This window comes from Luteimonas sp. RIT-PG2_3 (assembly GCF_054902115.1).
Map to the genome: position 1 here is coordinate 403,701 of NZ_JBUBPF010000003.1, position 86,567 is coordinate 490,267.

The window sequence follows — 86,567 nt, forward strand, 5'->3', positions numbered from 1 at the left end:
TGCACGGCCCATGCGCTTGGCCAACTGGGGCATTCAGTGAACCTCGGAGACGGTGGACGACGACGGAAGAACGGCGATGGCCGGGCGCCGCAGTCGCTGCGGCGCGCCGGATTTTATCATGGCGGCCCGTCGCGTCGGCCTCCCTGACTGCGGGCGGCCGTTGGCCTGCACGCCCGGACCGGGCCGGAGATCCGGCGCCGGCGGGCGGACCGCTCAGACAGACCCGCTCAGGTCGGACCGACCAGAGCTGCCGGCCAGATCAGCCCAGGCCGGCGCGCCCCGCGAGCTCAGGCCGGCCAGCTCAGGCCGCGAGGATCTTGTTCCACTCGGCCACGCGGTCGGCCTTGGCCGCCAGGGCCGCCTCGGCGTCGCCCTCGATCCTGATCGACTTGATCGCATCGCCCTGCTTGATCGCATCGACGACGTCCAGGCCTTCGACGACCTTGCCGAACACGGTGTGCTTGCCGTCCAGCCAGTCGGTCTTGATGTGGGTGATGAAGAACTGGCTGCCATTGGTGCTCGGACCGGCATTGGCCATCGACAGCACGCCACGCTCATGCGGAACGCCATTGCTGGTCTCGTCCTCGAACCGGTAGCCCGGGCCGCCGGTGCCGGTGCCGTTCGGACAGCCGCCCTGGACCATGAAATCGGGGATCACGCGGTGGAAGTTCAGGCCGTCATAGAAGCCGCGACGGGCCAGATTGACGAAATTGGCGACCGTCAGGGGGGCCTTGTCGGCGTGCAGATCGACCTTGATCGTGCCGCGATCGGTATCAAAAGTGGCGGTCAGGCTCATTTATTCATCTCCGGATGCCCAGCAGGGGCGGTTGACCCGATATAATAACCGGCTTCCCTCCGCTACCACCCGCGCCCTGCCCATCGATCGGCACCAGGGTGCGGCATTCCCGATGCCCGAATCCATGTCCATCGAACGCCTGCGCAATATCGCCATCGTCGCCCACGTCGACCATGGCAAGACCACCCTCGTTGACTGCCTGCTGAAGCAGTCCGGCACCCTGTCCGATCGCACGGTGCTTGCCGAGCGCGTGATGGACAGCAATGACCAGGAAAAGGAACGTGGCATCACGATCCTGGCCAAGAACACCGCCATCACCTGGCAAGGCAACCGCATCAACATCGTCGATACGCCCGGACACGCCGACTTCGGTGGCGAGGTCGAGCGCGTGCTGTCGATGGTCGACTCGGTGCTGATCCTGGTCGACGCGATGGACGGCCCGATGCCGCAGACGCGGTTCGTGACCCAGAAGGCGTTCGCGATGGGCTTCAAGCCGATCGTCGTCGTCAACAAGATCGACCGCCCGGGCGCCCGTCCGGACTGGGTCATCGACCAGGTGTTCGACCTGTTCGACAAGCTGGGCGCGACCAACGAGCAGCTCGACTTCCCGATCGTCTACGCCTCGGCGCTGCATGGCTATGCCAGCCTCGACGACAGCGCCCGCGACGGCGACATGACCCCGCTGTACGAGGCGATCATGCAGCACGTGGCGCCGCCGTCGGTCGATCCCGATGGCCCGTTCCAGATGCGCATCAGCCAGCTGGACTACAACAATTTCGTCGGCGTCATCGGCATCGGCCGCATCCAGCGCGGCACGCTGAAGAAGAACATGCCGGTCTCGGTCATCGACCGTGAAGGCAAGAAGCGCCAGGGCAAGGTCCTGCAGGTGCTCGGCTTCATGGGCCTGGAGCGCATCGAGCAGGACACCGCCGGCGCCGGCGACATCGTCGCGATCTCCGGCATCCAGGAGCTGACCATCTCCGACACCGTCTGCGCGCTCGACACGCCGGAAGCGCTGCCCGCGCTGACCGTCGACGAGCCGACGATCAGCATGACCTTCCAGGTCAACAACTCGCCGTTCGCAGGTAACAAGGACCTGTCGGGTGGCAAGTTCCTGACCAGCCGCCAGATCCGCGACCGCCTCGAGCGCGAGCAGGTCCACAACGTAGCGCTGAAGGTCGAGCAGGGTTCGGACGCCGACAAGTTCCTGGTCTCCGGCCGTGGCGAACTGCACCTGTCGGTGCTGATCGAGACGATGCGCCGCGAGGGCTTCGAGCTCGCCGTGTCGCGCCCGGAAGTCATCATCAAGGAGATCGACGGCCAGCTGATGGAGCCGATCGAGCAACTGGTCGTCGACGTCGAGGAAATCCACCAGGGCGGCGTCATGGAAAAGCTGGGCACCCGCAAGGGCCAGCTGAAGAACATGGAGCCCGACGGCAAGGGTCGCGTCCGCCTGGACTACATGATCCCGGCACGCGGACTGATCGGCTTCCAGAACGAGTTCAGGACCCTGACCCAGGGTTCAGGCCTGCTGTTCCACGTGTTCGACCATTACGGTCCCAAGGAACAGGGTTCGATCGCCAAGCGCCTGAACGGCGTGATGATCGCCAATGCACCGGGCACCACCCCCGCCTACTCGCTGGGGCCGCTGCAGGAGCGTGGCAAGCTGTTCGCCGCTGAGGGCGACTCGGTCTACGAAGGCCAGCTGATCGGCATCCATTCCAAGGACAACGACCTGACCGTCAACGCGATCAAGCCCAAGCCGCTGACCAACATGCGCGCCTCGGGCAAGGACGATGCGATCCAGCTGACCCCGGCCATCAAGTACACGCTGGAACAGGCACTGGACTTCATCGACGACGACGAGCTGGTCGAGATCACGCCGAAGGAAATCCGCCTGCGCAAGAAGTTCCTGACCGAAAGCGATCGCAAGCGGGCCAGCCGCGCAGCGTGAGCCAGGCATTGTTCCCGGCGTGGCGGCCCAGTGCCGACGGCCGGGCAGTGTTCGCGGCCGTCTCGCGACGGCTGCAGGCGGCGGGTCCCGCTGACGCGCCGCGCCTGCAGATGCGGCGTGCCGACCAATGGCACGCCACGCTCTGCTTCATCGGCCACGATGTCGGCCACCTGACAAGCCCGGCCCTGCTCGGCGCTTTCGCCGATGCCGCCGCGCGCACTCCAGCGCATGCCTGGACGATCGAACGTCTCGCCTACTGGCCGCAATCGGGGGCCGTGGTGGCACTGCCGCATCCCTGCCCCGCGCTGCAGGCACTGTGCGATGCGACACGCGATGCGATCCGCCGCTGCGGCATCGCGCCGGAACAGGTCATCAGCCAACCGCATGTCACCCTCGCCTATCTCGACAAGCGACTTCCGCCGCAGCCCTGGCTGGAGTCCGTGGACTGCAGCAGCGACGCCCTCGTCGTCGACGGCTTCGAACTGCTGTTCAATCCCGGCGGCCACTACGACGTCGTCGCCGCATGGCCACTGAGCGGCCCGGCCTTGCCGGTGCCGCCACGACAGGACGCGTTGTTCTGATGTCCGTCGACGCCGAAGACAGGCATAATGGCCTGCGCGCGATCGCGCTGTTCGAAGCCGCCAAGGGCGTCATCGCCCTGCTCGCCGCTGCCGCGCTCGCGCTGATCGGCCCGGATGCCTTGCAGCACGAACTCGAACGCGTGCTTGCGCGCTTCGGCGCCGGGACCGCACGCGGCAGTACCGCCATGCTCGATGCGATCACGCCGCAGACGCTGCACATCGCGATCGGCATCGCGGTGATCTACGCCGGCATGCGCCTGCTCGAAGGCTGGGGGTTGTGGCGCCACCGCGCCTGGGCGTCATGGCTCGGCGTGATCGGCGCCGCGGCCTATCTGCCGTTCGAGATCTACGCCCTGTGGCAGCATCCCGACTGGCTGACCTGGGGCGTGTTCCTGCTCAATCTGCTGATCGTGCTGGTGCTCGCACGCGACCTGCGCCGGCGCCAGCCGGGCAACAAACCCCGGCAGCGCTGACCGCGCACGCGTGGCGCGCCTGGCCCCGCTTGTGGGCCGTTCTGGACGCGTCAGGCGCCCAGGCCGGTCGCGCGGCCGACCTGGACCTGCTTGCGCACGATCGACATCGCGATCTCCAACGCCTGCTCATAGTTCAGGCGTGGATCGACGCTGGACCGGTATGCGCGCTCGAGATCGCGCTCGGTCAGGTCACGCGCACCACCGGTGCATTCGGTGACGTCCTCGCCGGTCAACTCCAGGTGCACGCCACCCAGGCGCGTCCCGGCCGCGGCATGCAGGTCGAACGACTGCTCGATCTCGCTGCGGATGTTGTCGAAGCGGCGGGTCTTGTAACCATTGCTGGTGGACTCGGTGTTGCCGTGCATCGGATCACAGATCCACAGCACCCGGCGACCCTCGCGCTTGACCGTGTCCAGCAGCGTCGGCAGCTTGTCGGCGACGTGCGCCGCGCCCATGCGATGGATCAGGCTCAGGCGGCCGGGTTCGTCGTCGGGGTTCAACAGGTCGATCAGGCGCAGCAACTGGTCCGGCGTCACCGACGGGCCGACCTTGACCGCGATCGGATTGCGGATGCCGCGGAAGTACTCGGCGTGCGCGCCGTCCAGCGCCGCTGTGCGCATGCCGACCCACGGGAAATGCGTGCTGAGGTTGAACCAGCCCCACTGGCGCGGCACCTCGCGGGTCTGCGCTTCCTCGTAGGGCAGCAGCAAGGCCTCGTGCGAGGTGTAGAAATCGACGCGCTTGAGGTCGTGGATCTGCGTGCCGACCAGCGTTTCCATGAAGCGCACCGCATCGCCCAGGCCGTTGACCATGCGCTGGTATTCCTCGGCCAGCGGAGAGTCGCCGACCCAGCCCAGCCCCCAGTACTCGGGGTGGTGCAGGTCGGCGAAGCCGCCGTCGATCAGCGAGCGCACGAAGTTCATCGTCATCGCCGAACGGGCATGCGCCTTGATCATCCGGCGCGGGTCCGGCACGCGGGCCTGCTCGGTGAACTCGGGCTTGTTGACGATGTCGCCGCGATAGCTCGGCAGGGTGATGTCGCCACGGGTCTCGGTATCGGCCGAGCGCGGCTTTGCATACTGGCCAGCGAAGCGGCCGACCCGGATCACCGGGATGCGCAGGCCATGCACCAGCACCAGGCTCATCTGCAGCAGCACCTTGAGCCGGTTCGAAATCAGGTCCGATGTGCAGTCGGCGAAATTCTCGGCGCAATCCCCGCCCTGCAACAGGAAGCGCTTGCCTTCCTGCGCGTCGGCGATCTGCTGCTTGAGCGCCATGATCTCCCACGAGGTCACCAGCGGCGGCAACGCGCGCAGCTCCTGCTGCACCTCGGCCAGTTCGGCGGCATCGGGATAGGTCGGCATCTGCAGCGCCGGGCGCGAACGCCAGCTGTCAGGAGTCCAGCCAGCAGGCAGGTTCACGGCTTGGATCGGACGGTCGGACTTGTTCATGAGGGATGTCCTGTGCCCCGGCACGGCCGGGACGTTGCGTAGCGTTGCGCGGAAGATGCCACCGGACGGCGTCCGGTCCAACCGTCTTCAGCGTTTGCGGAAACCGGCATGCAGCGCCCACAGGGCCAGCAGCACGAACCACACCAGGCTCCAGGCCGGCATCGACAGGCCCAGGAAGGTCCAGTCCACCAGGCCGCAGTCGCCGTTGCCGGTCAGCACCTTCTGGATCAGCGTCGGCGTCGACATGCTTTCGCGCATGAACGACAGCGGCGCGCCGCACGAGGGCACCGCAGGCGGGAACAACTGGATCCAGACATGGCGCCCGGCGATCCCGATGCCGACCGCGGCCGTGACCAGGCCGAGCAGCCCGTAGGTCCGCCGCCCGCCCACGCCGCGCGGCGCGTGCAGGCCGGCCACCAGCAGCACCAGGCCCAGCGCCGCGAACGCGATCCGCTGGAAGATGCACAACGGGCACGGATCGAGCCCCCACTGCAGCTGCGAGTAGATCGCGAAACCGATCAACGCAAAACAGGCGATGGCGCCGGCAAGGCACTGCGCACGGAACGACCAGCGGAGAGGATTCATCGGGGTCACGTCCTGGAGAGCGCCGGTATTATCCCGCGCAGGCTGCAAAACAAAAACCCCGGCAAGGCCGGGGTTCTGTTCCATTCATGGACTCCGGCAAGCGCCGGATCCAGGGATGGATTACTCCGAGTCGGCAACAGCCTGCGGACGATCGACCAGCTCGACATACGCCATCGGCGCATTGTCGCCGTCGCGGAAGCCGCACTTGAGGATCCGCAGGTAACCGCCCGGGCGGTTCTGGTAACGCGGGCCGAGCTCGACGAACAGCTTGCCCACCGCTTCCTTGTCACGCAGGCGCGCGAAAGCAAGACGACGATTGGCAACGCCATCGACCTTGGAAACCGTGATCAGCGGCTCTGCGACGCGGCGAAGTTCCTTCGCCTTGGGCAGCGTGGTCTTGATCAGTTCGTTCTTGAACAGCGACGCCGCCATGTTGCTGAACATCGCCTGGCGGTGGGCACTGGTCCGGTTGAATTTGCGTCCGGCTTTCTGGTGGCGCATGGTCTTGATTCCTGTCTTTGAAACCCCTGCCACATCTGGCCGGGCGCTTGCGGAAACATCCGCGTGTGTTGGTTATCCGAGCATGCCGTGGCTGGACACACCGGCCGGCGGCCAGTTTTCCAGCTTCATGCCGAGCGAAAGGCCACGCTGCGCGAGGACTTCCTTGATCTCGGTCAGCGACTTCTTGCCCAGGTTCGGCGTCTTCAGCAGTTCGACTTCGGTCTTCTGGATCAGATCGCCGATGTAGTAGATGCTCTCGGCCTTCAGGCAGTTGGCCGAACGCACCGTCAGCTCGAGGTCGTCGATCGGACGCAGCAGGATCGGATCCACGCCCGGGGCCGTCGGCTTCGCAGCGCCACGGTCGCGGTGGGTGAAGTCACCGAACACCGACAGCTGGTCGGTCAGGATGTCGGCCGCGGTACGCACGGCTTCTTCCGCATCGATGGTGCCGTTGGTCTCGATGTCGAGCACCAGCTTGTCGAGGTCGGTGCGCTGCTCGACGCGAGCGGCTTCGACTTCGTAGGCCACGCGACGGACGGGCGAGAACGACGCATCCAGCACCAGGCGACCGATGGCACGGGTCTCCTCGTCCGGACGACGACGCGCCGAGGCCGGCTGGTAGCCGAAGCCGCGCTCGATCTTCAGGCGCATGTTGATCGACGCATCCTTGGTCAGATGGCAGATCACGTGGTCGCCATTGAGGATCTCGACGTTGTGGTCGGTCTTGATGTCGGCCGCGGTGACAACGCCGGGACCCGACTTGCTGAGCGACAGCGTGGAATTGTCGCCGGTACCCATGCGGATGGCGACATCCTTCAGGTTCAGCAGGACTTCCAGCACGTCTTCCTGCAGACCTTCGATCGTGCTGTACTCATGCAGCACGCCGTCGATCTCGACTTCCGTTACGGCAAAGCCGGGGATCGACGACAACAACACGCGACGCAGGGCGTTGCCCAGCGTATGGCCGTAGCCACGCTCCAGCGGCTCGATCACGACCTTCGCGCGGTTTCCGGCAAGGCGTTCGATCTGGGGGCCGCGCGGGCGCAGGACCTGATTGGCGGTAACCGTCATGTTTGGCGTCTCCTGGGGCATCGCCTGGGGGAGGCGATGCCTGATTGATTACTTCGAATACAACTCGACGATCAGCGCTTCGTTGATGTCCGCAGGCAGATCGCTGCGATCAGGAACCGCCTTGAACACGCCGCTGAACTTCTTCGAATCAACCTCGACCCAACCCGGGGACAGGTCCATCGTCGCGGCGACACCCAGGGCTTCCTGGACGCGCAGCTGCTTCTGGGCCTTCTCCGACAGCGCGATCGCGTCGCCCGCCTTGACCTGGTAGGACGGCAGGTTGACCGGCTTGCCGTTGACGGTCACGCCGCGGTGCGAGACCAGCTGACGGGCCGACGGACGGGTCACCGCGAAACCCATGCGGTAGACGACGTTGTCCAGGCGGGTCTCAAGGAGCTGCAGCAGGTTTTCACCCGTGTTGCCCTTCTTCGTCGACGCCTTCTTGTAATAGTTGCGGAACTGGCGCTCCAGCAGACCGTAGATACGCTTGACCTTCTGCTTCTCGCGAAGCTGGGTGGCGTAGTCGGACAGCTTGCCCTTGCGGGCGGTGGCGCCATGCTGACCGGGCTTCTGCTCGAGCTTGCACTTGGAATCCAGTGCGCGGGCAGGGCTTTTCAGCGACAGGTCGGCGCCTTCACGGCGCGCGAGCTTGCAGGTAGGACCGATATAACGAGCCATTTTCTTATCGCTCCCTTAGACGCGACGCTTCTTCGGCGGACGGCACCCGTTGTGCGGGATCGGCGTCACGTCGATGATGTTGGTGATCTTGTAGCCCACGTTGTTCAACGAACGCACGGCCGACTCACGACCCGGACCCGGGCCCTTGATGCGCACTTCCAGCGACTTCACGCCGTAGTCCAGCGCGGCCTTGCCGGCTTTCTCCGCTGCGACCTGGGCCGCGAACGGGGTGGACTTGCGGGAACCGCGGAAACCCGCGCCGCCCGAGGTCGCCCACGACAGGGCATTGCCCTGGCGGTCGGTGATCGTGACGATGGTGTTGTTGAACGAAGCGTGGACGTGGGCGATGCCGTCGGTGACGACGCGCTTGATCTTCTTCTTCGGTTTGGCTGCTGAAGGCTTGGCCATGGTCGATATCCTCGATTATTTCCTGATGGCCTTGCGCGGACCCTTGCGGGTACGGGCATTGGTCCGGGTACGCTGGCCACGCAGCGGGAGGCCGCGGCGGTGACGCAGGCCGCGGTAGCAGGCCAGGTCCATCAGACGCTTGATCGCCATGCCGATTTCGCGGCGCAGGTCGCCTTCGACCACGTACTTGCCGACTTCAGCACGCAAACGCTCGACGTCAGGCTCGGACAGATCGCGGATCTTGGTGGTGGAAGTCACGCCTGCGGCTTCGCAGACCTGCTTCGAACGGGTACGGCCAATGCCGTAGATGCTTTGCAGCCCGACCCAGACGTGTTTCTGGGCAGGCAGGTTGACACCTGCAATACGCGCCATGCGCGGATCTCCAACTGGTTGAGACGCCAGACGATAAAATCTGGCCGAGTGAACACGAAATTCTAACAGGGTCTCGGCTTCTGAGGAAGCCCACTGCCGCACAAGGCGACAATCGGCCCGGCATGGGGAGTGTGCCCATGCTCCGGCGACGGTTCCTGGCTGAACGGACGGGGTCACCCCCACCCGCTCCCGCGCGCTACTCTGGCGCGCGTTGACGGCCTGGAACCACTCGCGCACGAGACCACAGCGCGAGTCGCCCATCTTGGATCGCGGCGTGGATGTCCGCGGTCCGTTGGCACCGAGGTGCCGGAACCGGCTGGCCTGTCAGGCTGACCGGGATTCCCGCCGGACCAGGCCGGCAGGATCTGAACGATTCCTCAGGAACGGCCCGGCAGGCTGCCGCGCGATCCCTTCAGGTTGGCCTTCTTCAACAGGCTCTCGTACTGGTGCGACATCAGGTGCGCCTGGATCTGGGCAATGAAGTCCATGACCACGACCACCACGATCAGCAACGACGTGCCGCCGAAGTAGAACGAAGTATTGAACTCAGCACGCATGAACTCGGGCGTCAGGCAGACCAGCACCAGGTAGGCGGCACCGGCCGCGGTCAACCGCGTCAGCACGCCATCGATGTAGTCGGCCGTCGCCTTGCCCGGACGGATGCCCGGGATCAGCGCACCGGACTTCTTCAGGTTGTCGGCGGTTTCCTGCGAGTTGAACACCAGCGCGGTGTAGAAGAACGCGAAGCCACCGATCAGCGCGGCATACAGGATGGCGTACAGCGGCTCGCCCGGCGAGACCGCCTGCGCCACGCGCTGCAACCACGGCGCCGAACCGGCCTGGCTGAACCAGGTCGAGATCGTGGCCGGGAACATGATGATCGACGATGCGAAGATCGCCGGGATCACGCCCGCCATGTTGAGCTTGAGCGGCAGGAACGAGCTCTGGTTCATGTAGGCGTTACGCCCACCCTGTCGACGCGCGTAGTTGACCGTGATCCGGCGCTGGCCACGCTCGACGAACACCACGAAGAACGTCACCGCAGCGACGATCACCGCGATCAGGATCACCGAGATGACCGAGATGTCGCCATTCTGGACGCCGTTGAGCGTGCCGAGCACCGCACCCGGGAGACCGGCGACGATGCCGGCGAAGATGATCAGCGACACACCGTTGCCGATGCCGCGCTCGGTCACCTGCTCGCCCAGCCACACCAGGAACATCGTGCCGGCGGTCAATGCCACGACCGCAGTCAACACGAAGCCCATGCCCGGCGAATACACGACCGGAAGACCGTTGGACGCGCCCTGACTCTGCAGCGCCATCGCGATGCCGGCGGACTGGAAGATCGCCAGCGGAATCGCGCCGATGCGCGACCACTGGGTGATCCGGCGCCGACCCGACTCGCCTTCCTTCTGGATGGCCTTCAGGCTCGGCACCACCTGCACCAGCAGCTGCATCACGATGGATGCAGAGATGTAGGGCACCACGTTCAGCGCGAACAGGCTGAAGCGCTCCAGCGCACCACCCGAGAACATGTTGAACATGTCCACGATGGTGCCCTGATTCTGCTCCATCAGCTGCAGCATGGCCTCGGGGTTGACGCCCGGCACCGGGATGTAGCACCCGATGCGGTAGACGATCAACGCCCCAAGCACGAACAACAGGCGCTGGCGCAGTTCAGTGAACTTGCCCAGGCCATCGCCGATGCCGCCTCGCGCCATCCGTGCTTACTCCTCGACCTTGCCGCCAGCAGCTTCGATCGCTGCCTTCGCACCGGCCGTCGCCAGCACACCCTTCAGCACGAGCTTCTTGCTGATCTCACCCTTCTTGACGATCTTCGCGCGCTTGGCGGTGCTGGGCACCAGCTTGGCGGCACGCAGCGCGGCAAAGTCGACGTCGCCGTCGAGCTTGTCGAGCTGGTAGAGCATCACTTCAGCTGTGTCGAGCTTGAGCTTGGAGCGGAAACCGACCTTCGGCAGACGCATGTGCATCGGCATCTGGCCGCCTTCGAAGCCGGCTTTGATCTTGCCCTTTCCGGAACGCGCGAACGAACCCTTGTGACCGCGACCCGCGGTCTTGCCGAGGCCCGAACCGATACCGCGGCCTACGCGCTTGCGGTCCTGGCGGGCGCCATCGGCCGGCTTGAGTGTATTGAGCTTCATCGGATTATTCCTCGACCTGGACCAGGTAATGGACCTTGTTGATCAGGCCACGAACCTGCGGGCTGTCCTTGAGTTCACGGACGTCGTTGAGCTTGTTCAGGCCAAGCGCACGCACCGACAGGCGGTGCTTGGCCTGCGAACCGCGCAGACCCTTGACCAGACGCACTTTCACAGTGCCGCCCTTGTTTTCGTTATTAGCCATGGTGGATATCCTCAACCTTCTTGCCGCGCTTGGCAGCGATCTGCGCCGGCGAGTGCATTTCGGTCAGGCCGCGGATGGTCGCGCGCACCAGGTTGATCGGGTTACGCGAACCCACGGCCTTGGCCAGCACGTCCTTGACGCCGACGGCTTCCAGCACGGCGCGCATCGCACCACCGGCAATGACGCCGGTACCTTCCGAAGCGGGCTGCATGAACACGCGCGCCGCACCGTGGCCGGACTTCACCGTGTGCCACAGGGTCGAACCATTCAGGTCGACGGTCTTCAGGTTCTTGCGGGCGCCTTCCATCGACTTCTGGATCGCGACCGGCACTTCGCGCGCCTTGCCGTAACCGAAACCGACCTTGCCGTTGCCGTCGCCGACCACGGTCAGCGCGGTGAACGTGAACTGGCGACCGCCCTTGACGGTCTTGCTGACGCGGTTGACCGCGACCAGCTTCTCGACCATGCCGTCGTCCATCTCTTCGCGATCGCGATTACGGTCGCGCCCGCGGGGCTCTCTTTCGTTTGCCATGTGATATGCCTTGTGTCGTTGGGGAATGTACGGCTACGCCGCTTATGGTTGTGGAATGTCGCGGTGGATCGCGTCGTCGCGCAGAAGGCGACGGACGACCGGTGCAGCCCGCACCGGCAGGAAACACAAGCGTGGAGACGGATCCCCACCCTTTCAAGCATCGGCGGGACGAAACCCGCCGGTTCACGCACGCAACGACGGCACCAGGGCCCTCGTGCGCAGGATCAGAACTGCAGGCCGCCTTCGCGGGCTGCATCGGCCAGCGCCTTGACGCGGCCGTGGTAACGGTAACCGGAACGGTCGAACGCCACCTTGTCGATGCCGGCAGCCTTGGCGGCTTCGGCGATCGAACGGCCAACCTTGGCGGCGGCTTCGACGTTCTTGCCGCTCTTCAGGCCGTCGCGGACGCTGGCCTGAGTGGTGCTGGCCGACGCCAGGACCTTGGAGCCGTCGGCCGTGAAGACCTGGGCATACAGATGCTGACCGGTACGCAGGACCGACAGGCGCGGCACGCCCAGCACGCGGATATGCGAGCGGGTCGACTTGGCGCGGCGAAGGCGGGCGATTTTCTTGTCCATGATGTTTCTCCGAAGCGGATCGGCACGGCGACCTTGTGGGGTCAGGCCTTCTTGGCTTCTTTACGGATGATGGTTTCGTCGGAGTACTTCACGCCCTTGCCCTTGTAGGGCTCCGGCGGGCGGAATCCACGGATCTTTGCGGCAACTTCGCCCACCAGCTGCTTGTCGGCACCCTGGACCAGGATCTCAGTCTGGGTCGGCGTGGTGATGGTGATGCCTTCCGGCGCCTTGAACACGACCGGGTGCGAAAAACCCAGCGACAGGTTCAGGTCCTTGCCCTGGGCCGCGGCGCGGTAACCGACGCCGACGAGGTCGAGCTTGCGCTCGAAGCCCTGGGACACGCCCTGCACCATGTTCGCGACGATCGCGCGCAGGGTACCGGTCAGTGGGATCTGCGAAGGATCGTTCGACGACAGCAGCGCATGGCCGTCCTCGATGATGACTTCGATGCTGGCAGGCTTGGCGATCGTCAGGGTGCCCTTGGCTCCCTTGACGCTGATGCTCTCGGCCTGGACGTTGAGTTCGACACCCTTCGGGAGGGCGACCGGCTTCTTGGCTACGCGGGACATTGGATCGTTACTCCCTTAAGCCACGAAGCACAGGACTTCTCCGCCGACGCCATTCTGGCGCGCCTGCGAGTCGGTCATGATGCCCTTGGAGGTGGAAATGATGGCGACGCCGAGTCCGTTGAGGACCTTCGGCAGCGCGTCCTTGCCGCGGTAGTGACGCAGGCCCGAGCGCGAAACGCGCTGCAGCTTCTCGATCACCGGACGGCCTTCGAAGTACTTCAGGACGATTTCGAGTTCGGCCTTGGCGCCGTTCTCGGTCACGCGCAGGTCACCGATGTAGCCTTCGTCCTTCAGGACCTTGGCAATGGCCACCTTGGTCTTGGACGACGGCATCTTCACCGTCTGCTTGCCAACAGCGGCCGCATTCCTGATGCGGACCAGCATGTCGGCGATGGGATCAGTCATGCTCATGTGCGATTCCTATGAGTGCACCGATATCCGCTTTCGCGAAATCTTGGCTTTTTGTCCTGGAGGGGCCAGGGCCCGTTGCTCCCTACCCGGCCGCGCCGGAACCGGCGGGGGCAAGTGAGGAGCGGGATTATATACGACAAAGAGTCCGGTTTGCACCGGACTCCGTGCCTGGTCGTACGGCGGACCGTACGCCCGGAGGTCGAACCTGTTACCAGCTGGCCTTGCGCAGGCCCGGCACGTCGCCGCGCATGGTGGCTTCGCGCAGCTTGTTGCGGCCCAGGCCGAACTTGCTGTAGACCGCACGCGGACGGCCGCTGAGGGCGCAGCGCGTGGTCTGGCGCGAGGCCGACGAGTCGCGCGGAAGCTTCTGCAGCTTGATCACTGCCTCGGCCTTGTCTTCGTAGCTGGCGCTTTCGCTGCTGATGATCTTCTTCAGCGCGTCACGCTTTGCGGCGAACTTCTTGACCAGCTTGGTCCGCTTGGTCTCGCGGTTCACCATCGATGTCTTTGCCATGATTGGGTCCTTGAGTCGTTCAGCGGAACGGGAAACGGAAGGCTTCAAGCAACGCCTTGGCTTCCGCATTGGTCTTTGCGGTGGTGGTGATGGCGATATCCATACCGCGGATCGCGTCGACCTGGTCGAAGTCGATTTCCGGGAAGATGATCTGTTCCTTCACGCCCATGTTGAAGTTGCCACGGCCATCGAACGAACGGCCGGACACGCCACGGAAGTCGCGCACGCGCGGCAACGAGACGTTGACCAGACGGTCGAGGAACTCGTACATGTGGTTGCGGCGCAGGGTCACCTTGCAACCGATCGGCCAGCCATCGCGGATCTTGAACGAGGCCACCGACACGCGCGACTTGGTCACCAGCGGCTTCTGGCCGCTGATCTTGGCCATGTCGGCAGTAGCGTTCTCGAGGATCTTCTTGTTGGCCGCTGCCTCGCCCACGCCCATGTTCAGCGTGATCTTGGACAGGCGCGGAACCTGCATGATGTTGCCGTAACCGAACTGCTCGACGAGCTTCGGCACGACTTCATCCTTGTAGAACTTTTCAAGACGGGTCGTCATTTCTTCATTCCTTCAGACGTCAGGCGAACCTGATCAGATCGCCTCACCACTCGAGCGGAACACGCGCAGCCGCCGTCCATCCTCGAGCACCTTCGTCGCAACGCGTTCGCCCTTGCCGGAGGCAGGGTTGAACAGCGCCACATTCGATACATGGATCGGCGCTTCGCGCTCGATCACGCCACCAGGCTGGCCCGCTTGCGGATTCGGCTTGGTGTGGCGCTTGATGATGTTGACGTTGGACACGACGACCTTGTCGCCTGCCACGCGCACCACATCACCCTGCTTGCCCTTGTCCTTGCCCGCGGTCACGATGACCTGGTCGCCTTTCTTGATTCGATTAGCCATGTCTAGGTCCTCAGCTCACAGCACTTCGGGAGCGAGCGAGACGATCTTCATGAACTTCTCGGTACGCAGTTCGCGGGTCACGGGTCCGAAGATGCGGGTGCCGATCGGCTCCTGCTTGTTGTTCAGCAGGACCGCAGCGTTGCCGTCGAAACGGATCAGCGAGCCATCGGCACGACGAACACCCTTGCGGGTACGCACCACGACGGCGTCGTAAACCTCGCCCTTCTTCACCTTGCCACGCGGGATGGCGTCCTTGATGGACACCTTGATGATGTCGCCGATCGCGGCGTAACGGCGCTTGGAGCCGCCGAGCACCTTGATGCACATCACTTCCTTGGCGCCGGAATTGTCTGCCACGTCGAGGTGGCTTTGCATCTGGATCATGTCTGAGCCTCCTCGTTATTCGGCAGCGCGGGTGATGATTTCAACCACCTGCCAGTTCTTGGTCTTGGAAATCGGCGCGACTTCCACGATGCGTACGATGTCGCCTTCTTTGGCGGCGTTCTCGGCATCATGGGCGTGCAGCTTGGTCGAGCGGCGGATGTACTTGCCGTACAGCGCGTGCTTGACCTGGCGCTCGACGAGGACCGTGACGGTCTTGTCTGCCTTGTTGCTGACCACGCGGCCCTGGACCGTGTGCTGCTTTTTATCAGTGTTGTTCATGGTCATGGGTCCTTACTTCGCCTGGGCAGACTGGGTCTGTCCAAGCAGGGTGTTCACGCGCGCGATCTCGCGACGGACCCGACGGGCTTCGTGGGTCTTGGTCAGCTGGCCGGTTGCCTTCTGCATGCGCAGCGAAAAACGCTCCTTCTGCAACTCGAGCAGGTGGGCCTGCAGTTCAGCGGCAGACTTGCCGCGCAGTTCCTTGGTCGTAGCCATCAGCGCACCGTCCGGGTGACGAATTGGGTGGTGACCGAAAGCTTTGCCGCGGCAAGGCGGAACGCCTCGCGTGCCACCGTCTCGTCGACGCCTTCGATCTCGAAAATCATGCGGCCGGGCTGGATCTGGGCAACCCAGTACTCCACGCCACCCTTACCGGAGCCCATGCGGACTTCGATCGGCTTCTTGGTGATCGGCTTGTCCGGGAACACGCGGATCCACATCTTGCCGCCGCGCTTGACGTGACGGCTGATCGAGCGACGACCGGCTTCGATCTGGCGCGCGGTCAGCTGACCGGTTGCCGTCGACTTCAGGCCGAACTCGCCGAAGCTGACGGCGTTCGCGCTCCACGACAGGCCTTCATTCCGGCCCTTGTGCATCTTGCGATATTTGGTTCGCTTTGGTTGCAACATGATTAGTCCCTCGCCTCGCGGTCACGACGCGGACCACGCGGACGCTCACGGTCGCCACGGTCATTGCGGTCGTTGCGCGGTGTGTCGTCCTGCTTCTCCTGGCCAACCTGGCTGAAATCGAAGATTTCACCCTTGTAGATCCAGGTCTTGATACCGATGATGCCGTAGGTCGTCTTCGCCTCGGCGAAGCCGTAATCGACGTCGGCGCGCAGCGTGTGCAGCGGCACGCGACCTTCGCGGTACCACTCCGAACGCGCGATCTCGGCACCGTTCAGGCGACCGGCGACGTTGACCTTGATCCCCAGCGCGCCCAGGCGGATCGCATTGCCGACCGCGCGCTTCATCGCACGACGGAACATGATGCGGCGCTCGAGCTGCTGCGCGATCGACTCGGCAACCAGCTGGGCGTCGAGCTCGGGCTTGCGCACTTCGGTCACGTTGATGTGCGCCGGGACGCCCATCAGATCGCTGACCTCGCGACGCAGCTTCTCGATGTCCTCGCCGCGCTTGCCGATCACCACGCCCGGACGGGCGGTGTGGATCGTCACGCGGGCGGTCTTGGCCGGACGCTCGATCAGGATCTTGCTGATGCCGGCCGCGGCGAGCTTCTTGCGAAGCATCTGGCGGACCTTGATATCGGCGACCAGGTACTCGGCGAATTCCTTCTTGCCGGCATACCACTTGGAATTCCAGTCCTTGGAAATGCCCAGGCGAATACCGGTCGGGTGAACTTTATGACCCATCTTATTTACCCTCGCCAACGACAACGGTGATATGGCTGGTCCGCTTCAGGATGCGGGTGCCACGACCCTTGGCGCGCGCCATGAAACGCTTCAGCGTCGGACCTTCGTCGACAGTAATCGTCGCGATCCGCAGCTCGTCTGCATCGTCACCTGCATTGTTCTCGGCGTTCGAGACGGCGGCGTAGACGACCTTGTAGATCAGTCCCGCTGCCTTCTTGTCGCTGAACTTCAACAGATCAAGCGCGCGCGATGCCGGCAGTCCGCGCACCTGGTCGGCGACCAGGCGTGCCTTCTGCGGCGAGATGCGCACCGAGCGCAGCGATGAAGTCCGCTTGTTGACTTCGGTGCGCGCACGCTTGAGCTCTTCGTGTCTTGCTCGTTTTGCCTTGTCCATCGTGCGACCCCTTACTTGCCGGACTTCTTGTCGCCGCCGTGACCCTTGAAGGTCCGCGTCAACGCGAATTCACCGAGCTTGTGACCAACCATGTTTTCGTTGACCAGCACGGGAATGTGGTTCTTGCCGTTATGCACGGCAATCGTGAATCCCACCATATCCGGCAGGACCATCGAGCGACGCGACCAGGTCTTGATCGGCTTCTTGGTGTTGCTACCTGCGGCTTCCACCTTCTTGACGAGGTGGTGGTCGACGAAGGGACCCTTCTTGAGTGAACGTGCCATGGTCTATCAGCTCCTGCGATCGCGAACGATGAACTGTTGCGTCCGCTTGTTATGGCGGGTCTTGTAACCCTTGGTCGGCACGCCCCACGGAGTCACCGGGTGCGGGTTGCCCTGTCCAGCCTTGGCCTCACCACCACCATGCGGGTGATCGACCGGGTTCATCGCCGCACCACGGACGGTCGGCTTGATACCGCGCCAGCGCTTCGCACCGGCCTTGCCGAGCTTCTCGAGGCTGTGCTCGTCGTTGCTGACTTCACCGATGGTGGCACGGCACTCGATCGGCACCTTGCGCATTTCGCCCGAACGCAGGCGCAGCGTGGCGTAGATCCCTTCGCGGGCAACCAACTGCACACCCGCACCGGCGGCGCGAGCGATCTGCGCGCCCTTGCCCGGCTTCATTTCGATGCAATGCACGGTCGAACCGACCGGGATGTTGCGCAGCGGCAGCGTGTTGCCGACCTTGATCGGCGCATCGTTGCCCGCGATCACCTGGTCGCCGGCCTTCAGACCCTTCGGAGCGATGATGTAGCGGCGCTCACCGTCGACGTAGCACAGCAGGGCGATATGGGCGGTGCGGTTGGGATCGTATTCGATCCGCTCCACGCGCGCCGGAATGCCTTCCTTGTTGCGCTTGAAATCGATGATGCGGTAATGCTGCTTGTGGCCACCACCGATATGACGGGTGGTGATGCGGCCGTGGTGGTTGCGACCACCGGTACGGCTCTGCGGCTCGACCAGCGCAGCGTGCGGGGCACCCTTGTGCAGCTCGGGCGTGACCACGCGAACCGCGGAACGGCGGCCGGCAGAAGTAGGTTTGAATTTCATCAATGGCATGGGATCTTCCTCAGGCCGTCGCGGCGTTGGTCACGTCGATCGTCTGGCCAGCGGCCAGCTTCACGTACGCTTTGCGCCAGCTGCCACGGCTACCCTGGCGCTGACGGAAGGACTTGGTCTTGCCCTTCACGTTGACCACGTTGACCGCTTCAACTTTGACGTCGAACAACTTCTCGACCGCGGCCTTGATATCGGCCTTGGTCGCGTCGCGGGCGACTTCGAACGCATACTGGTTGGACAATTCCTGGATCCGAGCGGTCTTTTCAGACACGCGCGGCGCGCGGATCACTTCATAGAGCTTGGCGTCGTTCATGCCAGCCACTCCTCGATCTTCTTCACCGCATCGGTGGTAAACAGCACGCTGTCGGCACCGACCAGCGACACCGGATCCAGCCCCTGCACGTCACGCACTTCGACGTAAGGCAGGTTGCGGGCGGACAGGTACAGGTTCTCGGAGGCTTCTTCAGTCACGATCAGCGGGCGCTTGCCCAGATCAAAACCCTTCAGCTTCTCGATCAGACCCTGCGTCTTGGGCGCATCGATATCGAACGCATCGACGACCTTCAGACGACCCTGGCGATTGAGCTCGGACAGGATGGCCTTCATCGCGGCGCGGTACATCTTGCGATTGACCTTCTGCTCGAAGCTGCGCGGCTTGGCCGCGAAGGTCACGCCACCGCCGACGAAGATCGGAGCGGTCAGGGCGCCGTGACGTGCACCGCCACCCTTCTGCTTCTTCGACTTCTTGGTGGTGCCATTGACTTCGGCGCGGCTCTTCTGGGCCTTGGTACCAGCGCGTCCGGCGTTGCGGTATGCAACCACGACCTGGTGGACCAGATCCTGACTGAATTCGCGGCCGAAGATCGCGTCGGAGACCGAAAGCGTTTCTTTGCTGTTGGTGATGGCGAGTTCCATCGTCATCTCTCCTTATGCCTTGGTCGAGGGACGTACGATGACGTCACCACCCGGAGCACCCGGCACGGCGCCGCGCACGGCGATCAGGCCACGCTCCGCGTCGACCTTCACGATGCGCAGGCGCTGCGTGCTCTGCACGTCGGCACCCATGTGTCCGGACATCTTCTTGCCCGGGAACACGCGGCCCGGCGTCTGGCGCTGGCCCAGCGAACCAGGCGAGCGGTGCGACAGCGAGTTACCGTGGGTGGCATCACCCATCTTGAAGTTCCAGCGCTTGATCGTGCCCTGGAAGCCCTTGCCCTTGGTGACGCCCTGGACGTCGACCAACTGGCCTTCTTCAAAGATGTCGGCCTTGATCTCGCCACCGACGCTGAAGTCGGCGATCTTGTCGTCGGCAACGCGCAGCTCCCACAGGCCACGACCCGCTTCGACCTTGGCCTTCGCCAGGTGACCGGTTTCGGGCTTGTTGACGAGCACGGCACGCTTGCTGCCCACGGCGACCTGGACGGCGCTGTAGCCGTCGGTTTCCAGGGTCTTCACCTGCGTGATGCGGTTCGGGGTGGCTTCGATCAGGGTCACCGGCACGGACTTGCCGTCTTCGGTGAACACCCGGGTCATGCCGGCCTTGCGGCCGACGATGCCCAACGAATACTTCTTCGCGGTCATGGTAGCGGGCCTCAGGTCAACTTGATCTGGACGTCAACGCCAGCCGCGAGTTCGAGCTTCATCAGCGCGTCCACGGTCTTGTCGTTAGGGTCCACGATATCGAGCACGCGCTTGTGCGTGCGGGTCTCATACTGGTCACGCGCGTCTTTGTCGACGTGCGGCGACACCAGGATGGTGTAGCGTTCAATCTTGGTGGGCAGGGGGATCGGGCCGCGCACTTGCGCGCCGGTCCGCTTTGCCGTTTCGACGATCTCGCTGGCCGAACGGTCGATCAGACGATGATCGAACGCCTTGAGCCGGATCCGGATCTTTTGGTCCGCCATGACGGAGATTCCTTCATTAAAAGAGCGACAGGTTTTGCGGCTGGGTGCGCAGAACCCCGTGAAATCAATGACTTTCCGAGGCAGATGTTGCCAAACACCCCGGGAGTATCCTGACGAAAAACTAGGCGGCCCGGTTACCCGGCCCGCCCAGACGGAAAAGTATAAATCGCGTCAACAGCCACCGTCAACAGCTTTCAAGGCTGTTCCGATGCTGCCACGCGACTTTCTTCCCTGTCTGGCGAACACGAGATCCTTCCTGGACCTCTTTTCGCGGTCTCCCATACCCGACCCAAGCAGATATGGGGTAATGCCACTTGCCAGAGCGGGGCAACCTTGGCTGCCCTGCCCCTTCCAACCGCATGACGGCTGGATCGGGCCAAACCGCACCCTTGGATGCGGTCGGCGATTCTAGCACCAATTCTTCATGCTGGGACAACGGCTCCCCGAATCCGGGGAGCCATGCATCGGCCCGCGCCCAAGCGCGGGCCCGGCAGCTTACTTGATGATCTTGGCCACGACGCCGGCGCCGACGGTACGGCCGCCTTCGCGGATCGCGAAACGCAGGCCTTCGTCCATCGCCACCGGGTTGATCAGCGACACCACCATCTTCACGTTGTCGCCCGGCATCACCATCTCCACGCCCTCCGGCAGCTCGCAAGCGCCGGTGATGTCCGTGGTACGGAAGTAGAACTGCGGACGGTAACCCTTGAAGAACGGCGTGTGACGGCCACCCTCGTCCTTCGACAGCACGTACACCTCGGCCTCGAAGTCCGTATGCGGCTTGATCGAACCCGGCTTGCACAGCACCTGGCCGCGCTCGACGTCGTCACGCTTGGTGCCGCGCAGCAGCAGACCGGCGTTGTCGCCTGCCTGGCCCTGGTCCAGCAGCTTGCGGAACATCTCGACGCCCGTGACCGTGGTCTTCTGGGTCGCACGGATACCGACGATCTCGATTTCTTCGCCGACCTTGATCACGCCACGCTCGATACGACCGGTCACCACGGTGCCGCGGCCCGAGATCGAGAACACGTCTTCCACCGGCATCAGGAACGGCTTGTCGATGTCGCGCTCCGGCTCCGGGATCCACGTATCCAGCGCTTCCACCAGCTTGATGATCGCAGGCACGCCGATGTCGCTCTGGTCGCCTTCCAGCGCCTTCAGCGCCGAACCCTGGATGATCGGGGTGTCGTCGCCCGGGAACTCGTACTTCGACAGAAGCTCGCGCACTTCCATCTCCACCAGCTCCAGCAGCTCGGCGTCGTCCACCATGTCGGCCTTGTTCAGGAACACGACGATGTACGGCACGCCGACCTGGCGGGCCAGCAGGATGTGCTCGCGCGTCTGCGGCATCGGGCCGTCAGCGGCCGAACACACCAGGATCGCGCCGTCCATCTGCGCCGCACCCGTGATCATGTTCTTGACGTAGTCGGCGTGGCCGGGGCAGTCAACGTGCGCGTAGTGACGGTTCGGGCTTTCGTACTCGACGTGCGCCGTCGAGATCGTGATGCCGCGCGCCTTCTCTTCCGGCGCCGCGTCGATCGCGTCGTAGGCCTTGAACTCGCCACCGAAGCGTTCCGCACCGATCTTCGTCAGCGCCGCCGTCAGCGTCGTCTTGCCGTGATCCACGTGACCAATCGTACCCACGTTCACGTGGGGCTTGGTGCGCTCAAACTTACCCTTTGCCATTTTCGTTGCCTCTCTTATGCGTAATTCGTGATTGGTGGTGCGTGACCCGACGGGGCGTGGATGCAACCGCGCCCCGACGTGCCGCGTAACCCGGGCTTAGCCCTTCTTGATGACCGTTTCAGCGATGTTGGTCGGCGCTTCCGCGTAATGGTCGAATTCCATCGTGAAGGTCGCGCGACCCTGCGACATCGAACGCAGCGAGGTCGCGTAGCCGAACATTTCGCCAAGCGGAACCTGCGCGTTGATGACCTTGCCCGACGGGCTGTCGTCTTGGCCCTGCAACACGCCACGACGACGGCTGACGTCGCCCATCACGTCGCCCAGGTAATCCTCCGGGCTGACGATCTCGACCTTCATGATCGGCTCCAGCAGCGCCGGCTTGGCCGCGCGGAAACCTTCCTTGAACGCCATCGACGCAGCGAGCTTGAACGCCATTTCCGAGGAGTCGACGTCGTGGTACGAGCCGAACACCAGCTTGGCCTTGACGCCCACGACCGGGAAGCCCGCGAGCGGACCGCTGGTGATGGTTTCGCGCAGTCCCTTCTCGACCGCCGGGATGAATTCCTTCGGAATCACACCACCGGTGATGTCGTTGATGAACAGGAAATCGTCCTTGACCGCCGGGTTCTGGCGATCCTCGGCCGTCATCGGCGACATCTCGATCACGACGTGACCGTACTGCCCCTTACCACCCGACTGCTTGGCGTGCTTGTAGTCCGCCTTGACGTCGCTCTTGAGGATCGTTTCGCGGTACGCGACCTGCGGCTTGCCGACATTGGCCTCGACGTTGAACTCGCGCTTCATGCGATCGACGATGATGTCCAGGTGCAACTCGCCCATGCCCGAGATGATCGTCTGGCCGGATTCCTCGTCGGTCTTGACGCGGAACGAGGGATCTTCCTGCGCCAGACGGCTCAGGGCCAGACCCATCTTTTCCTGGTCGGACTTGGTCTTGGGCTCGACGGCCATCGAGATCACCGGCTCCGGGAACGTCATCCGCTCAAGCGTGATGATGTTGTCCTGAGCGCACAGGGTGTCACCGGTGGTGACGTCCTTCAGGCCCACGGCAGCCGCGATGTCGCCAGCGCGCACTTCCTTGATTTCCTGGCGATCGTTGGAATGCATCTGCAGCAGGCGGCCGATACGCTCCTTCTTCGACTTGACCGGGTTGTAGACCTGGTCACCAGCGTTCAGCACGCCCGAATAGACACGGAAGAACGTCAGCGAACCCACGAACGGGTCGGTCATGATCTTGAACGCGAGCGCCGAGAACGATGCCTTGTCATCGGCAAGGCGAGTGGCTTCCTTCTCGTTCTCGTCGATGCCCTGCACCGGCGGACGGTCGGTCGGCGACGGCAGCAGGTTGACGACGCCGTCGAGCATCGCCTGCACGCCCTTGTTCTTGAACGCGCTGCCGCAGAACACGGGCACGATCTCGACGCGCAGGGTGCGCTCGCGCAGGCCGGCGATGATCTCTTCTTCGGTCAGCTCACCGTCGTTGAGGTACTTGTCCATCAACGTTTCATTGGCTTCGGCCGCGGCCTCGACCATGAAGTTGCGCGCCTCGGCGGCCTTCTCGGCCAGGCCGGCGGGCAGGTCACGGTATTCGAACGTCATGCCCTGCGAAGCGGTATCCCAATGGATCGCCTTCATCTTCAGCAGGTCGACCACGCCCTCGAAGCCGTCCTCGGCGCCCACCGGCACCTGCATCGGCACGGCGTACGCGCCCAGGCGGTTCTTCAGCTGGTCGACGACCTTGTCGAAGTTGGCGCCGGTGCGGTCCATCTTGTTGACGAACGCAAGACGCGGCACCTGGTACTTGTTGGCCTGGCGCCAGACGGTCTCGGACTGCGGCTGGACGCCACCGACCGCGCACAGCACGAACACCGCGCCGTCGAGCACGCGCAGCGAACGCTCGACTTCGATCGTGAAGTCGACGTGCCCGGGGGTATCGATGATGTTGAAGCGGTGCTCTTCAAAGGACTTGTCCATGCCCTTCCAGAACGCGGTGGTCGCAGCGGACTGGATCGTGATGCCACGCTCCTGCTCCTGCTCCATCCAGTCCATGGTGGCGGCGCCGTCATGCACTTCACCGATCTTGTGGCTGACACCGGTGTAGAACAGGATGCGTTCAGACGTGGTGGTCTTGCCGGCGTCGATGTGCGCCATGATGCCGAAATTGCGATAGCGTTCGATGGGTGTCGTGCGAGCCACGGGAATCTCTCGTTATTCAGTTTGGAAGTTCGCGCCCTGAGCGGGAACCGTCGCGAAGGAATCGCTTCAATGGCCGAATGCCGCCATGCGGCGGCATTGGGTCCATCGTGCGGCGCGAACGCCGCGGAGGAAGCACCTGAGATGGTGCCGCAGGGGCCTGTCGACAAGCCCCTGGATTGCAATTACCAGCGGTAGTGCGCAAACGCCTTGTTGGCTTCCGCCATGCGGTGGGTTTCTTCACGCTTCTTGATCGCGCCGCCACGATTCTCGGACGCATCGATCAGCTCGGCAGCCAGCTTGCGCGGCATCGAGTTCTCGCCGCGCTTGCGCGCCGACTCGATCAGCCAGCGCATGGCCAGCGCCATGCGACGCGAGGCACGCACTTCGACCGGCACCTGGTAGGTGGCGCCGCCGACACGACGCGACTTCACCTCGACCGAAGGCGAGATGTTGCCGAGGGCCTTCTCGACCAGCTCGAGTGCGTTGCCGCTCTTCTCGCCGATGACGTCCATTGCGCCATAGACGATCTTCTCGGCGACGGACTTCTTGCCGCTCTGCATGACCATGTTGATGAAGCGGGCGATCGTCTCGCTGCCATGCTTCGGATCGGGCAGCACCGAACGCTGCGGAGTATTACCTTTACGCGACATGTGTTTTTCCTCAGCCCTTCGGACGCTTGGTGCCGTACTTCGAACGGCTCTGCTTGCGCTTCGCAACGCCAGAGGCGTCCAGCGAGCCGCGCACGGTGTGGTAACGCACGCCCGGCAGGTCCTTGACGCGACCGCCGCGGATCAGCACGACCGAGTGCTCCTGCAGGTTGTGGCCTTCGCCGCCGATGTACGAAATGACTTCGTAACCGTTGGTCAGGCGCACCTTGGCGACCTTGCGCAGGGCCGAGTTCGGCTTCTTCGGGGTCGTGGTGTAGACGCGGGTGCACACGCCGCGACGCTGCGGGCAATTGGCCAGCGCAGGCGATGTGCTCTTGTAGGTTTCAGGGTTGCGCGGCTTGCGCACCAGCTGATTGATCGTTGCCATCGTGGATGTGTTCTTCGGTTGGGCCCGGAATGGACCTTTTCGTGAAAACGACGGCAGGATGGGTCACCCCAACCTGCCGAGCAGAAAAGTATAGCCCGCGCCGACGGAGTCCGTCAACGCAAGCCGACACTGGCAAGCCGCCCACCCCGCAGGCGGGATGATTGGAGATTGCTCAGCGATGTTCCCGTCCATCCTGGACCGAAAACGAGGCGCTCCATGCGCCTCATTTCGTGATCTGGGCGCCCAGGTGACCGGGCGCCATGTATTGCGTCAGATGTTACCCGATTCCTCGTTGCCCGGGGTGGATTCCGGCACCGATTCCGCCGATCCCTCGGCAATGGTCGCCTCGACCGGCACGATCACCGGGCTGGAGGTGCCCGACAGGGCGTCCAGCTCGGAGTCGGTCAAGCCCGACGCACGGCGACGGCGCGCCGTGTGGTAGGCCAGACCGGTACCGGCCGGGATCAGGCGGCCGACGATGACGTTCTCCTTCAGGCCGCGCAGGCTGTCGCGGGTACCGCGGACGGCAGCCTCGGTCAGCACGCGGGTAGTCTCCTGGAACGACGCCGCCGACAGGAACGATTCGGTCGCCAGCGAGGCCTTGGTGATACCCAGCAGCACCGGCTCGGAACGCACCGGCAACAGGCTGCGGGTCTCCAGGCGCACGTTCTCCTCGATGACGCGCTGGCGCTCGGCCTGCTCGCCATTGAGGAACTTGCTGTCGCCCTGGTCGGTGATCTCGACCTTGCGCAGCATCTGGCGAACGATCACCTCGATGTGCTTGTCGTTGATCTTCACGCCCTGCAAGCGATAGACGTCCTGGATTTCCTTGGTCAGGTACGAGGCCAGCGGCTCGACGCCGAGCAGGCGCAGGATGTCCTGCGGATTCGGCTCGCCGTCCACCACGGTCTCGCCCTTCTCGACGTGCTCGCCTTCGAACACGATGATCTGGCGGTACTTCGGGATCAGCTCCTCGTGCTCCTCGCCATCGGGTCCCTTGATGATCAGGCGCTGCTTGCCCTTGGTGTCCTTGCCGAAGCTGACGACACCCGAACGCTCGGCCAGCACCGCCGGATCCTTCGGCTTGCGGGCTTCGAACAGATCGGCCACGCGCGGCAGACCACCGGTGATGTCACGGGTCTTGGAGGCTTCCTGCGGGATCTTGGCGACCACGTCGCCCACGCCGACCGGGGCCCCGTCCTGCAGGTTGACGATCGAGCGCGGTGGCAGCATGTACTGCGCCGGCAGATCGGTCCCCGGGATGTTGAGGTCCTTGCCGTCCTTGTCGACGATGCGCACGATCGGGCGCAGGTCCTTGCCCTGGTTGCCGCGACGCTTGGGATCGCTGATCTCGCGCGACGCCAGGCCGGTCAGTTCGTCGGTCTTCTCGATGACGGTGATGCCGTCGACGAAGTCCACGAAGCGGATGAAACCGGCCACTTCCGACACGATCGGGTGGTTATGCGGATCCCAGGTCGCCACGGTCTGGCCGGACTTCAGCTCGGAGCCGTCCTTGATCATGATCGTCGCGCCGTACGGCAGCTTGTAGCGCTCGCGCTCACGGTTGTGGGTATCGAGCACGGACAGTTCGCCCGAACGCGACACCACGACCAGGTGGCCCGCCGAGTGCGACACGGTCTTCAGGTTGTTGAACTTGATCGAGCCGGTGGTCTTGACGGTCACGTTGTCGATGGCCGCCGCACGCGACGCCGCGCCACCGATGTGGAACGTACGCATGGTCAGCTGGGTACCCGGCTCACCGATCGACTGCGCCGCCACGACACCCACGGCCTCGCCATGGTTGACCAGGTGGCCGCGGCCGAGGTCACGACCGTAGCAGAGGGCGCAGACGCCGAAGCTGCTCTGGCAGGTGATCGTCGAACGCACCTGGATCGACTGCACGCTGGCGTCTTCGAGCTTCTGCACCCAGGCTTCGTCGAGCAGGGTGTTGCGGGTGACGATCGGATCCTCGTCGTTGCCCGGCAGGAACACGTCCTCGGCCACGACACGACCCAGCACGCGGTCGCGCAGCGGCTCGACGACGTCGCCGCCTTCCACGATCGGGGTCATGGTCAGGCTGCCGAGCGTGCCGCAATCGCTCTCGGTGATGACCACGTCCTGCGCCACGTCGACCAGGCGACGGGTCAGGTAACCCGAGTTCGCCGTCTTCAACGCGGTATCGGCCAGGCCCTTACGTGCACCGTGGGTCGAGATGAAGTACTGCTGGACGTTCAGGCCTTCGCGGAAGTTCGAGGTGATCGGCGTCTCGATGATCGAGCCGTCCGGCTTGGCCATCAGGCCGCGCATACCGGCCAGCTGACGGATCTGCGCCTGCGAACCACGGGCGCCGGAGTCGGCCATGATGTAGATGGAGTTCATCGACTTCTGCGCGACCACATCGCCCTTGGCGTTGGTCACGTTCTCGGTGCCGATGGTGTCCATCATCGCCTTGGCGACGCGTTCGTTGGTACGCGACCAGATGTCGACGACCTTGTTGTAGCGCTCGCCGGCGGTGACCAGACCGGACTGGTACTGCTGCTGGATTTCCAGCACTTCGGTCTCGGCCTCGGCCAGGATGCCCTTCTTCTCGGCCGGGATGATCATGTCGTCGATGCCGATCGACACGCCGGAGCGGGTCGCGTAGGCGAAGCCGGTGTACATCAGCTTGTCGGCGAACACGACCGTGTCCTTCAGGCCCAGCTGGCGGTAGCACGAGTTGATCAGGCGGCTGATGTTCTTCTTGGTCAGCTCGGTGTTGGCCAGCTCGAACGGCAGGCCGTCGGGCAGGATCTCGGCCAGCAGCGAACGGCCGATCGTGGTGTCGACCAGGGCGGTCTTCTTCGAACGGCTGCCATCCTCGGCGATCACGACCTCGGTGATGCGCACCTTGACCTTGGCGTGCAGGCCGACGACCTTGTTGTCGTAGGCGCGCTTGACTTCGGCCAGGTTGGCGAACGCCATGCCCTCGCCCGGGGTGTTTTCCAGGGCGCGGGTCATGTAGTACAGGCCCAGCACGACGTCCTGCGACGGCACGATGATCGGCTCGCCGTTGGCCGGCGACAGGATGTTGTTGGTGGACATCATCAGCGCACGCGCTTCCAGCTGGGCTTCCAGCGAGAGCGGCACGTGGACGGCCATCTGGTCACCGTCGAAGTCGGCGTTGAACGCGGTGCAGACCAGCGGATGCAGCTGGATCGCCTTGCCTTCGATCAGCACCGGCTCGAACGCCTGGATGCCCAGGCGGTGCAGCGTCGGCGCACGGTTCAGCAGCACCGGATGCTCTCGGATGACTTCCTCGAGGATGTCCCACACCTCGGCTTCTTCGCGCTCGACCAGCTTCTTGGCGGCCTTGATCGTCGTGGCCAGGCCACGGCGCTGCAGCTTGGCGAAGATGAAGGGCTTGAACAGCTCCAGCGCCATTTTCTTCGGCAGGCCGCACTCGTGCAGGCGCAGCGTCGGGCCGACCACGATGACCGAACGGCCCGAGTAGTCGACGCGCTTGCCGAGCAGGTTCTGGCGGAACCGGCCCTGCTTGCCCTTGATCATGTCGGCCAGCGACTTCAGCGGGCGCTTGTTGGTGCCGGTGATCGCACGGCCACGACGGCCGTTGTCCATCAGCGCATCGACCGACTCCTGCAGCATGCGCTTCTCGTTGCGGACGATGATGTCGGGCGCATTGAGTTCGAGCAGGCGACGCAGGCGGTTGTTGCGGTTGATGACGCGGCGGTACAGGTCGTTGAGGTCGGAGGTCGCGAAGCGGCCGCCATCCAGCGGAACCAGCGGACGCAGGTCCGGCGGCAGCACCGGCAGCACGGTCATGACCATCCACTCCGGGCGGTTGCCCGATTCAAGGAAGGCTTCGACCAGCTTGATGCGCTTGGTGAGGCGCTTGAGCTTGGTTTCCGAGCCGGTGCTGGCGATTTCTTCCTTCAGGCGGACCATCTCGGCCTGCAGGTCGATCGTGCGCAGCAGGTCGAACACCGCCTCGGCGCCCATCGCGGCGTCGAAGTCGTCGCCGTGCTCCTGGCGCATCTGCATGAACTGCTCTTCGTTGAGCAGCTGGCCGCGCTCGAGCGGGGTCAGGCCCGGCTCGGTGACGACGAACGCTTCGAAGTACAGGATGCGCTCGATGTCGCGCAGGGTCATGTCCAGCATCAGGCCGATGCGCGACGGCAGCGACTTGAGGAACCAGATGTGCGCGACCGGCGATGCCAGGTCGATGTGGCCCATGCGCTCGCGGCGTACCTTGGCCAGGGTCACTTCGGTGCCGCACTTCTCGCAGACCACGCCACGGTGCTTCATGCGCTTGTACTTGCCGCACAGGCACTCGTAGTCCTTGATCGGTCCGAAGATCGCGGCGCAGAACAGGCCATCGCGCTCGGGCTTGAAGGTACGGTAGTTGATGGTCTCGGGCTTCTTCACTTCGCCGAAGGACCACGAGCGGATCAGGTCAGGCGAGGCCAACGCGATCTTGATCGCGTCGAAGTCGATGGCCGGGCGCTGCTGGTTGAAGAGGTTGAGCAGGTCTTTCATGAAATTCTCCGGGAATGGGGATTCGTGAGTCGGTTGTTCACATCACCGGGGGCGGCGCGGGGCCGCCCCGGTTGCGCCGCCTCAGTGCTCTTCCAGTTCCATGTTGATGGCCAGCGAGCGGATTTCCTTCACCAACACGTTGAAGGATTCCGGCATGCCGGCGACCATTTCGTATTCGCCATCGACGATGTTCTTGTACATCTGGTTGCGGCCCTGCACGTCATCGGATTTCACCGTCAGCATTTCCTGCATGGTGTAGGCCGCGCCGTAGGCTTCCAGCGCCCACATTTCCATTTCACCGAAGCGCTGTCCGCCGAACTGCGCCTTGCCGCCCAGCGGCTGCTGGGTGACGAGCGAGTACGGGCCGGTCGAGCGGGCGTGCATCTTGTCGTCGACCAGGTGGTTGAGCTTGAGCATGTGCATGTAGCCCACCGTGGTCTGGCGATCGAAGGCCTCGCCGGTACGACCGTCGTAAAGCTGGGTCTGGCCGCTCAGCGGCAGGTCGGCGAGTTCGAGCATCTTCTTGATCTCGACTTCGGCCGCGCCGTCGAACACCGGGGTCGCCATCGGCACGCCGTCGGTCAGGTTCTTGGCCAGCGTCAGCAACTCCTCGTCGCTGAACTGCTTCAGATCCACCCGCTGCGCGGTGACGTCGTTGTCGTGGTTGTAGATCTCGTCGAGGAACTTGCGCAGGTCGGCCAGCTTGGCCTGTGCCTCGAGCATGTTCTGGATCTTGCGACCCAGGCCCTTGGCGGCCCAGCCCAGATGCACTTCCAGGATCTGACCGATGTTCATGCGCGACGGCACGCCCAGCGGGTTCAGCACGATGTCCACGGTCTCGCCGTTGGCCATGTGCGGCATGTCCTGCACGGGCACGATGGTCGACACGACACCCTTGTTGCCGTGACGGCCGGCCATCTTGTCGCCCGGCTGGATACGACGCTTCACGGCCAGGTAGACCTTGACCATCTTCAGCACGCCGGGAGCGAGCTCGTCACCCTGGGTGATCTTGCCGCGCTTGTCGGCGAAGCGCTTCTCGAACTCCTTCTGATGGGCGTCGATCTGCTTCTGCGCGCGTTCCAGCGCCTCGGCAGCATCGTCGTCCTTCATGCGCAGCTGGAACCAGTCGGACTTCTTCAGGCCGTCGAGCACCAGGCTGGTGACGGCCTCGCCCTTCTTCAGGCCAGCGCCGCCATTGGCGACCTTGCCCTGGATCTGCGAACGCAGACGGGCGTAGATGGCGCTTTCGAGGATGCGGAACTGGTCGTCGAAGTCCTTCTTGACGCGCTTGATCTCGGATTCCTCGATCTGGCGCGCACGCTTGTCCTTCTCGATGCCGTCGCGGGTGAAGACCTGCACGTCGATGACGGTGCCGTCCATGCCGGGCGGCACGCGCAGCGAGCTGTCCTTCACGTCGGACGCCTTCTCGCCGAAGATCGCACGCAGCAGCTTCTCTTCCGGGGTCAGCTGGCTCTCGCCCTTCGGCGTCACCTTGCCGACCAGGATGTCGCCGGCACGCACTTCGGCGCCGATGTACACCACGCCGGACTCGTCGAGGCGGTTGAGCGCGTTCTCGGACACGTTCGGGATGTCGGCGGAGATTTCCTCCGGTCCCAGCTTGGTGTCGCGGGCGACCGCGGTCAGCTCTTCGATGTGGATCGTCGTGTAACGGTCTTCCTTGACGACGCGCTCCGACAGCAGGATCGAGTCTTCGAAGTTGTAGCCGTTCCACGGCATGAACGCGACCAGCATGTTCTGGCCCAGGGCCAGCTCGCCGATGTCGGTCGAGGGGCCGTCGGCCAGCACGTCGCCGCGCGCGATCACGTCACCGACATTCACCAGCGGGCGCTGGTTGATGCAGGTGTTCTGGTTCGAACGGGTGTACTTGATCAGGTTGTAGATGTCGACGCCGGCATCGTGCTCGCCGATGATCTCGACCTCGTGCGCCTTGACCACGATGCGGCCGGCGTCGATCTGCTCGATCACGCCACCACGACGGGCGTTGACGGTCACGCCGGAGTCGCGCGCCACGGCACGCTCGATGCCGGTACCGACCAGCGGCTTCTGCGCACGCAGCGTCGGCACGGCCTGGCGCTGCATGTTGGCGCCCATCAGTGCGCGGTTCGCGTCATCGTGCTCCAGGAACGGCACCAGCGCTGCCGCGACCGACACGGTCTGCATCGGCGAGACGTCCATGAAGTGGATCTCGGCCGGCGCCTTCAGCAGGTTCTCGCCCTGGTAACGACAGGCGACGAACTGCTCGGTCAGGATGCTCTTGTCATCGGTCGGCGCGTTGGCCTGCGCGATGACGAACTCGTTTTCCTCGATCGCCGACAGGAACTCGATGTCGTCGGTGACCTTGCCGCCCACGACCTTGCGGTACGGCGTCTCGAGGAAGCCATAGCGGTTGGTGCGTGCGAACACGGCCAGCGAGTTGATCAGGCCGATGTTCGGGCCTTCCGGCGTTTCGATGGTGCAGACGCGGCCGTAATGGGTCGGGTGCACGTCGCGCACTTCGAAGCCGGCACGCTCGCGGGTCAGACCGCCCGGTCCAAGCGCGGAGACGCGGCGCTTGTGGGTGACTTCCGACAGCGGGTTGTTCTGGTCCATGAACTGCGACAGCTGCGAGGAGCCGAAGAACTCCTTGACCGCGGCCGCGACCGGCTTGGCGTTGATCAGCTCCTGCGGGGTCAGGCCATCGGCCTCGGCCATCGTCAGGCGCTCGCGCACGGCGCGCTCGACGCGGACCAGGCCCACGCGGAACACGTTCTCGGCCATTTCACCGACCGAACGCACGCGGCGGTTGCCGAGGTGATCGATGTCGTCGACCACGCCACGGCCGTTGCGGATCTCGGTCAGGACCTTGATCACGTCGAGGATGTCGGAAGTGTTGCCGAACTCCTCGCGCAGGCGGATGGACTCTTCGTCCTTGCGCTCGGCGTAGTAGCGCGCGTCGTACAGCACCGAGGCGCCGGTGACTTCCTTGCGGCCGATGCGGCGGTTGAACTTCATCCGGCCCACGCCCGACAGGTCGTAGCGCTCGAAGGTGAAGAACAGGTTGTGGAACAGGTTCTGCGCGGCATCCTTGGTCGGCGGCTCGCCGGGACGCATCATGCGGTAGATCTCGACCAGGGCGTCGAGCTGGGTCTTGGTGCTGTCGATGCGCAGGGTGTTGGACAGGTACGGGCCGCGATCGAGGTCGTTGACCCAGATCGTGCCGACCGCGTCGATGCCGGCCTTGCGGAACGCGGCCAGCGACTCTTCGCTGATCTCGTCGTTGGCGGTGGCGATCAGCTCACCGGTCGACGCGTCGATGACGTCGTGCGACAGGATGCGGCCGACCAGGTAGTCGTCCGGCACGGCCAGCGCGGCGATGCCCGAAGCCTCGAGCTGCTTGACGTGGCGCGCGGTGATGCGCTTTCCGGCTTCAACGATGACCTTGTCGCCATCGGCGAGGTCGAAGTTCAGCGTTTCGCCGCGCAGGCGCTCGGCGACCAGCGCCAGCTGCACGCCTTCCTCGGGATCGATGTGGAACGTGTTGATCTCGAAGAACTCATTGAGCATTTCTTCGTTGTTGTAGCCCAGCGCACGCAGCAGCACCGACACCGGCAGCTTGCGGCGACGGTCGATACGGGTGAACAGCGCGTCCTTCGGGTCGAACTCGAAGTCCAGCCACGAACCGCGGTACGGGATCACGCGCGCCGAGAACAGCAGCTTGCCCGAGCTGTGGGTCTTGCCACGGTCGTGGTCGAAGAACACGCCCGGTGAACGGTGCAGCTGCGAGACGATGACGCGCTCGGTGCCGTTGACGATGAAGGTACCGTTGTCGGTCATGAGCGGAATCTCGCCCATGTAGACCTCCTGCTCCTTCACGTACTTGATGGCCTTGCTGGACGACTCGCGGTCGTAGATCACCAGGCGCACGGTGACGCGCAGCGGCGCGCCGTAGCTCATGCCGCGCTGGCGGCACTCGCGCTCGTCGAACACCGGGTCGCCGAGTTTGTAGCCGACGTACTCGAGGGCGGCATAGCCGTTGTAGCTGACAATCGGGAACACCGACTTCAGCGCGGCATGCAGGCCGCGGTCTTCGCGCTTGGACTGCTCGCGATCGGACTGCAGGAATTCGCGGTACGAATCGACCTGGATCGCAAGCAGGAACGGCACTTCAAGAATCGCACGGCGCTTGCCGAAGTTCTTGCGGATGCGCTTCTTCTCGGTGAACGAGTAGTTCGACTGGGGCGTGGAAGTCGTCATGGTGAGAACCACCTCGGGTCATCTGCGGAGCGCGCGGCGGCGCCCCTGGGGGAACGAAAAGCTGTCACTGGGTAGTCGCTGGTATTGCCGGCACCAGCACGCCTTCTCCCGCTACTACCCACTAACAACTGCTTGACTGCTTTGGACCGGGAATCGGGAATGGAGAATCGGGTGTCGTTGCCAGGCGCGATTGCGGCGCCCGTTCGATCCCGGAGTCCCTATTCCCGATTCCCCGCCTTGAAACGACCAAAGGCCGGGGGCTTTCGCCCCCAGCCTTGGCGCACCGCCAGCATGGGCTGCCGATGCAATGTGTCGCTTACTTGACTTCGACCGTCGCACCAGCGGCTTCGAGGTCCTTCTTGATCTTCTCGGCGTCTTCCTTGGAAGCCGCGTCCTTGACCACGCCACCGGCTTCGGTCAGGTCCTTGGCTTCCTTCAGGCCGAGGCCCGTGATCGCGCGGACGACCTTGATGACTTCGACCTTCTTCTCGCCAGCCGACTTCAGGGTGACGGTGAACTCGGTCTGCTCTTCAACGGCAGCAGCCGGGCCAGCGGCCGGACCAGCAGCCACGGCGACCGGGGCAGCGGCGGAGACGCCGAACTTCTCTTCAAACGCCTTGACCAGCTCCATCACCTCGACGAGGGTCTTGCTGCCGATGGCTTCCAGGATTTGTTCATTCGAAAGGGACATTGTGATTACCTTGATTGACTGATTTGGAAACAGCTGAATGGATTACAGCGTGTTATGGGGTGTACCGAACAATCCGGCACTCATCCAGGATTTCAGGCGGCCTTGGCCTGGCCGACCGCGTTGATCACGCGGGCGGTCGAGGCGGCGGGCTCCGCAAGCACGCGGGCGAGCATGGTGGCCGGCTCGGCCATCATGCGGACCAGCATTCCCAGAGCCTGTTCGCGGGTCGGCAGGGAAGCCAGGACATCCACATGGGTGCCCGGGTACTTCTTGCCGCCAATCGAAACCAGGCGCGGCTTCAGCTTGTCTGCGGTTTTTGCGAAATCCTTGATGAGGCGTCCGGCGGCACCGGGGTCTTCCTTGGAGAAGGCATACAGCAGAGGACCGGTCAGCTCGTCTTGGATGACGGCGTAATCGGTGTTCTCCACTGCACGCGAAACCAGGGTGTTCTTTGCGACTTTCAGGAACACACCGTTTTCGCGGGCCTTCTTGCGCAGGTCGGTCAATTGCGAGACCGACAGGCCAAGGTATTCCGCGGCAACCAGCGAATGCGCCGAAGCGGCGACATCGGCCAGTTCGGCAACGACTTCCTTCTTCTGGTTCAGATTCAGAGCCATTGCACTTCCTCACGTATTTCAATTCCGCCCCGTTGCATCCGCGCGGGGACGGGCCATGGTTCGCATCGTTCCCTCGATGCGAGGAAGCGTCCTGCGACGCTCCGCTTGGCGGCCGTTTCCAATCGATCGAACAACAATGATCTTGTGGAGGGTCGGCAACCATCTACGCAGGCCCTTTGCTGCTTTCGCAGACTCGGGATTAAGCGGTCACTGCCTGCAGCGGCGGCGAATCCGTGCCAGTCGAGCCTCCCTGCCCGTCGCCATTGCTGCCTTGATCGCGCCTGCGGTCTTTGACGGCGCCACGCCGGACCGGGGTCCGTCGCGATGCCCTCAAATAGCCCTGCCGGGCAAGCCCGACAGGGGTACATCAACTTTTCCGTCCGGCCAGGTGCACGAGGCAACCGCCGGGCGGATGTCTTACTTCAGGTTCAGCGTCGACTGGTCGACGGCAACGCCCGGGCCCATCGTCGAGCTCAGCGAGACCTTCTGCAGGTACTGGCCCTTCGAGGTCGCCGGCTTGGCCTTGACCAGGTCCACCAGCAGCGCCTGCAGGTTTTCCTTCAGCTTGTCGGCGTCGAAGTCGGCCTTGCCGATCGTGCAGTGGATGATGCCGGCCTTGTCGGTGCGGTAACGCACCTGGCCACCCTTGGCGTTCTTCACAGCCTCACCCGGGTTCGGGGAGACGGTGCCGACCTTCGGGTTCGGCATCAGGCCGCGCGGGCCGAGCAGCGTGCCGAGCTTACCAACGACGCGCATCGCGTCCGGGGTCGCGATGACCACGTCATAGTTGAGGTCGCCGGCCTGCATCTTCTCGGCCAGGTCGTCCATGCCGACGGCTTCGGCACCAGCGGCCAGGGCCTCGTCGGCCTTGGCACCGGCCGGTGCGAACACCGCCACGCGCACGCTCTTGCCGGTACCGGCGGGCAGCACGGTCGAACCGCGCACCTGCTGGTCGGACTTGCGCGCATCCACGCCCAGGCGGACGGAGACGTCGACGGCCTCGACGAACTTGGCCTTGCTGTTGTCCTTGACGATCTTCAGCGCGTCATCGATGGCGTAGCTCTTGCCCGGCTCGACTGCGGCCTTGATGCTCTTCTGTCGCTTGGTCTGTGCCATGGTCTCAGCCCTCCACCGTCAAGCCCATCGAACGGGCGGAGCCCGCGATGGTGCGCACTGCTGCATCCAGATCCGCTGCGGTCAGATCCGGCTCTTTCGCCTTGGCGATGTCTTCGAGCTGGGCACGGGTGACCTTGCCCACCTTGTCGGTGTTCGGGCGCTTGGAGCCCGAGGTCACGCCAGCCGCCTTCTTCAACAGCACCGTTGCGGGCGTGCTCTTGGTGACGAAGGTGAAGGTACGGTCCGAATAGGCCGTGATGATGACCGGCGTCGGCAGGCCCGGCTCGAGCTTCTGCGTGGCGGCATTGAACGCCTTGCAGAACTCCATGATGTTCAGGCCGCGCTGACCCAGCGCAGGACCGACCGGCGGCGACGGATTCGCCTGACCTGCCTTGACCTGCAGTTTGATGTAACCGACAACTTTCTTTGCCATGTGAGTACTCTCCGGGTGCAAGCGCCTGGGTTCAGGCTCCCCATCGGACCGGGAACATATTCAACAAAAGCAGCACGCGTCCCGGTGTCGCGTTGCCACTCGCGCAAAAGGCCGCCCATGCGGCGGCCAATGCGGATGCCCGGCTGACCGGACAGGTAGCCGCGCACTATAACAGATTTTCTGACGCTGTTTTGGCCGCCCCGCCTGGGCGGGACCGGCCAGCCGGATCAGGCCTTCTCGACCTGTGCGAACTCCAGTTCGACCGGGGTCGAACGGCCGAAGATCAGCACTGCGACGCGCAGGCGGCTCTTCTCGTAGTTGACTTCCTCGACCACGCCATTGAAGTCGTTGAACGGGCCGTCGGTGACACGGACCATCTGGCCCGGCTCGAACAGCACCTTCGGACGGGGCTTCTCGACGCCTTCCTGAACACGGTCCAGGATCGCGGCCGCCTCTTCGTCGCGGATCGGCAGCGGACGATCGGCGGTGCCGCCGATGAAGCCCATGACTTTGGGGGTCTCCTTCACCAGATGCCAGCTCTCGCTGTCCATCCGCGGGATGCCGCCCTCGTCCTGGGTCATGATCTGCACCAGCACGTAGCCCGGGAAGAACTTGCGCTCGGAACGGCGCTTCTGGCCGGAGCGCATCTCGATCACTTCCTCGGTCGGCACCAGCACGTCGCCGAACCTTTCCTGCATCTCGGCACGGGTAATCCGGTCACGCAGTGCCTGCGCCACCGACTTCTCGAAGCCGGAATAGGCATGCACCACGTACCAGCGCTTGACGCCTTGCGTTTCCATCAACCATTCACTCCGTCATTGTCCCAGCAGCAGGCGGACCAGCCAGCGGATCACCGCATCGAATCCCGCCAGCATCAGGCTGATCAGGACCACGACGATCATCACCACCCAGGTCATGCGCGCGGCTTCCTGGCGGGTCGGCCAGACCACCTTGCGCAATTCGAAACGGGACTCCGACAGGAACTCGAGCGTCTGGCGACCCTTCTGGGTGCCGGCGAACACGAATCCGCCCAGCGCCAGTCCCGCAACCACTGCAGCGCTACGGGCCAGCACGATCCACTGGTTCGCGAACCAGTAGAACGCGAAGATACCCGCGACGACCAACAGCAAGGCAAGGGCGTACTTGAGGATATCGCCCGTCGAAGCCGTCTTGGTTTGTTCCACTCTGCTATTCAAGTCACAACGCCCTGATTGCGGACTGCACTACTACGGACGGGCACCGGACGGTGGCACGCCAGGAGGGACTCGAACCCCCAACCTGCGGTTTTGGAGACCGCTGCTCTGCCAATTGAGCTACTGGCGTATTGTTTCCGTGACCCTGGTGTGGACCGCCCAACGGGCGGGACCACTAAAAACAGCGAAGGCGGACCAGTCTTCCGGCCCGCCATTCGCGCCTGTGGAGGCCGGTGACGACCTCCACGATGGCAGCTTACTTGATGATCTTGGCCACGACGCCGGCGCCGACGGTACGGCCGCCTTCGCGGATCGCGAAACGCAGGCCTTCGTCCATCGCCACCGGGTTGATCAGCGACACCACCATCTTCACGTTGTCGCCCGGCATCACCATCTCCACGCCCTCCGGCAGCTCGCAAGCGCCGGTGATGTCCGTGGTACGGAAGTAGAACTGCGGACGGTAACCCTTGAAGAACGGCGTGTGACGGCCACCCTCGTCCTTCGACAGCACGTACACCTCGGCCTCGAAGTCCGTATGCGGCTTGATCGAACCCGGCTTGCACAGCACCTGGCCGCGCTCGACGTCGTCACGCTTGGTGCCGCGCAGCAGCAGACCGGCGTTGTCGCCTGCCTGGCCCTGGTCCAGCAGCTTGCGGAACATCTCGACGCCCGTGACCGTGGTCTTCTGGGTCGCACGGATACCGACGATCTCGATTTCTTCGCCGACCTTGATCACGCCACGCTCGATACGACCGGTCACCACGGTGCCGCGGCCCGAGATCGAGAACACGTCTTCCACCGGCATCAGGAACGGCTTGTCGATGTCGCGCTCCGGCTCCGGGATCCACGTATCCAGCGCTTCCACCAGCTTGATGATCGCAGGCACGCCGATGTCGCTCTGGTCGCCTTCCAGCGCCTTCAGCGCCGAACCCTGGATGATCGGGGTGTCGTCGCCCGGGAACTCGTACTTCGACAGAAGCTCGCGCACTTCCATCTCCACCAGCTCCAGCAGCTCGGCGTCGTCCACCATGTCGGCCTTGTTCAGGAACACGACGATGTACGGCACGCCGACCTGGCGGGCCAGCAGGATGTGCTCGCGCGTCTGCGGCATCGGGCCGTCAGCGGCCGAACACACCAGGATCGCGCCGTCCATCTGCGCCGCACCCGTGATCATGTTCTTGACGTAGTCGGCGTGGCCGGGGCAGTCAACGTGCGCGTAGTGACGGTTCGGGCTTTCGTACTCGACGTGCGCCGTCGAGATCGTGATGCCGCGCGCCTTCTCTTCCGGCGCCGCGTCGATCGCGTCGTAGGCCTTGAACTCGCCACCGAAGCGTTCCGCACCGATCTTCGTCAGCGCCGCCGTCAGCGTCGTCTTGCCGTGATCCACGTGACCAATCGTACCCACGTTCACGTGGGGCTTGGTGCGCTCAAACTTACCCTTTGCCATGGCTGCCTAGTCTCGAATCGGATGTGGTGGTGTGCGGAAAATCTTGCAGTGCCTGGTGGTGCTGGACCTGACCGGAACAGTGAGGGCATGCACCTCCTGCACCTGCAGGGTGGTGCTCACGAATGGAATCGAACCATCGACCTCCTCCTTACCAAGGAGGTGCTCTACCGACTGAGCTACGTGAGCGTTGAACTATGGCACCGGCGCGATCAGGACAAACTTGAAGCAGGGATCAATGGAGCGGGAGACGGGGATCGAACCCGCACCATCAGCTTGGAAGGCTGAGGTTCTACCATTGAACTACTCCCGCGCCGCGCGGCACTTGAAACTCAAATCCTGAATGTGCTGGTGGAGGGAGGTGGATTCGAACCACCGAAGGCGTAAGCCAGCAGATTTACAGTCTGCCCCCGTTGGCCGCTTGGGTATCCCTCCGGAACTGCACAAACCGGTGAAACAGCCCGTTATTTTGACCAGGTCGCCGCACGGTGTCAACGCTGTCTGATCGACATCGCGCGCCACGTGCCGACGGCTGGCCCCAACCGGGCCAACCCGCCCTACCCGGCGCGGCCGCACATTTTGGCTGTCGGCAACGAACCGATCAAGCCCAATCGTCATCGCGCACGAAATGACGCGGATCTTGCAGGGCGACCGCCGCCGTGGCCGCAGCCGGATCTCCGCACGGGCAGACGGTTCGCGAGCGCATCGGCGGACACGATCCCGAGCCTGCCGGTTACCTTCGGGCTGCGCCGTTACAGGCCGCCCACTGCACTCGCGGCCGGCGCTTCGACCACACGTCCGCGCCGGACATGCACCAGTAGTTCGCGATCGGGCGCCTGCACCTGCCAGGTCTTCAGGTCCAAGCGACTGCCCGGGCCCATGACCACGGCGGACATGCCTTCGGCCTGCAGCGGACGCCTGCGCGCCAGCACGGCCGGCTGCGGTGGCTGCCGCACCAGCCAGACCTGGCCATCGTTGTCGGTGATCACGCGACCGACGCCATCAGCGCCGACGCACAGCGCGGTGTCCTCGTCGACGCCGACGCCGATGAGGTCACGCCGGCCCTGGTCCGCCTCCAGGCGGTTCAGGAACACCAGCAGCCGCCCCAGACGATCGCGCTCGCTGAAATGGCTGTCGGTGACGACGCGCTCAAGGCCGGGCAGCGCCAGGAAGTCGTGCTCCAGCGTCACCGCCGGCCCCAGCGGGTCGCGCAGCGCCTTGGCCGTGGTCAGGCTGCCGCCATCGAGCGCGCCGTAGCTGTAGGCCCCCATGATCGCCAGGCCCGCACTGGTCCCGGCCAGCGGCTTGCCGGCGCGGACGTGCGCATTGAGCGCGTCCTGCAGCGGCGTGCCCTTCCAGAAGCGGATATAGCGGGACTGGTCGCCGCCGGCGATGAACACGCCGTCGGCCGCGGCGACGATCTCGAGCACCTTGGGGTCGCTGGCGGCGGCGCGGTCGTGGAAGACCAGCGTCTGTGCCGACACGATGCCGCCGATGTCGTTGAAGAATTCTTCCTGTGCGTTTTCCGCCCCCGATGCGCGCAGGATCACCAGATGCCCGTTGCCGGCCTGGCCGACCCACCAGCGGAACGCCTCGCGCGGCCAATCGCCGCCGCCGACCAGCATCAGCCCGGGCGACGTCGCTCCCGGCCGCTTCGCCGACAGGTCGCCGATCTTGTAATAGACATAGCCGGCATCCTGCTGCGTCGCAACATCAGTTGCCCAGGCATGCGCGACGCCCCCCAGCAGCATGGCGGCCAACAGGCATTGACCCACAAGACGGTGACTCCAGCGCGACGCGATCGACATGACAGTGGCTCCGGGACGGCATGGAACACGCATGCCTGGTAGCGGGTGGGTAGCGCGAAACGGTAGCCGGACAGGCATTGCGGTGGCAATGCATCAAACCCGGATCCCGATCCGCAGGGATACCCAAGATAGCGCCGCGACGGCCTGCCGCCACACCTGTCGAAAGACATGCTCACTTCGCACGCGATTCGCGCTAGGCTCGCGCGAATTGGGTCACTCGCCAGACGCTCTCAAGACCACCGCTGGCGCGGGGACCCGTATGGGGTGTCGATCGCTGTCTGACCTTTTCCTGGAGCCATGAATGAAGCGCGCAACAATTTCGATTGCTGTGTCCACCACACTGTTCGGCCTGATGTCCGGCTCGGCAGCCTTCCAAGCCCACGCGCAGGACGCCGCAACCTCGCCTGAGGAGACCACCACCCTGGGCGCCGTCCAGGTGACGGGTTCACGCATTCCACGCGCGCAGATCGAGGGCCCCGCCCCGATCACCGTGGTGACCGCCGAACAGATCCAGGCTGCCGGCCTCACCTCCGTCCCCGACGTGCTGCGCTCGCTCAGCCAGAACAGCGGCAGCGTCCAGGGCCAGCAGAACACCACGGGCGCCCAGTCCACGCCCGGCGCGCAGGCCGTCGACCTGCGCGGACTCGGTCCCAACCACACCCTGGTGCTGGTCAACGGCCGCCGTATCGCCGACTTCCCGCTACCGCTCAACGGCCGCAGCAACTTCACCGACATCGGCAACATCCCGCTCGGCATGATCGAACGCATCGAAGTGCTGACCGGCAGCGCCTCGGCCGTCTACGGCTCGGACGCGATGGCCGGCGTCATCAACTTCATCCTCAAGCGCTCCACCGACGGCACCACCATCGACTACCGCTATGGTGACACCGAGAGCGGTGGCGGCGAGTCCCACAAGGTGACGCTGACCACCGGCTTCGAACGCGGCGGCCTCACCGGCATCGTCGGCGTGGAACTGCAGGACAAGCGCCCGCTGTGGGGCTACGAGCGCTCGAACCAGGACTCCACCCTCGATGCACCGACCTCGCGGCGTCGGCTGCCGCGCCTCACTGCGCAGCTCACCAACTGGGAAGATGACGTCAACATCGCGCCGGCCGACAATTGCGCGGCGATGTCCGGCTTGAACGATGGCACCACGGTACTGGCCGAGGACCGGTTCGGCGAACCCTACTGCGGCAGCACGCGCGCCATCGCCTACCGCACGATCCAGAACGAGCGCAAGGGCGCGACCGCTTACGGTTCGTTCGAGTACCGCTTCAACGACAACCTGTCCTGGTTCGCGGACGTGCAGATGGGCCACCAGAAGGTCAGGTTACTGACCGGCACCAACGGCAATGATGTCGTCAGCGACGTGATGGGATGGGAGTTCCACGACCCGACGTCGACGAACAACAACAACAAGGTTTTCTACAACGCCATCACGGAACAAAGAGAAGTCTGGTCGAGGCAGTTCACGCCCGAGGAAATCGGCGGGCTCAGGAACCGCATGAACACCACCACCCAGAAGACGCTGGCCATCACGACCGGCTTCAAGGGCGTGTTCGGCGATGACTGGAACTGGGAGGCGGCCTACAACCATTCCCAGTACAAGGCCGAGGTCGGCATGCCACGCATCCTGGCCGCCGCCGCCAACCGCCTGTTCCTGGGTGAGCAGCAGGGCTACGACGCCCGCGGCTATGCCATCTTCAGCCCGGATCCTGCGCGACTGTTCACCCCGCTGACCACCGCCGAGTTCAATTCCATCGCGGCGATGTCGACGTTCCACCCCAAGGCCGACAACAACAACGTCAGCTTCACCGTCGATACACCGGCACTGTTCACGTTGCCGGCCGGCGATGTCGGCTTTGCCGGCTCGGTCGACTACGGCAACCAGTCCTATCGCATCAATCCCGATCCGCTCGCGCTGACCGCGGACGCCTACTACGGCCCGCGCTACGGCGACGGCCGCGGCGACCGCGATCGCTGGAGCGTGGCCGGCGAGTTGCGCATTCCGGTCCTGTCCTCCGTCCAGGCCAGCCTGGCCGGCCGCTACGACCGCTACAGCTACGGCAACAAGGATCCCGGCAAGTTCACCTACAACGCCGGCCTGGAGTGGCGCCCGATCGAGACGCTGCTGGTGCGTGGCTCGTACGGCACCGGCTTCCGTGCCCCGGACATGCACTACCTGTTCGCCGGCGACGACTACTACCGCACGCTGTCCACCGACTATTACCAGTGCCGCACCGACGAGCCCGGGTTCACCGACGGCGAGTGCTATGACGACGGCACCTGGGACATCAACACCTTCGACGTCTATACCGGCAACATGGAACTGGATGTCGAGACCAGCAAGTCGTTCTCGGCGGGCTTCGTGTGGACGCCATTCACCAATTTCGACGTGGCGATCGACTACTACAAGATCAAGGTGTCGAACCAGGTGCAGACCCAGAGCCGCGAGCGCCTGCGCGCCGACGAGGCCAACTGTCGCCTCGGCACGACCGACACCGGCGCGGTCGTGGACGTCAATTCGCCGACCTGCCTCGACGCCATCGCCCGCGTGATCCGCAACACCGATGGCGAGATCACCAGCGTGCGGTTTGCGCCGATCAACATCGCCAACGAGGAAACGACCGGCGTCGACCTGACCGCCAACTACCGCGTGCCGACCGACAGCGCCGGCGACTTCCGCTTCACCGGCGCCTACACCTGGACCAAGACGCACACGCGCCAGCAGTATCCGGGCGATCCGGAAGAGGACATGCTGGACCTGAGCTTCAGCGCGACGACGCTGCCGCGCAACAAGGCCAACATCGGCGTGAGCTGGGACCGGGAGGCCGTGGGCGCGAGCCTGTTCGGCAATTATCTGGGCCGCGTCGCCAACTACAACAACGACGCCTGGACGCCGTCCAGCTGGCGCTTCAATGCCGGCGCACGTTACGACATCAACGACCATCTGCGGGTGTCGCTGACCGTCAACAACCTGCTCGACAAGATGCCGCCCAGCGATGCCACCTGGGGCAACTATCCGTACTACGACACGTCCTGGTTCGATGCCATGGGACGCAGCTACTTCGTGCAGGTCACGTGGAAGCTGGGTGGCAAGGCGCTGTAATGCCGGCCCGGAAAATGTTGTCCACAGCGGATGTGGAGCGTTGCCTGGGAAAGCTGTGGACAAGTCGATAAATCCATCTACAAACAACCACATGCACCACATGGTTATTTTTTGACCACACACCTGCACCAAGCACCAAGAACTTCGCAACAAGAAAAATGACGGCATCAAAAAACCCCGGCCTGGCGGTCCGGGGTTTTTTTTTGGAGAAATCTCGCTGGCTCAGACGTTGAAGCGGAAATGCATCACGTCGCCATCCTTGACGATGTACTCCTTGCCTTCCAGCCGCCATTTGCCGGCATCCTTGGCACCGTTCTCGCCCTTGTACTGGATGAAGTCGTCGTAGCCGACCACTTCGGCGCGGATGAAGCCCTTCTCGAAATCGGTGTGGATGACGGCCGCCGCCTGCGGTGCGGTCGCACCGATCTTGACCGTCCACGCGCGCACTTCCTTGACACCCGCGGTGAAGTAGGTCTGCAGATTCAGCAGGCTGTAGGCCGCACGGATCACGCGGTTCAGGCCGGGCTCGTCGAGACCGAGATCCGTCAGGAAGGCATCCCGGTCGGCGTCCTCGAGCTGACTCAGTTCTTCCTCGATCGCCGCCGAAACCGGCACCACCTGTGCGCCTTCGGCGACGGCGCGTGCGCGCACGGCATCGAGGTGCGCGTTGTTCTCGAACCCGTCCTCGAGCACGTTGGCGATGTACAGCACCGGCTTGGCCGTCAGCAGGAACATGTCGCGGATCGCGACCCTGTCGTCATCCGACAGCGACAGCGCGCGCACCGGCTTGCCGTCGGCCAGACCGGCATGCACGCGCTTGAGCACGTCGACGCGCGCCTTCGCATCCTTGTCGCCGGTCTTGGCGGAACGCTCGGCGCGCTGCAGCGCCTTCTCCACCGAATCCAGGTCGGCCAGCGCCAGTTCGGTATCGATGGTGTCGATATCGGCCAGCGGGTCGACCTTGTTGTTGACGTGGATCACGTCGTCGTTCTCGAAGCAGCGCACGACATGGGTGATCGCATCCACTTCGCGGATGTGCGCGAGGAACTTGTTGCCCAGGCCCTCGCCGCTGGCGGCGCCCGCGACGAGGCCGGCGATGTCGACGAACTCGACCGCCGTCGGCAGCACCTTCTGCGGCTTGACGATGTCGGCCAGCGCGTTGAGGCGCAGGTCCGGCACCGGCACCACGCCGACGTTCGGCTCGATCGTGCAGAACGGGAAATTGGCCGCGGCGATGCCGGCCTTGGTCAGCGCATTGAACAGGGTCGACTTGCCGACGTTCGGCAGGCCGACGATGCCGCATTGGATACCCATGCTTGGTTCCGTGAATGGAGAGTCGGGAATCGGGAATCGTCAAAGCAGGCCGCTTTCGATTCCCGATTCCCCATTCCCTATTCCCTGCGCGTATGCAGGCGGGTCATCGCGTCCATGACGTTGCCCTTGACCGCCAGCGGCAACACATCGATCGCATCGTCGATCGCACGCCCGATCAGGATCTCGTCGTCGTTGCCGGGACGCCCCAGCACCCAACCGGTCACGCGATCCTTGTGCCCGGGATGGCCGATGCCGATGCGGAGGCGGTGGAAACGGCCGTGGCCCAGCAACTGGATCGTGTCGCGCAGCCCGTTCTGGCCGCCATGGCCACCATCGAACTTCAGGCGGGCGACACCGGGGGCGAGGTCGAGCTCGTCATGCGCCAGCAGCGCCTGCTCGGGCTCGATCTTCCAGTAACGCAATGCCGCGGTCACCGACTTGCCGCTGAGATTCATGAAGGTCGCGGGCTTGAGCAGCCAGATCGACTGGCCGGCGACCTCGATCTTCGCGGTCTCGCCGAACAGCTTGCTCTCCAGGCCAAAGCGCGCACCCGCCTTGTCGGCGAGCACGTCGACAAAACGGAACCCGGCGTTGTGCCGGGTCCGTGCGTGTTCGGGTCCGGGATTGCCCAGCCCGACAATGAGTCGCAAGCCTTCCATCAGGTGTCAGCCGCCGGTGCACCTCGGGCGCACCGGCGGACAAGGACCGATCAGTCCTTTCAGTCCTTCGACACCTTGGCGGCCGGGACTTCGGCGGTTTCGCCTTCGACCGGCTCGGCTTCGACGCGGCCATGCTTGGCCACGACCACGGCAACGTCATGTTCCTTGCCGAGCTTGAGGGCCGGCACGTCGACGCCCTTGGGCAGCTTGAGGTCGGACAGGTGGATGATGTCGCCGACCTTCAGGTCGGCCAGGTCGACTTCAACGAACTCCGGCAGGTCCTTGGGCAGGCAGACCAGCTCGACTTCGTTCAGCTCGTGCATGACGACGACTTCCGACGACTTGCCGGCCGGCGACTTCTCGACGTTGACGAAGTGCAGCGGCACCGCGGTGCGCAGCAGCTCGTTGTCGTTCACGCGCTGGAAATCCAGGTGCAGGATCTGCTGCTTGTACGGATGGCGCTGCATGTCACGCAGCAGGACCTTCTGGACGTCGCCGTTGAGGCTGAGGTTGAGGATCGTCGAGTAGAACCAGTCGTGCTGGCTGGCCAGCCAGACATCGTTGTGGCTCAGCTTGATGCTGACGGGCTTGAGCTCGCCACCGTAGACGATCGCAGGTACATCACCGGTCAGACGCAGGCGGCGGCTCGCACCCTTACCTTCGTCGTCCCGGCGCTGGACCTTGAGTTCATGAGAAAGTGCCATGTTGTTTCACTACCTTGGTTGAAAAGAACCGCCTCGCGACGGTTTGTGTGACTCCTCCGCGACCAGAGGAGCCAGTGTCGGGGCCGGAGCCCCTAATCCAGATACAGCGAACTCACCGACTCGCCGAATGCGATGCGCCGGATCGTCTCGGCCAGCATCTCGGCGACGCTGAGCTGGCGGATCCTGCTGCAGGCCTTGGCCGCGGCCGACAACGGAATCGTGTCGGTCACCACCATCTCGTCGAGCTGCGACTTGTTCAGGTTTTCGATCGCGGCCCCCGAGAGCACCGCGTGGGTGCAGTACGCGACCACCTTGGTCGCGCCCTGCGCCTTCAACGCGGCCGCGGCCGCGCACAACGTCCCCGCGGTATCGACGATGTCGTCGACCAGCACGCAGATCTTGCCTTCGACGTCGCCGATGATGTTCATCACCGTGGCGACGTTGGCCTTCGGACGGCGCTTGTCGATGATCGCCAGGTCGGCGTCGTCGAGTCGCTTGGCGATGGCGCGCGCGCGCACCACGCCGCCGACGTCCGGCGAGACCACGATGACGTTGTCGGTGCCGTACGCGCGCCAGATGTCGGCAAGCAGCAACGGCGACGCATAGACATTGTCGACCGGGATATCGAAGAACCCCTGGATCTGGTCGGCATGCAGATCCACGGTCAGCAATCCGTCCGCACCCGCCGCGGTGAACATCTTCGCGGCCAGCTTGGCGGTGATCGGCACGCGCGACGAACGCATCCGGCGATCCTGGCGCGCATAGCCGAAGTACGGCACCACGGCGGTCACGCTGGCGGCCGATGCGCGCTTGAGCGCGTCGATCAGGGCCAGCAGTTCCATCAGGTTTTCGGCGGTCGGGGCGTTGGTCGGCTGGATCACGAACACGTCCTGACGACGCACGTTCTCCTCGATCTCCACCTGCACCTCGCCGTCCGAGAACGTCGAGACCAATGCTTTCCCGAGTCTCACCCCGAGCTCACGACAGACCGTCTGTGCCAATGCACGGTTTGCGTTGCCCGAGAAGATCAACAGGTTCCGATCTTCCTTCATGTCTTTACTCCGCTCCGCTCTGACCGTGCGGTGGTGAAATCCGGGATTGGATCTTCGGGATTGCCGACTCGCTGCCAGGGCACGCACTGCATCGCGTGCGCCGGTGGTGAATCCTCAATCCCGAATGCCCAATCGCCTTGTCTTGCCGGCTGGTGGTGCTGGGTGGGGTATTGCGTCTGTCGTGCTTGCTTGCTGCGTTACCTGTGTACGGGTGCTGGTCTTGCTGGTGCTGGCAGGGGCGGCAGGATTCGAACCTGCGAATGCCGGGATCAAAACCCGGTGCCTTGGGCCACTTGGCGACGCCCCTGTGGAGCCGGGATTCGATCTCCGCAGACCGGCGGGTGGCAACGGCAATCCCTCTCGCCGTTTCCACCATCCAACCTGCCGGACACCTCACTCCGGGTGTTGCATCTCCGTTCCGAAGGCGTCGAGCGCATCCAGCATCGGCGAGCGCGAAACGCCTCCGACCACCCAGGCCCTGAGACCTGCGGGAAGCAGCTTCAACGCCGCGTCGGCGGATTCGCGCGTGGCGAACTCGACGAAGCAACCGCTACCGGTCCCGGTCAGGCGTGGCGTACCGATCCGCGACAACGCGCCGAACACGGCCTCGACCGTGGATTGGCGGCGTCGCAACACCGGCTCGAACGCATTCCCGAGCGCAGTACCCGAAACGAAGTCGGATATTGTCGCGGGCGCAGCATTTCTCGTCAATTCAGGGGCCTGGAATAATTCAGCCGTCGCCACGTGGACGCCCGGATCGGCCAGCACATAACTGGCCGCCGGCAGCTCGATCGGGCGCAGCCGTTCGCCGACGCCCTCGGCCCAGGCACTGCGCCCGCGCACGAACACCGGCACGTCGGCGCCCAGCTGGAGGCCCAGTGCCGCGAGGCGGTCTTCCCCGAGGCCGAGGCCCCAGAGTCGGTCGAGTGCAAGCAGCACGGTGGCGGCATCGGACGAGCCGCCGCCGAATCCGGCACCGGCCGGAATGTGTTTTTCGACGCGAATGTCGACACCTTGGGTGCCGTTGACCGATTTTTTAAGCAGATGGGCGGCACGCACCGCGAGGTCGTCGGCTTCTTGGACGCCTGCGACCGAGCTGCCGACCCTGGCGACGACGCCATCATCGCGCAGCCTGAGGTGCACGCGATCGCCCCAGTCCAGCAGCCTGAATACGCTCTGGAGCTCGTGATAGCCATCGTCGCGGCGTCCGGTGATCTGCAGGAACAGGTTCAGCTTGGCCGGCGCCGGCCAGGTCGACCAGCCCTCGCCCGCCGCAGCCATCGCCTCGACGGCCTCGCCCACACCAGCGCTCATGGCGCGGGAAAGATCCAGCGGTCGATCAGCAGCCGCACCCGGGCCTCGCCCTGGCTGGCGTCGATCCGCCTCGCTTCGATCCGTCTGGGCAGGGCCGGCAGGCCGTCCTGTGCCGGCGACCAGTCCTGGTATTCGACGACCCAGCCCATCTGCTCGATCCGGCGCGGCCGGCCCTGAGTATCCACGCGCAGCTCATGGGCAGCCTCGGCATCGGTCGCGACCAGCCCAAGCACCCAGTCGGGCAGATGATTGACCGGGATCTCCCAACCGGTGGCGTCGAACAGCAACTGCTCGGCGCTCTCGCCCTCGCGCGTACCGCCTTCGATGCCTTCGATACGGCCGGCCTCGTTGTGGCTATTGCCCACCAGCCGCCAGCTCTGCCGGGTGACCGGCGCGCTGAGGCGGATATCGTAATCGCGACCGGCCTGCTGCCATTCGATGCGGCCGCTGCCACCCTTGCCGCCCTGGCGCAACGCGACCCGGCCCTCGAACGACCATGCCGGCTGCGCGTCCAGCCACGCCTGGCGCTCAACCTCGCGCGCGCGCGTGGCGGCATCGACCACGATGTCCTCGGGGACCGGCGCGGTGCCCTTGGGCACGCTGACGCAAGCGGTCAGCAGCAACGCCAGCAACGCCGGCACGACGACACGGACCGTCATGCGCCCACCTTTTCCAGTGCGCGCTGCAGCGAGCGGTTGTCCGGATCGATCTTGCGCGCTTCCTCGAAATAGCGGCGCGCCTCGTCCTTGCGGCCGAGCACCCACAGCACTTCACCGACATGCGCGCCGATCTCGGCATCCTTCTGCATCGTATAGGCACGGCGCAGGTGCACCAGCGCATCTTCATTGCGCCCCAGCCGGTACAGCACCCAGCCATAGCTGTCGATGATCGCGGGATTGTCGGGCTCGGCGACGCGCGCGCGCTCGATCAGTTCCAGCGCTTCTTCGTAACGTTGCGTCCGGTCGGCCAGCGTGTAGCCCAGCGCGTTCAAGGCGGCCACGTTCTCGGGATCGGCCACCAGGATCCGGCGCAGATCGGCCTCCGCGCGTGCGATCTCGTCGCGACGCTCCCACATCAGACCACGCGAGTACAACAGCGCGGCCTCATCGGGATAGGCGGCCAATCCGCGCGCGTAGACATCTGCCTCGGCCTCGTCGGCGCCATCCTTCTGGTGCAGTTCGGCTTCGACCAGATAGGCATTCAGGCGCGCCGGCTCTTCAAGCGTGGCGTCGGACTGCATCTGGCGCAGTGCCGCGGTGGCTTCGCCATTGCGCTTGAGTTCGTGCAGCACCACAGCGGAACGGAAGCGTGCCTGCAGGCGCTCGGTGCCGGCCGGCACCGTGGCATACCAGTCCAGCGCCTCTTCGAACCGCTTCAGGTATTCGGCGGTCTGTCCCAGCAGCAGGCGCTGCAGCGGCTCGGGCGCGGCCGAATCCTGCTTCAGCGTCTCGTACAGCGCCGCCAGGCCTTCGGTGTCGTCGGCGCGCGCGAGCAGCGAGGCCCGCATCGCGGCTACGCGGGTGTTCTGCGGACCCTGCGCCAGCAGGCGATCGGCATCCTTGAAATCGCCGAGCGCGTCGTACTCGGCGGCGATCGCGAACCGCAGCTCCGGCGCGGACTGCGCCACCGTCTCGACCGCGACCAGCAGCGCGCGCGCGTCGTCGGGGCGGCCGGCATCGCGCAACTGGCGGGCACGCAGCAAGGCGACCCTGGGCTCGCCGGGGAAGCGCGCGACGATCTGCTGCGAGATCCGGTCGGCGAGGTCACCCTGCTCCAGCCCATAGGCCAGCGTGCCCATCGCCATCCAGGCCTGCAGCTCGTCGGGGATCGCACCGGCATCGAGCAGTTGCGCGATCAAGCGCGCCGGCACCTGCGGGTCACGGCTGCCGCTGCCGAGCACGCTGACGGCATAGCGCCAGGCCGTGGGATCGGGATCGCGCAGCAGGCTTTCGAGTTCACGGCGCGCGACCCGCTGCTTGCCGCCACGCATCGCAAGGGTGGCTTCGGCGGCACGGATCGGCAGCGAACGCGGCACCCGCGCCTTCCACAGCGCCAGGGCCTCGGCGGCCTTGCGGTCGTCGTTGCCGAGCAGGGCAATCCGGGTCGTGCGCTCGGCCAGCCCGGCATCGCCGTCGGCAGCGCGGGTCGCGTTGAGATACCACTCGACCGCTTCGTCCAGCCGGCCCGCCTGCAGCGCGTACTCGCCGGCCATGGTCGACCCCAGCACGTCGCGTTCCAGGCCGGAGCCGGCAGGATGGGTACGCAGTTCGGCGGCCGCGACCGGCGACAGCGCCGCCAGCACGGCCAGGCTCAGCAGCAGGCCACCACGGGCGATCAGGCCAACCGGCGCAGGCCGCGGACGCAGGCCTAGCCCGCACAAGACGGGCCGGCGCGGCGCAGGGCCTTCAGGCCCCGTCGGGGTGATGGCGGGGGTCGGAACGAAAAAACGATGGGAAACGGGCATCGGGCGCGACCGGGCCGTAAAATGATGGCCCTTCCGTCGAAGAGCTTATCGCAAGCACCTGAACAGGGGAGGAGCCGGACCCGTGATCGCAGCGCCTTCCGCCGCCTTCGCATCTGCCCTGCCCGTTCAACCTGCCAGCCAGCCAAGCCCATGAGTCTGTTCGTCCTCGGCATCAATCACCAGACCGCCCCGGTCGCGCTTCGCGAGCGCGTGGCGTTTGGCGATGCTGCAGCGGTGCAGGCGCTGGCCGAGTTGCGTGCGCTGCCGCAGGTCAAGGAAGTCGCGCTGCTGTCAACCTGCAACCGCACCGAGCTGTATGCGGTCAGCGACGACAATGGCGATGCGCTCGCGAACTGGCTGGCGACCCACCCCGGCGATGCCGGCGACCTGCACGCGTATCTGTATCGGCATCGCGACGACCAGGCCGCGCGCCACCTGTTCCGCGTGTCGGCCGGACTCGATTCCCTGGTCCTGGGCGAACCGCAGATCCTGGGCCAGGTGAAGCAGGCCTGGGCGGCGGCACGCCACGCCGGCACCCTCGGTAACCGGCTCGACCGGCTGTTCCAGCATGCCTTCGTGACCGCCAAGCGCGCGCGCAGCGAAACCCGCATCGGCAACAGCCCGGTGTCGGTGGCATCGATGGCGGTGCGGCTGGCGCAGGATTCGTTCGCGCGGCCATCCGACTCGGTGGTGCTGCTGATCGGCGCCGGCGAGACCATCGAGCTGACCGCACGCCACCTGACCCAGGCCAAGGTCAAGCGCCTGCTGATCGCCAACCGCACCTACCAGCACGCGCAGGAACTGGCGGCGCGCCATGGGGCGGTCGCATTGCCGCTGGATGAACTCGAGCGCCACCTGTTCCTGGCCGACATCGTGTTCTCGGCCACCGCGAGCCGCGAGCCGATCGTGCAGGCCGACCAGATCCAGCGCGCGCTGGCCGCGCGCAAGCACCGGCCGATGCTGCTGATGGACCTGGCCGTGCCGCGCGACATCGACCCGCGCATCGGCGAGCTCAAGGATGCCTACCTGTACACCGTCGACGACCTCGAGCGCCTGGTCGAGGACAATCGCCGTGGCCGCCGCGAAGCCGCCGACGATGCCGAAGCGATCATCGACCTGCAGGTGTCGCGCTATGTCGAGGCGATCGCCGCCGGCACCCGCAATGCACCGCTCAAGCGCCTGCGTGCGCACGGCGAAAGCACCCGCAACGAAGTGCTCATGAAGGCGCGCCAGCAACTCGACGCCGGGCAGGATCCGCGCGCGGTGCTGGACTTCCTTGCCCACACCCTGACCAACAAGCTGCTGCACGCGCCGACCACCGCGCTGCGGGATGCCGCGATCAGCGGTGACGCCGACATGGCGCGCGCGATCGAGCGGATGCTGCCGCCGCCCCAGGACGATGATGCTGCCGACCCTGCGCCGTAAGCTGGAAGCCCTGGCCGAACGGCGCGACGAACTGGAACGGCTGCTGGCCGACCCCGGCGTCGCCTCGGACCAGAACCGTTTCCGCGCGCTGTCGCGCGAGTTCTCGCAACTCGAACCGGTGTCGGTCGCGCTGGCCGACGAAGGCGCGGCCCGCGCCGATCTGGCCAGCGCCGAAGCGATGCGCGACGATCCCGAACTGCGCGAGCTGGCCGAAGAGGAAATCGCCAGCACGCGCGACCGGCTGCAGGCGCTCGATGCCACGCTGATGGCGCTGCTGGTACCGCGCGACGGGCGCGACGACGGCGGCCTGTACCTGGAAATCCGCGCCGGCACCGGCGGCGACGAAGCGGCGATCTTCGCCGGCGACCTGTTCCGGATGTACAGCCGCTACGCCGAACGCCAGGGCTGGCGCATCGAGGTCGAATCGGCCAGCCCCGGCGAGCATGGCGGCTTCCGCGAAGTCATCGCCCATGTCGAGGGCAGCGGCGCCTATGCGCGGTTGAAGTTCGAGTCCGGCACCCACCGCGTGCAGCGCGTGCCGGAAACCGAATCGCAGGGCCGCATCCACACCTCGGCGGCCACGGTCGCGATCATCGCGGTCGAGGACGACGGCCCGCCGATCGAGATCAATCCCGCCGACCTCCGGGTCGACACGTTCCGTTCGTCGGGGGCCGGAGGCCAGCACGTCAACAAGACCGATTCGGCGATCCGCATCACCCATCTTCCCAGTGGCGTGGTCGTGGAATCGCAGACCGAGCGCTCCCAGCACGCCAATCGCGACAAGGCGATGAAGCGGCTGAAGGCGATGTTGGCCGAGGCCGAAGCCGAACGGCGCGCCGCGGCCACCGCGGAAACGCGCAAGCTCCAGGTCGGCAGCGGCGACCGCAGCCAGCGCATCCGCACCTACAACTATCCGCAGGGGCGGATCACCGACCATCGCGTCGAAGGCCTGACCCTGTACGACCTGCCCAACGTCCTCGAGGGCAACCTCGACCCGCTGATCGAGCGGCTGTCGCGCGAACACCAGGCCGACGAACTGGCCAGACTCACCGCCAACGGATAACCCGCCCATGTCGACCACGCCAACGCCCGCCTCCTCGACTGCCACCGGTATCGTCATCACGCGCGCGACACTGGCCGAGCTCGACCTGGTCGCACCATTGTTCGATGCCTACCGCGTGTTCTATGCGCAACTGTCGGATCCGGCGCGCGCACGCGCCTTCATCGGCGAGCGCCTGCAGCACGGGCAATCAGTGGTGCTGCTGGCACGCGACCGCGCCGGCCGCGCGGCCGGCTTCACCCAGCTGTATCCGCTGTACTCCTCGGTGCGCACGCTCAAACTGTGGATCCTCAACGATCTGTACGTGGACGCACAGGCACGGCGCGGTGGCGTCGCCAGCGAGCTGCTGGCGGCCGCGGCGGATTTCGCGCGTGACGACGGTGCCGCCCGGCTGGAGCTGGAAACCGCGCACGACAACCACGCCGCGCAGGCGCTGTACCGTGCGCGTGGCTGGACGGCCTGCGACGACAGCCTGCGCTTCCAGCTGGCCTTGTCGCCCGCCTGAGCACACACGTCCAAGGGCACGCCCGCCCCAGAGCATGTACGTCCCGAGCATGCGCCCCATGCGCATGCATGTCCCGAACCCGCACCTCCGAGCAGGCCTGCCATGACCGCCACCGACACGACCATCGCCCTCAACCTCTGCGTGCTGACGGTGTCCGACTCGCGCACGCTGGAACAGGACAGCTCCGGCGACTATCTCGTCGGCGCACTGCAGGCCGAGGGCCACCGCCTGTACGAGCGCGTGCTGCTGCCCGACGACCGCTACGCGCTGCGCGCAGTGGTCTCCCGCTGGATCGCCGACCCGGACGCCGACGGCATCCTGGTCACCGGCGGCACCGGCTTCACCGGCCGCGACTCCACGCCCGAAGCACTGCTGCCCTTGCTGGACAAGCAGATGCCGGGCTTCGGCGAGCTGTTCCGCGCGATCTCGTTCGAGGAAATCGGCACCTCATCGCTGCAGTCGCGCGCCTTCGCCGGCCTGGCCAACGGCACCTTCCTGTTCGCCCTGCCCGGCTCGACATCGGCCTGCACGACGGCCTGGAAGCGGATCATCCGTGCGCAGCTCGATGCACGCACGCGTCCCTGCAACCTTGCTACGCTGCGTCCACGCCTGAAGGAATAGGTCCACCCCGGGAGCGGCCATGTCGATCGACCAGACCCTGCGCCTGCTGGCCAAGGCCCGCGGTCTCAGCGTCACCGAAATAGCCAGTGCCCTGCATGCCTCCGGCGTCGCGCGCACCGGCGCAGCCACCGTCAGCGCCTGGCTCAAGGGCGAGAAGCTGCCCGGCAAGGACCAGCTCGATGCGCTTGCGCGCACGTTCGGCGTGCCGGCCGGCGCGTTGCTGTTGCAACTGGCCAGCACGCTGGATCCGGCGCGCACCAAGGGCGAGCATGAACTGCTCGATGCTTATCGCAGGCTCGCGCCGCGCCAGCAGGGCGCGTTGCTGGAAGTGGCGCGCAGCATGGCTGGCAAGCGTCCGTCCCGCAAAGCCTGAGCGGCCATCCTTGCTCCGTCAGGCCAGATCAGGCGCGGCGGATCAGGCTCGATGCACCCGTGCCGTCCACATCAGGCGCCGCCGGCGACGACCTGCGCGCTGTCGATGACGGCTTCAATGTCCTTCGCGGTCACCGGCCCCAGGAACTGGCGCGCGACCTTGCCGTCTGGCGCGATCAGGTAGGTCATCGGCAGGCCACGCGGCGTGGCGAAATCCTGCGGCGGGCTGTAGACATCGAGAATCGCGATCGGATACGAGACCGGGTGCTTCTCCAGGAACGAGCGCATCGCTTCGGGCTCGATCTCCTCATAGGCCAGGCCGATGACCTCGATGTGTTCGCGCATCGTGTCCAGCGCCGACAGCTCGGGCATTTCCTTCAGGCACGGCGCACACCAGGTCGCCCAGAAATTCACCACCACCCATTTGCCGCGTCGATCGGCGAGGTCGTAGGCGCTGCCGTCGATCGTGGTGACCTGCAGCGAGGGCACCTCGGGCTTGCCGACAGGTTCCTCGACCGCGGCTGTATCGGCGGGCGGCGCGGTCACCGGATCGCCATCGGCCACGGCCTTGTCGGCGGGCGTCGCGGCGGTGGAGTCGGCGGGCGGCGTCGCGGGCTTGCACGCCGCAAGCGCCAACAGGCACAGCAAGGCAACCAGCAGTCGTGGGCTCATCGGGTCATCTCGTCAGGGGAAGGAGGATCGACATACAACGGGGGATCGACGTCCGCAGGGATTTCGTCGATCGGATAAAGGCTGGCGACGTTGCGCTTGAGCAGTTCGCGCACCGGCAGGCGCAGGCCATCGAGGGCCGCCAGCGCGGCCATGCCGAGTTCGTCGTCGTTGCGCGGCAGCGGCACGCTGCCGATCGGGATCCGCAGCTGGCAGGCCTCGTAGAGCTCGCCCAGGGTCATGTCTCCCAGGTCGCGGGTCAGGATCCATTCTCCGGCCTCGGTCCGCCCCACGACGCCGATCTCGCACAACTGGCCCAGCATCTGCTGGACCTGGCTGTCGGTCAGCATCGGCTCGACCTGCAGGATCTGCTCGCTGTGCAGGCCCTTGCCCTGGCGCCGATATTCGAGGAAACGGCCGAGCAGGCGCAACACGCCATACAGTTCGAAGCCCGCCGGCAGGCGCAGGCCCGCAGGCTGGTAGCGGAAGGCCGACACCGAGGCCGCGAACGACGCGCCGAGCAGGATCGACACCCAGCCGAAGTAGACCCACAGCAGGAAGATCGGCGCGAACGCGATCTTGCCGTAGATCTTCTCGTAGGTGCCGACGCCGCCCAGGTACAGGCCGATCAGCCACTTCACCAGTTCCAGCATCGTCAACGCCAGCAGTGCGCCGGCCAGCGCATGCCGCCACTGCACGGTGCGGTGCGGCACCACGCGATAGATCGCGGTAAACGCCATGAGCTCGATCGTCATCGGCGCCAGCCACAGCATGACCCGCTGCAGCCATTGTCCCGGCTCGGTCTGGAAGACCTCCAGCGCGAAGAACTGGGTCGAGATCGCCAGGCTGGCCGCCGCGACCAGCGCACCGAGCGTCAGGACGGTCCAGTAGACCAGGAAGCGGGTCAGGTTCGGGCGCGCGGTCTTGACGCGCCAGATCCGGTTGAACGTGCCCTCGACGCTGAGCAGGGTGATCAGCAGCGAGATCACCAGCGCGATGACGCCGATCGTCGTCAGCTGGCCGGCATTGACCGACAGCTCGCGCAACACGGTCTCGATCGACCGCGCCGACGACGGCACGAAGTTGGAGAACACGTAGTCGCTGAGCTGGTCGCTCCATTTCTCGAACACCGGGAACGCCGACAGCACGCCGAACACCACCATGCTCAGCGGCACCAGCGCGAACACCGTGGTGTACGACAGCGCGCCGGCGGCCTCGAACAGGCGATCGTCGAGGAAGCGCCGCCACAGGAAGCGCGCGAACGTGGTCGCGCGCGCGCGATCAAGCAGATGTTCTGTCCAGCGGTCGAGGGTCGTGCGCGGCGTCATCGGCGCAGGGTAGCAAAGCCCGGACGATCCCAGCTTGTCATGCCGTCGACACCGCCCCGGACGGTCGTGCCGGGCCTTCCGGGCCGATCCCTGTCAAAATGCTGCGCTCCGATTGGAATGAAGCTGCCCATGCCCGACATCCTGGTGCTGTACTACAGCCGCAACGGCTCCGTTGCCCGGCTCGCCCGCCAGATCTCGCGCGGGATCGGCGAGGTCGAGGGCATGACAGCCCGCCTGCGCACGGCGCCTCCGGTGGCGGCGATCACGCAGACCTCGGCACCGCCGGTGCCCGACGAAGGCGCGCCGTATGTCGACGCCCGCGACCTGGCCGAATGCGCAGGCCTGTTGATCGGCAGCCCGACGCGGTTCGGCAACATGGCCGCACCGCTGAAGCACTTCATCGACGGCCTCGGCGCGGACTGGGCCAGCGGCACCCTGGTCGGCAAGCCGGCTGCGGTGTTCACCTCGACCTCGACGATGCACGGCGGCCAGGAATCGACGCTGCTGTCGATGATGCTGCCGCTGCTGCACCACGGCTGCATCATCGCCGGCATCCCGTTCACCGAGCCGCTGCTCAGTACGACCCGCACCGGAGGCTCGCCCTACGGCGCGACCCATGTCGCCGGCACGCAGGACGATCCGCAGCCCAGCGACGAGGAAGCGCAGCTCGCCCGCGCACTCGGGCGCCGTGTCGCCCAGCTTGCGGCGAAGCTGGCATGAGCGCGCCGACGCCTGCGCCCGCCCAGCCGCGCGCGCCGATGCGCCCCGGGCGCCGCGTGCTCAGCGCCGCGTTGTTCACGCTGTGCATGCTGTATGGACTGTGGTTCCACGACGACAAGCACCTGGCCGCGGTCATCATCGTGTTCATCCTGCCGCCGCTGCTGCTGTTGCTGGGTGTGCTGCGCGGCAATGCCAAGGCCGCGTTCTGGGCCGGCACGCTGGGACTGTTCTGGTTCGCGCATGCGGTCATGGTCGCGTGGTCGCGACCCGACGAGCGCTCGCTGGCATTCGCAGGCATCGTGCTGTCGGTGGTCATCGTGTTCTCGGCCAGCCTGCCCGGGCTGAGCGCGCGTTTCGGCAAGCGCCGGGCATGACGCCGGCCGACTCCGTATCGGGCCGGCCCTGATGCGCCTGACGTGCCTGCTGCTGCCGGTACTGCTGGGTGTGGCGCTTCCGGCAGGCGCGTCTACGCAGGCCAACCTGCCGCCCGGCACGCAGCCCGATGGCGTCGATGACGACTGCACGCGCACCCGCGAGGTGCGCAATCTGGACGGCTCGCGATTGCGTCTGCACCAGGGTTGCCTGGCGCAGGCGTCGGGCGGCGATGACGATGGCGACCCCGGCCAGCCCCTGCGGGCCTATACCGTCACCTATGCCGCGGCGGGCAGCGAGGTGTTCCGCCCGGCCTATGCCGCCATCGTGCCCTCGGACGACGACGAGATCCGGGCGGTCGATTTCAGTGACCTGGAAGGCGACGGCATGCACGAGGTGGAGGTCACCGGCATCTGCGGCGCGGGGCCCAACTGCGCCGGCACGCTGTACAAGCTCGATCCGGACACCGGCACGCTCTACCCGTTCTTCGACGGCGCCTGGTCCGGGATCCAGGTCATCGACGGCCATGTCGTCGAGGGCGGTCGCGCCAGTTGCTGCGCCTGGGAGTACCACGCCTGGCCGTTGCTGCCGGGCCATCGTCCCCGGGTGTCGAAGACGATGGCCTTCCGGGTCAGCGTCGGATCGTCCATCGATCCCGAGCGCGAAGACGTCTCCTGCCGCTTCACCCGTCCCGTCGCCGATGGCGACGACGTACTCATCTCCCCGCCCAATGCACGCTGGCTGCAGTTATGCACGGTATACAGCGAGGACTATCATCTGGCCACGCCGGGCACTGGCCGCCACCGCATCGAGGACTGAACCCAATGGATGAACTGCTGATCGTCACCACCGGCGGCACCATCGACAAGATCTATTTCGACGACAAGTCGGATTACCAGATCGGCGAGCCGCAGATCGGTCGCATGCTGGAGGACCTTGGCGTCGCGTTCCGCTTCCGGGTGATCCCGATCATCCGCAAGGATTCGCTGCACATCTCCAGCGACGACCGCGAGCTGATCCGCGCGACCATTGCCGCGCAGTCCGCGAGCCATGTGCTGCTGACCCACGGCACCGACTCGATGGTCGAGACTGCGAAAGTGCTGTCTTCGATCGAGGGCAAGACCATCGTCATGACCGGCGCGCTGAGCCCGGCGCGTTTCCGCGGTTCGGATGCCGAGTTCAACATCGGCACGGCGGTCGGTGCGGTGCAGTCGCGGCCGCCAGGCGTCTACATCGCGATGAACGGCCGGATCTGGGATCCACGCAAGGTCCGCAAGAACGTCGAAGCCAATCGCTTCGAATCGATCGACTGAGCTCCACACCGGGCTGCACGCCGGGCATACCCCGGCGGGTCGGCGCTTGCCGATGCGGCGCGGGGGCCCAACACCAGCCCCGGACGCCAGCGCAGGCAGGCTCCAGAGCAGGCAGGCTCAGAGCATGCCGGTCTCGAGCTTGGCGACTTCCGACATCATGTTGCGGTTCCACGGCGGGTCGAACACCAGTTCGACGTCGGCATCGGCCACGGTCGGGATCAGCTCGATCTTGCTGCGCACGTCCTCGACCAGGATCTCGCCCATGCCGCAGCCGGGGGCGGTCAGCGTCATCTTGACCTCGACCTTGCGCTGGCCCTGCTCGACCGGCATCACCACGGCCTCGTAGACCAGTCCCAGGTCGACGATGTTGACCGGGATCTCGGGGTCGAAGCAGGTGCGCAGCTGCTGCCAGACCAGTTGCTCGACCAGGTCGTCGCCCGCGCCTTCCGGAAGCTCCAGCGCCTGCGGCGGTTCCTTGCCGATGGCATCCGCGTCCTTGCCGGCGATCCTGAACAGGTTACCCTCGACAAACACCGTATAGCTGCCGCCCAGCGCCTGCGTCAGGTAGCCGATGCTGCCCGCAGGCAGGCTCACGGCGTCTCCAGCCGGGACCAGCACGGCATCGCAATCGCGCTCGAAGCGCACGGGTTCACTGCTGCGGGAATACATGGGAACTCACACGGAAACTGATCGAAGACCGCTGGTGGGGTGCCCGGCCGGTCGCAACCGAATCAGGACCGGGACGGTACGACATTGTACCGCTGCGACACAGGTATGCTGTGCGACCCTCGACCCGACACTGTTCCATGGCCGTTGTTTCCCCGCTGCGCACCTGGGGTTTCGGGTGGTTGTTGCTGCTGTTCGGCAGCCTAGGTTTCGCCGCCGCCTGGATCCTGCTGGGCACGGTCCGCAACAGTTACTGCAGCTGGATGGCCGTGCTGGCCGCCGCCGACGCCGCCCTGCTGCTGCGGTTGGCCCGCGTGCCTGCGGGCGCAGGCCGCGCCATCGCCGCGGCGCTGGCGACCCTGTTGGCTGCCGCCGTTGCGTACTGGGGCATCATCGCGACCTGGGTCGGCAGCCCGCTGGGCCTGCTGCCGTGGGAATCGGCGCGGCGACTGGGGCTGGAACATGCGGCGCTGATGCTGGAGCTGGGCATCGACCGCGTCGACATCGCCTGGCTCGGCGCAGCGGTGGTGGTGGCGCTGGTCACGTCGCGCTGACCGCAGGCTGGCTTCCCAAGGGCGGGGGCCACCCCAATCTCACCGGGGATGGACGTTGGTCATCCCGCTCCTCTGACGGTGGTGAGCTTTCGACGACCGCCCGGCTTTTGACGCGCATCAAGAGGCCCCTGCAGCATCAGACCGCTGCAGACAGCGCGTCGGGCAGCAACCGCCGAAAATAAATGACGCTTCGATGGCGGGAGGGTCGATGTCTTCGATGGAGGCGCATGGCTCGATAGAAGCGCATGCGTCGAGAATTTGCCGAGGCCGCACTCCTGACGCTCAAGGCAGCGGCGGGGCGGGCGGAGGTTACGCCAAGCACGCCATGGATGGCGTTCGCCCGAGTCAGGGCAGGAAGCCCTGACCGAGGGAAGAGCAGCCGCAGCCCGACGCGCTGCTGCAAGTCCGACGTCAGAGATCCAGCTCTGGCACGAGCGTGCCTCGAAAGCCTGCCAAAGCCGCAATCCTGACGCTCGCGGCAGTGTCGGGGCGGGCGGAGGCCGCGCCAAGCACGCCATGGATGGCGTGCGCCCGAGTCAGGGCAGGATGCCCTGACCGAGGGAAGAGCAGCCGCAGCCCGGCACGCCGCTGCAAGTCCGGATTCAGAGAATCTGCTTTTCAGCTCTGTTTTTTTCGGAGCGGAGGGTAAGAGCTTGGCTTGGTCGGCTTCGCAGGCCGCATCGCCCCGTCCAGGAATTGCTCCTCGGCTCGGTCAGCCCGTGCCGCTAGTGCGGCCCGGTCCGGCCCGGCGAAGCACGCCGGGCGTTCGCATGGGCTGCGCGGCAGTGCCGCGCAGCCCCTGCTCACCCATGGCTGACTCGCCGCCGCGGGCCATCCATGGCCCGCTCTCCGCAATCCCCGGCCGAGGCGACGCACTGATCGCGGATGGGCCGGCTTCTTCGGAGTTGGGGCATGCGTCGATAACCTTCCGACGCCGCGATCCTGACGCGCCGCTGCAGGTCCGACATCAACGATCCGGCTGTCCTGCCATTCCCACGATCCGGCCAAGAAACCCGACCAAGGCCAGACGGCAGGCATTAGTGCCCGCCGCCGTCGAGCGCCTTGAGTTCGCTGACCAGCGCCGCCGCCACTTCGCTGCCGTCGCCGTACAGCATCCGCGTGTTGTCGGCATAGAACAGCGCATTCTCGATGCCGGCAAAACCGGTGCCCTTGCCGCGCTTGATGACGATGGTGTTCTTGCTGTTGACCACGTCCAGGATCGGCATGCCGTAGATCACACTGGCCGGATCGGTCTTGGCGACCGGATTGACCACGTCGTTGGCGCCGATGACCAGCGACACGTCGGTGTTGGGGAACTCGGGATTGATGTCGTCCATGTCGACGATCATGTCGTAGGGCACGCCGGCCTCGGCCAGCAGCACGTTCATGTGCCCGGGCATGCGCCCCGCCACCGGATGGATCGCGAACTTGACCTTGACCCCACGCTCGGTCAGGCGCTGGGTCAGCTCCCAGATCTTGTGCTGCGCCTGCGCGACCGCCATGCCGTAGCCCGGCACGATCACCACGCGTTCGGCGAACGCCATCATCGCGGCAACATCACCGGCCTCGATGGGCTTCTGCGAACCGGTGATTTCCTTGGCCTCGCCGCCACCACCGAAGTTCGAGAACAGCACGCTCTTGATCGAACGGTTCATCGCCTTGGCCATCAGGCGCGTCAGCAGCATGCCGGCGGCACCCACCATCGTGCCGGCGATGATCAGCGCCTCGTTGCCCAGCACATAGCCTTCGAACGCCACCGCAAGACCGGTCAGCGCGTTGTACAGCGAGATCACCACCGGCATGTCCGCGCCGCCGATCGGCAGCGTCATCAGCACCCCCAGCGCCAGCGCCGCGACGAAGAACGCCACCACCAGCGGCACGCCCAGCGAATGCACGACCATGCCGCCCAACACCACCGCGGCCAGGAACACCAGGCCATTGAAGGCCTGCTGGCCCGGGAAGGTATAGCGCTTGTCCATGCGGCCATCGAGCTTGGCCCAGGCGATGACCGAACCTGACAGCGCGACCGAACCGATCAGCGCGCCCAGCACCGCCAGCACCAGCACCACCGTCGACGGCGGCGACGCATGGCCACCGGAGAACTTCAGCAGCTCGACCGCGCCGATCGCCGCCGCCGAACCACCGCCCAGGCCGTTGTACAGCGCGACCATCTGCGGCATGTCGGTGATCGCGACCTTCTTGCCCGAGACCCAGGCCAGCGCCGTACCGATCAACGTCGCCAGCAGGATCAGCGCGATGTTGCCAAGGCCGGGCAGGAAGAACGTCGCCACCGTGGCGATGACCATGCCCCAGCCGGCCCACTGGATGCCGCTGCGCGCGCTGGCCGGCGAGGCCATGCGCTGCAGGCCGAGCAGGAACAGCGTCGCCGCGACCAGATAGCTGACCTTGACGGCCAGCAGCAGGATCTCCTGGAGGCTCATGCCGCGCCTCCCGACTTGCCTGCCGGCTTCTTGCTGGACTTGAACATCTCCAGCATGCGCTCGGTGACCACGTAGCCGCCGGCCGCATTGCCCGCGCCCATCAGCACCGCGATGAAGCCGATGACCTTCTCCAGCGTGGTATCGGCGTGCCCCAGCACCACCATCGCTCCGATCAACACGATCCCGTGGATGAAGTTGGAGCCCGACATCAGCGGGGTATGCAGGATCACCGGGACCCGGGAGATGATCACGTGGCCCGCGATGGCCGCCAGCATGAAGATGTACAGCGCCACGAAACCGTCAATCATCCGCCCGACTCCAGCATTTGGTCCGCCGGATCATACCCGTTCATGAACATGCCCGGTCATGATCATCGCGGTTTCGATGAAGTCTGCCGATGCCGGTCAACCAGTTGCCATTGCAAGCGTTGATTGCTGCGACCCCGCTCTGGAACACGCTTCACGCCCCGCATGGATGGGAACCTCGACATCAGGCATGTCCCGCCGGCAGGCAGGACCCGGCCAAGGCCACACGGACGCGTTACGCTTGCCCGTGTGAATGCCATGCCGACCCCTGCCGTGGACCCGACTGTCGATCAAGCGCCTTCCGTGTTGCCGCAGACCCTGGAGCAGTTCCTGGCCGGCGTCAGCACGCGGGCCTTCCGGTTCGCCGAACTGGGCCTGCGCCATCGCGACGACGCCCTGGACGCGGTCCAGGACGCGATGACCAAGATGCTGGCCTACCGGGACCGCCCGGCGGCGGAGTGGACCCCGCTGTTCTGGGCGGTGCTGCGCAGCCGGATCATCGATGTCCAGCGCCGGCGGACTTTCCGCCTGAGCTGGATCAGCGATGCGCGCGAAAGCGACGGCGGCGATATCGACTGGGCCGACGAACACGCGCCAGACCCGCAGCGCGCGAATGACGGCCGCGAAGCCTATGCGCTGCTGACGCGGGCGATCCGCGCGCTGCCCCGTCGCCAGCGCGAGGCCTTCAGCCTGCGCGTGCTGGAGGAGTTCGACGTCGAGACCACCGCCAGCATCATGGGATGCAGCGAAGGCTCGGTGAAAACACATCTTTTTCGCGCCCGCGAGGCGCTGCAGAAACAACTGGAGGATTTCCGATGAAACTCTCGGACATCGACAACGACACCCGCTTCGACCAGGCCATGCGCGACCTGCACACGCGGGCCCGCAACGAAGTGTCTTCGGCCACGATGGCGCAGTTGCATCGCCGCCGCATCAGTGCGCTGGACGGCCATGCCCCCGCCCGTCGCCGCTTCGGCTGGCCGCTGGCGGCCTCGTTCGCATCGGTGCTGGCGATCGCGATCGGCCTGCAGTCCGGCGTGCTCGATCCCGGCCAGGGCGATGCCCAGGCGCCGGCGCAGACCGTCGCGACGGCACCGGCCGCGCATTCCTCGCTGGACGCGCTGGAAGCCTCCAACCTGACCCCACTGGACGAAAACCCCGACTTCTTCGTCTGGCTCGCCTCCAGCGACGCCAGCCTGCTGGCGATGGAGTGATCCGATGACCCGTACCCCCACGCGCGTCCTGCTTCCGCTGCTGCTGGTCCTGGCCGGCAGTGCCGGCCAGGCCCTGGCGGGCGATCCGCCACGCGACGCGTCCCGCGAGACCTCGCGCGAAGCACCGCGCGAACCCCTGCCCGACTGGAACGACCTCAGCCGCGCCCATCGCGAGCAGTTGTCGGCACCGATCCGCGACCGCTGGAACAACAGTTCGCAGGACGAGCGCGCCGGCATGCTGCGGCACGCCTCGCGCTGGCAGCGGATGTCGCCGGAAGATCGCGAACGCGCGAGCCAGGGCGTCAACCGCTGGCAGGACCTGGCACCGGACAAACGCTACGAGATGCGCGCGCTGTACCACAAGCTCGACGCGCTGTCGGAAACCGAGCGCGATGCGTTCCGCCGGCGCTGGCGTGCGATGACGCTGGAACAGCGCCGCGAATGGGTGCAGGCCAATCCGCCGCCGCGCCACGACGGCCACGACGGCAAGCGCTGAACCCGTTGAGCGGTTAACCCGCTGCCGCAGCGGGAGTGATGGCTCAGGCCGCGACAGCGGCCGCGGCACGCTCCGGCCAGACGGTCCTGGCAAGCAGTTCGTCGTTCCAATCGAACGACAGCACGCCGTCCTTGACCAGCAACTGCATGAAGTTGAACAGGTTACGGGCGTACATCTCGCTGGCATGCAGCGCGCCCTGGCTGGCCAGGTTCAACGGGCCGGCCACGGTGACGCCGCCGACGTCGACAGTCTCGCCCGGCACGGTCGCTTCGCTGTTGCCGCCGGTCTCGGCGGCCAGGTCGACGATGACGCTGCCGGGCTTCATGCCGGCCACCATCGCCGCGGTGATGATCTTCGGCGCAGGACGCCCCGGCACCGCCGCGGTGGAGACGATGACGTCGATGGTCTTCAGGTGCTCGGCGAGCCGGCGCTGCTGCTCGGCGCGTTCCTCGTCGGTCAACTGGCGGGCATAGCCGCCTTCGCCTGCGGCGCTGACGCCCAGGTCGAGGAACTTGCCGCCCAGCGATTCGATCTGCTCACGGGTCTCGGGACGCACGTCGAAGCATTCGACCTGTGCGCCGAGGCGCTTCGCGGTCGCGACGGCCTGCAGGCCAGCGACACCCGCACCGACGATCAGTACCTTGGACGGGCGGATCGTGCCGGCCGCCGTGGTCAGCATCGGGAAGAAGCGCGGCGCGAGTTGCGCGGCGATCAGCACCGCCTTGTAGCCGGCCATGCCGGCCTGCGAACTCAGGATGTCCATCGCCTGCGCACGCGTAGTGCGCGGCAGGCGCTCCAGCGGAAACGCCACGATGCCGCGCGACTGGATCGCTTCGCCACGGGCGGCATCGGCCTGCGGCTGCAGGGCACCGACCAGCACCGCGCCGGTCTTCAGGCGCGCGATCGACGCGGCCGGTGGCGGCTGCACGCACAGCACCACATCGGCGTCGTCGAGCACCGCTTCGCCGTCGACCAGTTGCGCACCCGCATCGGCGTAGGCCTGGTCGGGAAAATGCGCAAGGCCGCCCAAGCCGGACTGCACGCGGACCACGGCTCCCAGGGCCACCAGCTTCTTGCAGGTTTCAGGCGTCAACGCCACGCGACGCTCGCCTGCCGCGGTTTCCCGCGCTACCGCTATCGTTACCGCCATGCCCTGCTCCACCGGTCGTGTTCGGTCGCCATCCTAGCGAATCGCCATGGCCAGCGCGATGGCATCGCAGCGGCGGCCGCCTTGCGATGACCATGCGTGCGCCTGCTGGCCGCGTATTGGCCGCTTACTGGCCACGTGGGGACACCGGCACCCCGGTTCGCCGGCTACGACGACGGCCAATGGTTGCCGTCGAAATCATGCACGGCCACACCGCCGGTCGGCATCCGCAACGACAGCTTCCGATGCGATCTGGGCGGTCGCAGACGCAACGCGGCCCAAGCCCGCGCGGGTGCGGGTCAGGAAGCGCGACCGGCCTGGGCGACAGGCGGGTTGATGTGCTGCCAGAGCTGCTTCATCGCTTCGTCGAAGGGCGCATCGACCGCACGCAGCAGCACGCGACCGCTGCCGACCAGCGCCGCCAGCTCTTCCGGCGACACCACCATCCGGCGCGCGCCGCGACGGTTGACGATCAGGAAACGCGATGTCATCGGACTGATCCACGCGATCCGCGCCGCGCTTTCGCGGCCATCGTCGTCCAGCAGGCGCAGGCCCTGGCCGACCCGCAGGCGACGCATGCGCGCGGCGATCGCAGGATCGAAATGCACCGTGTCGCGACCGCCGACCAGGCGCAGCCCCGGCTCCACCGGTTCATCGTCGACCGCCGTGCCGGCGACGCCGGACTGCGCCAGGTGCACCGTGCGTGCGGTATCGGGCATCGCCAGCGCGGCAATGATGCGCGCCAGCGAATCGCGCGCGGCGCCGGCATCGAGTCCGCAGCTTGAATAACAGTCTGCGAGGGGGCCCTGCAGCGCCAGCAGCTGGCGCGCCACGGCATCGCCAAGCACCTGCGCGGCATCGGCGTCGACCTGGACCATCGCACGGCCCATCTCGATTGCCGCGTGGTGTCGCGCGGAATCCGCACCATCGCGCAGCCAGGTCTGGACCAGGTGATGACGCCACTGCTTGTCGAGGAAGTGGGCCACCGCCACCGTCAACGGCCTGTCCGCCAACTGCGAGGCGACCAGTCCGTCTGCATGCGTGCGCGCCTGCTGCAGCCGCTCGCGCCCGTGCAGGGCTTCGGCGGCGCGCTTCTCGGCCAGTTCGGAACGGCGGCGCTGCTGGTCGAGATGATCGCGCAGCTCGGCGGCCGACAGTTCGAAGATCGCTTGGTCGTCGCGATACTCCTCGACGACGCGGTCGACCACCTGGCCGGCACGGTCCATGGTCTCACGGTCCTGCGGGGTCTCGCCGACGTTGCCGTCGAGCGCTTCGGTCAACGCGTCCAGCAGTCGACGGGCGGGATGCGAGCGCCGGTTGAACATCGAATCGTCGGTCAGCGCGACCTTCAGGTACGGCACCACCAGCCGGCCATAGATGTCGCGCGCAGGCTCGACCAGGTCGTTGGCCTGGAACAGCGACTCGAACAGGATGCCGACCAGGTCGATCGCGTCCTCTTCGTCGATGCTGAAGCGGGTGCGCGCCGGATCGAAACCGATCCGATGCACGCCACTGAGGATTTCATGCCGGATCACGTCGGCCAGCGGGCCCTGCGCCTCGCCGCCCAGCACGCGGGCATAGGCGGCGCCGTCGTGCCGCTGCAGCAGGCTGGCGACGTCGAGCAGGTCCGAGGTGGCCAGCACCCGTGCGTTGCCGGCGCCAGGGTTGCTGCTGTGGGAGGGCTCCCACGGCCCCCCGTGCGCGGCCTCGGACGGGACAGACGCGCGGTCATGCTGATCATGCCGGCCGCCATGCCGATCGTGGCGGCCAGAGGCGTCCGGATGCGCCAGCGCATCGCTGCCGTAGCCCTGCTGGCGTTCTCGCCAGGCGCGCAATTGCGGGTGCACGAGGTCGCGATATCGCAGGCGATGGCCCGAGGCCAGCGACTGCGCCACGACCTGCGCGCGGATCTGTGGTGTCGAAGGCGCTTCGCCGGCATCGCCCTCCATCGACCAGTCCTGGCCATGGGCGTGCACGGAGGGATCCTGCGCGGACGCATCGCCGTGACCGTGACCGCCGGGACTGCGACCGAAACCGCCACTGCCGCCCTCGGCGGCCCCATAGCCTGCAGGCCCGTAAGCGGCATGCCCGCCTTCGCCCGTGCCGCCCTGCGCATGGGAAGCGCCACCCGCGCCTGCACCCGCAGCGTTGGCCGCGCCGCCGCCCGCAGCGCCGTGGATCGACGGCACCACGCCACCATCGGGCACCCAGCTCTCGACGGCCTGCGGCGCATGGGACGCGGGTGAACGCTGTACCGAAGGACGTCCACCCACTCCTTGGCGCTGGCGATGCTCGGTGCCGAACGACGCCGCCTCCAGCGTGGCATTGGACTTGTTGTAGACATCGCCCAGCGCCTTGGGCAGGCGCTTGTCGAACTGGTGGAAGACCAGCTCGCGCAGGCTGTTGGTCAGGTCGTCGGGGGCGAACAGGGCCACGAACGCGGCCACCGGGACCTCCGGACGCAACGGATTGGGCTGCATGCGCTGGATGCCCAGCGCGGCCGCCAGCAAGGCCAGGCGCTCGTCGAGCTGGGTCAGCGGATGCACGAACTGATGGTCCAGCAACTCGATGATCTGCTGCCCGGCAAGGTGGCTTTCCAGCTCGCCCTCGGACATCAGTGACAGCGAGCGCTCGTCGCCGCTGGGTTCGGAAAACAGTTCCCAGCGCGCGAATTCGTCTTCCAGCGACTTGCGGAAACGTGTCGCCAGCTCCAGCGCACGCTGGCTCAGCGCCATCACCGCGACCCGGTCTTCCTGGGCGGCGGCATAGTCGTGAGTGGCCGCGAGGCTGGCCAGCCGGACCTGCTCCTCGATGGCGCTCCAGAACCCCGACAGCACCCCGCCGAGCTCGGTGATCGCATCGCGCTTGAGCGTTTCCAGCACGCGCAAGGCCTCGCGCTTGGCGCCAGGCGCGGCGTCGGGTCGATGGAGCGGGTCTGCATGCAGCGTCATTTCGGGGGAGAATGCGCAAGGGCAAAATCGCCCATGACATGATTCACAAAACACGAGCCCCCCGTCTGTGACTGCATCCGCAAATACCCTTCACGACGCGTTGACTTTCCTTGATACGCGGCGATCCGTGCCCGCGCGCCAGCTGGGCGAGCCAGGTCCGGACGATGCGACCCTGCTGCGCATGCTGCAGTCGGCGGTACGCGTCCCCGATCACGGCAAGCGCGTGCCCTTCCGTTTCATCCGCATTGCCGGCGATGCCCGGCAAGCGCTGGGCGAGGCAGTCGCCGAGCGCGGCGTGCGCCTCGATCCTGCGGGCGGCGCGGCAGCGATCGACAAGGATCGTCATCGCTTCACGCACGCGCCGCTGGTCATCGCGGTGGTCGCGGTGCTGGATCCTGCCGACACCCAGATCCCCGAACTCGAGCGCACCCTGACCGTCGGCAGCGTCTGCTTCGCCCTGCTGCAGGCAGCGCAGGCGCTGGGCTTCGGCGCGACCTGGCTGACCGGCTGGCCCGCGTTCGACCGCGAGGTGCTGGACCTGCTCGGCCTGCAGTCCGAGGAGCAACTGGCCGGCTTCATCCATATCGGCACCGCAGGCATGGAAGCGCCCGAACGCGAGCGTCCCGATGCCGCCGGTCTGCTGACGGACTGGGGCCCAAGGGACGGGAGCGCGCGTTGACCGGGGTCGACTCCCTGCCCGGATCGCTGCCGGCGACCCTGTCGGCGCCGCTGTACCTCGTCGATGCCAGCCTGTACGTATTCCGCGCCTGGCATTCGATGCCCGACGAGTTCCACGATGCCGATGGCTGGCCGACCAATGCCGTGCATGGTTTCGCGCGCTTCCTGCTCGACCTGCTGGAGCGTGAGCGCCCCCGGCACATCGTCATCGCCTTCGACGAGGCGCTCGACAGCTGCTTCCGCAATCGCATCTATCCGGCCTACAAGGCCAATCGCCCGCCCGCGCCGGATGCACTCAAGCGGCAGTTCGCCTACTGCAAATCCCTGTGCTTCGCGCTCGGCCTGCCGGTGCTGGCGCATGCCGAGTACGAGGCCGACGACCTGATCGGCAGCGCGCTGCACGTCGCGCGCGGGCACGGGCATCGCGGCATCATCGTGTCGGCCGACAAGGATCTGTCGCAATTGCTGCAGGCCCATGACGAGCAATGGGATTTCGCGCGCGGCCAGCGCTGGGGCGCCGATGGCGTCAAGGCGCGGCATGGCGTGGAAGCGGTGCAGATCGCGGATTACCTGGCGCTGTGCGGCGATGCGATCGATAACATTCCCGGCGTGCCCGGCATCGGTGCCAAGACCGCGGCCAGCCTGCTATGGCATTTCAAGACACTGGATGCGCTGTTGGCACGCGTCGACGAAGTCGGTTTCCTGCGTTTCCGCGGCGCCGCGCAGGCGGCGGCGAAACTGCGCCAGAATCGCGAGCAGGCGCTGCTGTGCCGGCAACTGACGACGATCGCACTGGATGCGCCGCTGGGCGACGCTGCACCGGCCTTCCTGCGCGAAGCCGCCAGCAGCGACGTACTGCCGGCGTTCTGCGAAGCCTTGCGCTTCGGGCCGATGACCCGTCGTCGCCTGCACGAGGCGGCGGGACTGGCGTTGGGCTAGGATGCTGCGATGACTTCCGATCCGTGCGACCCCGGCAACGACACCCCCGAGATCCTCTACCAGGGCGACTGGCTGCGCATGGTGCGCCGGGGCCACTGGGAATCATGCGAACGCACCCACGGCAAGGACGGACTGGCGGTCCTGGTCATCGCGGTCACGCCCGATGACGACGTGCTGTTCGTTGAGCAGTTCCGCGTGCCGCTGGGCGCCAAGACCATCGAGATGCCGGCTGGTCTGGTTGGCGACGACCATGACGACGACTCGCTCGAATCCGCCGCGCGGCGCGAGCTGATTGAGGAAACCGGCTGGCATGCCGGACGCATCGACGTGCTTCTGGTCGGGCCGACCTCGTCGGGCATGAGCAACGAGCGCATCGCATTCGCACGTGCGCGCGAGCTGACGCGCGTCGGCGAAGGCGGCGGCGTCAACGACGAGAACATCGTCGTGCATGCGGTGCCACGCAAGGACGCGGCCGCGTGGCTGATGGGCAAGTACCGCGAAGGCTATGAACTCGATCTCAAGCTGTGGGCCGGCCTGTGGATGATCGAATACAACCCGGACGGTTCGCGCGCCGACTGACGGGCGCGATCGGCGCGGCCGCCCCGGGGCGCATCGTCCGAGGCAAGCCCCCCTCCGCGCATGACCTGACAGGGCTCAGGCTTTTTTCAGAAACTCCGTCCGCAAGACCAGGCCCTTGACCTTCTCTGCATTGCATTCGATCAGCTCGACGTCGTCGGTCAGTCGGATGTTCTTGACCAGGGTGCCGCGCTTGAGCGTCACCGAGGTGCCCTTGACCTTGAGGTCCTTGATCAGCGTCACGGCATCGCCATCGGCCAGGCGCGCGCCGTTGCTGTCCTTGACGACGATGTCTTCTTCATCGCTCATATGTGTTCTCCGATGTTCTTGTCAGGGGCCGGACGACGCCGAGGATGCCCATGGCCACGCCCTGCACGCAGGGCCGCAGAGCCCGAAGCCTCCTCCGCCCACGACAGACACGCTCAGGCACGTGCAGTTGCAGAGGTGGGCCTGTCAGCGTGATCCGATATCTCAGGCAAAGCCGTCGGTGGCCCGCACCAGCGCATCGACGTTCTCGTCCTCGAACGCGGAATGCCCCGAGGTCGGCGAGATCACCAGTTGCGCCTTCGGCCAGACCTTGTGCAGGTCCCAGGCATTGGCGATCGGACAGACCACGTCGTAGCGGCCATGCACGATGACGCCCGGGATATCGACGATGCGATAGGCATCGCGCAACAACTGGTCGTCGACTTCGAAGAAGCCGGCATTGACGAAGTAATGGTTCTCGATGCGCGCGAACGCCAGCGCGAATTCGGCGTCCTCGTGGCCGCTGACGAAATCCTCGTCGACGCGCAGGAATGACGTTGCGCCTTCCCAGACGCTCCATGCACGCGCCGCGTCCAGCCGCGTGGCCTCGTCGTCGCTGGTCAGGCGCTTGTGGAACGCCGCGATCAGGTCGCCGCGCTCGCTTTCCGGGATCGCCGCGATGTAATGCTCCCAGGCATCGGGGAACAGGCGCGAGGCTCCTTCCTGGTAGAACCACTCCAGCTCCCAGCGGCGCAGCATGAAGATGCCGCGCAACACCAGCTCGGTCACCCGGCGCGGGTGCGCCTGCGCATAGGCCAGCGCCAGCGTCGAACCCCAGGAACCGCCGAAGACCTGCCAGGCCTCGATGCCGAGCTTCTCGCGCAGCTGCTCGATGTCGGCGACCAGGTGCCAGGTGGTGTTGTCCTCGAGATCGGCATGCGGCGTCGAACGCCCGGAGCCACGCTGGTCGAACAACACGATGCGGTACTTGGACGGATCGTGGAAGCGCCGCATCTTGGCGTTGCAGCCGCCGCCCGGGCCGCCATGCAACAGCACGACCGGCTTGCCGTTCGGATTTCCGCACTGTTCGTAATACAGCACGTGGCGCCCGTCGACGTGCAGGCTGCCGGTGTCGAACGGTTCAATCTCGGGATACAGCGTACGCATGGTGTGACTCCATCTTGAAAGAACGGTCGCGGCGACCTTCAGGTCACCACTCCCGGGGTGCGATCATCTGCTCGATGTCGGCACCGGCGAACCCGTAGGCGCGGGCAATGGTCTTGAAATCGGCCGCGATGCAATCGCGGGCTGCGGTCTCGATCTCGCTGTCGTGATGCTCGAACACCGTCGCCAGCGCATTGAATTCCTCGGTGGCGGCATGGGTCAGCGCGTACAGGGCCGGCAATCCTGCGGGCTGCTCGGCTTCGATGCGCGTACACAGACGCTGCAGGATCAGACGCCCCCGATCGACCAGGTGATTGGGGAAATAATCGTCCTCGTACATTTCCTGCAGGAACGGATGATGACGTGTCTGCTCGTTGCTGATCGCCATGGTCTGCCTCTTGTCCGCTGTCCCTTCCATTTCGATACGCGCCCGACACGCGCCGCCAGTGCGGGCATCATTGTATCGGCGATGGCGGACGCTGCGATGGCCACTGTCCCAGGCTGACCCGGTCGCGATGTTCTAGATCCGGCTCGGTCGCGACCTCGACGAAACCCGCCGCCGACAGCAGCGCGCGCACGGCGCCGCCCTGGTCGTGGCCATGCTCCAGCAACAGCCAGCCCTGCGGCTGCAGGTGGGCAGGCGCACCAGCAATGATCCAGCGGATCGCATCCAGGCCGTCGCCGCCGGGCGTCAATGCGCCGCGCGGCTCGAAGCGCAGGTCGCCCTCTCCCAGGTGCGGATCGTCGCCGGCGATATACGGCGGATTGCTCGCGATCAGCTCGAAACGCTGGCTGTCCAGCGCGGCATACCAGTCGCCCTCGCGAAAACTGACGTTGGCGATACCCAGCGCCGCCGCATTGCCGCGTGCGACTGCCAGCGCGGCGACGCTGCGATCGGTGGCGACCACCGCGACCTCGGGGCGCGCGCGCGCGATCGCCAGCCCCACCGCGCCGCTGCCGGTGCCAAGGTCGGCTACGCGCGCCGGCGTGCGCGGGCGTAGCCGCTGCAGCGCAAGCTCGACCAGCACCTCGGTCTCGGGACGCGGGATCAGGGTATCTGCGGTGATCATCAGGTCGAGGTCGTGGAAGCCACGACGCCCGGTCAGGTAGGCCACCGGCTCTCCGCGGCTGCGGCGCGCGACCAGGGCGTCGAAACGCTCGGCGACGTGCGGCGGCAGCACCGCATCGGCATGCGCGTACAGCCAGCTATGCGGCTTGTCGAGCACATGGGCCAGCAGGTGTTGGGCATCGACATCGTCGATGCGCATCCGGGCTTCGCGCAGCAGGGCGTCGAGCCGGGTCGAAACGTGTCTGTTCATCCGTCCCTATCGTAACCCGGCGACAGGCGACGCCCGGCCAGCGCCGGCGGCTCGGCCGCGGCAGCCCCCGGCGTGCGGGATTCAGGATGCGACAGCCGGGCAGGACGCCTCCAGGCAAGAAACCCCAGATAAAAGAAGGCGGCCACAAGGGCCGCCTTCAAAATTCCGTGACACGTGTGGGAGGGAGGTACGAGACACGGAACCTTGGCGTGAGCGGGAAACAAGCCCGTTCACAAGAGACTTTTGGTGCCTCGCGGGGCGGCCTGGAGGGCCGCGTCCGGAAGATGACACCGCAGGACGTGGTTCAAAATATGCTGCAACGCAGCAGCCTTTGCAAGCGGTTTCAACGGTTTTTATTGATCGAATTCGAAGATATTGATAGTTTTTATATATTGATAGAATGCGTACAATCAATTTCTACTAATGATAGATAAAGCCTAATATTCCTCGTGTCGCAGGCCACCCCTCCGGTCGCCCTGTTCACGACCCCCAGCTTCACGATCCAAGTTCCTGACTTACATGCCCCCTGAACCCAAGGATGTTTCGCCCATGTCGCTGATCAACACCACCGTCAAGCCGTTCAAGACCACCGCCTACCAGAACGGCGAGTTCGTCGAAGTCTCCGATGCCAGCCTGAAAGGCAAGTGGTCCGTGCTGATCTTCATGCCGGCCGCCTTCACCTTCAACTGCCCGACCGAAGTCGAGGACGCGGCCGACAACTACGCCGAGTTCCAGAAGGCCGGCGCCGAGGTCTACATCGTCACCACCGACACCCACTTCTCGCACAAGGTGTGGCACGAAACCTCGCCCGCGGTCGGCAAGGCGCAGTTCCCGCTGGTCGGCGACCCGACCCACCAGCTGACCCAGGCGTTCGGCGTGCACATCGCCGAGGAAGGCCTGGCGCTGCGCGGCACCTTCATCATCAACCCCGAAGGCGTGATCAAGACGCTGGAAATCCACGACAACGCGATCGCCCGCGACATCTCCGAGACGCTGCGCAAGCTCAAGGCCGCCCAGTACGTGGCTGCGCATCCGAACGAAGTCTGCCCGGCCAAGTGGAAGGAAGGCGAGAAGACCCTCGCGCCGTCGCTGGACCTGGTCGGCAAGATCTAAGCAGCCCCCCGCGTCAGGTACCAGGATCCGACCCTCGTCCCGGGGTCGGATCGTTTCACCCGATGCACCAGGCCGGACCGATCAGGCCTGACCGATCAGGCCCGGACCCTGGCAAGGCCCGCCCTGGCAGGCCTGCCCGCACGGCGTCCCGGACGCCCTGCCACCCGCATTTCCTCGCCCCGCTCCGCATCGTGCGGAGCGGGAGCGAACCGGAACCGGTGCGACACGGCCCCGCCCGCCATCGCACTGTCCCTCCCCAACGCCATGGCCGCCACGCCCATCGCGCCGGTTCCGGTTCGCTCCCACGCAGGCGCGCCGCCCTGCTCTCCCCCGTCCCGCTTTCCTGCCCCCGCTGGAGTCCCCCATGCTCGACACCCAACTGCAGACCCAACTCAAGGCCTACCTGGAAAAACTGGTGCGCCCGGTGACGATCATCGCGTCGGTCGACGATGGCGAGAAATCGCGCGAGCTGCTGGAGCTGGTCGAGGACATCCGTTCGCTGACCGACCGGATCTCGGTCGAAGTGCGCCGCGACGACGACGAGCGCAAGCCTTCGTTCGCGCTGACCTCGCCCGGCCACGACATCCACCTGCGCTTCGCCGGCCTGCCGATGGGACATGAGTTCACGTCGCTGGTGCTGGCCCTGCTGCAGGTCGGCGGACACCCGTCCAAGACCGCGCAGGAGACGCTGGAACAGGTCCGCCAGCTGGAAGGCAGGTTCCGGTTCGAGACCTATTTCTCGCTGAGCTGCCAGAACTGCCCCGACGTGGTACAGGCCCTGAACCTTGCGGCGGTGCTGAACCCCAACATCGAGCACGTCGCCATCGACGGCGCGCTGTTCCAGGAAGAAGTCGAAGCCCGCCAGATCATGTCGGTGCCCACGGTCTTCCTCAATGGCGAGGTCTTCGACCAGGGCCGGATGACGCTGGAGCAGATCGTCGCCAAGATCGACACCGGCGCCAGCAAGCGCGAAGCCGAGAAGCTGCGCGACAAGGCGGCGTTCGACGTGCTCGTCGTCGGCGGCGGCCCAGCCGGCGCGGCGGCGGCGATCTATGCCGCGCGCAAGGGCATCCGCACCGGCGTCGCCTCCGAACGCTTCGGCGGCCAGGTGCTGGACACGATGTCGATCGAGAACTTCATTTCCGTGCAGGAGACCGAAGGCCCGAAACTGGCCGCGGCACTGGAGCAGCACGTGCGCCAGTACGACGTCGACATCATGGACCTGCAGCGCGCCGAGGCCCTGCTCCCGGCCGGAGACGACGGCCTGGTCGGTATCACCCTCGGCAGTGGCGCGACACTGAAGAGCAAGACCGTGATCCTGTCCACCGGCGCACGCTGGCGCCAGATGGGCGTGCCCGGCGAGGACGCGTACCGCAACAAGGGCGTGGCCTACTGCCCGCATTGCGATGGCCCGCTGTTCAAGGGCAAGCGCGTTGCGGTGATCGGCGGCGGCAACTCCGGCGTCGAGGCCGCGATCGACCTGGCCGGCATCGTGGCGCACGTCACCCTGATCGAGTTCGACGACAGGCTGCGTGCCGACGAGGTGCTGCAGCGCAAGCTGCGCAGCCTGCCCAACGTGCGTATCGTCGTCTCGGCGCAGACCACGGAAGTGCTGGGCGATGGCAAGCGCGTCACCGGGCTGGTCTACAGGGACCGCGTCGGTGGCGATGTGCACCGCGTGGAGCTGGAGGGGGTGTTCGTGCAGATCGGCCTGCTTCCCAATACCGAATGGCTCAAGGGCATGCTGGCGTTGTCGCCGCGCGGCGAGATCATCGTCGACGACCGTGGCCAGACCTCGTTGCCGGGCGTGTTCGCCGCGGGCGATGCCACCACCGTGCCCTACAAACAGATCGTCATCGCGATGGGCGAAGGTTCGAAGGCCGCACTGGCCGCGTTCGACCACCTGATCCGTACCTCGGCGCCCGCACAGGCGCCGGCAGAGGCCCAGGCCGCGTAAGCGGGGGGAACCGACCGCCGATGAACATCCGCGACCTGAAATACCTGATCGCACTCGCGGACCACCGGCATTTCGGACGCGCGGCCGCGGCCAGCTTCGTCAGCCAGCCGACACTGTCGACGCAGATCCGCAAGCTCGAGGACGAACTGGGCGTGGCGCTGGTCGAGCGCGCGCCGCGCAAGGTGATGCTGACGCCGATCGGCATCGACATCGCCGAGCGTGCGCGCCGGATCGTCTCCGACGTGGAACAGATGAAGGAAGCCGCGCGCCGCAGCCAGAGCCCGGAAGCGGGCACGGTGCGGCTGGGCATGTTCCCGACGCTGGGTCCCTACCTGCTGCCACATGTGATCCCCGGCATCCGTAACAGCTTCCCGGACCTGCAACTGCTGCTGGTCGAGGAAAAGAGCGATGTGCTGTTGGCGCGCCTGCGCGATGGCCGGCTCGACGCCGCGCTGCTGGCATTGCCGCTGCACGACGACCAGTTGCATGCGGAGTTCCTGTTCGAGGAACCCTTCCTGCTCGCCGTGCCGGACCAGCATCCGCTGGCGAAGCTGCGTTCGCTGGTCGTCGACGACCTGGCCCGCCACGACCTGCTGCTGCTCGAAGACGGCCATTGCCTGCGCCAGCAGACGCTCGAGGTCTGCCACCTGGCCGGCGCCAACGAGAAAAGCGAGTTCCGCGCGACCAGCCTGGAAACGCTGCGGCAGATGGTTGCCGCCAACGTCGGCGTGACCCTGCTGCCCGCGCTGGCGGTGCGGCCGCCGGTGGCGCATCCGGCCAACATCCGCCTGATCGCGTTCGACGATCCGCAGCCAAGCCGCAGGATCGCGATGTTCTGGCGGCGCAGCAGCGCGATGGGCGAATTCCTGCAGCAGCTCGCGCAGCAGTTCCGCGCATTGCCTGCCGGCCTGCTGTCGGCGCATCCGCTGGACCGGCAGGCGCACGCTGCCCAGAGCCCGCCCGACATGCTCTGAGCAGCGCCGGAACGGCGCCACGCCGGCCTCTTGAACCGGCTGGGGCGAAACGCTAGGGTATTGGCCACTACTGATGCGGGCGGCGCCTTCGATGCGTCGCCCGTTTTTTTCGTACATCCGACGCGCGCAAGGGCGCGCATCCAGGGAGCAACAGATGAACACGAGCAGCGGACTGCCACCATCGATCATTGTCGCCAGCACCGACGCCGCGCGTCTGGAAGCCATGCTGGAATCGCAGCAGCAACGCAACAATCCGGCCGCGCAGGCGCTGCTGGACGAACTGACCCGCGCAGACGTGGTCGCCGACGACAAGGTTCCGGCGAACGTGGTGCGGATGAATTCCGTAGTCGAATGCGAAGACGAGAATGGCGGCGAGCGCCACGTGCTGACGCTGGTCTATCCGCAGGACGCCAATGTCGATGACGGCAAGGTCTCGGTCCTGGCGCCGGTCGGCAGCGCACTGCTCGGACTGTCCATCGGCCAGGCCATCGACTGGCTGGCCCCGGGCGGCCGCACGCTGCGCCTGCGCGTCGACGCCATCCGCAACTGATCCGACGGGCGCGACCGCCATCGCGGCGCGTCATCCAGGCCCCTGTCGTCCAGGCCTCCCTGGATCTCAGAAGTTGTAGATGAACCCCAGGGTCACGGTGCGCGGGCGATTGACGGTCCGCGAGTAGAAACTCGCCCGGTACGGCGATTCGACGATCGCCCGGCTCCTGCGCACATCGGCAAGCTTGTCGAACAGATTGCTGCCCCCCAGGCGCACGCTCCAGCCCATGCCGCTGAGTTGCGCATTGAGACCGAACAGCAGGTAGTCGTCGAGGCGCAGGTAATAGGGATTGGGGGCCAGCACGCCATCGTCGTCGGGCTCGATGTCGCCGAAGCTGGTGGCGACCTCGCCGGTGTAGGTCGCCAGCAGGTTCACCGAGGCGCGCAGGCTGCTGCCGACATCGAAACGGTAGCCGGTATTGAGCGATGCGTTGTTGCGCGGCACGTACGGCGCGTGATCGCCGGCGCGGCCGAGGTTCGCGATCGGTTCGCTGAGGCTCATGTCGGTGTGCGCATAGGTCAGCCCGACATCCAGGCCCCGCGTCCACAGATCGCGCATGCCGACTTCGAGCTCGACGCCGCGCGATGAGGCGCTGCCTGCATTCATGATCAGGCTGTAACCCAGCGGCGTCGATCCTGTGGTCTGCATTTCCTGCCAGTCCACGTAGTACACCGAGGTACTGTAGTAGGCCTTGCCATCCAGCAACCCGCCCTTGGCGCCGACCTCATAGCTGCGGATGGAGTCCGGGGCGTACTGGCGATACTCAGGCTCCACGCCGGTGTTCGGGCTGACGTTGTTGTAGCCGCCCGGCCGGAATCCTTCGGCAACCGTCGCGTACAGCAGGTGATCCGGGGTCAGGTTGAACGAGGTGTTGAAGCGGAAGGTGGAACCGGACTGGTTGGCATTGCCGTAGGTGAACTCGTTCGCATAGGGCGTGGTCCGGCCCAGCCCCTGCGCATCGCGGGCATTGCGACCGAAGTACTGGTCGATGGCATAGAAGATGTTGCTGGCGCGGTACTCGAACCAGCGGCCGCCGACGGAGGCGTTCCAGCGCGGCGTGATCTGGTAGCCGAGCTCGCCGAAAGCCGCGACCTGGCGGTACTTGGTATCGCTCTGGAAGTAGTACTCGCGCTCGTCGTTGATCGCGGCGCCGATGACGTTCTCCTCGAACGCCGCCTGTCCCGGAAACGGGATCGGCACGAACTCGTTGCGGCGTTCGGCCAGTGTCGAGCTGGTCCAGTAGGCCCCTGCGAGCCAGTTCCAGCGACTGTCGCCGCTGGAGACCAGGCGGACTTCCTGGGTCCATCGCTCGTCGGTCCACAGATCGTCGGAATAGGCGGTGAACTCGGGCAGTTCCTCCGGCGCGAGGAAGCTGGCGAAGATCAGGTCGCGGATGTCGTAGGTGATGTCGTCGTTGCCGGTCGAGCGATACTTCTTGTACGACGTCGACGATGTCAGCGTGAAGTGTTCGAAGCGCTGGTTGGCGACGAGCCCGAACAGGTCGGTATCGCGCGTGGAGCGACCCGAGGAGTAGTAGCTGTTGGCATACGGACCGATGTCTTCGGCGATGTTGGAGCCGACGCCGAAATCGGAACGATCCATGTAATAGGTCAGCGCGACATCGAAGCGTTCGCCCGGCTTGACCAGCAACCCAAGGCGCGCCGACAGGTTGCGATCCCAGTTGATGCCGTCCTCGCCCAGGCGCACGTTCTCGATGAAACCCGAGTTGTCGCTGCGCGACACGTTGAGGCGCATGGCGGCCACGTCGGTCGCCAGCGGCAGGTTGACCATCGCGGCGACCTCATGGTTCAGCCCGCCATGGCGGGTACGGCCGATCTCCGCCGACACGCGCCCCTCCACGGCATCCAGCGATGGCGCCACGGTGATGTAGCGCAGGGTGCCGCCGATCGCGCCGCTGCCGTACAGCGTGCCCTGCGGTCCGCGCAGCACCTCGATATGGTCGATGTCGACGATCGCGGGATTCAACGTCGACGGAATCTCGATGTCGTCGATGTAGACCGAGGTGGTCCGGCGGTCCATGCCGGCGCCGCCCTCGCCGCCGTTGCGCAGTCCCCGCAGCACCATGCTGATGCCGCCGCGCTTGCCGTAGTCGACCGCGCTCATGCCCGGGATGGTGCGGACGAAATCGGCCGCCGACTTGGCCCCGATATCCTCGAGCTTCGAGCCGCTGATGACCTGCAGGTTGTAGGGGACTTCGGCCAGGCTGGTTTCACGGCGGGTCGCGGTGACCATGACACGGCCCATGTCGGCGGCCTCGCCGGGCCGGTCCAGCCGGTCCTGGGCGTCCGGGGACTTTCCCAGGCCACCGCCTTCGCCCGACGCCGTGGCCAGGAAGATCGTCACCGTCCTGGCGTCGACGACGCGGAACGACAGGCCGGTCCCGGCCAGCAACCGCGACAGGGCCTGCTGCAGCGGCATCTGCCCCTTCGCGCCCAGCGTGCGCAGGTGGTCGACCGACAGCGTCGGCATCAGCACCTGGATACCGGCCTGTCGCGACAGCGCGAGCACGCCGCTGGTCAGCGCCTGTGAGGGAATGTCGACGTCGATGACGCGATCGGCGGGCTGCTGGGTGACGTCCGCGGCCTGGCAGGTCGCAATCGCGGGTACGGATGCCGCCATGCATGCCAATGCGACACGCAGACAGCGGGCAAGTGAATCTGTCATCGAGCGACCCTCCCCAGGGTTCCATGGTCTTGCGGGATGCAATGACCTGTAGCCGAGACGTCCCTCCGCGCTAGCGCGGCAATCGGCGGCAGGCCTCGCGCCCTGCACCCGCCCGCGCGCGGATGCTGTGTCTGGCGCTATCGCCTGCGCCCGCTCGCGCCCCTTTCACGTCAGGCGCAGATCCCGTCGAACGCTCGACAGACGACTGTTTCAGCGCGTGTTTTCCGTCAAGCCCGCAAAGTCGGCGATGCGTGATGCCTGGGCTGCGCAGGCAGCCTCTGCGCCCTGGCCCTCCTGTCGCAACGGCTCGGCATGGGAAAAATCAGCGACGGACCGACGGGTGAACGGCAAAAAAGCATGTCCGCCGCGATCACGACGGGAATTCCGCGCGCAGCCAGCACCGCGTCGACGTCGGGGCTCGGCGCTACGCCGTCGCCACGCCGATCGGGCAGCTGACGCCGGTGCCGCCCAGTCCGCAGTAACCCTGCGGATGCTTGGCCAGGTACTGCTGGTGTTCTTCTTCGGCGTAGTAGAAGGCCGGCGCCGGGAACACGATCTCGGTACTGATATCGGGATAGCCCGCGGCCCTCAGGCGCTCAGCGAACGCATCGCGGCTCGCGAGCACGGCGTCGTACTGTGCCTGCGTGCTGCAATGGATCACCGAGCGATACTGGGTGCCGACATCGTTGCCCTGGCGCATGCCCTGGGTGGGGTCGTGGTTCTCCCAGAACACCTCCAGCAGGCGCTCGAACGACACCTTCGCGGGATCGAACACCACCCGCACGACCTCGCTGTGCCCAGTCTGACCGGAACACACTTCACGATAGCCCGGGTTGGGCGTCTCGCCACCGGCATAACCGACCGACGTACTGAACACGCCCGGCAGCGACCAGAACTTGCGTTCCGCGCCCCAGAAGCAGCCCATGCCGAACGCGACCTGGTCCATGCCGGCGAACGCATCGCGCAGGGGCGTGCCGAGGACATCGTGGACGTTGGACAACGGTACCGCCTGGTCGCGGCCAGGCAAGGCGGTTCCGGGCGCGGGCATGCGCTGGCCGTAGGCTCCGATTCCGATCATCACGACACCTGCATCGCTGGGGAGACCAAGGATATGCAGCCGGATGCCCCCGCAATCAAGCGCCGCGCCCGCCGGACGCGAGGGACGATCCTCAGACCGGCTGCTCCGGGATGCGGGTCCGCCCCTTCAGGCTGGCCAGGAAGATGCCGGCCAGGCTGACCGCGAGCCCCAGCCATTCGCGGGGGGTGGTGATCCTGTCGAGCAGGGCGACATCGAGCAGGAAGGCGACGATCGGCTGGATCAGCAGCAGCAACCCGATCATCGCCACCGACAGCTGCGCCATCGCCTTGGAGATCAGCACCCAGCTCAGGCAGTGGCCGACGCCGGCCAGCACCAGCAGGAACGACAGCGCGCGCAGATCGGGAATCGCGAAGGACACGCCTTCCACGCTGCCCAGCAGCCCCAGCACCAGGCCACAGCCCAGCGACACGATCGCCAGCACCTGCGCTACCGGCGCATCGCGCGCGATGGCCCGCTGCGGGTCTGGCTGCTGTGGGTCTGGCTGCTGTGAGGCGGCCCGCTGTTCGCCAGCCTCATGTGAGCCGGGCTGAACATCGCTCAGCGCCAGCAATTGCGTGCGCTTCAGGCTGACGTTGTAGATCGCGTAGCACACGCCGGTCGCCAGACCGAGCCAGACGCCCCAGCGGTACTCGTCGGGCAGGCTGGCCCAGGCGCCACCAAGCAAGAGCCACAAGCCCAGGAACGCCAAGACGATGCCGCCGATGAAGCGCGGGCCCACGCGTTCGCCGTAGGCCCAGATGCCGACGATCGCCATGAAGAACACCTGCGTATTCGCCAGCAACGTCGACAGGCCCGGCCCCACCAGCAGGATGCTGCGATGCCACAGCCACAGGTCGACCGCGAAGGCGCAGGCCGGCAGCAGCGACCACAGCCAGACCGACAGGCGCAGGCGCTGCCAGCCCTGCACCAGCAGCACGTAGGCCAGCAACATGCCACCGGCGAAGATCATCCGCCAGAACGCCGAGACGGTGGGCGGCGTGCCGGCCATCTGCACCATCAGGCCGTTGGTGCCGATCAATGCGGCCCCCATCAGCATCCATGCCAACGCCCGGCTGGCGGGTGGCGAAGCTCGCATTGGATCGTTTCCTGGTGTGCGGCTGGCAGTGTACCCGCCGGCCATGATCACGCAGGGATCACCCTGCGCGATCGACGCGCGTCAGCTGAAGACGGCGGGGGCCACCTGCACGCAGTTGCGGCCGGCACGTTTGGCCGCGTACAGCGCCTTGTCCGCGCGTTCGGTCGCGGCCGCAGGCGAGCTCTCGCCTTCGCGCCGGGTGGCGACGCCGACACTGACGGTCAGGCCGATCGCGCGTCCGTGCCAGTTGTAGACGCCGTTCTCGACGGCCGCGCGCAGCTGCTCTGCGATCTCGCGCGCGGCGGCGCCGCCACGGCCCGGCAGCACCACGATGAATTCCTCGCCGCCATAGCGGCCGAGCATGTCGCCTTCTGGCAACGCGGCGCGCAGGCTCGCGGCGACGTTGCGCAGGCAGAAGTCGCCGCAGGCGTGGCCATGGCGGTCGTTGATCGACTTGAAGTGATCCAGATCGATGAACAGCACCGACACCGGATGGTTGTCGCGCTGTGCCTCGGCAAACGCACGCACCAGCCACTGGTCGATGGTGCGCCGGTTGAAGCTGCCGGTCAGCGCATCGACCTCGGCGGAGCGGCGCAGGTTGATCGCGGCCACGGCCTGGTCGATCTGCAGCAGGGTCAGGCGGGCGAACTCGCCGGCCAGCGACAGTTCCTCGGTAGTGAAACCGACCGCACCGGGGCGACGCAGCAACAGCACGCCCCAGGCCGGCGAGCGGATCTGCAGCGGGATCACCGCCTCCATCGCCACCACCGAGTGCGCGCGCTCGGAGGTCACCGGCTGCTGCAGCGGGATGCCATTGGAGGTCTGCCGCTTCAGCGCCAGGTGGCGCTTGCCGGTATCGCCGACGATCTCGTCGCGCACGGTCGCAGGTTCAACCACGATCACATCGTGGCCGTGATAGCCATGGGTGATCACCGCGCAGCTCTCGACCGCCATCAGCGGCATCAGTTTTTCGATCAGCAGTTGGAAGCCGCTCCATTCGATCTCGCCGGCAGGCAGCGCGCGCAGGCGCGTCTGCAGTTCCGCGACAAGGTCGGAGCGCGCCGCTTCGCGCTGCATCCGGCGCTCGGTGTCGGCGCGCGCCAGGCGATCGCGATCGCGCTGGTTGCGGTACTCGCCGATGCGGTCGATCAGTGCGACGGCAAAAATCGCCGAACTCGCCACCAGGCACAGCTGGTAGCCGTATCGCAGCAGGAAGGCATCGTGGTGGCCGCCGCGTCCGGAGAACACCATCCAGGTCGCGGCCACGCCCAGCAGCAGCGCCAGCACCGCCAAGGGCCACGCCATCGCGATCCGGCGGCGACCGGCATCGACCAGGATGCCGAGGCTGACGACGACCGAGGCCATCCACAGCACCGTCGTGATCGCGCGCAGCGACGGCCCCAGCATCGCGACATTCAACAGGCTCAGCATCGCGAAAGCCGCAAGGCCCGCGCACAGCCAGTCGACGATCCGCTTGGCCGCCGGCGCCGCCACCGACCAGCCGGCATAGCGCGACAGCATCTGCAGCCAGGCGGCCGAGAACAGCAGGATCATCGCCCACAGCCCGAACTCGCCCCAGAACGAGAACGCGCCCAGCCCCGGCAATGCGTACAGGTGCCCGTTCAACGCCGACAGCGTCAGCAGGGTGAACAGCATCAGCCCGAACATGGCCAGGAACACGCGGTCGCGCGAGGCCCAGAACAGCGCCAGCGCCAGCAATGCGATCGTGAACAGGCTGGCGTAGACGGTCGCGGCGATCATCACGCCGTACTGCTCCATGCGCAGCGCTTCGTCCTCGCGCACCACCCGCGCCGGCAGCACGTCGCGGATCGCGCCCTCGACATGCATCTCGATGGCGATGTCGCCGTGCCAGGACAGCGGCAGCGGGAACAGGTAGCCATTGGGCAACTGCCCTTCATCGGCTCCCGGACGGAAGAAGTCGCGCGTCATGCTGTGCCAGCCGGCGCGGCGGAGGCTGACCGAGGTCACCGGATCACGCGGCAGCCAGACCACCCAGCGCGCACCGTCATCGGCGTACTCGGGCAGGGTGAACGACAGCAGCGCACTGGCCTCGTCGCTGGCCGCGCCACTGACGGCGGCCGGCAACGGCGCCATCGCGACGCGGACGGCAGGGGCCGGTGCGGGCACGCTGCCGGTCACCGCGGCGGCGAACAACGCCAGCAGCAACGCCAGACAG

At 65.9% G+C, this 86,567-nt stretch carries 90 protein-coding genes, 5 tRNA genes and 1 pseudogene (1 of these 96 only partly in view); 24 read left to right on the plus strand and 72 right to left on the minus strand.

Annotation, left to right across the window (positions count from 1 at the left end; translation table 11 throughout):
- Positions 1 to 33 carry the start of an aminotransferase class I/II-fold pyridoxal phosphate-dependent enzyme gene (locus tag ACYX7E_RS06630; protein WP_462079777.1) on the minus strand. 1,167 nt of this gene lie to the left of the window's left edge, so the window shows 33 of its 1,200 coding nt (coding positions 1-33); its start codon is at positions 31 to 33; its stop codon lies off the left edge, out of view.
- A 268-nt stretch (positions 34 to 301) separates the two neighbouring features.
- Positions 302 to 796, minus strand: a complete 495-nt coding sequence (locus tag ACYX7E_RS06635) for a peptidylprolyl isomerase (RefSeq protein WP_462079778.1) — start codon at positions 794 to 796, stop codon at positions 302 to 304.
- 124 nt (positions 797 to 920) lie between these two features.
- On the opposite strand from ACYX7E_RS06635, the gene typA reads away from it, so the two are divergent.
- The 3 genes from typA to ACYX7E_RS06650 are packed head-to-tail and all read left to right on the plus strand — an operon-like array spanning position 921 to position 3,804.
- Positions 921 to 2,750 carry a translational GTPase TypA gene (gene typA / locus ACYX7E_RS06640; RefSeq protein ID WP_462079779.1) on the plus strand — a complete coding sequence of 610 codons (1,830 nt, stop codon included), beginning with the start codon at positions 921 to 923 and terminating at the stop codon, positions 2,748 to 2,750.
- The gene (locus ACYX7E_RS06645) at positions 2,747 to 3,331 is read left to right on the plus strand and encodes a 2'-5' RNA ligase family protein (RefSeq protein ID WP_462079780.1); all 585 of its coding nucleotides are present in this window, start codon (positions 2,747 to 2,749) and stop codon (positions 3,329 to 3,331) included. Before typA ends, ACYX7E_RS06645 begins: the two co-directional genes overlap by 4 nt.
- A complete protein-coding gene (locus ACYX7E_RS06650) occupies positions 3,331 to 3,804 on the plus strand; it encodes a DUF2127 domain-containing protein (RefSeq protein ID WP_462079781.1) in 474 nt (157 codons plus the stop codon). Before ACYX7E_RS06645 ends, ACYX7E_RS06650 begins: the two co-directional genes overlap by 1 nt.
- Before the next feature lie 50 nt (positions 3,805 to 3,854).
- Here ACYX7E_RS06650 and ACYX7E_RS06655 read toward each other — a convergent pair whose 3' ends face one another.
- From ACYX7E_RS06655 to ACYX7E_RS06885, 47 genes are all read right to left on the minus strand, one after another.
- Positions 3,855 to 5,225, minus strand: a complete 1,371-nt coding sequence (locus tag ACYX7E_RS06655) for a class II 3-deoxy-7-phosphoheptulonate synthase (protein ID WP_462079876.1) — start codon at positions 5,223 to 5,225, stop codon at positions 3,855 to 3,857.
- A 117-nt stretch (positions 5,226 to 5,342) separates the two neighbouring features.
- A complete protein-coding gene (locus ACYX7E_RS06660; RefSeq protein ID WP_462079782.1) occupies positions 5,343 to 5,840 on the minus strand; it encodes a disulfide bond formation protein B in 498 nt (165 codons plus the stop codon).
- A gap of 120 nt (positions 5,841 to 5,960) precedes the next feature.
- Entirely contained in the window at positions 5,961 to 6,341 is a 381-nt protein-coding gene (gene rplQ / locus ACYX7E_RS06665) for a 50S ribosomal protein L17 (protein ID WP_462079783.1), read from the minus strand.
- 72 nt (positions 6,342 to 6,413) lie between these two features.
- Positions 6,414 to 7,412: a DNA-directed RNA polymerase subunit alpha gene (locus ACYX7E_RS06670; RefSeq protein ID WP_462079784.1), complete on the minus strand. Its 999-nt coding sequence runs from the start codon at positions 7,410 to 7,412 to the stop codon at positions 6,414 to 6,416.
- Positions 7,413 to 7,460: 48 nt separating this feature from the next.
- Positions 7,461 to 8,090, minus strand: coding sequence for a 30S ribosomal protein S4 (gene rpsD, locus ACYX7E_RS06675; protein ID WP_462079785.1), 630 nt, complete (start codon positions 8,088 to 8,090; stop codon positions 7,461 to 7,463).
- A gap of 15 nt (positions 8,091 to 8,105) precedes the next feature.
- Positions 8,106 to 8,498, minus strand: coding sequence for a 30S ribosomal protein S11 (gene rpsK, locus ACYX7E_RS06680; protein WP_462079786.1), 393 nt, complete (start codon positions 8,496 to 8,498; stop codon positions 8,106 to 8,108).
- A gap of 15 nt (positions 8,499 to 8,513) precedes the next feature.
- Complete coding sequence (gene rpsM / locus ACYX7E_RS06685) at positions 8,514 to 8,870, minus strand: 30S ribosomal protein S13 (protein WP_462079787.1); 357 nt, start codon at positions 8,868 to 8,870, stop codon at positions 8,514 to 8,516.
- Positions 8,871 to 9,247: 377 nt separating this feature from the next.
- Positions 9,248 to 10,594 (minus strand): preprotein translocase subunit SecY, encoded by a 1,347-nt coding sequence (gene secY / locus ACYX7E_RS06690; protein ID WP_462079788.1) that lies wholly within the window; start codon positions 10,592 to 10,594, stop codon positions 9,248 to 9,250.
- A gap of 6 nt (positions 10,595 to 10,600) precedes the next feature.
- The gene (gene rplO, locus ACYX7E_RS06695) at positions 10,601 to 11,035 is read right to left on the minus strand and encodes a 50S ribosomal protein L15 (protein WP_462079789.1); all 435 of its coding nucleotides are present in this window, start codon (positions 11,033 to 11,035) and stop codon (positions 10,601 to 10,603) included.
- Positions 11,036 to 11,039: 4 nt separating this feature from the next.
- Complete coding sequence (rpmD, locus tag ACYX7E_RS06700; protein WP_462079790.1) at positions 11,040 to 11,237, minus strand: 50S ribosomal protein L30; 198 nt, start codon at positions 11,235 to 11,237, stop codon at positions 11,040 to 11,042.
- Positions 11,230 to 11,769 (minus strand): 30S ribosomal protein S5, encoded by a 540-nt coding sequence (gene rpsE / locus ACYX7E_RS06705; protein ID WP_462079791.1) that lies wholly within the window; start codon positions 11,767 to 11,769, stop codon positions 11,230 to 11,232. The genes rpmD and rpsE overlap by 8 nt, the downstream gene beginning before the upstream one ends.
- Before the next feature lie 224 nt (positions 11,770 to 11,993).
- Positions 11,994 to 12,347 (minus strand): 50S ribosomal protein L18, encoded by a 354-nt coding sequence (gene rplR, locus ACYX7E_RS06710; protein WP_462079792.1) that lies wholly within the window; start codon positions 12,345 to 12,347, stop codon positions 11,994 to 11,996.
- Between the two features lie 41 nt (positions 12,348 to 12,388).
- Positions 12,389 to 12,916 (minus strand): 50S ribosomal protein L6, encoded by a 528-nt coding sequence (gene rplF / locus ACYX7E_RS06715; protein ID WP_462079793.1) that lies wholly within the window; start codon positions 12,914 to 12,916, stop codon positions 12,389 to 12,391.
- Positions 12,917 to 12,931: 15 nt separating this feature from the next.
- Entirely contained in the window at positions 12,932 to 13,327 is a 396-nt protein-coding gene (gene rpsH, locus ACYX7E_RS06720) for a 30S ribosomal protein S8 (RefSeq protein WP_462079794.1), read from the minus strand.
- A gap of 208 nt (positions 13,328 to 13,535) precedes the next feature.
- Positions 13,536 to 13,841: a 30S ribosomal protein S14 gene (gene rpsN, locus ACYX7E_RS06725; RefSeq protein ID WP_462079795.1), complete on the minus strand. Its 306-nt coding sequence runs from the start codon at positions 13,839 to 13,841 to the stop codon at positions 13,536 to 13,538.
- Between the two features lie 19 nt (positions 13,842 to 13,860).
- Positions 13,861 to 14,400, minus strand: a complete 540-nt coding sequence (rplE, locus tag ACYX7E_RS06730; RefSeq protein WP_462079796.1) for a 50S ribosomal protein L5 — start codon at positions 14,398 to 14,400, stop codon at positions 13,861 to 13,863.
- A 33-nt stretch (positions 14,401 to 14,433) separates the two neighbouring features.
- Positions 14,434 to 14,745 carry a 50S ribosomal protein L24 gene (rplX, locus tag ACYX7E_RS06735; RefSeq protein ID WP_462079797.1) on the minus strand — a complete coding sequence of 104 codons (312 nt, stop codon included), beginning with the start codon at positions 14,743 to 14,745 and terminating at the stop codon, positions 14,434 to 14,436.
- 15 nt (positions 14,746 to 14,760) lie between these two features.
- On the minus strand, positions 14,761 to 15,129 hold the full coding sequence (gene rplN, locus ACYX7E_RS06740) for a 50S ribosomal protein L14 (protein WP_457019867.1): 369 nt from the start codon (positions 15,127 to 15,129) through the stop codon (positions 14,761 to 14,763).
- 15 nt (positions 15,130 to 15,144) lie between these two features.
- Positions 15,145 to 15,408 (minus strand): 30S ribosomal protein S17, encoded by a 264-nt coding sequence (gene rpsQ / locus ACYX7E_RS06745; RefSeq protein ID WP_462079798.1) that lies wholly within the window; start codon positions 15,406 to 15,408, stop codon positions 15,145 to 15,147.
- Positions 15,409 to 15,420: 12 nt separating this feature from the next.
- Positions 15,421 to 15,624, minus strand: a complete 204-nt coding sequence (rpmC, locus tag ACYX7E_RS06750; RefSeq protein WP_462079799.1) for a 50S ribosomal protein L29 — start codon at positions 15,622 to 15,624, stop codon at positions 15,421 to 15,423.
- Entirely contained in the window at positions 15,624 to 16,037 is a 414-nt protein-coding gene (rplP, locus tag ACYX7E_RS06755; protein WP_462079800.1) for a 50S ribosomal protein L16, read from the minus strand. The genes rpmC and rplP overlap by 1 nt, the downstream gene beginning before the upstream one ends.
- A 2-nt stretch (positions 16,038 to 16,039) precedes the next feature.
- The gene (gene rpsC / locus ACYX7E_RS06760; protein WP_462079801.1) at positions 16,040 to 16,780 is read right to left on the minus strand and encodes a 30S ribosomal protein S3; all 741 of its coding nucleotides are present in this window, start codon (positions 16,778 to 16,780) and stop codon (positions 16,040 to 16,042) included.
- A 1-nt stretch (position 16,781) separates the two neighbouring features.
- A complete protein-coding gene (gene rplV, locus ACYX7E_RS06765; RefSeq protein WP_462079802.1) occupies positions 16,782 to 17,174 on the minus strand; it encodes a 50S ribosomal protein L22 in 393 nt (130 codons plus the stop codon).
- A gap of 11 nt (positions 17,175 to 17,185) precedes the next feature.
- Positions 17,186 to 17,458 carry a 30S ribosomal protein S19 gene (gene rpsS, locus ACYX7E_RS06770; protein WP_462079803.1) on the minus strand — a complete coding sequence of 91 codons (273 nt, stop codon included), beginning with the start codon at positions 17,456 to 17,458 and terminating at the stop codon, positions 17,186 to 17,188.
- 6 nt (positions 17,459 to 17,464) lie between these two features.
- Entirely contained in the window at positions 17,465 to 18,292 is an 828-nt protein-coding gene (gene rplB, locus ACYX7E_RS06775) for a 50S ribosomal protein L2 (protein WP_462079804.1), read from the minus strand.
- 10 nt (positions 18,293 to 18,302) lie between these two features.
- Positions 18,303 to 18,605: a 50S ribosomal protein L23 gene (gene rplW, locus ACYX7E_RS06780; protein ID WP_462079805.1), complete on the minus strand. Its 303-nt coding sequence runs from the start codon at positions 18,603 to 18,605 to the stop codon at positions 18,303 to 18,305.
- Positions 18,602 to 19,207, minus strand: a complete 606-nt coding sequence (rplD, locus tag ACYX7E_RS06785) for a 50S ribosomal protein L4 (protein ID WP_462079806.1) — start codon at positions 19,205 to 19,207, stop codon at positions 18,602 to 18,604. The genes rplW and rplD overlap by 4 nt, the downstream gene beginning before the upstream one ends.
- Positions 19,208 to 19,219: 12 nt before the next feature.
- Entirely contained in the window at positions 19,220 to 19,873 is a 654-nt protein-coding gene (gene rplC / locus ACYX7E_RS06790) for a 50S ribosomal protein L3 (protein ID WP_462079807.1), read from the minus strand.
- Between the two features lie 11 nt (positions 19,874 to 19,884).
- Entirely contained in the window at positions 19,885 to 20,196 is a 312-nt protein-coding gene (gene rpsJ, locus ACYX7E_RS06795; RefSeq protein ID WP_010341589.1) for a 30S ribosomal protein S10, read from the minus strand.
- 495 nt (positions 20,197 to 20,691) lie between these two features.
- On the minus strand, positions 20,692 to 21,882 hold the full coding sequence (tuf, locus tag ACYX7E_RS06800) for an elongation factor Tu (RefSeq protein WP_462079808.1): 1,191 nt from the start codon (positions 21,880 to 21,882) through the stop codon (positions 20,692 to 20,694).
- A gap of 96 nt (positions 21,883 to 21,978) precedes the next feature.
- Positions 21,979 to 24,096, minus strand: coding sequence for an elongation factor G (fusA, locus tag ACYX7E_RS06805; protein WP_462079809.1), 2,118 nt, complete (start codon positions 24,094 to 24,096; stop codon positions 21,979 to 21,981).
- 182 nt (positions 24,097 to 24,278) lie between these two features.
- Entirely contained in the window at positions 24,279 to 24,746 is a 468-nt protein-coding gene (rpsG, locus tag ACYX7E_RS06810; protein ID WP_462079810.1) for a 30S ribosomal protein S7, read from the minus strand.
- A gap of 10 nt (positions 24,747 to 24,756) precedes the next feature.
- Positions 24,757 to 25,131, minus strand: a complete 375-nt coding sequence (gene rpsL / locus ACYX7E_RS06815; protein WP_462079811.1) for a 30S ribosomal protein S12 — start codon at positions 25,129 to 25,131, stop codon at positions 24,757 to 24,759.
- Positions 25,132 to 25,401: 270 nt separating this feature from the next.
- Positions 25,402 to 29,664, minus strand: a complete 4,263-nt coding sequence (gene rpoC / locus ACYX7E_RS06820) for a DNA-directed RNA polymerase subunit beta' (RefSeq protein WP_462079812.1) — start codon at positions 29,662 to 29,664, stop codon at positions 25,402 to 25,404.
- A gap of 81 nt (positions 29,665 to 29,745) precedes the next feature.
- The gene (gene rpoB, locus ACYX7E_RS06825; RefSeq protein WP_462079813.1) at positions 29,746 to 33,918 is read right to left on the minus strand and encodes a DNA-directed RNA polymerase subunit beta; all 4,173 of its coding nucleotides are present in this window, start codon (positions 33,916 to 33,918) and stop codon (positions 29,746 to 29,748) included.
- 316 nt (positions 33,919 to 34,234) lie between these two features.
- Positions 34,235 to 34,609 (minus strand): 50S ribosomal protein L7/L12, encoded by a 375-nt coding sequence (rplL, locus tag ACYX7E_RS06830; RefSeq protein WP_462079814.1) that lies wholly within the window; start codon positions 34,607 to 34,609, stop codon positions 34,235 to 34,237.
- A 92-nt stretch (positions 34,610 to 34,701) separates the two neighbouring features.
- Entirely contained in the window at positions 34,702 to 35,226 is a 525-nt protein-coding gene (gene rplJ / locus ACYX7E_RS06835; protein ID WP_462079815.1) for a 50S ribosomal protein L10, read from the minus strand.
- A 417-nt stretch (positions 35,227 to 35,643) separates the two neighbouring features.
- The gene (gene rplA, locus ACYX7E_RS06840; RefSeq protein WP_462079816.1) at positions 35,644 to 36,342 is read right to left on the minus strand and encodes a 50S ribosomal protein L1; all 699 of its coding nucleotides are present in this window, start codon (positions 36,340 to 36,342) and stop codon (positions 35,644 to 35,646) included.
- Positions 36,343 to 36,346: 4 nt separating this feature from the next.
- Positions 36,347 to 36,775, minus strand: coding sequence for a 50S ribosomal protein L11 (rplK, locus tag ACYX7E_RS06845; protein ID WP_462079877.1), 429 nt, complete (start codon positions 36,773 to 36,775; stop codon positions 36,347 to 36,349).
- Between the two features lie 227 nt (positions 36,776 to 37,002).
- Positions 37,003 to 37,575: a transcription termination/antitermination protein NusG gene (gene nusG / locus ACYX7E_RS06850; protein WP_462079817.1), complete on the minus strand. Its 573-nt coding sequence runs from the start codon at positions 37,573 to 37,575 to the stop codon at positions 37,003 to 37,005.
- Positions 37,576 to 37,590: 15 nt separating this feature from the next.
- Entirely contained in the window at positions 37,591 to 37,971 is a 381-nt protein-coding gene (gene secE / locus ACYX7E_RS06855) for a preprotein translocase subunit SecE (protein ID WP_462079818.1), read from the minus strand.
- A gap of 51 nt (positions 37,972 to 38,022) precedes the next feature.
- A tRNA-Trp gene (locus ACYX7E_RS06860) sits at positions 38,023 to 38,098 on the minus strand.
- 126 nt (positions 38,099 to 38,224) lie between these two features.
- On the minus strand, positions 38,225 to 39,415 hold the full coding sequence (gene tuf, locus ACYX7E_RS06865; protein WP_462079808.1) for an elongation factor Tu: 1,191 nt from the start codon (positions 39,413 to 39,415) through the stop codon (positions 38,225 to 38,227).
- Between the two features lie 110 nt (positions 39,416 to 39,525).
- Positions 39,526 to 39,601, minus strand: a tRNA-Thr gene (locus tag ACYX7E_RS06870).
- A 50-nt stretch (positions 39,602 to 39,651) separates the two neighbouring features.
- A tRNA-Gly gene (locus ACYX7E_RS06875) sits at positions 39,652 to 39,725 on the minus strand.
- 36 nt (positions 39,726 to 39,761) lie between these two features.
- Positions 39,762 to 39,847: transfer RNA gene (locus ACYX7E_RS06880), tRNA-Tyr, on the minus strand.
- A gap of 317 nt (positions 39,848 to 40,164) precedes the next feature.
- Complete coding sequence (locus tag ACYX7E_RS06885; protein WP_462079819.1) at positions 40,165 to 41,220, minus strand: cyanophycinase; 1,056 nt, start codon at positions 41,218 to 41,220, stop codon at positions 40,165 to 40,167.
- Between the two features lie 301 nt (positions 41,221 to 41,521).
- Here ACYX7E_RS06885 and ACYX7E_RS06890 point away from each other — a divergent pair, with 301 nt between their 5' ends.
- Complete coding sequence (locus tag ACYX7E_RS06890) at positions 41,522 to 44,329, plus strand: TonB-dependent receptor plug domain-containing protein (protein WP_462079820.1); 2,808 nt, start codon at positions 41,522 to 41,524, stop codon at positions 44,327 to 44,329.
- Positions 44,330 to 44,551: 222 nt separating this feature from the next.
- On the opposite strand, the gene ychF is transcribed toward ACYX7E_RS06890, so the two are convergent.
- From ychF to ACYX7E_RS06930, 8 genes are all read right to left on the minus strand, one after another.
- Positions 44,552 to 45,643, minus strand: coding sequence for a redox-regulated ATPase YchF (gene ychF / locus ACYX7E_RS06895; protein WP_462079821.1), 1,092 nt, complete (start codon positions 45,641 to 45,643; stop codon positions 44,552 to 44,554).
- A 77-nt stretch (positions 45,644 to 45,720) separates the two neighbouring features.
- Positions 45,721 to 46,302 (minus strand): aminoacyl-tRNA hydrolase, encoded by a 582-nt coding sequence (pth, locus tag ACYX7E_RS06900; RefSeq protein ID WP_462079822.1) that lies wholly within the window; start codon positions 46,300 to 46,302, stop codon positions 45,721 to 45,723.
- A 59-nt stretch (positions 46,303 to 46,361) separates the two neighbouring features.
- Positions 46,362 to 47,006, minus strand: coding sequence for a 50S ribosomal protein L25/general stress protein Ctc (locus ACYX7E_RS06905; protein ID WP_462079823.1), 645 nt, complete (start codon positions 47,004 to 47,006; stop codon positions 46,362 to 46,364).
- Between the two features lie 92 nt (positions 47,007 to 47,098).
- Positions 47,099 to 48,058: a ribose-phosphate diphosphokinase gene (locus tag ACYX7E_RS06910; protein WP_462079824.1), complete on the minus strand. Its 960-nt coding sequence runs from the start codon at positions 48,056 to 48,058 to the stop codon at positions 47,099 to 47,101.
- Positions 48,059 to 48,288: 230 nt separating this feature from the next.
- Positions 48,289 to 48,365, minus strand: a tRNA-Gln gene (locus ACYX7E_RS06915).
- Positions 48,366 to 48,451: 86 nt separating this feature from the next.
- Positions 48,452 to 49,339: a 4-(cytidine 5'-diphospho)-2-C-methyl-D-erythritol kinase gene (gene ispE / locus ACYX7E_RS06920; protein WP_462079878.1), complete on the minus strand. Its 888-nt coding sequence runs from the start codon at positions 49,337 to 49,339 to the stop codon at positions 48,452 to 48,454.
- Positions 49,340 to 49,368: 29 nt separating this feature from the next.
- The gene (gene lolB, locus ACYX7E_RS06925) at positions 49,369 to 50,031 is read right to left on the minus strand and encodes a lipoprotein insertase outer membrane protein LolB (protein ID WP_462079825.1); all 663 of its coding nucleotides are present in this window, start codon (positions 50,029 to 50,031) and stop codon (positions 49,369 to 49,371) included.
- Positions 50,028 to 51,752: a tetratricopeptide repeat protein gene (locus ACYX7E_RS06930; protein ID WP_462079826.1), complete on the minus strand. Its 1,725-nt coding sequence runs from the start codon at positions 51,750 to 51,752 to the stop codon at positions 50,028 to 50,030. Before ACYX7E_RS06930 ends, lolB begins: the two co-directional genes overlap by 4 nt.
- Positions 51,753 to 51,986: 234 nt before the next feature.
- On the opposite strand from ACYX7E_RS06930, the gene hemA reads away from it, so the two are divergent.
- The 5 genes from hemA (at position 51,987) to ACYX7E_RS06955 (ending at position 55,820) form a co-directional block, all read left to right on the plus strand.
- The gene (gene hemA, locus ACYX7E_RS06935; protein WP_462079827.1) at positions 51,987 to 53,261 is read left to right on the plus strand and encodes a glutamyl-tRNA reductase; all 1,275 of its coding nucleotides are present in this window, start codon (positions 51,987 to 51,989) and stop codon (positions 53,259 to 53,261) included.
- Positions 53,239 to 54,324, plus strand: a complete 1,086-nt coding sequence (gene prfA / locus ACYX7E_RS06940; RefSeq protein ID WP_462079828.1) for a peptide chain release factor 1 — start codon at positions 53,239 to 53,241, stop codon at positions 54,322 to 54,324. The genes hemA and prfA overlap by 23 nt, the downstream gene beginning before the upstream one ends.
- A gap of 7 nt (positions 54,325 to 54,331) precedes the next feature.
- Positions 54,332 to 54,826: an N-acetyltransferase family protein gene (locus tag ACYX7E_RS06945; protein WP_462079829.1), complete on the plus strand. Its 495-nt coding sequence runs from the start codon at positions 54,332 to 54,334 to the stop codon at positions 54,824 to 54,826.
- A gap of 102 nt (positions 54,827 to 54,928) precedes the next feature.
- Complete coding sequence (gene moaB, locus ACYX7E_RS06950) at positions 54,929 to 55,447, plus strand: molybdenum cofactor biosynthesis protein B (RefSeq protein WP_462079830.1); 519 nt, start codon at positions 54,929 to 54,931, stop codon at positions 55,445 to 55,447.
- Positions 55,448 to 55,466: 19 nt separating this feature from the next.
- Complete coding sequence (locus ACYX7E_RS06955; RefSeq protein WP_462079831.1) at positions 55,467 to 55,820, plus strand: helix-turn-helix domain-containing protein; 354 nt, start codon at positions 55,467 to 55,469, stop codon at positions 55,818 to 55,820.
- Between the two features lie 71 nt (positions 55,821 to 55,891).
- Here ACYX7E_RS06955 and ACYX7E_RS06960 read toward each other — a convergent pair whose 3' ends face one another.
- Both ACYX7E_RS06960 and ACYX7E_RS06965 read right to left on the minus strand, forming a co-directional pair.
- The gene (locus ACYX7E_RS06960; protein ID WP_462079832.1) at positions 55,892 to 56,491 is read right to left on the minus strand and encodes a TlpA family protein disulfide reductase; all 600 of its coding nucleotides are present in this window, start codon (positions 56,489 to 56,491) and stop codon (positions 55,892 to 55,894) included.
- Entirely contained in the window at positions 56,488 to 57,816 is a 1,329-nt protein-coding gene (locus ACYX7E_RS06965) for a YihY family inner membrane protein (protein WP_462079833.1), read from the minus strand. Before ACYX7E_RS06965 ends, ACYX7E_RS06960 begins: the two co-directional genes overlap by 4 nt.
- Positions 57,817 to 57,945: 129 nt before the next feature.
- On the opposite strand from ACYX7E_RS06965, the gene wrbA reads away from it, so the two are divergent.
- Genes wrbA through ACYX7E_RS06985 form a run of 4 tightly spaced genes read left to right on the plus strand, consistent with a single transcriptional unit; the run spans position 57,946 to position 60,221 of the window.
- Positions 57,946 to 58,536 carry an NAD(P)H:quinone oxidoreductase gene (gene wrbA / locus ACYX7E_RS06970; protein ID WP_462079834.1) on the plus strand — a complete coding sequence of 197 codons (591 nt, stop codon included), beginning with the start codon at positions 57,946 to 57,948 and terminating at the stop codon, positions 58,534 to 58,536.
- Positions 58,533 to 58,910: a DUF2069 domain-containing protein gene (locus tag ACYX7E_RS06975; protein WP_462079835.1), complete on the plus strand. Its 378-nt coding sequence runs from the start codon at positions 58,533 to 58,535 to the stop codon at positions 58,908 to 58,910. The genes wrbA and ACYX7E_RS06975 overlap by 4 nt, the downstream gene beginning before the upstream one ends.
- Before the next feature lie 31 nt (positions 58,911 to 58,941).
- Entirely contained in the window at positions 58,942 to 59,727 is a 786-nt protein-coding gene (locus ACYX7E_RS06980; protein WP_462079836.1) for a hypothetical protein, read from the plus strand.
- 5 nt (positions 59,728 to 59,732) lie between these two features.
- Positions 59,733 to 60,221 carry an asparaginase domain-containing protein gene (locus tag ACYX7E_RS06985; RefSeq protein WP_462079837.1) on the plus strand — a complete coding sequence of 163 codons (489 nt, stop codon included), beginning with the start codon at positions 59,733 to 59,735 and terminating at the stop codon, positions 60,219 to 60,221.
- A gap of 117 nt (positions 60,222 to 60,338) precedes the next feature.
- Here ACYX7E_RS06985 and sufT read toward each other — a convergent pair whose 3' ends face one another.
- The gene (gene sufT, locus ACYX7E_RS06990) at positions 60,339 to 60,890 is read right to left on the minus strand and encodes a putative Fe-S cluster assembly protein SufT (protein WP_462079838.1); all 552 of its coding nucleotides are present in this window, start codon (positions 60,888 to 60,890) and stop codon (positions 60,339 to 60,341) included.
- 137 nt (positions 60,891 to 61,027) lie between these two features.
- Here sufT and ACYX7E_RS06995 point away from each other — a divergent pair, with 137 nt between their 5' ends.
- Positions 61,028 to 61,441, plus strand: coding sequence for a hypothetical protein (locus ACYX7E_RS06995; RefSeq protein ID WP_462079839.1), 414 nt, complete (start codon positions 61,028 to 61,030; stop codon positions 61,439 to 61,441).
- 1,037 nt (positions 61,442 to 62,478) lie between these two features.
- Here the strand turns inward: ACYX7E_RS06995 and ACYX7E_RS07000 are convergent.
- Together ACYX7E_RS07000 and ACYX7E_RS07005 are read right to left on the minus strand one after the other, a co-directional pair.
- Positions 62,479 to 63,882, minus strand: coding sequence for an NAD(P)(+) transhydrogenase (Re/Si-specific) subunit beta (locus ACYX7E_RS07000; protein ID WP_462079840.1), 1,404 nt, complete (start codon positions 63,880 to 63,882; stop codon positions 62,479 to 62,481).
- Positions 63,879 to 64,190 (minus strand): NAD(P) transhydrogenase subunit alpha part 2, encoded by a 312-nt coding sequence (locus tag ACYX7E_RS07005; protein ID WP_462079841.1) that lies wholly within the window; start codon positions 64,188 to 64,190, stop codon positions 63,879 to 63,881. The genes ACYX7E_RS07000 and ACYX7E_RS07005 overlap by 4 nt, the downstream gene beginning before the upstream one ends.
- A 255-nt stretch (positions 64,191 to 64,445) precedes the next feature.
- Here ACYX7E_RS07005 and ACYX7E_RS07010 point away from each other — a divergent pair, with 255 nt between their 5' ends.
- The 3 genes from ACYX7E_RS07010 to ACYX7E_RS07020 are packed head-to-tail and all read left to right on the plus strand — an operon-like array spanning position 64,446 to position 65,897.
- Positions 64,446 to 65,006 carry an RNA polymerase sigma factor gene (locus ACYX7E_RS07010; RefSeq protein ID WP_462079842.1) on the plus strand — a complete coding sequence of 187 codons (561 nt, stop codon included), beginning with the start codon at positions 64,446 to 64,448 and terminating at the stop codon, positions 65,004 to 65,006.
- A complete protein-coding gene (locus ACYX7E_RS07015; protein ID WP_462079843.1) occupies positions 65,003 to 65,401 on the plus strand; it encodes a hypothetical protein in 399 nt (132 codons plus the stop codon). The genes ACYX7E_RS07010 and ACYX7E_RS07015 overlap by 4 nt, the downstream gene beginning before the upstream one ends.
- A 4-nt stretch (positions 65,402 to 65,405) precedes the next feature.
- Complete coding sequence (locus ACYX7E_RS07020; RefSeq protein WP_462079844.1) at positions 65,406 to 65,897, plus strand: DUF3106 domain-containing protein; 492 nt, start codon at positions 65,406 to 65,408, stop codon at positions 65,895 to 65,897.
- A 43-nt stretch (positions 65,898 to 65,940) separates the two neighbouring features.
- On the opposite strand, the gene ACYX7E_RS07025 is transcribed toward ACYX7E_RS07020, so the two are convergent.
- The gene (locus ACYX7E_RS07025) at positions 65,941 to 67,047 is read right to left on the minus strand and encodes an NAD(P) transhydrogenase subunit alpha (RefSeq protein ID WP_462079845.1); all 1,107 of its coding nucleotides are present in this window, start codon (positions 67,045 to 67,047) and stop codon (positions 65,941 to 65,943) included.
- Between the two features lie 296 nt (positions 67,048 to 67,343).
- The gene (locus tag ACYX7E_RS07030) at positions 67,344 to 69,995 is read right to left on the minus strand and encodes a DUF1631 family protein (protein ID WP_462079846.1); all 2,652 of its coding nucleotides are present in this window, start codon (positions 69,993 to 69,995) and stop codon (positions 67,344 to 67,346) included.
- Positions 69,996 to 70,062: 67 nt separating this feature from the next.
- Between ACYX7E_RS07030 and ACYX7E_RS07035 the strand changes: the two genes are divergently transcribed.
- From ACYX7E_RS07035 to ACYX7E_RS07045, 3 genes are read left to right on the plus strand one after another with little or no spacing between them, the layout of a single operon-like run.
- Positions 70,063 to 70,674, plus strand: a complete 612-nt coding sequence (locus tag ACYX7E_RS07035) for a nitroreductase family protein (protein ID WP_462079847.1) — start codon at positions 70,063 to 70,065, stop codon at positions 70,672 to 70,674.
- Positions 70,671 to 71,612 carry a 5'-3' exonuclease gene (locus ACYX7E_RS07040; protein WP_462079848.1) on the plus strand — a complete coding sequence of 314 codons (942 nt, stop codon included), beginning with the start codon at positions 70,671 to 70,673 and terminating at the stop codon, positions 71,610 to 71,612. The genes ACYX7E_RS07035 and ACYX7E_RS07040 overlap by 4 nt, the downstream gene beginning before the upstream one ends.
- 9 nt (positions 71,613 to 71,621) lie before the next feature.
- The gene (locus tag ACYX7E_RS07045) at positions 71,622 to 72,191 is read left to right on the plus strand and encodes an NUDIX hydrolase (protein WP_462079849.1); all 570 of its coding nucleotides are present in this window, start codon (positions 71,622 to 71,624) and stop codon (positions 72,189 to 72,191) included.
- Positions 72,192 to 72,266: 75 nt separating this feature from the next.
- Here the strand turns inward: ACYX7E_RS07045 and ACYX7E_RS07050 are convergent.
- The 4 genes and pseudogenes from ACYX7E_RS07050 to prmC form a co-directional block, all read right to left on the minus strand.
- Positions 72,267 to 72,476 (minus strand): annotated as a pseudogene (locus ACYX7E_RS07050) (alkylphosphonate utilization protein); the annotation flags it as partial.
- A 183-nt stretch (positions 72,477 to 72,659) separates the two neighbouring features.
- Positions 72,660 to 73,601 (minus strand): prolyl aminopeptidase, encoded by a 942-nt coding sequence (gene pip / locus ACYX7E_RS07055; protein ID WP_462079850.1) that lies wholly within the window; start codon positions 73,599 to 73,601, stop codon positions 72,660 to 72,662.
- Between the two features lie 43 nt (positions 73,602 to 73,644).
- Positions 73,645 to 73,986 (minus strand): DUF5713 family protein, encoded by a 342-nt coding sequence (locus ACYX7E_RS07060; protein WP_462079851.1) that lies wholly within the window; start codon positions 73,984 to 73,986, stop codon positions 73,645 to 73,647.
- Between the two features lie 67 nt (positions 73,987 to 74,053).
- Positions 74,054 to 74,917: a peptide chain release factor N(5)-glutamine methyltransferase gene (gene prmC / locus ACYX7E_RS07065; protein ID WP_462079852.1), complete on the minus strand. Its 864-nt coding sequence runs from the start codon at positions 74,915 to 74,917 to the stop codon at positions 74,054 to 74,056.
- A gap of 549 nt (positions 74,918 to 75,466) precedes the next feature.
- Between prmC and ahpC the strand changes: the two genes are divergently transcribed.
- The 4 genes from ahpC (at position 75,467) to rnk (ending at position 79,511) form a co-directional block, all read left to right on the plus strand.
- Entirely contained in the window at positions 75,467 to 76,030 is a 564-nt protein-coding gene (gene ahpC, locus ACYX7E_RS07070; RefSeq protein ID WP_462079853.1) for an alkyl hydroperoxide reductase subunit C, read from the plus strand.
- Between the two features lie 364 nt (positions 76,031 to 76,394).
- Positions 76,395 to 77,987 (plus strand): alkyl hydroperoxide reductase subunit F, encoded by a 1,593-nt coding sequence (gene ahpF, locus ACYX7E_RS07075; RefSeq protein WP_462079854.1) that lies wholly within the window; start codon positions 76,395 to 76,397, stop codon positions 77,985 to 77,987.
- A 20-nt stretch (positions 77,988 to 78,007) separates the two neighbouring features.
- Positions 78,008 to 78,961: a LysR substrate-binding domain-containing protein gene (locus ACYX7E_RS07080; RefSeq protein WP_462079855.1), complete on the plus strand. Its 954-nt coding sequence runs from the start codon at positions 78,008 to 78,010 to the stop codon at positions 78,959 to 78,961.
- Positions 78,962 to 79,115: 154 nt separating this feature from the next.
- Positions 79,116 to 79,511 (plus strand): nucleoside diphosphate kinase regulator, encoded by a 396-nt coding sequence (gene rnk, locus ACYX7E_RS07085; RefSeq protein ID WP_462079856.1) that lies wholly within the window; start codon positions 79,116 to 79,118, stop codon positions 79,509 to 79,511.
- A gap of 66 nt (positions 79,512 to 79,577) precedes the next feature.
- Here the strand turns inward: rnk and ACYX7E_RS07090 are convergent, their stop codons facing one another.
- The 4 genes from ACYX7E_RS07090 to ACYX7E_RS07105 form a co-directional block, all read right to left on the minus strand.
- A complete protein-coding gene (locus ACYX7E_RS07090; protein WP_462079857.1) occupies positions 79,578 to 82,151 on the minus strand; it encodes a TonB-dependent receptor in 2,574 nt (857 codons plus the stop codon).
- Positions 82,152 to 82,620: 469 nt separating this feature from the next.
- The gene (gene msrA / locus ACYX7E_RS07095; RefSeq protein WP_462079858.1) at positions 82,621 to 83,274 is read right to left on the minus strand and encodes a peptide-methionine (S)-S-oxide reductase MsrA; all 654 of its coding nucleotides are present in this window, start codon (positions 83,272 to 83,274) and stop codon (positions 82,621 to 82,623) included.
- 91 nt (positions 83,275 to 83,365) lie between these two features.
- Positions 83,366 to 84,370 carry a DMT family transporter gene (locus tag ACYX7E_RS07100; RefSeq protein ID WP_462079859.1) on the minus strand — a complete coding sequence of 335 codons (1,005 nt, stop codon included), beginning with the start codon at positions 84,368 to 84,370 and terminating at the stop codon, positions 83,366 to 83,368.
- 81 nt (positions 84,371 to 84,451) lie between these two features.
- Positions 84,452 to 86,567 (minus strand): diguanylate cyclase (locus ACYX7E_RS07105; protein WP_462079860.1); only part of this gene is annotated, 2,116 nt, incomplete at its 5' end.

Coding starts and splice junctions, on each gene's coding strand:
- ACYX7E_RS06635 (WP_462079778.1), bottom strand. CDS start 796: ATGAGCCTGACCGCCACTTTTGATACCGATCGCGGCACGATCAAGGTC.
- typA (WP_462079779.1), top strand. CDS start 921: ATGTCCATCGAACGCCTGCGCAATATCGCCATCGTCGCCCACGTCGAC.
- ACYX7E_RS06650 (WP_462079781.1), top strand. CDS start 3,331: ATGTCCGTCGACGCCGAAGACAGGCATAATGGCCTGCGCGCGATCGCG.
- ACYX7E_RS06660 (WP_462079782.1), bottom strand. CDS start 5,840: ATGAATCCTCTCCGCTGGTCGTTCCGTGCGCAGTGCCTTGCCGGCGCC.
- rplQ (WP_462079783.1), bottom strand. CDS start 6,341: ATGCGCCACCAGAAAGCCGGACGCAAATTCAACCGGACCAGTGCCCAC.
- ACYX7E_RS06670 (WP_462079784.1), bottom strand. CDS start 7,412: ATGACGGTTACCGCCAATCAGGTCCTGCGCCCGCGCGGCCCCCAGATC.
- rpsD (WP_462079785.1), bottom strand. CDS start 8,090: ATGGCTCGTTATATCGGTCCTACCTGCAAGCTCGCGCGCCGTGAAGGC.
- rpsK (WP_462079786.1), bottom strand. CDS start 8,498: ATGGCCAAGCCTTCAGCAGCCAAACCGAAGAAGAAGATCAAGCGCGTC.
- rpsM (WP_462079787.1), bottom strand. CDS start 8,870: ATGGCGCGTATTGCAGGTGTCAACCTGCCTGCCCAGAAACACGTCTGG.
- secY (WP_462079788.1), bottom strand. CDS start 10,594: ATGGCGCGAGGCGGCATCGGCGATGGCCTGGGCAAGTTCACTGAACTG.
- rplO (WP_462079789.1), bottom strand. CDS start 11,035: ATGAAGCTCAATACACTCAAGCCGGCCGATGGCGCCCGCCAGGACCGC.
- rpmD (WP_462079790.1), bottom strand. CDS start 11,237: ATGGCTAATAACGAAAACAAGGGCGGCACTGTGAAAGTGCGTCTGGTC.
- rpsE (WP_462079791.1), bottom strand. CDS start 11,769: ATGGCAAACGAAAGAGAGCCCCGCGGGCGCGACCGTAATCGCGATCGC.
- rplR (WP_462079792.1), bottom strand. CDS start 12,347: ATGGACAAGAAAATCGCCCGCCTTCGCCGCGCCAAGTCGACCCGCTCG.
- rplF (WP_462079793.1), bottom strand. CDS start 12,916: ATGTCCCGCGTAGCCAAGAAGCCGGTCGCCCTCCCGAAGGGTGTCGAA.
- rpsH (WP_462079794.1), bottom strand. CDS start 13,327: ATGAGCATGACTGATCCCATCGCCGACATGCTGGTCCGCATCAGGAAT.
- rpsN (WP_462079795.1), bottom strand. CDS start 13,841: ATGGCAAAGACATCGATGGTGAACCGCGAGACCAAGCGGACCAAGCTG.
- rplE (WP_462079796.1), bottom strand. CDS start 14,400: ATGACGACCCGTCTTGAAAAGTTCTACAAGGATGAAGTCGTGCCGAAG.
- rplX (WP_462079797.1), bottom strand. CDS start 14,745: ATGGCTAATCGAATCAAGAAAGGCGACCAGGTCATCGTGACCGCGGGC.
- rplN (WP_457019867.1), bottom strand. CDS start 15,129: ATGATCCAGATGCAAAGCCACCTCGACGTGGCAGACAATTCCGGCGCC.
- rpsQ (WP_462079798.1), bottom strand. CDS start 15,408: ATGAACAACACTGATAAAAAGCAGCACACGGTCCAGGGCCGCGTGGTC.
- rpmC (WP_462079799.1), bottom strand. CDS start 15,624: ATGGCTACGACCAAGGAACTGCGCGGCAAGTCTGCCGCTGAACTGCAG.
- rplP (WP_462079800.1), bottom strand. CDS start 16,037: ATGTTGCAACCAAAGCGAACCAAATATCGCAAGATGCACAAGGGCCGG.
- rpsC (WP_462079801.1), bottom strand. CDS start 16,780: ATGGGTCATAAAGTTCACCCGACCGGTATTCGCCTGGGCATTTCCAAG.
- rplV (WP_462079802.1), bottom strand. CDS start 17,174: ATGGACAAGGCAAAACGAGCAAGACACGAAGAGCTCAAGCGTGCGCGC.
- rpsS (WP_462079803.1), bottom strand. CDS start 17,458: ATGGCACGTTCACTCAAGAAGGGTCCCTTCGTCGACCACCACCTCGTC.
- rplB (WP_462079804.1), bottom strand. CDS start 18,292: ATGCCATTGATGAAATTCAAACCTACTTCTGCCGGCCGCCGTTCCGCG.
- rplW (WP_462079805.1), bottom strand. CDS start 18,605: ATGAACGACGCCAAGCTCTATGAAGTGATCCGCGCGCCGCGCGTGTCT.
- rplD (WP_462079806.1), bottom strand. CDS start 19,207: ATGGAACTCGCCATCACCAACAGCAAAGAAACGCTTTCGGTCTCCGAC.
- rplC (WP_462079807.1), bottom strand. CDS start 19,873: ATGACCGCGAAGAAGTATTCGTTGGGCATCGTCGGCCGCAAGGCCGGC.
- rpsJ (WP_010341589.1), bottom strand. CDS start 20,196: ATGGCGGACCAAAAGATCCGGATCCGGCTCAAGGCGTTCGATCATCGT.
- tuf (WP_462079808.1), bottom strand. CDS start 21,882: ATGGCAAAGGGTAAGTTTGAGCGCACCAAGCCCCACGTGAACGTGGGT.
- rpsG (WP_462079810.1), bottom strand. CDS start 24,746: ATGTCGCGTAAAGGTAATACTCCGCAGCGTTCGGTGCTGCCCGATCCG.
- rpsL (WP_462079811.1), bottom strand. CDS start 25,131: ATGGCAACGATCAATCAGCTGGTGCGCAAGCCGCGCAACCCTGAAACC.
- rpoC (WP_462079812.1), bottom strand. CDS start 29,664: ATGAAAGACCTGCTCAACCTCTTCAACCAGCAGCGCCCGGCCATCGAC.
- rpoB (WP_462079813.1), bottom strand. CDS start 33,918: ATGACGACTTCCACGCCCCAGTCGAACTACTCGTTCACCGAGAAGAAG.
- rplL (WP_462079814.1), bottom strand. CDS start 34,609: ATGTCCCTTTCGAATGAACAAATCCTGGAAGCCATCGGCAGCAAGACC.
- rplJ (WP_462079815.1), bottom strand. CDS start 35,226: ATGGCTCTGAATCTGAACCAGAAGAAGGAAGTCGTTGCCGAACTGGCC.
- rplA (WP_462079816.1), bottom strand. CDS start 36,342: ATGGCACAGACCAAGCGACAGAAGAGCATCAAGGCCGCAGTCGAGCCG.
- rplK (WP_462079877.1), bottom strand. CDS start 36,775: ATGGCAAAGAAAGTTGTCGGTTACATCAAACTGCAGGTCAAGGCAGGT.
- nusG (WP_462079817.1), bottom strand. CDS start 37,575: ATGGAAACGCAAGGCGTCAAGCGCTGGTACGTGGTGCATGCCTATTCC.
- tuf (WP_462079808.1), bottom strand. CDS start 39,415: ATGGCAAAGGGTAAGTTTGAGCGCACCAAGCCCCACGTGAACGTGGGT.
- ACYX7E_RS06885 (WP_462079819.1), bottom strand. CDS start 41,220: ATGTCGATCGCGTCGCGCTGGAGTCACCGTCTTGTGGGTCAATGCCTG.
- ACYX7E_RS06890 (WP_462079820.1), top strand. CDS start 41,522: ATGAAGCGCGCAACAATTTCGATTGCTGTGTCCACCACACTGTTCGGC.
- ychF (WP_462079821.1), bottom strand. CDS start 45,643: ATGGGTATCCAATGCGGCATCGTCGGCCTGCCGAACGTCGGCAAGTCG.
- pth (WP_462079822.1), bottom strand. CDS start 46,302: ATGGAAGGCTTGCGACTCATTGTCGGGCTGGGCAATCCCGGACCCGAA.
- ACYX7E_RS06905 (WP_462079823.1), bottom strand. CDS start 47,006: ATGGCACTTTCTCATGAACTCAAGGTCCAGCGCCGGGACGACGAAGGT.
- ACYX7E_RS06910 (WP_462079824.1), bottom strand. CDS start 48,058: ATGAAGGAAGATCGGAACCTGTTGATCTTCTCGGGCAACGCAAACCGT.
- ispE (WP_462079878.1), bottom strand. CDS start 49,339: ATGGCTGCGGCGGGCGAGGGCTGGTCGACCTGGCCGGCGCCGGCCAAG.
- lolB (WP_462079825.1), bottom strand. CDS start 50,031: ATGACGGTCCGTGTCGTCGTGCCGGCGTTGCTGGCGTTGCTGCTGACC.
- hemA (WP_462079827.1), top strand. CDS start 51,987: ATGAGTCTGTTCGTCCTCGGCATCAATCACCAGACCGCCCCGGTCGCG.
- prfA (WP_462079828.1), top strand. CDS start 53,239: ATGCTGCCGACCCTGCGCCGTAAGCTGGAAGCCCTGGCCGAACGGCGC.
- ACYX7E_RS06945 (WP_462079829.1), top strand. CDS start 54,332: ATGTCGACCACGCCAACGCCCGCCTCCTCGACTGCCACCGGTATCGTC.
- moaB (WP_462079830.1), top strand. CDS start 54,929: ATGACCGCCACCGACACGACCATCGCCCTCAACCTCTGCGTGCTGACG.
- ACYX7E_RS06955 (WP_462079831.1), top strand. CDS start 55,467: ATGTCGATCGACCAGACCCTGCGCCTGCTGGCCAAGGCCCGCGGTCTC.
- ACYX7E_RS06960 (WP_462079832.1), bottom strand. CDS start 56,491: ATGAGCCCACGACTGCTGGTTGCCTTGCTGTGCCTGTTGGCGCTTGCG.
- ACYX7E_RS06965 (WP_462079833.1), bottom strand. CDS start 57,816: ATGACGCCGCGCACGACCCTCGACCGCTGGACAGAACATCTGCTTGAT.
- wrbA (WP_462079834.1), top strand. CDS start 57,946: ATGCCCGACATCCTGGTGCTGTACTACAGCCGCAACGGCTCCGTTGCC.
- ACYX7E_RS06975 (WP_462079835.1), top strand. CDS start 58,533: ATGAGCGCGCCGACGCCTGCGCCCGCCCAGCCGCGCGCGCCGATGCGC.
- ACYX7E_RS06980 (WP_462079836.1), top strand. CDS start 58,942: ATGCGCCTGACGTGCCTGCTGCTGCCGGTACTGCTGGGTGTGGCGCTT.
- ACYX7E_RS06985 (WP_462079837.1), top strand. CDS start 59,733: ATGGATGAACTGCTGATCGTCACCACCGGCGGCACCATCGACAAGATC.
- sufT (WP_462079838.1), bottom strand. CDS start 60,890: ATGTATTCCCGCAGCAGTGAACCCGTGCGCTTCGAGCGCGATTGCGAT.
- ACYX7E_RS06995 (WP_462079839.1), top strand. CDS start 61,028: ATGGCCGTTGTTTCCCCGCTGCGCACCTGGGGTTTCGGGTGGTTGTTG.
- ACYX7E_RS07000 (WP_462079840.1), bottom strand. CDS start 63,882: ATGAGCCTCCAGGAGATCCTGCTGCTGGCCGTCAAGGTCAGCTATCTG.
- ACYX7E_RS07005 (WP_462079841.1), bottom strand. CDS start 64,190: ATGATTGACGGTTTCGTGGCGCTGTACATCTTCATGCTGGCGGCCATC.
- ACYX7E_RS07010 (WP_462079842.1), top strand. CDS start 64,446: ATGCCGACCCCTGCCGTGGACCCGACTGTCGATCAAGCGCCTTCCGTG.
- ACYX7E_RS07015 (WP_462079843.1), top strand. CDS start 65,003: ATGAAACTCTCGGACATCGACAACGACACCCGCTTCGACCAGGCCATG.
- ACYX7E_RS07020 (WP_462079844.1), top strand. CDS start 65,406: ATGACCCGTACCCCCACGCGCGTCCTGCTTCCGCTGCTGCTGGTCCTG.
- ACYX7E_RS07025 (WP_462079845.1), bottom strand. CDS start 67,047: ATGGCGGTAACGATAGCGGTAGCGCGGGAAACCGCGGCAGGCGAGCGT.
- ACYX7E_RS07030 (WP_462079846.1), bottom strand. CDS start 69,995: ATGACGCTGCATGCAGACCCGCTCCATCGACCCGACGCCGCGCCTGGC.
- ACYX7E_RS07045 (WP_462079849.1), top strand. CDS start 71,622: ATGACTTCCGATCCGTGCGACCCCGGCAACGACACCCCCGAGATCCTC.
- pip (WP_462079850.1), bottom strand. CDS start 73,601: ATGCGTACGCTGTATCCCGAGATTGAACCGTTCGACACCGGCAGCCTG.
- ACYX7E_RS07060 (WP_462079851.1), bottom strand. CDS start 73,986: ATGGCGATCAGCAACGAGCAGACACGTCATCATCCGTTCCTGCAGGAA.
- prmC (WP_462079852.1), bottom strand. CDS start 74,917: ATGAACAGACACGTTTCGACCCGGCTCGACGCCCTGCTGCGCGAAGCC.
- ahpC (WP_462079853.1), top strand. CDS start 75,467: ATGTCGCTGATCAACACCACCGTCAAGCCGTTCAAGACCACCGCCTAC.
- ahpF (WP_462079854.1), top strand. CDS start 76,395: ATGCTCGACACCCAACTGCAGACCCAACTCAAGGCCTACCTGGAAAAA.
- ACYX7E_RS07080 (WP_462079855.1), top strand. CDS start 78,008: ATGAACATCCGCGACCTGAAATACCTGATCGCACTCGCGGACCACCGG.
- rnk (WP_462079856.1), top strand. CDS start 79,116: ATGAACACGAGCAGCGGACTGCCACCATCGATCATTGTCGCCAGCACC.
- ACYX7E_RS07090 (WP_462079857.1), bottom strand. CDS start 82,151: ATGGCGGCATCCGTACCCGCGATTGCGACCTGCCAGGCCGCGGACGTC.
- msrA (WP_462079858.1), bottom strand. CDS start 83,274: ATGATCGGAATCGGAGCCTACGGCCAGCGCATGCCCGCGCCCGGAACC.
- ACYX7E_RS07100 (WP_462079859.1), bottom strand. CDS start 84,370: ATGCGAGCTTCGCCACCCGCCAGCCGGGCGTTGGCATGGATGCTGATG.